The organism is Rothia dentocariosa ATCC 17931 (assembly GCF_000164695.2).
GTDB classification, from domain to species: Bacteria; Actinomycetota; Actinomycetes; order Actinomycetales; family Micrococcaceae; genus Rothia; species Rothia dentocariosa.
In genome coordinates, this window is sequence record NC_014643.1 from 633,958 (window position 1) to 749,300 (window position 115,343).

The 115,343-nt window shown below is 55.0% G+C and carries 103 protein-coding genes and 5 tRNA genes (1 of these 108 running past the window's edge); 30 read left to right on the forward strand and 78 right to left on the reverse strand.

The annotated features are described in order from the left end of the window. Positions 1-122: 122 nt before the first annotated feature. The 6 genes from ptsP to HMPREF0733_RS02785 form a co-directional block, all read right to left on the reverse strand. Positions 123-1,817, reverse strand: a complete 1,695-nt coding sequence (gene ptsP / locus HMPREF0733_RS02760; protein ID WP_004005598.1) for a phosphoenolpyruvate--protein phosphotransferase — start codon at positions 1,815-1,817, stop codon at positions 123-125. 41 nt (positions 1,818-1,858) lie between these two features. Then, on the reverse strand, positions 1,859-3,937 hold the full coding sequence (locus tag HMPREF0733_RS02765) for a PTS fructose transporter subunit IIABC (protein ID WP_013397860.1): 2,079 nt from the start codon (positions 3,935-3,937) through the stop codon (positions 1,859-1,861). Positions 3,938-4,079: 142 nt separating this feature from the next. Beyond that, the gene (locus HMPREF0733_RS02770) at positions 4,080-5,030 is read right to left on the reverse strand and encodes a 1-phosphofructokinase family hexose kinase (RefSeq protein ID WP_013397861.1); all 951 of its coding nucleotides are present in this window, start codon (positions 5,028-5,030) and stop codon (positions 4,080-4,082) included. Further along, complete coding sequence (locus tag HMPREF0733_RS02775; protein WP_013397862.1) at positions 5,027-5,818, reverse strand: DeoR/GlpR family DNA-binding transcription regulator; 792 nt, start codon at positions 5,816-5,818, stop codon at positions 5,027-5,029. Before HMPREF0733_RS02775 ends, HMPREF0733_RS02770 begins: the two co-directional genes overlap by 4 nt. 434 nt (positions 5,819-6,252) lie before the next feature. After that, positions 6,253-6,714, reverse strand: coding sequence for a VanZ family protein (locus HMPREF0733_RS02780; protein ID WP_244864803.1), 462 nt, complete (start codon positions 6,712-6,714; stop codon positions 6,253-6,255). Next, on the reverse strand, positions 6,704-8,065 hold the full coding sequence (locus HMPREF0733_RS02785; RefSeq protein WP_244864805.1) for a histidine phosphatase family protein: 1,362 nt from the start codon (positions 8,063-8,065) through the stop codon (positions 6,704-6,706). The genes HMPREF0733_RS02780 and HMPREF0733_RS02785 overlap by 11 nt, the downstream gene beginning before the upstream one ends. 67 nt (positions 8,066-8,132) lie before the next feature. Here HMPREF0733_RS02785 and HMPREF0733_RS02790 point away from each other — a divergent pair, with 67 nt between their 5' ends. After that, positions 8,133-9,179: an ABC transporter ATP-binding protein gene (locus tag HMPREF0733_RS02790; RefSeq protein WP_041321870.1), complete on the forward strand. Its 1,047-nt coding sequence runs from the start codon at positions 8,133-8,135 to the stop codon at positions 9,177-9,179. A 2-nt stretch (positions 9,180-9,181) separates the two neighbouring features. After that, positions 9,182-10,609, forward strand: coding sequence for an FtsX-like permease family protein (locus HMPREF0733_RS02795; RefSeq protein ID WP_013397868.1), 1,428 nt, complete (start codon positions 9,182-9,184; stop codon positions 10,607-10,609). A 111-nt stretch (positions 10,610-10,720) separates the two neighbouring features. Here the strand turns inward: HMPREF0733_RS02795 and HMPREF0733_RS02800 are convergent, their stop codons facing one another. Then, positions 10,721-11,140, reverse strand: a complete 420-nt coding sequence (locus HMPREF0733_RS02800; protein WP_013397869.1) for a type II toxin-antitoxin system VapC family toxin — start codon at positions 11,138-11,140, stop codon at positions 10,721-10,723. Between the two features lie 3 nt (positions 11,141-11,143). Continuing rightward, the gene (locus HMPREF0733_RS02805) at positions 11,144-11,449 is read right to left on the reverse strand and encodes a type II toxin-antitoxin system Phd/YefM family antitoxin (protein ID WP_013397870.1); all 306 of its coding nucleotides are present in this window, start codon (positions 11,447-11,449) and stop codon (positions 11,144-11,146) included. A gap of 167 nt (positions 11,450-11,616) precedes the next feature. On the opposite strand from HMPREF0733_RS02805, the gene HMPREF0733_RS02810 reads away from it, so the two are divergent. Next, complete coding sequence (locus HMPREF0733_RS02810) at positions 11,617-12,375, forward strand: HAD family hydrolase (protein WP_013397871.1); 759 nt, start codon at positions 11,617-11,619, stop codon at positions 12,373-12,375. Between the two features lies 1 nt (position 12,376). Further along, a complete protein-coding gene (locus HMPREF0733_RS02815; RefSeq protein ID WP_013397872.1) occupies positions 12,377-13,204 on the forward strand; it encodes a DUF1109 domain-containing protein in 828 nt (275 codons plus the stop codon). A gap of 411 nt (positions 13,205-13,615) precedes the next feature. On the opposite strand, the gene HMPREF0733_RS02820 is transcribed toward HMPREF0733_RS02815, so the two are convergent. From HMPREF0733_RS02820 to HMPREF0733_RS02925, 22 genes are all read right to left on the reverse strand, one after another. Then, complete coding sequence (locus HMPREF0733_RS02820; RefSeq protein WP_013397874.1) at positions 13,616-14,323, reverse strand: methionine ABC transporter permease; 708 nt, start codon at positions 14,321-14,323, stop codon at positions 13,616-13,618. Further along, the gene (locus HMPREF0733_RS02825) at positions 14,323-15,447 is read right to left on the reverse strand and encodes a methionine ABC transporter ATP-binding protein (RefSeq protein ID WP_013397875.1); all 1,125 of its coding nucleotides are present in this window, start codon (positions 15,445-15,447) and stop codon (positions 14,323-14,325) included. Before HMPREF0733_RS02825 ends, HMPREF0733_RS02820 begins: the two co-directional genes overlap by 1 nt. Positions 15,448-15,637: 190 nt before the next feature. Beyond that, on the reverse strand, positions 15,638-16,504 hold the full coding sequence (locus HMPREF0733_RS02830; protein WP_013397877.1) for a MetQ/NlpA family ABC transporter substrate-binding protein: 867 nt from the start codon (positions 16,502-16,504) through the stop codon (positions 15,638-15,640). Between the two features lie 248 nt (positions 16,505-16,752). Then, on the reverse strand, positions 16,753-20,082 hold the full coding sequence (locus tag HMPREF0733_RS02835) for an Eco57I restriction-modification methylase domain-containing protein (protein ID WP_013397878.1): 3,330 nt from the start codon (positions 20,080-20,082) through the stop codon (positions 16,753-16,755). A gap of 71 nt (positions 20,083-20,153) precedes the next feature. Beyond that, on the reverse strand, positions 20,154-20,963 hold the full coding sequence (locus tag HMPREF0733_RS10715) for a 4'-phosphopantetheinyl transferase family protein (RefSeq protein ID WP_147285888.1): 810 nt from the start codon (positions 20,961-20,963) through the stop codon (positions 20,154-20,156). Positions 20,964-21,008: 45 nt separating this feature from the next. Continuing rightward, a complete protein-coding gene (locus HMPREF0733_RS02845; RefSeq protein ID WP_013397880.1) occupies positions 21,009-21,818 on the reverse strand; it encodes an enoyl-CoA hydratase/isomerase family protein in 810 nt (269 codons plus the stop codon). After that, positions 21,811-22,260 carry a MaoC/PaaZ C-terminal domain-containing protein gene (locus HMPREF0733_RS02850; RefSeq protein WP_013397881.1) on the reverse strand — a complete coding sequence of 150 codons (450 nt, stop codon included), beginning with the start codon at positions 22,258-22,260 and terminating at the stop codon, positions 21,811-21,813. The genes HMPREF0733_RS02845 and HMPREF0733_RS02850 overlap by 8 nt, the downstream gene beginning before the upstream one ends. Then, complete coding sequence (locus HMPREF0733_RS02855; protein WP_013397882.1) at positions 22,257-22,910, reverse strand: biotin/lipoyl-containing protein; 654 nt, start codon at positions 22,908-22,910, stop codon at positions 22,257-22,259. The genes HMPREF0733_RS02850 and HMPREF0733_RS02855 overlap by 4 nt, the downstream gene beginning before the upstream one ends. Before the next feature lie 11 nt (positions 22,911-22,921). Then, the gene (locus tag HMPREF0733_RS02860; protein ID WP_013397883.1) at positions 22,922-24,001 is read right to left on the reverse strand and encodes an alpha-ketoacid dehydrogenase subunit beta; all 1,080 of its coding nucleotides are present in this window, start codon (positions 23,999-24,001) and stop codon (positions 22,922-22,924) included. Further along, complete coding sequence (locus HMPREF0733_RS02865) at positions 23,998-25,044, reverse strand: thiamine pyrophosphate-dependent enzyme (protein ID WP_013397884.1); 1,047 nt, start codon at positions 25,042-25,044, stop codon at positions 23,998-24,000. The genes HMPREF0733_RS02860 and HMPREF0733_RS02865 overlap by 4 nt, the downstream gene beginning before the upstream one ends. 126 nt (positions 25,045-25,170) lie before the next feature. Next, complete coding sequence (locus tag HMPREF0733_RS02870; RefSeq protein WP_013397885.1) at positions 25,171-26,124, reverse strand: 3-oxoacyl-ACP synthase III family protein; 954 nt, start codon at positions 26,122-26,124, stop codon at positions 25,171-25,173. Between the two features lie 18 nt (positions 26,125-26,142). Then, on the reverse strand, positions 26,143-27,324 hold the full coding sequence (locus HMPREF0733_RS02875; protein ID WP_013397886.1) for an AfsA-related hotdog domain-containing protein: 1,182 nt from the start codon (positions 27,322-27,324) through the stop codon (positions 26,143-26,145). Beyond that, positions 27,321-28,562: a beta-ketoacyl-[acyl-carrier-protein] synthase family protein gene (locus HMPREF0733_RS02880; protein WP_013397887.1), complete on the reverse strand. Its 1,242-nt coding sequence runs from the start codon at positions 28,560-28,562 to the stop codon at positions 27,321-27,323. Before HMPREF0733_RS02880 ends, HMPREF0733_RS02875 begins: the two co-directional genes overlap by 4 nt. Continuing rightward, positions 28,559-28,816: an acyl carrier protein gene (locus HMPREF0733_RS02885; RefSeq protein ID WP_004005620.1), complete on the reverse strand. Its 258-nt coding sequence runs from the start codon at positions 28,814-28,816 to the stop codon at positions 28,559-28,561. The genes HMPREF0733_RS02880 and HMPREF0733_RS02885 overlap by 4 nt, the downstream gene beginning before the upstream one ends. Positions 28,817-28,932: 116 nt before the next feature. Further along, entirely contained in the window at positions 28,933-29,697 is a 765-nt protein-coding gene (locus HMPREF0733_RS02890; RefSeq protein ID WP_013397888.1) for an SDR family oxidoreductase, read from the reverse strand. A gap of 124 nt (positions 29,698-29,821) precedes the next feature. Beyond that, a complete protein-coding gene (locus HMPREF0733_RS02895) occupies positions 29,822-30,322 on the reverse strand; it encodes an ester cyclase (protein WP_013397889.1) in 501 nt (166 codons plus the stop codon). 39 nt (positions 30,323-30,361) lie between these two features. Next, positions 30,362-31,015: an HAD family hydrolase gene (locus HMPREF0733_RS02900; protein WP_244864807.1), complete on the reverse strand. Its 654-nt coding sequence runs from the start codon at positions 31,013-31,015 to the stop codon at positions 30,362-30,364. A gap of 15 nt (positions 31,016-31,030) precedes the next feature. Then, the gene (locus HMPREF0733_RS02905; protein WP_013397891.1) at positions 31,031-32,005 is read right to left on the reverse strand and encodes an AfsA-related hotdog domain-containing protein; all 975 of its coding nucleotides are present in this window, start codon (positions 32,003-32,005) and stop codon (positions 31,031-31,033) included. Positions 32,006-32,546: 541 nt separating this feature from the next. Next, complete coding sequence (locus HMPREF0733_RS02910; RefSeq protein ID WP_013397892.1) at positions 32,547-33,962, reverse strand: MFS transporter; 1,416 nt, start codon at positions 33,960-33,962, stop codon at positions 32,547-32,549. A 1,158-nt stretch (positions 33,963-35,120) separates the two neighbouring features. Further along, on the reverse strand, positions 35,121-35,480 hold the full coding sequence (locus HMPREF0733_RS02915; RefSeq protein WP_013397894.1) for a nuclear transport factor 2 family protein: 360 nt from the start codon (positions 35,478-35,480) through the stop codon (positions 35,121-35,123). Between the two features lie 742 nt (positions 35,481-36,222). Continuing rightward, the gene (locus tag HMPREF0733_RS02920; RefSeq protein WP_013397895.1) at positions 36,223-36,690 is read right to left on the reverse strand and encodes a lysozyme; all 468 of its coding nucleotides are present in this window, start codon (positions 36,688-36,690) and stop codon (positions 36,223-36,225) included. A gap of 146 nt (positions 36,691-36,836) precedes the next feature. Continuing rightward, complete coding sequence (locus tag HMPREF0733_RS02925) at positions 36,837-38,633, reverse strand: long-chain-fatty-acid--CoA ligase (RefSeq protein ID WP_013397896.1); 1,797 nt, start codon at positions 38,631-38,633, stop codon at positions 36,837-36,839. 200 nt (positions 38,634-38,833) lie between these two features. Between HMPREF0733_RS02925 and HMPREF0733_RS02930 the strand changes: the two genes are divergently transcribed. The 4 genes from HMPREF0733_RS02930 (at position 38,834) to HMPREF0733_RS11575 (ending at position 41,535) form a co-directional block, all read left to right on the forward strand. Then, positions 38,834-39,373, forward strand: coding sequence for a hypothetical protein (locus HMPREF0733_RS02930; RefSeq protein ID WP_013397897.1), 540 nt, complete (start codon positions 38,834-38,836; stop codon positions 39,371-39,373). A gap of 91 nt (positions 39,374-39,464) precedes the next feature. Beyond that, entirely contained in the window at positions 39,465-39,617 is a 153-nt protein-coding gene (locus HMPREF0733_RS11225) for a hypothetical protein (protein ID WP_004005629.1), read from the forward strand. After that, a complete protein-coding gene (locus tag HMPREF0733_RS02935) occupies positions 39,614-40,288 on the forward strand; it encodes a sugar O-acetyltransferase (protein WP_013397898.1) in 675 nt (224 codons plus the stop codon). Before HMPREF0733_RS11225 ends, HMPREF0733_RS02935 begins: the two co-directional genes overlap by 4 nt. A gap of 107 nt (positions 40,289-40,395) precedes the next feature. Then, positions 40,396-41,535 (forward strand): YrzE family protein, encoded by a 1,140-nt coding sequence (locus HMPREF0733_RS11575; protein WP_244864809.1) that lies wholly within the window; start codon positions 40,396-40,398, stop codon positions 41,533-41,535. A gap of 224 nt (positions 41,536-41,759) precedes the next feature. Here the strand turns inward: HMPREF0733_RS11575 and HMPREF0733_RS02945 are convergent, their stop codons facing one another. The 6 genes from HMPREF0733_RS02945 to HMPREF0733_RS02970 form a co-directional block, all read right to left on the reverse strand. Then, positions 41,760-43,250, reverse strand: coding sequence for a dihydrolipoamide acetyltransferase family protein (locus HMPREF0733_RS02945; protein ID WP_013397900.1), 1,491 nt, complete (start codon positions 43,248-43,250; stop codon positions 41,760-41,762). A gap of 77 nt (positions 43,251-43,327) precedes the next feature. After that, entirely contained in the window at positions 43,328-44,323 is a 996-nt protein-coding gene (locus tag HMPREF0733_RS02950) for an alpha-ketoacid dehydrogenase subunit beta (RefSeq protein WP_013397901.1), read from the reverse strand. Positions 44,324-44,325: 2 nt separating this feature from the next. Then, on the reverse strand, positions 44,326-45,492 hold the full coding sequence (locus HMPREF0733_RS02955) for a thiamine pyrophosphate-dependent enzyme (RefSeq protein WP_013397902.1): 1,167 nt from the start codon (positions 45,490-45,492) through the stop codon (positions 44,326-44,328). 297 nt (positions 45,493-45,789) lie between these two features. Next, the gene (locus HMPREF0733_RS02960; protein WP_172461375.1) at positions 45,790-46,923 is read right to left on the reverse strand and encodes a histidinol-phosphate transaminase; all 1,134 of its coding nucleotides are present in this window, start codon (positions 46,921-46,923) and stop codon (positions 45,790-45,792) included. 86 nt (positions 46,924-47,009) lie between these two features. Next, complete coding sequence (locus HMPREF0733_RS02965) at positions 47,010-49,187, reverse strand: hypothetical protein (RefSeq protein ID WP_013397904.1); 2,178 nt, start codon at positions 49,185-49,187, stop codon at positions 47,010-47,012. A 27-nt stretch (positions 49,188-49,214) separates the two neighbouring features. Then, entirely contained in the window at positions 49,215-49,829 is a 615-nt protein-coding gene (locus HMPREF0733_RS02970) for a hypothetical protein (protein ID WP_013397905.1), read from the reverse strand. Between the two features lie 434 nt (positions 49,830-50,263). Here HMPREF0733_RS02970 and purB point away from each other — a divergent pair, with 434 nt between their 5' ends. Further along, positions 50,264-51,703, forward strand: coding sequence for an adenylosuccinate lyase (purB, locus tag HMPREF0733_RS02975; protein ID WP_004005639.1), 1,440 nt, complete (start codon positions 50,264-50,266; stop codon positions 51,701-51,703). Positions 51,704-51,980: 277 nt separating this feature from the next. Here purB and HMPREF0733_RS02980 read toward each other — a convergent pair whose 3' ends face one another. Both HMPREF0733_RS02980 and HMPREF0733_RS02985 read right to left on the reverse strand, forming a co-directional pair. After that, positions 51,981-53,723, reverse strand: a complete 1,743-nt coding sequence (locus HMPREF0733_RS02980; protein WP_013397907.1) for a DUF5635 domain-containing protein — start codon at positions 53,721-53,723, stop codon at positions 51,981-51,983. Between the two features lie 260 nt (positions 53,724-53,983). Next, positions 53,984-54,871 (reverse strand): hypothetical protein, encoded by an 888-nt coding sequence (locus HMPREF0733_RS02985; RefSeq protein ID WP_013397908.1) that lies wholly within the window; start codon positions 54,869-54,871, stop codon positions 53,984-53,986. A gap of 441 nt (positions 54,872-55,312) precedes the next feature. Here HMPREF0733_RS02985 and HMPREF0733_RS02990 point away from each other — a divergent pair, with 441 nt between their 5' ends. Both HMPREF0733_RS02990 and HMPREF0733_RS02995 read left to right on the forward strand, forming a co-directional pair. Then, on the forward strand, positions 55,313-56,383 hold the full coding sequence (locus HMPREF0733_RS02990) for an EamA family transporter (RefSeq protein ID WP_013397909.1): 1,071 nt from the start codon (positions 55,313-55,315) through the stop codon (positions 56,381-56,383). 110 nt (positions 56,384-56,493) lie between these two features. Further along, positions 56,494-57,531 (forward strand): EamA family transporter, encoded by a 1,038-nt coding sequence (locus HMPREF0733_RS02995; RefSeq protein ID WP_013397910.1) that lies wholly within the window; start codon positions 56,494-56,496, stop codon positions 57,529-57,531. A gap of 61 nt (positions 57,532-57,592) precedes the next feature. Here the strand turns inward: HMPREF0733_RS02995 and HMPREF0733_RS03000 are convergent, their stop codons facing one another. Then, positions 57,593-58,438 (reverse strand): spermidine synthase, encoded by an 846-nt coding sequence (locus tag HMPREF0733_RS03000; protein ID WP_013397911.1) that lies wholly within the window; start codon positions 58,436-58,438, stop codon positions 57,593-57,595. A gap of 9 nt (positions 58,439-58,447) precedes the next feature. Then, the gene (locus HMPREF0733_RS03005) at positions 58,448-59,269 is read right to left on the reverse strand and encodes a DsbA family protein (protein ID WP_013397912.1); all 822 of its coding nucleotides are present in this window, start codon (positions 59,267-59,269) and stop codon (positions 58,448-58,450) included. A 159-nt stretch (positions 59,270-59,428) separates the two neighbouring features. Between HMPREF0733_RS03005 and HMPREF0733_RS03010 the strand changes: the two genes are divergently transcribed. From HMPREF0733_RS03010 to HMPREF0733_RS03025, 4 genes are all read left to right on the forward strand, one after another. Then, a tRNA-Thr gene (locus HMPREF0733_RS03010) sits at positions 59,429-59,503 on the forward strand. Between the two features lie 311 nt (positions 59,504-59,814). Further along, on the forward strand, positions 59,815-60,411 hold the full coding sequence (locus HMPREF0733_RS03015; RefSeq protein ID WP_172461374.1) for a TetR/AcrR family transcriptional regulator: 597 nt from the start codon (positions 59,815-59,817) through the stop codon (positions 60,409-60,411). A gap of 82 nt (positions 60,412-60,493) precedes the next feature. After that, positions 60,494-61,018 (forward strand): DUF4865 family protein, encoded by a 525-nt coding sequence (locus HMPREF0733_RS03020; RefSeq protein WP_244864877.1) that lies wholly within the window; start codon positions 60,494-60,496, stop codon positions 61,016-61,018. 313 nt (positions 61,019-61,331) lie between these two features. Then, positions 61,332-61,526: a hypothetical protein gene (locus tag HMPREF0733_RS03025; protein WP_013397915.1), complete on the forward strand. Its 195-nt coding sequence runs from the start codon at positions 61,332-61,334 to the stop codon at positions 61,524-61,526. Between the two features lie 94 nt (positions 61,527-61,620). Here HMPREF0733_RS03025 and HMPREF0733_RS03030 read toward each other — a convergent pair whose 3' ends face one another. The 3 genes from HMPREF0733_RS03030 to HMPREF0733_RS03040 all read right to left on the reverse strand — a co-directional run bounded on the left by HMPREF0733_RS03030 (position 61,621) and on the right by HMPREF0733_RS03040 (position 64,458). Further along, positions 61,621-62,496 (reverse strand): HpcH/HpaI aldolase/citrate lyase family protein, encoded by an 876-nt coding sequence (locus HMPREF0733_RS03030; protein ID WP_004005648.1) that lies wholly within the window; start codon positions 62,494-62,496, stop codon positions 61,621-61,623. 268 nt (positions 62,497-62,764) lie between these two features. Next, positions 62,765-63,283 (reverse strand): hypothetical protein, encoded by a 519-nt coding sequence (locus tag HMPREF0733_RS03035; RefSeq protein WP_013397916.1) that lies wholly within the window; start codon positions 63,281-63,283, stop codon positions 62,765-62,767. A gap of 164 nt (positions 63,284-63,447) precedes the next feature. Then, positions 63,448-64,458 (reverse strand): NAD(P)H-quinone oxidoreductase, encoded by a 1,011-nt coding sequence (locus tag HMPREF0733_RS03040; protein ID WP_041321874.1) that lies wholly within the window; start codon positions 64,456-64,458, stop codon positions 63,448-63,450. A 149-nt stretch (positions 64,459-64,607) separates the two neighbouring features. On the opposite strand from HMPREF0733_RS03040, the gene HMPREF0733_RS03045 reads away from it, so the two are divergent. Beyond that, positions 64,608-64,695 (forward strand) — tRNA-Ser (locus HMPREF0733_RS03045). Positions 64,696-64,765: 70 nt separating this feature from the next. Here the strand turns inward: HMPREF0733_RS03045 and HMPREF0733_RS03050 are convergent. Both HMPREF0733_RS03050 and HMPREF0733_RS03055 read right to left on the reverse strand, forming a co-directional pair. Further along, the gene (locus HMPREF0733_RS03050) at positions 64,766-65,098 is read right to left on the reverse strand and encodes a DUF4190 domain-containing protein (RefSeq protein WP_013397918.1); all 333 of its coding nucleotides are present in this window, start codon (positions 65,096-65,098) and stop codon (positions 64,766-64,768) included. Positions 65,099-65,318: 220 nt separating this feature from the next. Beyond that, positions 65,319-65,888 (reverse strand): hypothetical protein, encoded by a 570-nt coding sequence (locus HMPREF0733_RS03055; protein ID WP_013397919.1) that lies wholly within the window; start codon positions 65,886-65,888, stop codon positions 65,319-65,321. Positions 65,889-66,116: 228 nt separating this feature from the next. Between HMPREF0733_RS03055 and HMPREF0733_RS03060 the strand changes: the two genes are divergently transcribed. Beyond that, positions 66,117-66,208 (forward strand) — tRNA-Ser (locus tag HMPREF0733_RS03060). A 192-nt stretch (positions 66,209-66,400) separates the two neighbouring features. On the opposite strand, the gene HMPREF0733_RS03065 is transcribed toward HMPREF0733_RS03060, so the two are convergent. The 9 genes from HMPREF0733_RS03065 to HMPREF0733_RS10725 all read right to left on the reverse strand — a co-directional run bounded on the left by HMPREF0733_RS03065 (position 66,401) and on the right by HMPREF0733_RS10725 (position 78,688). Further along, positions 66,401-66,922 carry a SixA phosphatase family protein gene (locus HMPREF0733_RS03065; RefSeq protein WP_004005656.1) on the reverse strand — a complete coding sequence of 174 codons (522 nt, stop codon included), beginning with the start codon at positions 66,920-66,922 and terminating at the stop codon, positions 66,401-66,403. Between the two features lie 123 nt (positions 66,923-67,045). After that, positions 67,046-67,813 carry a winged helix-turn-helix domain-containing protein gene (locus tag HMPREF0733_RS03070; RefSeq protein ID WP_004005657.1) on the reverse strand — a complete coding sequence of 256 codons (768 nt, stop codon included), beginning with the start codon at positions 67,811-67,813 and terminating at the stop codon, positions 67,046-67,048. A 542-nt stretch (positions 67,814-68,355) separates the two neighbouring features. Continuing rightward, entirely contained in the window at positions 68,356-68,994 is a 639-nt protein-coding gene (upp, locus tag HMPREF0733_RS03075) for a uracil phosphoribosyltransferase (protein ID WP_013397921.1), read from the reverse strand. 47 nt (positions 68,995-69,041) lie between these two features. Further along, positions 69,042-69,683: a hypothetical protein gene (locus tag HMPREF0733_RS03080; protein ID WP_013397922.1), complete on the reverse strand. Its 642-nt coding sequence runs from the start codon at positions 69,681-69,683 to the stop codon at positions 69,042-69,044. Positions 69,684-69,696: 13 nt separating this feature from the next. Further along, entirely contained in the window at positions 69,697-70,338 is a 642-nt protein-coding gene (locus HMPREF0733_RS03085; RefSeq protein ID WP_013397923.1) for a hypothetical protein, read from the reverse strand. After that, positions 70,335-71,390, reverse strand: coding sequence for an RHS repeat domain-containing protein (locus HMPREF0733_RS03090; RefSeq protein WP_041321586.1), 1,056 nt, complete (start codon positions 71,388-71,390; stop codon positions 70,335-70,337). The genes HMPREF0733_RS03085 and HMPREF0733_RS03090 overlap by 4 nt, the downstream gene beginning before the upstream one ends. Before the next feature lie 90 nt (positions 71,391-71,480). Next, positions 71,481-72,314 carry a hypothetical protein gene (locus HMPREF0733_RS03095; RefSeq protein ID WP_013397925.1) on the reverse strand — a complete coding sequence of 278 codons (834 nt, stop codon included), beginning with the start codon at positions 72,312-72,314 and terminating at the stop codon, positions 71,481-71,483. Continuing rightward, entirely contained in the window at positions 72,304-75,402 is a 3,099-nt protein-coding gene (locus HMPREF0733_RS10720; protein ID WP_169310256.1) for an RHS repeat-associated core domain-containing protein, read from the reverse strand. Before HMPREF0733_RS10720 ends, HMPREF0733_RS03095 begins: the two co-directional genes overlap by 11 nt. Further along, complete coding sequence (locus HMPREF0733_RS10725; protein WP_049775422.1) at positions 75,362-78,688, reverse strand: DUF6531 domain-containing protein; 3,327 nt, start codon at positions 78,686-78,688, stop codon at positions 75,362-75,364. The genes HMPREF0733_RS10720 and HMPREF0733_RS10725 overlap by 41 nt, the downstream gene beginning before the upstream one ends. A 385-nt stretch (positions 78,689-79,073) precedes the next feature. Here HMPREF0733_RS10725 and HMPREF0733_RS03105 point away from each other — a divergent pair, with 385 nt between their 5' ends. The 5 genes from HMPREF0733_RS03105 to HMPREF0733_RS11360 all read left to right on the forward strand — a co-directional run bounded on the left by HMPREF0733_RS03105 (position 79,074) and on the right by HMPREF0733_RS11360 (position 81,944). Further along, positions 79,074-79,490: a hypothetical protein gene (locus HMPREF0733_RS03105; RefSeq protein WP_013397929.1), complete on the forward strand. Its 417-nt coding sequence runs from the start codon at positions 79,074-79,076 to the stop codon at positions 79,488-79,490. 44 nt (positions 79,491-79,534) lie between these two features. Continuing rightward, a complete protein-coding gene (locus tag HMPREF0733_RS03110; protein WP_013397930.1) occupies positions 79,535-80,179 on the forward strand; it encodes a hypothetical protein in 645 nt (214 codons plus the stop codon). 115 nt (positions 80,180-80,294) lie between these two features. Then, positions 80,295-80,933: a hypothetical protein gene (locus tag HMPREF0733_RS03115; RefSeq protein WP_115333536.1), complete on the forward strand. Its 639-nt coding sequence runs from the start codon at positions 80,295-80,297 to the stop codon at positions 80,931-80,933. 65 nt (positions 80,934-80,998) lie between these two features. Beyond that, positions 80,999-81,139, forward strand: coding sequence for a peptide methionine sulfoxide reductase (locus HMPREF0733_RS11355; RefSeq protein ID WP_244864811.1), 141 nt, complete (start codon positions 80,999-81,001; stop codon positions 81,137-81,139). Next, on the forward strand, positions 81,129-81,944 hold the full coding sequence (locus tag HMPREF0733_RS11360; RefSeq protein ID WP_013397933.1) for a hypothetical protein: 816 nt from the start codon (positions 81,129-81,131) through the stop codon (positions 81,942-81,944). The genes HMPREF0733_RS11355 and HMPREF0733_RS11360 overlap by 11 nt, the downstream gene beginning before the upstream one ends. A gap of 83 nt (positions 81,945-82,027) precedes the next feature. Here the strand turns inward: HMPREF0733_RS11360 and HMPREF0733_RS03130 are convergent. From HMPREF0733_RS03130 to HMPREF0733_RS03155, 6 genes are all read right to left on the reverse strand, one after another. Beyond that, positions 82,028-82,114, reverse strand: a tRNA-Ser gene (locus tag HMPREF0733_RS03130). Between the two features lie 225 nt (positions 82,115-82,339). Beyond that, positions 82,340-82,990: a TetR/AcrR family transcriptional regulator gene (locus HMPREF0733_RS03135; RefSeq protein ID WP_004005669.1), complete on the reverse strand. Its 651-nt coding sequence runs from the start codon at positions 82,988-82,990 to the stop codon at positions 82,340-82,342. Positions 82,991-82,999: 9 nt separating this feature from the next. Further along, a complete protein-coding gene (locus HMPREF0733_RS03140) occupies positions 83,000-85,564 on the reverse strand; it encodes a YhgE/Pip domain-containing protein (RefSeq protein ID WP_013397934.1) in 2,565 nt (854 codons plus the stop codon). 2 nt (positions 85,565-85,566) lie between these two features. After that, entirely contained in the window at positions 85,567-86,490 is a 924-nt protein-coding gene (locus HMPREF0733_RS03145) for an ABC transporter ATP-binding protein (protein ID WP_013397935.1), read from the reverse strand. Positions 86,491-86,858: 368 nt separating this feature from the next. After that, positions 86,859-87,389, reverse strand: a complete 531-nt coding sequence (gene tadA / locus HMPREF0733_RS03150) for a tRNA adenosine(34) deaminase TadA (protein ID WP_013397936.1) — start codon at positions 87,387-87,389, stop codon at positions 86,859-86,861. A gap of 54 nt (positions 87,390-87,443) precedes the next feature. Next, entirely contained in the window at positions 87,444-89,576 is a 2,133-nt protein-coding gene (locus HMPREF0733_RS03155) for a RecQ family ATP-dependent DNA helicase (protein WP_013397937.1), read from the reverse strand. Positions 89,577-89,935: 359 nt separating this feature from the next. Here HMPREF0733_RS03155 and HMPREF0733_RS03160 point away from each other — a divergent pair, with 359 nt between their 5' ends. Further along, entirely contained in the window at positions 89,936-90,595 is a 660-nt protein-coding gene (locus HMPREF0733_RS03160; protein WP_013397938.1) for a DedA family protein, read from the forward strand. Positions 90,596-90,699: 104 nt separating this feature from the next. Here HMPREF0733_RS03160 and HMPREF0733_RS03165 read toward each other — a convergent pair whose 3' ends face one another. The 14 genes from HMPREF0733_RS03165 to HMPREF0733_RS03230 all read right to left on the reverse strand — a co-directional run bounded on the left by HMPREF0733_RS03165 (position 90,700) and on the right by HMPREF0733_RS03230 (position 104,180). After that, positions 90,700-91,407: a cation:proton antiporter family protein gene (locus HMPREF0733_RS03165; protein ID WP_013397939.1), complete on the reverse strand. Its 708-nt coding sequence runs from the start codon at positions 91,405-91,407 to the stop codon at positions 90,700-90,702. 172 nt (positions 91,408-91,579) lie between these two features. Beyond that, the gene (locus tag HMPREF0733_RS03170; RefSeq protein ID WP_041321589.1) at positions 91,580-92,347 is read right to left on the reverse strand and encodes a hypothetical protein; all 768 of its coding nucleotides are present in this window, start codon (positions 92,345-92,347) and stop codon (positions 91,580-91,582) included. A 160-nt stretch (positions 92,348-92,507) separates the two neighbouring features. Beyond that, the gene (locus tag HMPREF0733_RS03175) at positions 92,508-93,392 is read right to left on the reverse strand and encodes an ATP synthase subunit B family protein (RefSeq protein ID WP_244864812.1); all 885 of its coding nucleotides are present in this window, start codon (positions 93,390-93,392) and stop codon (positions 92,508-92,510) included. A gap of 306 nt (positions 93,393-93,698) precedes the next feature. Further along, a complete protein-coding gene (locus tag HMPREF0733_RS03180; protein ID WP_041321591.1) occupies positions 93,699-94,232 on the reverse strand; it encodes a hypothetical protein in 534 nt (177 codons plus the stop codon). Between the two features lie 345 nt (positions 94,233-94,577). Beyond that, positions 94,578-95,423 carry a hypothetical protein gene (locus tag HMPREF0733_RS03185; protein WP_041321593.1) on the reverse strand — a complete coding sequence of 282 codons (846 nt, stop codon included), beginning with the start codon at positions 95,421-95,423 and terminating at the stop codon, positions 94,578-94,580. Positions 95,424-95,517: 94 nt separating this feature from the next. Continuing rightward, positions 95,518-96,252, reverse strand: a complete 735-nt coding sequence (locus HMPREF0733_RS03190) for a hypothetical protein (protein WP_041321595.1) — start codon at positions 96,250-96,252, stop codon at positions 95,518-95,520. Positions 96,253-96,417: 165 nt separating this feature from the next. After that, positions 96,418-97,245, reverse strand: a complete 828-nt coding sequence (locus tag HMPREF0733_RS03195; protein ID WP_041321598.1) for a hypothetical protein — start codon at positions 97,243-97,245, stop codon at positions 96,418-96,420. A 237-nt stretch (positions 97,246-97,482) separates the two neighbouring features. Further along, entirely contained in the window at positions 97,483-98,094 is a 612-nt protein-coding gene (locus HMPREF0733_RS03200) for a hypothetical protein (RefSeq protein ID WP_004005686.1), read from the reverse strand. Positions 98,095-98,232: 138 nt separating this feature from the next. Next, positions 98,233-99,198: a hypothetical protein gene (locus HMPREF0733_RS03205; protein ID WP_041321599.1), complete on the reverse strand. Its 966-nt coding sequence runs from the start codon at positions 99,196-99,198 to the stop codon at positions 98,233-98,235. A 99-nt stretch (positions 99,199-99,297) separates the two neighbouring features. Continuing rightward, positions 99,298-100,044 (reverse strand): hypothetical protein, encoded by a 747-nt coding sequence (locus tag HMPREF0733_RS03210; RefSeq protein WP_041321601.1) that lies wholly within the window; start codon positions 100,042-100,044, stop codon positions 99,298-99,300. Between the two features lie 58 nt (positions 100,045-100,102). Continuing rightward, the gene (locus HMPREF0733_RS03215; RefSeq protein ID WP_041321602.1) at positions 100,103-101,053 is read right to left on the reverse strand and encodes a hypothetical protein; all 951 of its coding nucleotides are present in this window, start codon (positions 101,051-101,053) and stop codon (positions 100,103-100,105) included. 151 nt (positions 101,054-101,204) lie between these two features. Then, positions 101,205-101,783, reverse strand: coding sequence for a peptidase (locus HMPREF0733_RS03220; RefSeq protein WP_244864814.1), 579 nt, complete (start codon positions 101,781-101,783; stop codon positions 101,205-101,207). Between the two features lie 163 nt (positions 101,784-101,946). Continuing rightward, positions 101,947-102,453 carry an asparaginase domain-containing protein gene (locus tag HMPREF0733_RS03225; protein WP_013397951.1) on the reverse strand — a complete coding sequence of 169 codons (507 nt, stop codon included), beginning with the start codon at positions 102,451-102,453 and terminating at the stop codon, positions 101,947-101,949. Positions 102,454-102,698: 245 nt separating this feature from the next. Beyond that, positions 102,699-104,180, reverse strand: coding sequence for a sensor histidine kinase (locus HMPREF0733_RS03230; protein WP_244864816.1), 1,482 nt, complete (start codon positions 104,178-104,180; stop codon positions 102,699-102,701). A gap of 130 nt (positions 104,181-104,310) precedes the next feature. Between HMPREF0733_RS03230 and HMPREF0733_RS03235 the strand changes: the two genes are divergently transcribed. Beyond that, the gene (locus tag HMPREF0733_RS03235; protein WP_013397953.1) at positions 104,311-104,958 is read left to right on the forward strand and encodes a response regulator transcription factor; all 648 of its coding nucleotides are present in this window, start codon (positions 104,311-104,313) and stop codon (positions 104,956-104,958) included. 165 nt (positions 104,959-105,123) lie between these two features. Continuing rightward, the gene (locus HMPREF0733_RS03240) at positions 105,124-105,591 is read left to right on the forward strand and encodes a carboxymuconolactone decarboxylase family protein (protein WP_013397954.1); all 468 of its coding nucleotides are present in this window, start codon (positions 105,124-105,126) and stop codon (positions 105,589-105,591) included. Positions 105,592-105,918: 327 nt separating this feature from the next. Here the strand turns inward: HMPREF0733_RS03240 and HMPREF0733_RS03245 are convergent, their stop codons facing one another. The 4 genes from HMPREF0733_RS03245 to HMPREF0733_RS03260 all read right to left on the reverse strand — a co-directional run bounded on the left by HMPREF0733_RS03245 (position 105,919) and on the right by HMPREF0733_RS03260 (position 110,755). Beyond that, a complete protein-coding gene (locus HMPREF0733_RS03245; RefSeq protein WP_244864818.1) occupies positions 105,919-106,623 on the reverse strand; it encodes a hypothetical protein in 705 nt (234 codons plus the stop codon). Positions 106,624-107,037: 414 nt separating this feature from the next. Next, positions 107,038-108,093 carry a protein argonaute-2 gene (locus tag HMPREF0733_RS03250; RefSeq protein WP_244864820.1) on the reverse strand — a complete coding sequence of 352 codons (1,056 nt, stop codon included), beginning with the start codon at positions 108,091-108,093 and terminating at the stop codon, positions 107,038-107,040. Between the two features lie 678 nt (positions 108,094-108,771). Continuing rightward, positions 108,772-110,301: an AIPR family protein gene (locus HMPREF0733_RS03255; RefSeq protein ID WP_013397957.1), complete on the reverse strand. Its 1,530-nt coding sequence runs from the start codon at positions 110,299-110,301 to the stop codon at positions 108,772-108,774. A gap of 381 nt (positions 110,302-110,682) precedes the next feature. Beyond that, positions 110,683-110,755, reverse strand: a tRNA-Lys gene (locus HMPREF0733_RS03260). A gap of 133 nt (positions 110,756-110,888) precedes the next feature. On the opposite strand from HMPREF0733_RS03260, the gene HMPREF0733_RS03265 reads away from it, so the two are divergent. The 5 genes from HMPREF0733_RS03265 to HMPREF0733_RS03285 all read left to right on the forward strand — a co-directional run. After that, the gene (locus HMPREF0733_RS03265; protein ID WP_004005703.1) at positions 110,889-111,584 is read left to right on the forward strand and encodes a hypothetical protein; all 696 of its coding nucleotides are present in this window, start codon (positions 110,889-110,891) and stop codon (positions 111,582-111,584) included. Positions 111,585-111,917: 333 nt separating this feature from the next. After that, on the forward strand, positions 111,918-112,535 hold the full coding sequence (locus tag HMPREF0733_RS03270; RefSeq protein WP_004005702.1) for a DUF47 domain-containing protein: 618 nt from the start codon (positions 111,918-111,920) through the stop codon (positions 112,533-112,535). Continuing rightward, positions 112,535-113,536 carry an inorganic phosphate transporter gene (locus tag HMPREF0733_RS03275; protein WP_013397959.1) on the forward strand — a complete coding sequence of 334 codons (1,002 nt, stop codon included), beginning with the start codon at positions 112,535-112,537 and terminating at the stop codon, positions 113,534-113,536. The genes HMPREF0733_RS03270 and HMPREF0733_RS03275 overlap by 1 nt, the downstream gene beginning before the upstream one ends. A gap of 128 nt (positions 113,537-113,664) precedes the next feature. After that, on the forward strand, positions 113,665-114,633 hold the full coding sequence (locus HMPREF0733_RS03280; protein WP_244864823.1) for a glycosyltransferase family 2 protein: 969 nt from the start codon (positions 113,665-113,667) through the stop codon (positions 114,631-114,633). An 8-nt stretch (positions 114,634-114,641) separates the two neighbouring features. Next, a protein-coding gene (locus HMPREF0733_RS03285; protein ID WP_013397961.1) for a polysaccharide pyruvyl transferase family protein crosses the window boundary here: on the forward strand, positions 114,642-115,343 show its 5' end (the start). Its footprint extends 837 nt past the window's final position; 702 of the gene's 1,539 nt are visible here — the first part of the coding sequence; its start codon is at positions 114,642-114,644; its stop codon lies beyond the right edge, outside the window.

Genomic DNA, 115,343 nt, shown 5'->3' on the forward strand with positions numbered 1-115,343 from the left:
CCCTGTTTTCCTGCCTCAATTGTACAGTTTTACTCACCGTTTGGGGACCAATGCCTCACCCGATCTTGAAATAAACTTTCAACACCGAGTTAGCCTTTTCTCCACCGGGTTTGAGGCGTCTTCTAGAGGCCGAGCTCGTCCAGAATCGGCAGCTCAGCGCGGGCGGCAGCCTTCGCCTCGGCAGAGGAAATCTGCTCCAAAGCCTTGTTGGCGATATGGCGTGCCTGCTCCAGGGTCACCGACTTGAGCACCGCCGCAACCGCGGGGATAGCACCGGCGTTCATCGAGAGGGTATCAACCCCCAGGCCGACCAGCACCACGGCCAGCGCCGGATCGGCGGCGGCCTCACCGCAGACGCTCACATATTTCTTCTCGCCGGCGTTCACCGAAGCTCGCTTAGCGCCCTTGACGGTCAGCTTAATCATCTTCAGCACCGCAGGCTGCCACGGGTTGTTCAAGTGAGCCAGATCGCCCAGCAGGCGGTCTGCAGCCATCGTGTACTGGGTCAGGTCGTTGGTGCCGATCGACACAAAATCGACCTCACCCAAAATCGCTTCGGCGTTCACGGCTGCGGCGGGGGTTTCAACCATCACGCCGTGTACCGGCAGGCCGACCTCCTTGAGCATTTTCGCGAAATTGCGAGCCTCGGAGGTGGTCGAAATCATCGGTGCCATCACCCAAATATCGGCGTCGGAATCCTCGGACGCCTGCTTGATAGCCTCCAGCTGGCGGGTCAGCACGCCGGGTACGGTCCAGTCGGTGCGGAAACCGCGCACGCCCAGCGCCGGGTTTTCCTCGGGATTCACATTCAGGAAGGGCAGGGGCTTGTCGGCGCCCGCATCCAAGGTACGAACCACGATGTGCTTGCCGGGGAACGCGTCAAACACAGACTTGTACGTTGCCGCCTGGGCCTCAATAGACGGCTCGGCATCGTGCCCCAAGAAGCCAAATTCGGTGCGCAGCAGGCCCACGCCTTCAGCGTTCAGGCTGGCGGCCTTCTCAGCGGATTTGCCATCGCCCACGTTCGCGTAAAGTGGCACGCGGGTGCCGTCGGCGAGCACGCCTTTACCGTCGAAGTCGGCGATAGGTTTGCGGTTAGCGTATTTTTCGGCGGCTTCGCGGTCTTCATCGGTCGGCTCAGTATTGACGATACCCGCGTTCGAGTCCACATAGACCTCGGTGCCGTCAGGAATATCGGTAACGCCCTTCGCCGCCACAATAGCGGGAAGACCCAGGCCGCGCGCCAAAATCGCGGTATGCGCCTGCGGACCGCCGTCCGAAGTGATCAGGGCGATCACGTTCTTTGGGTCAAGGGTCGCGGTATCTGCGGGGGCAAGATCAACTGCGGCGAGCACGAAAGGCTCCTCCGCGAAGGGGATGCCCGGTGCCTGCTGACCGGTCAGTTCCGCCACAATACGGGCGCGCACATCGTGAATATCGGTGACGCGCTCAGCCATGTAACCGCCAAGGGCAGCCATCTGGTCGGCGAACGAGGTTGCTGCCTCCCAAATCGCGCGCTCAGGTGCCATCTGCTGAGTCTCAACCAGCTTTACGGCACTCTTAATCAGGGCGCGGTCGGTCGCCATCTGCGAGGTCGATTTGAGCACGGCCTTGCCGTCACGACCCGCATTTTCGGCGCGTGCGAGCAGGTCCTCTTTCACGCGAACCGACGCATCTTGAATACGTTGACCGGCCTCTTCGGGGCTTTCACCGTCTAGGCGTAGACCGGCTTTAGGCTCTTGAATAGGCTCGGGCATCTGTAGCACGGGACCAATAACGCGTCCGGCATAAACACCGACGCCTTTATATGTAGTCATGAAGTTATATCCTTCGTGTTGGGTTCTCTACAGTGTAACGCTTATGCGGCGGTCTTCGCTGGGGTCTCGGTCGCAGTCTGCCGCGACTTCGCACCCATCGACTTCAGCAGCACATAGATGATGGCGGATACGACGGTACCGGCGACAACGGCGAGCAGGAACATCGGAATATTGTTGCTCAAACCAATAATCCAGATACCGCCGTGCGGTGCCGGGGATGCCACATGCGCATTCATCGAAATAGCACCGGCAATCGCGCCGCCTACGATGGAGGACGGGATCACGCGCGCTGGGTCTGCCGAGGCGAACGGAATAGCGCCCTCAGAGATGAAGGATGCGCCCAGCAGCCACGCGGCCTTGCCGTTTTCACGCTCGGGCTCGGTGAAGAGCTTGGGGCGCAGGGTGGTGGCAAGCGCCATAGCCAGCGGCGGAACCATGCCGGAGATAATAACGGCTGCCATGATTTCCTTGTTCACATCGGCACCCGAGGAAAGCCCGGCGGTTGCGAACAGGTACGCCGCCTTGTTGATGGGACCACCCAGATCGGATGCCATCATGGCACCCAGAATCAGGCCGAGAACAAGAGCGGATGCGCCAGACATGGAGGTCAGCCAGTTCTGCAGGGATTCGAGAACCCACGCCAGCGGTGCACCCAACAGCAAGTACATGATGCCGCCCGCAACGAGTGAGGTAATGAGCGGGGTAATGACCACGGGCATCATCGAGCCAAGCCAGCGCGGCAGTTTGAGGGTGCCTAAACCGTAGGCAATCAGACCGGCGAGCAGACCGCCGACAATGCCGCCGAGGAAGCCAGCCTTCACGGCAACCGCGACGGAACCGGCAATAAAGCCGGGCGCAATACCGGGGCGCTGCGCCAACCCGTAGGCGATAAAGGCGGCGAGCGCGGGAACCATCAGGTCAAGACCGAACTTACCGATGGTCTGCAGAACCGCGCCCAGGTAGAGGGTCCAGTGGGTGTCTCCCAGATTGTAGATTGTGGCGTTGGCGAGGATTTTTTCGGTATCGACATCGCCCAGGTTCGGCATGGTGATTGCTTCGAGGATGAAGCCCAGAGCCACGATAATGCCACCGGCGGCGACGAACGGGATCATGTACGAAACACCGGTCATCACTGCCTTGTAGATGCGCGAGCCCCACGAACCTTCGGCAGCCGAAGAGGTGTCTTCCCCGCTGGATGCGGCGGCACTCACGCGCTTGCCGTTGGGGTTTTCCGCCTCTGCCAAGGCCTCCTCGATCATGGCCTGCGGTTCGTCGATGCCGCGCTTCACGGGGGATTCCACATAGGGCTTACCGGCGAAGCGGTTGCGGTCGCGCACGTTCACCGAGACCGCGAAGATAACGGCGTCGGCTTCATCAATATCGGCCTGGGTGAGGGTTTCGTTCCCCGAGGACCCCTGAGTCTCCACCTTGAAGTCGTAGCCGAGGTCTTCCGCCGCGTATTTGAGAGCATCCGCCGCCATATAGGTGTGCGCAATACCGGTGGGGCAGGCGGTGACCGCCACGATCTTCTTGGTAGCAGGTTTCTCAGATGCAGTAGCTTCTGCGGAGTCGGTCTGTGCCGTTGCGGCTTGAGCGGATGCGCCTGCGCCCGCCTCCTGCGCGTTCGATGCTGCCGAGTCGTTGGAGGCAGGAGCCTTCTTCGGGGCGCCGGTACCGAGCGCATCGTTCACAAGGTCTACGATTTCTTCGGGGGTTTGTGCCTCACGCAGGGATGCGGTGAAGCTCTTCTTCATGAGCGAACGTGCCAGCGTGGAGAGCAGTTTCAGGTGTTCCTGGTCGGCACCATCGGGGGCAGCGATGAAGAAGATCAGATCGGCAGGGCCGTCTTTCGCACCGAAGCTCACACCGGGCTTGGGTCGTGCCATCGCGAGGGTGGGTTCGGTAACCGCCGCGCTTCGGCAGTGCGGAATGGCGATACCGCCCGGGATGCCGGTGTCGGTCTTGGACTCGCGAGCTTCAGCAGCTGCGTACAGCTGATCGTAGTCGGTGGCACGTGAGGCATCGACGACGGCGTGCGCAAGCTTGCTGATGACGTCGAATTTAGTCTCTCCCAGATTCTGGTCTAGGAGCACCAGCTCTGGGGTAATGAGCTCAGACATAATACCCTCCTCGGGGCGTATGATGCGGTGCGCTATGATGCCTGTGTGGGGCGTTTTCAGTACGCACTCAAGTGTCCGTAAATATGTTTTGTTTTTAGCGTCTGACCAGGCTATATGCTATATGCCTGATATGGAATATAAGCTAACTGGAAAGCTGCCTTAGGGTTACTTTCTCGGGGGTTGTCATGGCCGCCGAAGGCATCTGTGTTCCGGGTAAGGACGCTGCCGCCGAGCCATGCGCAACCGCCTGCACGAGGCATTGCTGCGGCGACTCTCCCCGCTCATAAGCATAGAGAAAACCGGAGAGCGACGAATCCCCGGCGCCCACCGTGCTGCGCACCTTCACGGGTTCATGCTGTGCATGCCAGGCACCTTCGGCGGTCACGAGAACCGCGCCGGACCCGCCAAGGGTTGCCAGCACATAGGGAATGCCGTCATTCACCAAGGTTCGTGCGGTACGTGCGGTCAGCTCGGGGCTCGACTCCAGCTCTTCCCAATTCTCGGCGCCGGTCAGCTGTGCCAACTCCTCAGAATTCGGCTTAATCAATGTAGGCTTTATCTGCCCCGCAACGGTTGCGATCAGCGGTGCCTCAGAGGTATCGACGGCGATCTTGCCTTCATATCCGCTGGCGCGCAGCTTCGCACACAGCTCGGCGTAATACGTTGCCTCCAGTCCGCCAGGCAACGAACCGGCGAGTACCACCCAATCTGCGTTTTCTGATTGGGCGATCACGAGCGCATCCAGGGCATCGCGCAGCTTAGGAGTGAACTCGATGCCGGGGGCGTTAAGTTTAGTGGTCGTGCCGTCCGGATCAACCACGGTGATATTCGAGCGGATAGGCTCACCCGTGGGCAGATTCGCAAACTGCACGCCGCTCGCCGCAAGGGCGGTCAGCACGGGGTCGGTAGCCTCTCCCGGAACCACCGCAACAGTAGGCACCTGAGAAGTATGTAAGGCACGCGAAATATTGACCCCTTTACCGCCGGGGTCTTGAACCGCGCCTACCGCACGCTGAACGGCGCCATGCGCTAGAGGCGAGCCCAGTTCGATCGTGCGATCCAAACTAGGGTTAGCGGTGAGAGTCAGAATCATGCGATGAGCACCTCCACATGAGCGGCTTCAAGAGCCTGAGCAAGCGCACCATCGGGGGCGCGGTCGGTGATCATGGTATCGATATTCTCGAAGTCAGCAAAGCGCACAAGTGATTCCTGCCCAAACTTCGCAGAATCGCACAGAAGCACCACGCGCCGCGCCGACTTGCAGATCGCGGTCTTCACGATGGCCTCATTCATGCCGGGAGTGGAAACACCAAATTCGGCATCTATGCCGTTAGCACCAAGAAACGCAATATCGGGGCGTACCGTAGCGAAATATTCGGCGGCACGAGCACCAATCGCCGCCCAGGTCATCTTGCGCAGCTGACCGCCCACAAGTTCGAGGGTGACCCCCTCTGCCTCAGCAAGTTTGACCGCAATGTGCAGGGCATGGGTAATAATGATGCGGTCGCTGCCGGTCTTGAGGCTAAAGTTTTCTGACCCAATATAGTCCGCCAAAATCTCAATGGTCGAGCCGGCGTCAAGAACAATCGAACCCACATCAGAATCACGCAGATACTCATAAGCCTTCGCGGCGATGCGGCGCTTCTCGGGAGTATTCATGCCCTGACGTGAGGCAATAGAGGATTCCAGGGAGGTAGACTGCTCAACGGTAACGGCACCACCATGCACACGGCGCAGCTTACCCGCTTCTTCGAGGGCGGCAAGGTCTCGTCGCACAGTCTCCATGGTGACGTCATAGCGTCGAGCGAGATCAGCACCGTTAACGCGGCGTGCAGAAGATACCAGTTTCGCAATTTCGGCACGACGTTCTTCAGCAAACATATGCGCACATCACTTTCAAGGTATGGGTGTGGAGCGAACGAACCGTTCCACGCGAATTCTTAGGTCTGTATATCATGGCGGAACGGCGAATGCGTATCACCACTCAAGACAACAGTCTTGCCCTTGATTTTATGTGGGTTTATGTGGGTGCGTCAAGATAACCCACGGATAAATCATCGATTTTTTGTGAATTTACCCTCGAAACCACACTTAAGGTCAAATAATCCACAACAGACACACACTGTTCACCCCACAAAACATCTAAACCCACACCGGATGCGCGGATTCTGAAAGTTCGGGCGCGAGTGATTTTGATCTGCCTTTGAACCACAAAGGTTTTCTAGTGCGTGACGCGTTCAGGATGCGCCGGCTTACGCGAGCGCCTAGGGCTGTCGCCATTGCCAGAGCGAAGCGGAAGCATCCATATCCGTGAACTACCTCTTAACCCAGCGCATCAAGAAAGCACGTATACCCCAGGCGAAGAGGGAACCAACAAATGCACCCGTCCCGTTCATGAGCACGTCTATGGGGTCGCCGGTGCGTTCGAGCATCGCCGTTTGAATGAGTTCGATTCCGGCACTGACCGCTACCGCGCCCAGGGTAATTACCCCTACCCTGCGCCACGGGCGGGCACGGCAGAACAGCAACAGCATGAGCAAAAACCCGCCGGGGGCAAACATAATGACATTCGAGAGCTGTTCGATGCTCGCATAGGTGATAAACCCGGGAAGCCAACCCTGGGCGTGACCGGTATCGATAAGCGAGGCCAAGCGAGAACCGGCCTCGTTATCGTCCACATGCTGCGGGGCGAACACGATTGTGGCAACGGCGACGCAATACAGGGCAAAAAGCGCCCATCCGATTACCCGGAACACTCTGCCAGATCTACCAGACAAGACGGCCCCGTTCATCGAACACCGTGTTCTCATCAAAGGCGAAAAGCCCCTTAAGATCGACCTCTAGAGGCTCAGCGTTCGGCACAGTCTGCGTATGCTCGTACCCCTGCGCCGCCGAAATAGCGCGGCGAATCAGGCTCCCGTGGCTCACCGCGATGATGTGCTCCCCGGGATACTGGCGCACAATTTCACGCAGAACACGCACGGCACGCACATACACATCACGTTCGGTCTCTACCTGCGGATAGTAGCGGTCGGGGGCGCGGCGCTCGGGAACGGGAATATTCACGCCCTCGGCGGCGCCATAATTACGTTCCACCAAGTCAGGGTAGGTTTCACTGACCGGAAGCCCGAAATCCTCGCCCACCAGCTGCGCGGTTTCATAAGCCCGCGACAGTGGTGAAGAAATCACACGGTCATAGCTCAAACCCAGTCTGCGCAGTTTCGCCCCGGTTTCACGCGCCTGTGCGCGACCGGTATCGTTCAGCGGAATATCGCTGATACCCTGCATGAGCTGGTTCTTATTCCACTCGGTCTGTCCGTGGCGAATTAGCGTAAGCGAACCGCCCGCCAGGTTCTTAGGGAAAGGTTCGGCGTGCAGCTTAGGCTGGCGGCTGACCAGTACGTGGGCATCAATCGCATCGTCAAGATAATCGATAGGAAGCTCGGTGAGCGAAGCATTCGGAGGAATCGGGAACATGCCGTCAATCGTCTCGTAACCCTCATGTTCGCGGCCTTCCAGAAGCACGGTCATCGTCACCGCAATCAGCATGCCGTGGGTAGCCACCACAATGTTCTTACCCTCATGCTCGCGGCGCACCCGGTTCAGAGCGGTCAGGGCGCGGCTCACCAGGGCCTCGCGCTCCTCAACCCCGTATTTATGCCCATCCGTGCGGGATGCCGCCACCAGCTCAGGGGTTGCAGCCTCACCCTCCAAATCACCGAATGAGCGTTCTTCTAATCCCGCGTATGCGCCCAGATACGGCACCCCAAGCGCCCGGGCAACAATCTGACCGCTCTCCGCCGCACGCTCAAGCGGGGACGAAACCACACCGTCAATCTGCACGCCATGCTGAGCCATCTCACGCAGTTGCGGCACGGCACCCCGAATCTGTTCACGCCCCGTATCGTTCAACGGAATATCGGTTCTGCCCTGAAACCGATGATTAATATTCCAGTCGGTCTGCCCGTGCCGAAGCAGAAAAATCTTACCGGGCGTTTCAGCGTGTTCATGGTGGGTCTGTGCGTCAGTCATGGTCTTAAGTATGGCATCATCCTCACGATTTAGAGCCGTATCCCAGAACACGCCCCGCTCATCCTTAGGGATGAAAACCCGCGCAAAACCCGGCATTATCGCCGTATTTTTTCACTCCGTAGACGGATAAAAACGCCCCGTCTCCCTTGGAAAAATGGATGCTATGAATACTTCTTACACCTCATACGCACCCGTCATCTCGGTGCGCAACCTTACCAAATCCTACGGACAGCACACAGTACTGCGCGATATTTCGCTCGATATTTATCCCGGCGAATCCGTGGCCGTCATGGGACCCTCCGGTTCCGGAAAAACCACGCTTCTGCACGCGCTCTCCGGCATTATTCGCATTGACTCGGGCACCATTCAGGTGCTCGGCGGCGGACCCGAGATACCGGGCGGGCGCGTTGAACTCGGCGCCCTAAGCGAAAAACAGCGCACAAGCCTGCGCGCAAACTCCTTCGGATTCATCTTCCAGCAAGGGCTCCTCATACCCGAGCTCACCGCAGAAGAAAACGTCTCGCTCGCCGCCATGATCTCCGGGATGTCGCGCGAGCAGGCACGCGGCGCATCCGCAAACCTGCTCGCCCGGCTGGGGCTAGGCGACATGTGCGAGAAACGCATCGGCGAACTTTCCGGCGGGCAGGCACAGCGCGTGGCAATTGCGCGTTCACAGATTACCGGTGCACCGATTACCTTTGCGGATGAACCCACCGGCGCACTCGACAGCGTGACCGCCCAAGAGGTCATGGATCTTCTGCTCACACTCGTTCCGCAGCAGGGTAAAACCCTTGTGATCGTCACCCACGATCCGCAGGTTGCGGCGCAATGCTCCCGCACCATCCACCTGCACGACGGGCAGATTGTGCAGGATAACCGGCAGGACTCTGCCGCGCCCGGGCAGCAGGGCGGGGATTCGGCGCAGTACCGGGCGCCCGCGCCGCCGAGCCAGCCGGTACCGCCTCAGGATGCGGCACCCGCTCCTTCCGCACAACCGGGCGTCTTCCAGCCAGGGAACCCCGCGGTAAACCCTCCCCAAACATACAACCGGGTTTCCGTGCAAACCCAGCTGCCCGCGAACGTTCGCTACTCTCCCGCCCATACTCCGGGCACGGCGCACACCGCGGTCTCACGCAACCATGCACCAGCGCCATATAAACCCGCCCGGCGTCTTTTCTCGATGCGCGGCCTCCTGGGGAAAGGCGCCTAAGAATGCAGACCTTCAAACTTCTCGCGCGCCGCACCCTGCCCACCTCACAGGCGGTTCTTCCGGTGCTTGCGTTTGCCGCATCTGCGGCGCTCTTTCTGCTGATTGCCGGAGGTATTCACGCCTTCTACACCTGGCTGGGCGGGGATGCCAGCACGGCCACCTCGGTCGAGGCGGGATCCGGAACCAAAAACACGGCGCACACGATGCAGCCGCTATACCTGATGCTCGCCTGGATCAGCGGGTTCCTGCTGCTCACCCCGCTCTTCACGCTCGGCGCATCCGCGGCACGGCTTAGCGCACGCCGCCGCGACGACCGCCTGGCAACCCTGCGGCTGCTGGGCGCCTCCACCCGGCGACTTACCCTCTACACCATGCTCGATTCCGTGATCTACGCTGCGGTTGGGTTCGTGCTCGGGTTTATTGTGTACCTGATTCTGGTGCTGCCCTTCGGGATGCTGCGCTTCCAGAACATCCCGCTGGGTCCCGAAAATATGTTGCTGCCGTTGCCTATCGTGCTGGTCTGCGGGATTGTGTGCCTGATCATCGCCGCAACTAGTTCGCTCTTTGGGCTCTCTAAAGTGACCATCAGCCCACTGGGGGTACGCACCCGTTCGGACAAACCGTCCCTAGGTAAACGCGCCCTCATTCTGGGCTGTGCGCTTCTAGTGGTGGGTTTCGTCGGGGCGATTGCCTCCCACATTATGAATCTCGCCGCTGATTCGATGGGCTCGAACGGGTTCGTGCTGGTGCTAGTAACCACCATCATGTTTGGGCTGCCGATCCTGCTCACGATGCTCGCCGTAGACCTGATTGGCGGGTTCGTGGTGGGCCTGTACGCCCGCATTCGGGTTCGCACCGCCCGCACCCCCGCAACCTTGCTGGCATATCGCTCTATTATGGAATCGCCGCGCGCCGCCTGGCGGCAGGTCTCCGGGGTGGCCATGACCACGTTTATTGCCGCTTTCGTGGGACCGATTCTGGGCATGGTCAATTCCGCGCCGGGTGTGGAAGAAGGCTCGGCGGAGTCCTATCTTATTGGGGATATATTGCAGGGTCTAGTGCTGGTGCTGTTCCTCTCCTACCTGCTGGTAGCGCTTTCGGCGCTGCTGAACCAGTCCGCCGCTATCTATGAGCGCGGTTCATTGTATTCTTCTCTGCGGATGATGGGTACTGAAGCTACGGTTTTGAAGCGTTCGAGGCGCATCGTAGTGTTTGGCCCACTGCTGCTGGTGAGCTGTATGTCTGCGGTGGTGGCACTGCCGCTATTCGTGCTGCTGCTTGGTTCGGCGCTCACCGAGACGGGGCTGCTGTACACCGCGGCGCTGGTATTCGGTTCGATTGCGGTGGGGCTGGGATTGGTGTTTGCGGCGCTGGCGGCAACCGGGCCCGTCATGGAGCAGGTCAGCCGCAAACCGGTCTCGGCGGTGTAGGATTTTCTTTTCCCTTGTCCGCGAGCAGGCGGTTTTTGGTCCGAGCAGGTAGGAAAATCCTACCTTTTCGGCAAAATCCTACCTGCTCGCGGCATACACTAAGCGTTAAGACTAAAACTCGAACGGGTTGAGAATATCGAGGTCCATGCCCTGAAAATCTGCAACGTTACGAGTCACCAGCATCAGATGATGTTCTCGGGCGGTGGCGCCGATCAGCGCATCGTATTCTGATTTCTTATGCGGCACGTAGAGTTCAGCGCAGGTGAGAGCAACCTCTAAAGAAACCGGCAGAATGCGCCCCGCAAACTCCGGCGCAAACTCATGAGAAAACCATTGCTGCAGAACCTGAGCCTGAGCCGCATCTTTACGGGCATGCCGCAGAATTCCTGTGCGAATCTCCATCATGCTAATCACGCTGATATACACGTCGTTCACGTCTACGTGTTCCACCCAACGGCGCACCGAAGGATGAATTCTGCCCGAGTGGTATTTACGCAGTTCAGAGATCACGTTTGTATCGGCAAGGTACACGGATTAGTTCTCCTCGCTGCCGAAAAAGTCACCATCGCCAGCGAAGTCTACCTCACGGTGAGGATTTGGGATGCTCGGTTCGCGGTCAATATCAAAATCAATCTCGCCCGCCTCTGCCGACATGGTGGAAAGCGCATCCGCCAAGGAACGCCGAGGTTGCGGTTGGGCCAGTCGTTGATAGTCTTCAATACTCAAAATAACGTTGGTCGGTGTGCCGCGTTTGGTAATAAAGACGGGTTCTTCTGCGGCAAGGCGCAGGGCGGCGCTGGCATTCTGATTAAATTCGCGTGCTGATACTGTAGTCGTCATAGTTTTCTCTCCCCCAAAGTCCAATTGTAGTAATGTTACTATATTTCAGAATACCGCGAGCAGGTAGGATTTTGCCGAAAAGGTAGGATTTTCCTACCTGCTCGCACCAAAAACCACCTGCTCGCGGAATAGGAGTAATAGGAGGGCGGGTGTGAGAAGATGGAGACATGTTTGAACACACCGTGCCCGCATCCTGGTTCCCCCGCTGCGCAATCTTCGACTGCGACGGGGTTCTTCTCGATTCCGAGACCGCCTGGAACCGCGTGCAGCGCGAACTCTTCAACCGTTGGAATATCCCCTTCAGCGACGACCTCGAAGAGCAGTTAACCGGGCTTTCCGCGCATCAGGTTGCCGAAACGCTCGCGCATCTCTCATACACTGGCGACCCTAACAACACCCAGGAATACGCCCAGCATCAGCACAATACGCTCACTGAACTTGCACGCATCGAAGCAGATATTATCAACGCCGGTGTGGATCTCGTGCCCGGCGCCCAAGAATTCCTCAGCTACCTGGGCGAGCATATGCCCGTGGCCGTCGCGTCCAACTCCACGGCAGGCATTCTCGACATCAAAATGCACACCTACGGGTACGCCCCGCTCGTGCGCACCTGGGTCAGCTGCGACGACGTTCCCCACGGCAAACCCGCACCCGATATCTACCGGGAGGCGGCACGTCGCCTAGGGTTCGCCGGGCCGGATGCGCTCAGCATCGAAGACTCACCGGCGGGCGCGCAGGCGGCACGAGACGCCGGAACTAAGGTTCTTATTTATGCACCCCACGGTGACTTTGCGACTGCACCGCGCGGGTTTGGGCACTTCGACACGTTTACCGACCCGCAGCTTTGGCGTACGGCGCGCGACTGGGTGGCACGGCTGGAGGATTCGGCGGTGAAAGCATCCACAACCCTGATGGCGGAGAGCTAAAATGACACCTCAGAACCCGGGTAAAGATGCCCGCAACGAGCAGAATTTTGGCGACCAACCCGAGAAGAACTCAGAGCGAAACCAGACTGAACAGGCTCGCCCGAACCAGCATGAACAAAACCCGCGCGGGCATTATCAGAGCGGGCAGGGGCGCTACGGTTTGCGCTTTGAAAACATGAGCGCCGAAGAACTCGAATACTACCGCCCGTTCTGGGAAGAAAAACCCGACCCGGATGCGGTTCCTCCCGAACTCATCGACCACCTGAAGGTGCGGGCGCGCCGCCGCCTGGTGAACGCCCTCAGCCTGATTGCCGTGGCGGTCGGGGTAACCCTCACACTCTCGGGCATGCTCTCAAGCGCCCTGTACCTTTCACTCCCCGGGGCTCTAACCTTCGGGACAGGCATCTTCGGCTGGGTCGCGGTGCGCCGTCGCCTCTTCGCCTGGCTGCGCCTGCCCGGGGAGAGCGCGCTCAAACGCGGCGAACGAAGCCGCTGGTGGATACTGCCGCACGTGCTGGCGGCGGCGGGAACCGCATCTATTCTGGGGTGTTTCTCGGTGGTGCCGATTATTTACGCGCATGTGGACGATACGCTTAGGCGCAATCACATCGTCATGTGGGGCGAGATCGGCACGACCCTGCTGATTTTCGCGGCGCTCATCTACGGCATGATGGCGCTCGGTGAATACACGCAGCAGGACGACGACGAACGGGTGCTGCGCCCCACCGATTACGCCCAGCAGAAGGGCACATCCGGCGATGCACCGCAGATTCCGCGATACCGCCCGGGGATGCTCAACCCGCGCCATAAAGATGATTCCTCGTCATAGCGGATGCGGTTACGGATGTCTTGATGGGCACGGGCGGGTGGTTCCCCGCCTCAGCCGGTGAGTGATTGAATGCCCGCACCACCACCTCAACCGATGAGTGGTTGGGTGCCCGCATAACCACCATGCTCCAGCTCAAACATTGCGCGTTCGCTGGCGCTCACGACGCAAAACTCGCAACTCGCACGGAATGATGCGGGCTGCGCCAACAACATTCCACGGGTCGACAGTTCCCCGTTACCTCTGTGGCATGTTCGAGAAAAACCCACTCACCCGGCACACGCAAGAAACACAAAAAGGAACCAGGCTCGGGCTGCACTATACATTCACAAGCCCAAACATAACTCAAGGGGTTTCCCACGAAGAGCGATTGCTTCACGGGAAACCCCTTGAGTGTGCCTGATCCGGCGAATCCTAGCGGCGCAGAGCCTTCTTCGCCAGCATATTACCAATGAGCTGCACGAGCTGCACCAGCACAATAATGACCGCAACCACGGCCCAGGTGATCTGGTCCTGGAACCTCTGGTAACCGTCCACAATAGCGACCTTACCCAGGCCGCCGCCACCCACGTACCCGGCCATGGCCGACATATCGACCACGCCGATCACGATGAAGGTGTAGCCCAGGATTAGTGGTCCGAGCGATTCGGGGATCATCACGGTGAAGAGAATCCGCAGCTTGGAGGCACCCATCGCGCGGGCAGCCTCAATCACGCCCGGATCAATCGAGACCATGTTCTGCTCCACAATGCGCGCGATAGCGAAGGATGCGCCGAAGGTCATCGCGAAGATCGCCGCGTTTATGCCTAAACGGGTCTGTACTACCGCACTGGTGAGCGGGCCTAAAGCCGCGATCAGAATAATGAACGGGATAGGCCGCACGATATTCACCAGCACGTTCAGCACCGTGTAAGCAAACCGGTTCTGGAAGATATTTCCGGTGCGCGTGGTGTACAGCAAGGCGCCCATAATCAGACCGAGAAGACCGGCGATCACCATCGTGACAGAGACCATGTACAGGGTATCGAAGATGGCGGGAACCAGCTTATCGGGAATGAAGGTATCCCAATTCACCGACCGGGTTGATGCCGCTAACGGCAGAGTAGTCACAAGTGCAGACATTAGCGCACCTCCTGTACGCGGGTTACGGTCTTCAGCTCGGCAACCGCGGCATCAATACTCGTCACATCGCCAAGAAGTTCAAGGGTGAGGGTTCCGTAGGCTTTCCCCTGCAAGGTCTCAATGCCGCCGTGCACAATATTGAAGCGCACGTTCCGCGAGCCCAGGTACGCCAGGATTTTGCCGAGTTCCTGGTTGCCTTCCACGATCTCGACGTTCACCAGGTAGCCCTTGTGGTTCTTGCGCAGCGCGGCAGCCGCATCGCCGGTGGGGCTCTGCTTGACGGTGGTCGCCACGAATCGTTGCGCAACCTCGGTCTGCGGATTCGAGAAAACCTCGTAAACGCTTCCGGTTTCGACCACGCGGCCTTCTTCCATGACCGCCACACGATCGGCGATCGAGGAAACAACATCCATTTCGTGGGTAATCACGATAACCGTAATCCCAAGCTCACGATTGACCTCTTTGAGCAGCTCAAGTACCTCATGCGTGGTTTCCGGGTCAAGGGCGCTGGTTGCTTCATCCGCCAACAGCAGGGAGGGCTTCGTGGCAAGCGCACGGGCGATACCCACGCGCTGTTTCTGCCCGCCGGAAAGCTGGCTCGGGTAGTATTTCGCGCGGTCTGCCAAGCCCACGAATTCGAGCATCTCCTGCACGCGTTTGGTGCGTTCTCCTTTGCTCCATCCGGCAACCTTGAGCGGGAACTCCACGTTTTGGGCTACGGTGCGCGAGTTCATGAGGTTGAACTGCTGGAAGATCATGCCGATATTGGTACGGACTTTTTGCAGCTCAAGGTCACGTTTACCGGAAATCTCGAAGCCGTCTACGGTTAGGGTGCCGCTGGTGGTGCTCTCCAGCCCGTTGATCAGGCGCACCAGGGTGGATTTGCCTGCGCCCGAGTAGCCGATAATCGCGAAGATCTCGCCCTTCTTGACGGTGAGGGAAACGTTTTTGACGGCGGCAACTTCTTTTTTGCCCTTGCCGAAAATTTTGGAGACGTTATCGATCGTGACCATGGGCTCGGCGCCGGTGTCCGCTGCGCCGGGGCTGATGAGGGTGTTAGTGCCCTTCGGTGTGGTGGCGCCGGGCTCTGGGTTCTTCGCCCACGGGGCTGCCTGTTCGCTCACTGTACGCTCTCTTTGCTCTCGTGTGTTTTAGGGCTGGGGCAAAATACGCCGGATGCGCTCGTACTCGGCGGCGCGCATCCGCATGTATTCACCCCAGGGACGGCAAAGGCGGTAAGCCGGTTTTCGCCTAGTTTTTCAGGGAAATTCCGGGTTACCGCATTTACCGTGTGCACTCATGCACGTGTCTGTTTTACTTGCGAAGCGCCGATTCTTCTTTCTGCAGCGCCTGCTTCAGTTCGTCCTGGGAGAGGTTCACCTCAACCGCAGTGTTCTTGGAGTCTTCCTTCACGGCATCCTGCACAGGCTGGGTGTGGAAGATTTCAACGACCTTCTTGTAGGTTTCGTCGTCTACCTTATCCTTCTGCGCCACGAACAGGTTCACGTAGCGGCGGGCGTCGGGGTTGTTGGGGTCGTCCTGCGCGAGGGCGTCCGAGGGGTTCAGACCCGCATCCGCCAAGAAGGTGTTATTGATGACGGAGGCGTCCACGGAGTCCAGGGATACCACGGTCTGCGATGCGTCCACGGGGGTCACCTTGACCTTGGACTTCTCGGTGTCAATATCGTCGTGGGTGGGGCTGTGCACGTCAGACTTGAGGGTTACCAGGTTCTGGGCCTTCAGCAGCAGAATGGCGCGCGCCTCGTTCACGGGGTCGTTCGGGACGGCAATGGTACCGTCCTGGGGAATTTCGTCTACCTTCTTGTGCTTCTGTGAGAAGAGAGCCATGGGGTAAATATTGGTTGAACCGACGATCTGCAGATCTTTACCCGAGTTCACGTTGTAGCTCGCCAGGTATGCGATGTGCTGGAAGCGGTTCAGGTCGGTATCACCCGATTCCACGGAGGGGTTGGGCTGGTTGTAGTCGGTAAATTCCTGGTATTCGATGTCGATACCCTGCTTGGCGGCTTCTTCCTTGAGCACGTCGTTAGCTTTCTCGGTGCCGACCACGCCGATGGTGACCTTCTTGTTGTTACCGTTACCGTTGTTCGAGGAGGAACCGCAGGCGGCGAGGCTGAAGACGAGAGGTACAACTGCCAGTGCAGCAACAAATTTTTTCACGGCTATGAAACTTTCTGTTGTTTGGGTTTACGATGCGCCACCACGTGCACGATTTAACTCCTGTGCGGGTGGTTCCCGGGTTTCCGGGGGTGTTTACCCATTAGAGCATGCCCCCGGCTGTGGGTGGTAGTTATTTGGCCCCACTGTGACACACTCCGTCAAGCTCGTCATATTTCTTAACATTTTGGGTAATATTAGAGTTGCCACGTCTAATCCATGATGCTTATTTCGATTGCGGACGAATTAAGTTACGATAAATACATACGCATTACAAAGGTGTCTAGAATAGACTCATGCAACGAAATATCATCACCTTGACTTGCCAAGATATGAATTTCTTCAGATAACCTAGCCACTTGCTGGTGAATCTCGTTATTTGAATCATACTGAGGGACCATTATATTTTTTAGGACATCAACTCCTCGATTTAATCCCACTCCATATGTATCTATTAGAGTCCGCACACTTGGAGAATTCAAAACACCTGATAGATAGTATGCTTCTAGCATAGACTCGGTACTTACCATTAGAACCTTAGAGTCAATTACTACAGGTTTATCTTGACCACCAAATATTGATAAATCACTCATAGGCAAAGTGCTATAGGGGCCAATAGCAACAGCAGATGAGCTAGAAGCCTGTTCTTTCCAAACAACTTTATAATCTGAAAAAGTATACTTTCCTACATTGTCTAAACGGTACCAAGGATGAATCTTAGGATCATAGAACTTTCCATTTTGCTTTCGGCTTGCATTAAGCCCTTCCCGATAATATTCTAACCATTTATAGGTGAGAAAAGCAGTCTTAGCCATACCTACCTCATCCATCCCGTAAGGAGTTTCAGGAGTATGCGGGACTAACATAAATTCATTAGATACTACCTTCCAACGATGAATATTCCTCCCACCTAACATAGGATACACATAAGTATCCTCGATAATTCCAGGATGCTCACCACGATCTTTGATATCTTTGCGACGCTGCCTGGACATATCATTTACAACGCTGATTAAATTATCACCCAAAGGTTCTGGCCTTTTAAGAATATACACCCCCTTTGCACCAGCTGGTTCTATTCCTTTACGGCCACGATAATATGGCTTCTTACCATGCAATAATATATTGTCAACCATGTTAATCTTCTCGGCAGACAACGTCGCCCAAGAGGATTGAATATCCGATGAATCAATAGGCTTCACTGACTTTCGGGTTTTGTAAATCTTTCCTGAGACCTCATCCCAAGTGTCATGAGCGTCAAATATTTCCTTATTAGCTTTATAATTCCATTCATACCACATATTCATGGGATAAGTATTTTGGGTACCTTTTTCTAATAGTATACCTATTGTGCGAACCGTATGTTTGGGTTTAAAAATCTGCAAAGTATTATAGTCATCAACTAAACATACTTTAATCGGGATATCTTGATCATTACGTGTAATCCTAAACTTCCTAAAGCCATGCCCGCCTTTTGTAGATTTAACAAAGGTCCATGGCAACAAGAAATATAATTTACCACCAAAATTTAAATACTGATCCAGAGCAACATAAGTAACCGCCATTCCAAAATCATCGTGTGTAGTTTTTTTATCATATGCGTTTTTTTCAAAAATTCCATAACTTTTCCAAACCTCTAAAGTTCCGTGTCGATATGTCCTGCTCATTGACTTCCAAGATATCCAGGGCGGGTTACCAACAACGTAGTCAAATTTATTTTTAAGCAATACAGGAGCAAAACTATTCTTAAGAATCTTTCCCCAAAATGAATCTCGAGCGCTCCTATGGAGTAGCGTAAGATCTTCATACATTGTCTTCACAGCCTCTTTTTGGGTTTCAGTCAAATTAAATTTATCTAAAACCATAATAGAAAATATCGCATATCCTCGACTATTAGCTATAGACTCAGTAACCCCGTCCAAAAACTCACTAGCCTCACTGAATGTATCAAATTTCGGAATTTCAAAATCCCCTACAGAAGTGCTAGCAACAACCAACTCACTTTTCTGTTCGCTATATACAACAGGGGATAGAACGGAATCTGCTATATAAATTGGAATAGTAATATTCAAGTCTTTCGTCAATATTTCCTCATCAATAGAAGAAAAAAGCGTCAAAATATAGTTAGCTTTTGCAGATATCGCAGATATTGGGTTGAGGTCGAACCCTACTATATTATTAACTATATTTTTAATATCTTCTGTCCCAATATTATATTCCTTCTTCGAAACAACCCGTTTTAGTGCCTGAATAAGAAAAGCTCCTGACCCACAAGTTGGATCAATAAGCCTAGCTTCTATATCACCCGTATATCCCACACGATCGAGAGCATGTTCAACAATCCAATCCGGCGAGAAATACTCCCCAAGCAAGTGCCTCACTTTATCAGGTATTAGCGACATATATATTTCTTGTAGAATATCCTGAACCGTTTCTGGTTTTAACTTAAAGGTTGCCAAATCCAACTTATTTATATTCTCTTGAACATCATTAATTACATCTTGCATCATGATTTGATGTTCTTTACTAAAGTTATCCCCACCTATATATGTAAACCACTCATAATAATGAATTTCAAAAAAGTTATTTATTTTTTTAGAATTATAAGTTTCATTACCTTCAAATATTTCAATTATATCGCTCCATTTTAAATTAAATCCAATATCTATAGTTGGATCTGAAACTATTTTTATAAAACTATTGATAAGCAACTTAAGAACTAGATTAAAATAAGTTTGTGTCGAGAATAGAAATAATTTATAGTCTACAGTATTATCGATATTATATAACTCTCGAATTGCATCAGATGTGGCATTAAATTCCGTCTCCTGAGATACATCACCAAACATAACTCCGAAACTTCTATCCCACTCATTGAACAAAGTCATAATTCGAGTTGGAGATTTATCATAATTATATTTATTATAATTATCTAAAATTATACTATATATATTCTTTATAGCATTAGAAACATAAACTTTTTCTGGACCAAACAAGCTAACAAGGTTATTTTTGCTCATTTTTAATTTATTCATTGCGTTAAAAAGTGAGATTATTTCCTTTATACCTTCACGCAGATTATAAACTTTATGCACAAATTTATAGGGAAGCTTCCTAAGTGAACTTTGAGAAGATTCAAACCTTGTCCTAGTTAAATCAATGTCTTGCAAATCGCCTGATTTCATAAACCTAGAGATGATCCACTGTTTACCATCAAATCCAACTCCAAATGTATCAAGAATTGAATCATCTACATCGTTATTTTCTATAGAATTTATAATATACTGGTACAATCCACTATCATTAATTTTAGATTTTCGTCCATATAATGCTTCATTTATACCCGTATTTTTTGAGAAATAATTATATTTTTTATATTCGATAACAATATTTCCTACAGTTGCATCTGCCCTGCCTCCTTTTTTAAAATTATGCTCAGACAGAAATTTAACGTGAGGTGCATATATCTTACGTATTGGTTCGATTATGCTACTATATGTATGTATTTTTATATCATCTTCATTAGCAAAAGTTTGATTTTTAAATGAATCTAGAATACTGTCAATATTTATATCTTGCACGTAGCACTCCCCTAAAATCTTCCCTGCACAGCAATACTATTGTAACCTCAAATTTCAAAATAGAATAATCTTTATATTATTATGCTATCCGAACGTACGTTGTTAAGCGGCTGGTAAAACACGACGGCAGTCGCCACGAACCCGCCCTCGATAACCCAGCCGCCGGGCAGAACCGGAGCATCCGGCATAGTTAGGATGCGCGCCGTGAAGGTACCGCGCGCATCCTCTCCCCTACGCCCCGCCGCAGATTCGACGTCGCAGGCTACGGAAATATCGCTCACGTCAAAACCGCGAAAACCCAGGGGGTACCAGGTTTTGAGCGCCGCCTCTTTCGCAGAAAAAAGCACCTTCGAGTAGACCCCGAAGGCAAACCGCTTTTCTTCGTCGCGCACAATAAGCTCTTGCACGGCGGCAGAGAGCGGTACCGCGGGCTCAACATCAATCCCGATGCCCGCATAGCGGTGTGCCGAGGCGACCGCCGCCGCACGATACCCGGCGCAGTGGGTCATGCTCCCCACAACCCCGGCAGGCCAGGCGGGCGAACCATCGGCGCGCGGCACGAACACGGGCTCAGTCGGCGGTTCGGTGGGCTCGGGTTCCCGCAGGTACAGCCGTTTGAGCGCCAGTCGGGCGCAGGAGCGTGCCGTAGTCGCCTCGCGCACGCGCTTGGGGACGGCGCTGGCGAAATACTCCCGTTCAGCATCGCGAAGGTGCCCGAAATCGCCGGTGGTTTCTGCCACGTATATATCCGGCGGGAGCAGGCTTCGCATCAGCGATTCACCCGTGTTCTCGGCGGTGCTCATAAGATGCTCAAGCCCCCGCGAATTTTCGGTGCCGCCCGTGTTCTCGGAGCCCTTCATCTCGTCAAATGCTGCTTTCACGCGGTTCACCATACCATTACCGCCGCATCCGCTGAGGTATTGTGCCTAGTCAAAGGACGGAATTTCGCCCCGTTGCATAGCGTGCACTGCATTGCGGAAATCTTCGGTAAGCACACCGCGGGCGAAGAACTCGTGCTCGGCGTGCATATGTTCCTCAAGTTCCACAACATAGCGCGCGGCCAGCATAGACTTGGCGGCACGCACCGTATGAGAGGCCGAACCGGCAATCTGCTCCGCGAGCTGTTCGGCGCATGCATTCAGCTCACCCGGCTCTGACACCCGATGTACCAGCGAAAGCTCCTGCGCACGCGCGGCACGCAGAATCGGCTGAGTGTATAACAGCTCGGTGGCGGCGCTGAACCCGGCGTAGCGCGGTAAGAACCAGCTCATCCCGCCGTCCGTGGAGGCCCCAATCATACCGTAGGCAATATTGAGTTTGGTGCGCGGTTCGGCCACGCGCAGATCGCATGCGAGCGCTAAGGACATGCCCGCCCCCGCCGCCTGCCCGTTAATGGCGGCGATAAAGGGGATGGGCGCGGCAACGATCCCTAGAATAATGTCTTCGAGCAGGCGCGCGAGTTCGCGGCTGTACGCTAAGGATTCTTCTTTTTCGCGCGACATGCCTTCGGCGAAGTCGTCGTAGCTGCCGCCTAGGCTGAAGTCCTGCCCGGCTCCGGTGAGCACGGCAGCTTTGAGCGTGTCGTCCTCGTGCAGCCGGTTGAGCACCTCGCGCAGTTCGGTCGCCAGGTGGCGGCTGAGGGTGTTGCGGTTTTCGGGCTGATTCAGGGTCACATATGCGATGCTGCCGCGGCGTTCGAGGAGTACGGCGGGGTTATCTGCGGTGTTGTTAGTCATGAAGTACCATCCGAACTGTGGCTGTTGTGGCGGGTTTGCTCTGGCCTTTAACATGCACGGCAACACGAATTTCGGCGAGGGTGGCATCCCCAAAGTCTTCGGCGCTCACGATTGATGCGCTGCCGCATACCTGCGAGTCCACCGGCACGGCGCTGCGGAACCTGGCGGCACTCACCCCGGCGTTCACGAGCATAGAGGTGCCCTCTGCGGGGAGCAGCTGCCCGGCGAAGGTGATGGCGAGGCTCAGCAGATACGCTCCGTGCACGATGGTGCCGCCGAAGGGGGTGTGCGCCGCGCGGTACGGGTCTGTGTGAATCCACTGGGTGTCGCCGGTGAGCTCGCCGAAGCGGTTGATGTTTTGCTGGCTGATGCGCATCCAGGGGGTTTCACCCAGGGGTTCGCCGATGCGCGCGCTCAGGTCGGCGGTGCGTTCCGCGGTCATGATGCGCCTCCGGCGGCTTGATCGGCGGCAGTTTGTACGTCTTCGGGGGTGATAGCGCCGCCTGCGCCGGTTCCGGTGACAGTTTTCAGATCGACCCCGAGGGAGCGGGCGAGCCTGCGCACGGCGGGCGAAACTTTGGCACCCGAACGGGCCTTGCCGCCTTGAGTTTTGGCGGATTTTGGCGGCAGCGCGGTACCGGTGCCGCCTGGTTTGATGGGCATTTTGCCCCTGCCTACCAGGTGTTTGCTCTCTCCTGCGCCGGGTTTGGCGGGGAGCTTGTCGGCTGAATCCTTCGCGGGGGTTTCTGCACCAGCCGTGGGCGCCTGGGCCTGCGGGGTGGGGGTGCGCAGCTCGATGAGGGGCGCATCCACGTCGACAACCTGACCGACCGGTTCGAGCAGACGCACCACGGTGCCTGCGACCGGCGAGGGGATTTCGACCGTGGATTTAGCGGTTTCGACCACTACGAGCACCTGATCCAGTTCAACCTGCTGCCCTTCGCTGATGAGCCACTCGATAATCTCGCCCGAGCGAAGCCCCTCCCCCAAATCCGGCAGGTAAAAGGTGAAGGGATAGCCGGAAGCGTCGGAGCCCTCGGGCGGTAAGGGATCGGGGCTCGGGGCGGATGAAGCGTTCGGTGTATCAGTCATGCGTGTTTCTCCTAGTCATTCTCGGCGTAGAGGGTTGCGATAGCGCCCAGAATCTTCTCTTCATTCGGCAAATACAGGTGTTCCAGCCCGGGTGGCGGATAGGGCACGTCCAGACCGGTCACGCGCTCTACGGGGCGTTCTAAGTAGTCGAAACAGCGTGAGGTAATGCGCGCCACCACCTCGGCGCCGAATCCGCCGGTCTGCGGGGCCTCGTGTACCATGACGGCGCGGCCGGTGCGCATCACGCTTTCGCATACGGTGTGTTCGTCGAACGGGGTGAGGGTGCGCAGGTCGATCACCTCAACGCTGTACCCGTATTCGGCGGCGGTTTCGGCGGCGGCAAGCGCCATTGGTACCGTCGGCCCGTAGCTAATGAGGGTTACGTCCTCGCCGGGGCGGCAAATTCGTGCCTGCCCAATCGGCAGAGGATCCGCCGAGGTATCAAGGTCGCCCTCTTCCCAGTACAGACGCTTAGGTTCGTAGAAAATCACCGGGTCGTCGCTGCGAATCGCCTGGCGCAGCATATGGTAGGCATCCGAAGGGTTCGAGGGGGTGTACACGTGCAGCCCGGGGGTATGCGCAGCGTACCCCTCCGAACTGTCGCTGTGATGCTCCACGGCACCCACCCCGCCGCCGTAGGGCATGCGCACCACTACGGGCATGGAAAGGTCGCCGCGCGTGCGGTTGCGCATTTTCGCCAGGTTGCTCACCATCTGTTCAAAGGCGGGGTACCCGAAAGCGTCAAACTGCATCTCGATCACGGGGCGGAACCCGTACATCGCCATGCCGATCGCGGCCCCCATAATCCCTGCCTCAGAAATGGGGGTGTCGAAGCAGCGTTCCTCGCCAAACCGTTCGGTCAGCCCGTCGGTCACACGGAAAACACCGCCGAGGGTGCCTACGTCCACGCCGAACATCACCACGCGGTCGTTATGCTGCATTTCGTGGCCCAAGGCCAGGTTGAGGGCGCCTACCATTGAGGTTCGCTGCACCGCATCCGAGCGGGATTGGGTCGATTCCGGCGCCTGAGGTGCGGTGTCGGATGCGGTCTTCGCGCCGCGTACCTGAGTATCTGCTGCCTGCTGGCTCATGCGTTTTCTCCATTCTGCGCGGCGTGCTGTTGTGCGTACTCTTCGGCGACGGCGCTCAGGGTTGCCGGCGGGTTCGCATATACGTGGGCGAAAAGGTCCTGCGGGTCGGGCATCTGCAGCTGCATCATGCTGGTGCGGGCCTCGGAGGCGATCTTTTCTGCGGCTAAGATCGCGTTTTCGATATGGGTCTTCGCGTTCGGCAGGCGCTGGTACATCTGATGCTGAATGCGGGTGAGCGGGTCACGCCCGCGCCACTGCTCGACTTCTTCGCGGCTGCGGTACCGATCGGGGTTGTCGGAAGTCGTATGCGGCCCCATGCGGTAGGTCATCGCCTCAATCAGGGTGGGACCGCCACCGGCACGGGCACGCTCCACGGCTTCGTGCAGCCGGGGATACACCTGCTCAAAATCATTGCCGTCAACCCGGTATGCAGGCATGCCGTACCCTTCACCCTTCGCGGCGATACTTGCCGCGCGCATCTGCCGGGATACGGGGGTTGAGATGGCGTACCCGTTATTCTGCACGAGGAAGACCACAGGCGCCTCGAAGACAGCGGCGAGGTTAAGCGCCTCATGAAAGTCGCCTTCGCTTGTGGAACCGTCGCCGCACATCGCGAGGGCTACCGTGGAATCACCGGCGAATTTCGCCGCCATCGCCAGCCCGACCGCGTGGGCGGTGTGCGTGGCGAGCGGGGTTGCCTCCGGGGCGGTATGCGTTTTCGTGGGGGCATACCCGCAGTGTGAAGACCCGTGGAAGGGCGAGAGGACTTCGGCAAGGTCGATACCCCGGCTCATGACGGCGACCGAATCGCGGTAGGTGGGGAAAAGCCAGTCGGCAGGCTCTAAGGCGAGGGCGGCAGCAACCTGGCACGCCTCCTGCCCCAGGGATGAGGGGTACGCCCCCATATATCCCTGTTTGGCAAGGTTGCTTGCCTGCTGATTGAAGTGCCTGCCCGCGATCATGGCGGCGTGGGCGGTGATGAGCAGGTCATCGCTCACGCCGTTCTGCACCTGCTGCGGCGGGGATTGTAGTGTGTTGGGCATGTTAACGCCTATCTGTCGGTCCCCTCATAAAAGGCTCTTTTTATGAGGGGTGTGGGTGGCATAAAAGTGAAATACGGTGACGGATTCTAGCTGCGCGCAACCGGGATGCGCCCTGACCGCCAGCGCTTAGGCGGTGGTTTTGAACCCGATCACGCCCGCTCCCCAGGTGAATCCCGCCCCGAAGGCGGTCAGCGCCAGCAAGTCTCCCGGTTTCACGTGCCCCTCCTGCTGCCCGATGGCTAGAGTAATCGGGATGGAGGCGGCAGAGGTGTTCCCGTACCGGTCGATATATGAGAGCACTTTGGAAGAATCCCAGCGCAGCCGCCGCGCGACCGCCGCCATAATCCTGCCGTTGGCCTGGTGGCAGACCAGCTGGTCGATCCTCTCCGGGTCAATACCGCACGAGTCGAGTACGTAGGTGATTTCCTCGGACATCGCATCCACCGCCGCCATATAGACCTCGGCGCCGTCCATCACCACCTGCTGCGTGGAGTCAGAAATATACAGTGCCTGCGCCTGGCTGCCGTCGGACCCGAACGAACACATATAGGGGTATTCGTCCTCGCTCACCTCGGGGGCCGCCTGTACGATAGCGGCGCCGGCACCGTCGGCGAAGAGTACCGCCGTGCCCGCATCCTCGGGGTTGGTCAGGCGTGACATTGCATCGGCACCGATGACGAGCGCCCGGTCGATACTGCCCTGCTCGATTTTTGAGGCGGCGTAGTCGAGGGCGTACAGGAACCCAGAACATGCGGCGTTCAAATCGACCGCGCCCACCTGCGGGGCGCCTAAACCTGCGGCGACGACGGGCGCGAGCCCCGGCGAAACCTGGTCGGCGGTTGTGGTTGCGGCAAGCACAAAGTCGATTTCTTCGGCGCTTATACCGGCATCCGCAAGCGCCTTCTCGCTCGCTTCAAGCGCCAGCTCGGCGAGAGTCTGCTCCTGGCGCAGGTGGTGGCGCTGGCGCACTCCGGTGCGACTGGCAATCCATTCGTCGTCCACGCCGAGCGCGGCGAATTCGCTGTTTGGAATGGGGTCATTGGGCACGGCGGCGCCAACGCCCGAAATTGTCACACTCATGGTGCCTTTCTTGAATTTCTACATAAAGGTGAATCGGCTGCGTGCCTTAACGGCACCGCCCTGATTCACGGTTATCTCTATCTGATAGGTGTCGCGGTGTTTCTCGCACCGCAGCAGGTTGAGGGTTGGAATCTCGGTGAGTTCCACGAACTCGAAAAATTCGTGGGATTCTTCCGCCACGCGCAGGCCTGCGGGATCTGCCCCGGTACGATGCGCGAGCGCCGCCACCGCGAACTGCCGGGCTGCGCTTGCCATCATGAGCCCCGGATAGTGGTCCAGCGGGCGGTCGAAATGCCGTGGCGGGGCTGTGGGCACGATGCGGCATTGGGCTAGTACGGGGGCTCCCGGCGGGTTCTGAGGGGACCGTTCCGAGGTGCTCACCTGCGATTCTTCCGCCTGTTCCTGAGCGTTTTCGGTACCGTGGGTCGTATCGTCATGGTGCACGTCTCCGATCAAAACCTGGGATGCGTCGCTCACCCCGCACAGACTCGCGGGGGCAGCTTGCACGTGCCCGTACGGTGTTCCCCACACGCGCACGGCCTTCGGGGGTTCGGCGGATGCGCCTCCGGCGGAAGCCGCATCCTGGATTTCTGCGGTGTTCCCGAGTTCACCGCGCAGTTCCTCGAAGGTATCGGCGGTGAGGAAGAGCGCCGCGCCGTCGCTTTCGGCTAGGCAGGTATCGCCCGCCCAGAGGGTGATCGCCCCGCTGATCGCATAGCACGGCTGCCCGCGCCTGCGGCGGATGGTGCTCACGGGAACGTGCAGGCTCAGCTCGATCGGCTCGTTTGCGCCGGTTGTGTCGGAGCTGCGAACGTCGCCGCCCAGAACATGCGGGGTGAACCTCAGCCCTGCGCCGCGAAGCACGAAATGGTCGGCGGATTTCACGCCGAGCGCCTCGCGCCCGAGCGCCTCGATCCCCTGGCGGTGCAGGTCTTGCAGGTATTCCACATCGGTCACGCTCAGCGTGACCGGCCCGCTCACATCGGGGGCGATGCGCGTATCGTACCGCAGGAACACGCGGTATTCTCCGTCGTGCGCCGGGTCTTCGGCGGCGGGTTTTTCCGCTTGTGTGAGGTTCGCATCGGGTGCCGTGCCGGGGGCAGGGGGGTAGGCGCATCCGAGATACGCCGCGTATCGCGGGTCTGCGGATGCACGTCCCGCCGCCTGCGGCGCATCCTCGGGAGGCTGCCGGGTACTCATGCGCGTATCGCCAGGGTCACGTTGTGCCCGCCGAAGCCCAGGGAGTTTGAGAGCCCCAGCCTTTTAGGCGTGCCGTCCTCCGCGCTGACCGTGCCGGGTGCTAAATCCTGCGGTTCGCCGCTGATGCGCACCCGCCCCAGCCGCTTATCCAGGTTTTTCAGCCCCAGGGTGGGCGGTGCCTGCCCGTGCCGAAGCGCCTGAAGTGTTGCGATGGTCTCGACGGCGCCTGCAGCCCCGAAGAGGTGCCCAATCGCCGATTTCGTGGAGGAAACCGGGATGTTCTCAAGAGCATCCCCGAGCGCCTGCCGCAGCACGTTCACTTCGGTCGTATCGTTCAGCTCGGTTCCGGTGCCGTGGGCGTTCACGTACGATACCTGCTCGGGGGTTGCCCCCGCGGTTTCAAGCGCGCGGTTGAGGGCATAGGCCGCATACATGCCGTCCGGGTTCGGCGCCGTAATGTGGTGGGCGTCCGAAGAGAGCCCGTAGCCTGCAATTTCGCCCAGTATCTCGGCGCCCCGGGCGCGGGCGTTCTCGGCTGATTCGAGCACGAGAATACCGGCACCCTCCCCCAGGTTGAAGCCGTTGCGCTCCTCATCGAAGGGGGTCGAGTTCCCGTCGGGCGAGATCGCCCCGGCGGCGTTGAATATAGCGCGGGTGAACCGGGTGGTTCCCGCCTCTGCGCCGCCTACAACGGCTGCATCCGCCTCGCCCAGCAGAATACTGCGCACACCGGCGACAATCGCCTGCGCCCCCGAGGAGCACGCCGTGACGATTGCGGTTGTTTCGCCGTGCAGCCCGTGGCGCATCGAAATATGCGCGGGCGCGGCGTTCGCCATCATCATGGGCACGGTCAGCGGCGAGACTTCTTCGGCGCCCTCGGTGTGCATCACTAAATGCTGCGTTTCGAGGGTGTCCAGCCCGCCGATAGCGGTACCGATATAGCAGGTGATGCGCCGCGCATCGCACGGCAGCCCGCCGCCCCAGCCCGCCTGCGCGATAGCCTCATCGGCCGCCGCCACGGCAAGCTGGGTGTACCGGTCCATGCGGCGCATCTCGCGGCGACTGAGCGGGTTCTTCACGTCAAAGTCGAGGCATCGCCCAACTTTGCCGCCCAGCCCGTTCTCGTTTTCGTCGTTCAGCCCGCTCAGGCCCGCCACGGCACGCTCATGCAGCGTCTCGGCGCCAACACCCAGCGGGGTGACGGCACCGATTCCCGTGATGACTACTCTCGTACTCACTTCTCCTGTGCCTTTTCACGAATAATATCTACGGCATCTTGTAGGGTGGCGGCGTTTTCAAAATCCTTGGGCTTGACGGGAATCATCAGCTGCTTCTTGACCGCCTGGGTGAGCTCAACAACGTCTAGGGAGTCGAGCCCCATCGAATCGATTTTGGCATCGAGTTTAACGGTGCTGGCGGGCACGCCCATGTCGATCACCTGCTGGGTCACGAACTCTTCCAGGGATGCGGTGTTAACGGGGGTCTCAGTCATGGTTCTCTCCTGATCGGATTATCTGGTGTTTTTCTGTGGTTGGTTATCTTGTGTTCACGGCGGGTACCTGTGAACTTATCCGGCAAACGGCGGACTTGCTTGGGGCGAGCGCGAACCTAGTTCAGCGAAAACGCCTGAGCGCTCAGCCCGCCATCTACCGCAATGCTCTGCCCGGTAATGTAGTCGGCGCGGTCGCTGGCGAGGAACGCCACGCACTCGGCAATATCGCGTGCCTGCGCGGGGCGAGCCATCGGCACGGCGCGCTGCACCGACTGGGTGAAGGTTTCAACTTCTTCGGTCATTGAGGTTTCAACGAGCCCGGGGCATACCGCGTTCACGGTCACCCCGCGGCGCGCCACCTCGATAGCCATCGCGCGGGTTATTCCTAAAATTCCGCTTTTCGCGGCGGAATAGCTGCCGGTTCCGGCGATTGTCCTCCCGGCAAGAATCGAGGAAATATTGATGATTCGCCCAAAACGTGCGCGAATCATCGGCCCCAACGCCCGCCGAGAGGTACGAAAAACCGAGCTTAAGTTCGTCGAAATCGCCGCATCCCATTCGTCGTCGCTGAGCCCCGCAACCAGCCCGTCGGAACGAATTCCGGCGTTATTGACCAGCACGGTGACCTGCCCTAACGAGTCTTCGAGCGCATCAAAAGCGTCATCAACTGAGGTGGTGCTGGTGACGTCAATTTTGATGGGCATCGCTGACACACCGCATTCGCGGATGCACCCGGCAACCTCTTCGGCGCGCTCGATTCCGGTGGCGTAGCCGACGGCTATATTCCATCCGTCCTGCGCCAGTCTGAGCGCGATTTGTGCGCCAATATCTCCCGACGCTCCGGTGACGAGGGCGCATCCTGGGCGCTTCTGGTGTGTCATCTGACTCCTTAGGTTTGGTTCTTATGCTGCGGCGGGTTCACGGCGTATCGCGTGCCGTGGTAGTTCGCCGCGCGGTGCTCAATGGCGTTACGTGGGATGCGTGAATGCGTGTTTCGCCCGCGTTTTAGGCGAAGGCGGCCTGCCCGGCGTCTGCGGGGGTGGGATACTCGGAATTGAGAACACCGATCTGGCGCAGCAGGCCGAGCTCATCGCGCCCGCCCCAGTGCTCGATTGCCTTGCCGTCTTCAACACGGAAAAGGTGCAGGTGGTGAATCTCGAAGGGCTTGCCGGTGGCGGGAACGCCCATGAACTCGCCGGTGTGAACGCCGCTGAACTTGATCGCCATGGTGTAGTGCTTACCGTCCGCACTTGCCACAATCTTCTGGGGCTTCCACGAGGCATCGGAGAACGCCTGGTTCATGTATTTCGCGGTTGCCAGGTACCCTTCGGGGCCGCCGCCAACGCCTTCGCTCGCCTCATGATCAACGAAGTCGGGGTGAATGTATTTGCGGGCGGTTTCGATATCCATGTTCGTGAAAATCTCAGCCACGCCGAGGGCGACGGTGCGCAGGTCTTCGGGCATCTGCGCCATCATGTCTTCGATAATATTTCCCCACTTGCCCATGGGTTTTCCTTTCGTTGGGTGACCTTCCGGTCACGGGGTTTAAACTGTTTCCTCTGCCGGTGAGAGCAGGGGGTGCAGCTGTTTCACGCACTCTTCGGTTGTGGTGAATTCGATGGCATCCCACCCGGCTGCACGGGCGCCTTCGCAGTTACGCGCAAGGTCGTCAATGAGGATGCACTGCGCCGGGTTCACCCCGGCAAGTTCTGCGGCGTACTCGTAGATACCGCGCTGCGGTTTGCGGTATCCGACCTCGAAGGAGAGCACAATATCGTCGAAAAGATCGGGTTCGTTGAGCATGGCGCGCCAGTGGTTATCCCAGGTGGGCACCATATTTGAGATCAGTCCTACCTTCACGCCGTGCGCTTTGATCTCGTGCAGGTACGCTACCCAGGATGCGTTGGGCTCGCGGTCGCGGAACCAGTCGTCGGCGAGGGTGTCGAGCTGGAACGCCCCGCCGACTTGCTCGGAAATTTCGCTCAGCCACTCTTTTTCGCTCATCAGGGGCGTATCGACGAGTTCCAGCGGGTCGGTGAGGTTGTGGTTGCGGGCGACCGCCTCAAATCCCGCGCGCAGCTGGGACTCGGTGAGCCCGTATTTCTGGCAGAAGACGCGCATCGTATGGCTGACCGGCGGGGTGAGTACTCCGCCGAAGTCCGTCCACACATATTTCGCGGTGTTGTAGTTGGGCGACATAAAGATCCTTGTCATCTAGCTTTTGAGCGCGAAATCCGCGATCTGCCGGTTATCTTGTTCAACCACGAATTCCCCGGGTGCCGTTGCACGGATCTGCACGGGTGAATCGAGTTCCGCGAACGCCAGGAAGTTCCCGCGTATTGAGGAAATTTCGGGGGCGCGCTCGCTATCCGAGCGGGTTGCCAGGTAGAGCTGCCGTGCCGCCTCGGTCAAAATTTGCATGGTGATGTGGTCGTAGGCGTGGTCGAAAAGTGCCTTATTCGCCACGTTCGGGGTCACCTGCGCACTCGGGGTTTCGGTGGTGTTCAGCTGCGAGATCACCACGTTGAGGGGGTTGCGCCTGCCCACACGCTCGGGGGCGATGGGATCCTGCACGTCTGTGAAGGTTAGCTCGTGCAGGTTCGCGGTCGTGGGCGGCGGGGTGCCGCGGTATTCGCTGCGCAGCGCCTGCAATTGGTTTTTGGTGAGGATGCGCCCGCCGCTGAAGTGCTCGGCGATCACCCGGTTGCCCATAATGAGCTGCTGGTAGCACCGACCGGAGCGCGGGGCGCCACGCCGAATGGAGGTCCAGTCGAAGTAGTTGCGAATCAGCAGGTTGGTATCTTCGGGGTTTAGCGCGGCGATTTCGTGCGGATAAATCGTGAGCCCAAACTCGTTGGAGATCAGGGTGTTTCCGGCGTCTACACCGACTTCGTGGGCGCTGGCGATTGTCGCCTGCCGCGCAATTTCGAGCAGCAGGAGCGCATCGGGGGTTCCTTCGGCATCGTTGTAGATGCTGTCGTGAAAGAAGCTGTGCGATGAGGGCAGCTGCGCCGCCACGAGCACATGCTGCGCGCTCTGCTGGCGAATATCTGTGAGGAAAACTTCGGAAACCGCTGCACGGTGTACCTTATGGCGATCGACGGTACGGTCATAGTGCAGATTTTCTATATCCGGGTCTATCGTGATAGTTTCGTCGAGCTCTGGTGCCGACTCGTATATGAGGGTCATATGCCCTCCTCCTTTGGCTGTGGTTGGTGTATGTTGCACGTGGTTACGGGGTCCCGTGGGGCTTACCGCGTGCGGGTGAGTAAGCTCCTTGGGTGTGCGTTATCGGTGTTGTTATGCCCTGCCGCTGGATACGGGTAATATGGTGAAGATTCTCAATATCAAAAAGATATAAGTACGGTCACTGTGGTGCGAAGGTGTGATGATCCCTTGATATTCCTGCGGATTCACGATGGATGCGGGCTGCGAAAGACCGAAAGCGCAGCGCTTGTCTATCCCGGCATATACCTGGGGGTGCACCGCTGCCCGTGAGGTTGGGTCAGCGAGGATCTGAGTGTCGGAAGGCTTCGAGTGCTCAGGCAGCGCACCGCATCGTGCGTTATCTGGCGTCTGTTATGAATTCTGCTGATTTCGTCGGTGTTCATAGCGTTCATTCCTTTTTCATCCCTACCGTGTGGGTAGGAGATACCATCGGAACGTTTCGGAAGTTTGAGTTAGGTTCTGATGGTTGTCTGTGGTTGGTTGAAAAATATGTGCAGCTGGCCTAAGGCAGCTTAGCTGCGGGTTCTGGTTCTGGCGCGACCGCTCGTTCGACGGCGGGTTCGCCAGTTTTGGGAAGCACGGTGAAGACGGCAACAGCACCCAAAAGACCTACTGCCGCGCCTACCCAGCACGCAGCGGCTACGCCTCGGGGCGATTGTGCCGTTGCGGTGGCGATTCCTATACTTCCCATCAGCGCGATACCCAGGGCGCCGCCGAGCTGCATAGCAACATCGGCAACCGCCGAGCCCGCGCCGGTTTGTTTCTTGGGGGTCGATTCAATGATCGAGTTCACGGAGGCCGGGGCGCCAAAACCCACACCCAGCCCGAACGTGAAGAGCGCTACCATAACCTGCCCGCTCTTGGGCGAGGGACTGATAGCCAGAAGCACCATGCCGAGGGCGACCATGAGAGGGCCGGTGGCTGAGACGGGACCCAGCCCGAACTTTTCGACGAGTTTGGGCGAGATCGGTGCCACGAGAACCGCCGAACACATGGCGAGCATATGCAGACCGGAAATAAAAGGGTCAAGCCCTAGGACGAACTGCAAATGCTGAGTCATGATGAACAGCCCGCCGAAGACCCCGAAAAATACCGAAGAGATCGTCAGCAGCGGTCCGCCGAACCGGCGGTTACGGAAGACCTCATGGCTGAGCATGGGCGATGCGCTGCGGTGCTCCCACACGATGAAGATCAGGCTCAGCACCACACCCGCAATCAGCAGGGTCAGCGTCAAGCTTGAGGTCCAGCCTGCTTCCGGGGCGGCGATAATGCCGTACACCAGCAGGGCAGGCCCGAAGATCGAGAGGATCAGCCCGAAGAAGTCCAGGCGGGAAGAGTGCTTTTTTGAGGATTCCGGGGCGAGCATCAGGCATGCCAGAAATGCCACGGCAATAATAGGCACGTTGACCAGGAAAATTGATCCCCACGAAAAACTTTTGAGCAGCAGTCCGCCCACAATAGGACCGAGCGGAATACCCAGCGAGGACATTCCTACCCAAATTCCGAGAGCTTTAGCACGTTCATGGTCTGGAAAAATATCACGAATAAGTGCTAGGGTCGAAGGCATAATAAATGCTGATCCGAGACCCATAATTACTCGTGAAAAAATAAGTACTTCTGCATTAATAGAGAAAGCCGCCAGTATTGAACCAAGCAGCAAAATAAACATACCGGCTAGAAAACTTAGTTTATGTCCGATTCTGTCGGCAAGACCGCCAAAGAAAAGCAGCGGTGCGGCAAATGCAAGTGAATAGGCTGCAACAACCCATTGCAATTGTTCGCCCGTTGCCTGTAGTCCAGTCTCCATAGACGGTATAGCGACCGCAACAATGAGCGAATCCAGCCCGGTCACAACCAGCGCTAGGCACATAAACCCGAGGATTGCCCAGCGCTTGGGGTGGGGTGTAGTCACGCTCATTTTTGGTCCTTGAAGTGGTTGGAAGACATAGCTATATGTAACAGTGATGTCTCAAGTATACAGTTCAAATTTGGTCTGTCAATCGTTTATTTTCACTATTTACACGTCAATTATTTATATATATTTATTGCCGCCCAAGAAACAAAATTAGTGTCGCTGTAAATTATTAAAAGAATTGAGAGAGTGAAGATTTAATTTTTATATTTTCCTTGTAAATACTTTCATCAAATTTCCCCGGTAATTATCGCATAAACCTACCGCGTTGTGTTGAGCGCATAGCATAATCCCGTCCCGTTCACCACGGTCCGTTCGCTGTCTGCAGCGAAGGCGAGCACACGACGAGAACCCCTTGTGTGGGATGCGTTACGCCCCAAAATTTTCGGTGCCAACATGCGAACGGGTCGGTTTCACCAAAAATTATGGGAAAACCGACCCGCCCGCGTGTCGTATCGAATTCTGAGGAAGATCAGGTCGCAAAGCCGAGCTGATATACAGCAAAGACGTAGCCCTTAGTTACAGCCTAGTAACTCAGTCCTCCGGGAACCTCGTAGTCTTGTAGAGCGTATCTGTCAGACCAGATCCCGCATGATCCGATCGTCCCGCTGCCGCCCTCAATGACCACCGGGCGATGGTTGGTGTATAGCGGTTCAGGTGCTTGTCGGTCTTGGTGAGCCCCCCCCCGAAGTCTTCAGCTCAAACTTCTTCGGTGTGGCTTTACCTCAGATACAGCAGGGTGACTTTAAAGCCTTGGTGAGGGTGAGCTTATAGGTTTAGTTCTCAGCCAATCCAACCCTATGCTCGTCAGGGAGGCTAAGAGGGTAACCAATTGTAGGCGGTTACTCCGGTGGTACGGTAAGGAGGCAACGGTTTCTCCTAGGGCATGTTGATGGGTTAGTTGGTTTTATAGGATCCATCATACGTCGGCTAATGAGGAGCCGTTTGTTTTTCATGTGTGGTTAGAGGTGCTGACTAGCCTTATAAATAACGCTCTTTGAACAGTGGAGAACAGTGCATGTCGGAGTATGTATAATCAACATTATAAATATTAAAATACAAAAGTAGGCTACTCCTACCTAAAAGACTTAGGTGGAGATAACCTACTTTTCAAAAATATTTAATTTATATTAATACTATATGAAGCACCTGAATATAAATTAATTATTCATCCTTCATGAAGGCCATAAATGCAGGACCATCAAAGAAAATGGTCGACGCTACAATTTTACCATCTTTTACGGTAAAAAATTCAGGAACCTCAAAAATTCGCGTGGCACCGGCAGGAGATTGCGCGGTGTAACATGCTATGACGGCTGCTTTGTCTCCTTCGGTAATAATCTGAGAAAGCTCAACTTTTGTGGTAGCATCATAGAAACTTCCCGCACTTTGAAAGTATTCGTCTTTATTGAGTTTTTGCTCTGTAGTGTTAAAGCCGTAGGCCATAGTATCACTAATGTAATCCTGCCAGTTTCCGGCATGGATAGATGCAAAATAATCCAAAATGGTCTGCTTGGTAGTCATTCGTTTAGTCTCCTCACTAAAATGTAACCGAAAAGATGTGGTGTGGGCAACCCACCCACTTAACCATAACAGATATATTCCCGTTATTAGGGTAATAACTACATATATAATTCGCCTAAACCTTTATGCACCTAAATCCGGTGCACTTTGCGGCGATCGACCGTACGGTCATAGGCAAGATCCTCTGCAGCATAATCGATAGATAAAGCTGTCGGCTATAAGTGCTTGATCCAGGACTTCTGCGGTGGGGTGAGAGAGCCACGAACGCTGTCGGCTAATCCGCCGAAGAAAAGCAGCGGTGCCGCGAAGGCGAGCGAATACGCCGCCACAAATCATTGCAGCTGCTCACCGGTGGTCTGCACCCCTACCTCCCCATCGAGGGGATGGTGACCGCGACAATCAGGGAATCTAGGCCCGTCACCACGAGCGCAAGGCACATAAATCCAAGGATTGCCCAGCGTTTGGGATGCATTACGCCCCAAAATTTTCGGTGTGCCCGCCTGCTATGCACCACAAAACGGGGGAGAAACAGACCGAAGTCTGTTCCTCCCCCGCTAGAATCTATGGGCTCATAGTGAGTGTTTCTGGAACCTCGTAGTCTTGTAGAGCGTATCTGTCAGACCAGATCACGCACTACCTATTCTGAGTAGCCAGTCAGGGTCTCCACCGATTCGGAAGCTTTAGAGCTTTTCCCCAAGAACCCGTCATGATAACCGACCCCGACATCGTACCGCACTGAATCTTATGCTTGGGGAAGCGAAGAAAGATACATAGCCCTTTCCTCCTCCCTGCGCTTGTACAGCCCCGGGATGAATTCTCCGCCAGCGTGCGAGTATTGCAGCATAGCATCCCCGGCGGCCTGATAATTTCCCTTGTTCGTGAGTTCGAGAACATCACTCGACTTAAAGGTACCCGCGCCCAGGTTGAAGGTGAATGACACGAGCGCATCGTATTGCTTCTGAGTAATTTCACGAGTAACAGCAGAATTCACAGCAGCTTCGGTAGGCTTCAAATCTGCGCGAAGGATCTCCTCCCCTTCCTCTTCGGTGATATGCTGCCCCTCATAAACGGGGTATTGCTCAATACTGGGCGCACGGGTCGAATGCCCGTAACCAATCGTGAGAACGCCCGCCACGTCGTAGTAGGCGTCACTCCTGAACCCTTCTTTCTCTTCCAAGAAGGCAATTCCGTCAGGTGATATCTGATGCATTGGTATCAACTCCTCTGAAGAATAATTACGATTTCATTAAGAGGTTCCGGTCCCCACCGTAACTAAGGATTCAGAGTCATACAAGAGGTATAACAGACAGTCTTCTGCCTTGACGCTCGAACTCGCAGTTGTGCCAGAGTGTGTTTTTAATCAAACTCCCCGCTGGCGATTAACTGTTCACGTACCTTGCGGCGCAGAATCTTGCCGAGCATCGACCGGGGCAGATCGTCCACCGCCACAATCTTGCGCGGCACCTTATAGCGGGTCACGCGCGCATAGCAGTGCTCGCGCAGCGCATGTTCATCAACCGCGTGTCCTTCGGCAGGAATCACGGCGGCGACCACCATCTCTCCCCCGCTGGCCTGCGGGATGCCCACGACCGCCGCATCCGCCACGGAATCGTGCTGTTTCAGGGCGGTTTCCACTTCGGTGGGTGAAACGTTGAACCCGCCGGTAATGATGACTTCCTTAATACGATCCACGATCTGAATGAAGTAGTCTTCGTCCAGGCGCACAATATCGCCGGTGCGAAGCCAGCCGTCAGCCGTAATGGTTTTCTGCGTGTCTTCTTCGCGTTTCCAGTACCCGGCGAAACATTGCGGGCCGTGAACCCACAGCTCACCCTCTTCGCCGAGCGGCACATCCTGAAGAGTTTCGGGGTCTACCACGCGAATATCGGTCGAGGGGAAGGGAATGCCGATTGACCCGGCGCGGCGCGTATCGTTGAGCGGATTGCATGAGACGAGCGGCGCGCACTCGGTCAGCCCGTACCCCTCAACCATGTACCCGCCGGATGCATCCTCCCACTCTGCCACCAGCTCGGGCGGCAGGTTCATGGCGCCCGAAACCGCATAGCGAACTCCCTGCAGCGAGATGCCCTGCTCTTTGGCGACGTCCATCAGGCGGCGGTAGACCGGCGGTACTGCGGGCAGAATCGTGGGGCGGGTCTTCTTCATCGCCTTAGTAATCAGACCCATATCGACGGTTGGGAAGAGCACCAGCCGGGCGCGGCACAGCGCCGCAATCGTTACGCCCAAGGTCATGCCATAGGCGTGGAAGAGCGGCAGCACCGAGTAAATACTTTCGTCGTTGCCGGGCTGAATCCAGGCTTCACCCATGCGCCCGTTCGATTCGAGGTTGCGGTGAGTGAGCATCACGCCCTTGGGCAGTCCGGTGGTGCCGGAGGTGTACTGCAAGAGCGCTACGTCGTGAGCGGTGGGCCGTTTAAAGTCGGGGTCGATCGGTGGACTCTTGAGCAGATGCGCCCAGCTTGTGGTTCCGGGGGCGGCTCCTTCAAGTTTTTCTCGTGAACTGCGTGCCTTTTTGACCGGCAGTTTGAGTGCCGCGCGGGTGAGGGCGGGCATCGCTTTGATAAGGTTCACGGCGTAAATATGCGCCGGTCTGATGTCTGCGGGCAGGCCCGTAATATGCCCGGAAATTTTATCCCACACGATGGCGGCCTTCGCGCCGTGGTCCTCGAACATGTGCCGCAACTCGGCGCCGGTGTAGAGGGGGTTGTGTTCCACGACGATCGCGCCCAGGCGCAGAATCGCGTAGAAGGCAATAATATGCTGCGGGCAGTTGGGCAGAATCAGGGCGACCCGATCCCCCGCCTGCACCCCGGCCAGGCGCAGCCCTTCGGCGGCGCGGTCGATCTGACTGCCAAGTTCGGCGTAGGTGGTGGTTGCCCCAAAGAATTCGAGGGCAATCTTGTGGGGAACGTCGCGGACAGCATCGTCAATCAGGTGGCTTAGCGAGGTTTCGGGCAGGTGAACGTCTACGGCGACGCCGGGTGAATAATTTTTGAGCCAGGGGCGATGCGCCAGCGGGTTCTGCCCGGAGGCGGTATCAGGTGTAGTTTGAGCGGGTGCGGGTCTTTGAGACTCTTGCGCGGAGGCTTGGGCATCATGCGGATGCGAGTCGTGATATTGCGGGTCAGTCATGCTTCGATTGTGCCTGCTGAGACCTGTTTTGCTCAACCCGCGACGCGCTGTGTGCTCCCATTCGGCGAGCATTCCGCCCCATTCCGCGAGCAGTATTCGAGGTTTCTTCGACTATACACTCGCTCCCACTTGCGACGTCTCTATATACAACGACGTACACCCCGTGCATCAGCACGCATCGCAATGTTACGGTGGAAAATATGAGTGAGAAGTCTTTCGGCAATAATCCCACACAGCAGAATTCGAGCTCGCAGATCTTGGCAGCGGGCACCGCACGCCCGGCTCTTCCTCTCCGGAAACTCTACGGTATGCGTTTGGGATTAGCAGGTATAACGCTTGCGCTCATGGCTCAGACTTTTCTTGCCATCTTTTATCCGAGTTCTCTCAATTATTTCCCGGTATATACATCCTCACCTATCCTCGTTACTGTGCTTTACTGGGCTCTGCAGATCACCGCGACAGTATTTTATCTGCGGTCACGGTATTTAGGGTTTATCCTCGGAGCCAATATCGTGGGTGCGCTGCATCATGGGCTTGACCTCTTCATGCTTATCTTCCTGGGGCTTCTGTATCATCCGGACGGTATCGGTCATTATCTCGAAGGGGCAAACGCTGTATATATAATTGCTTACTGGCTCGGACAGGCTGTTACCCTCATCGACTTTACGCTCTGCATTGTCTTTATCATCGTGCTCATGCGTGTGTTTTCTCGCCGCCGCCAGAGCAAAGTTCAGCCCTAGCGCCTAGCCCAGTTCCCTGTGTTCAAGCCCTAGTTGAGGGCGCTATACAGTAAGCCTGCATCCGGTGGGGCCTTTCTGAGATACTAGGTGTATGAGCAACAGGCATGACATTACCGATGAGCAGTTTAAAAAGCTGCTCCGAGAAATCTCGAAACGCTTCGCCATTCTGGGCGGCATCGTGATTCTCATCGGCTTAGCAATTATCCTCATCATGTACTTCTGGATGGGAGGGACTCACTCATGAGCAAGCCCAACCGCCAGAACCTCAGCGAGGCTTTTGAACGTATGACGGCGGGCAAAGCCTACCGCTCTACCGAAGAGAATAAGCAAGTCGGCGATTCTATCTACCAAGCGGTCAAGTTTTTCGAGCAGTACTATGCGCGCGGCGAGCACGCCCACGGCATGCATGTGCTCCGCGACTACTTGGGCAGCCTGGGCGAGCATACCCAGATGCGCCCGCCGGTTGCCTTCGATTTTGGGGTCAATACCCATATTGGCAAGTATTGTTTCTTCAATTTCAACACCACGTTCCTAGACGTAGCCCCCATTACCATCGGCGACTACGTGTTCGTCGGCCCCGGCTGCCAGTTCCTCACCCCCACCCACCCGATTAATGTTCAGGATCGCATCAATTTTTGGGAGGGCGCCCTGCCGATCACGGTAGGCAATAACGTGTGGATAGGCGGCGGAGCCATTATTCTTGGAGGCGTCACGATCGGCGAAAACGCGGTGATCGGGGCGGGGTCTGTGGTCACGAAAGACGTTCCCGAGAACACGATCGTCGCCGGTAATCCGGCGCGCGTTATCCGCACAATTGACCCGCAGCAGCGACCGGCGCATCCGCACCAATACAGTGAACAGGAAATGATGCAAGCGCAGGAATTTTATGCGCGCCTTGAAGCTGATAACTTTTAATATCGCTCAACTTCCGACCCTTAAACTGAGCGCCACAAGCGCCACAGTTTTTATGAGCATATATAGATAAAAATTCTCAGATGCCAACCACCGATATGGAGGAGACCATGACATCTACCCCAAAGAATACCTCAGGTCCCCATCACAATACCCCTGCTGAAGAAAATACCGTTCACGCGAAGAATAAAACGAACCAGAGTGAGCTTCGGGAGAACTCTCATGACGCCTGGGACGCCGCTTTTGAAAGCGACGACCCGACCGTCGTGCTCTCCCCCAAGGATGTACCGGTCGATGATATATCCGAAGAGAAAACCCGCCCTCTCTCTGCCGCCGACCAGCGGAAATATCTTGAGGAAAGCTCTTCATCCGCCAATGCACAGATGAAGACCGATGCGGGTACCGCCAAGGATCGTTCACACGATGGCGATTCTTCCTTCGGCTGGTTAGAAGATTCCGACGAGTCTGCTGGCAGCGACTCCGTGGATCAGTTACGCCCCGCCGTGCCCAGCAGCATGGTTACCTACAGTACGGAGGCGCTTCCCCCGCTCCCCGAGCATCCCACAACGCCCAGGGAAGACGGCGACAGCGATGCCATTGTGGCCGTGTCTGCTCCTTCCCCCGCGCAAAATTACCTTATAGAAGACGGTGAAGATACCGACGAGCACGCCCCCATTCTCACGGCGGCAACTGCGTTCGAGCTTCAGAAAGCACGCTACGGGCGACTTCAGGTTATTCCCGGGCTGATGGGCTGGTTCGCCGCAATGGGCGTTTTGCAGTTTTTGCTCTGGGTTACGGCAACCGTGGTCGAGGCTAATCACGGAGCCCCCTACGATTCCATGGCTCCTATTGTGCGCGGGTTATTCTCGGGGAACGATGCACTCGCCCTCTGGCAGGGTATCGGAACCGGTGCCGCGTACCTGGTGGCATACTGCATCGGCGGGTATGTGGCTGGTCGCATGGCGCGGTTCTCCAGCGCAAAGCAGGGCATTTCGGTGTGGCTGTGGCAGGTCATGATCATGTTTGCAGCAAGCCTGCTCACCTATTTCACGCCCCAGGTTTTCCAGGGAAGCTCCGCAAACCTTTCCGTGCAGTGGTATACGCAGCACGGTACGGCAAGCGCTATTCTTTCGGTTGCGTTGGTTCTCTGCATCACCTTCATCGCCGCAGTTCTGGGCGGTTTGATGGGCGGCATCTATCACCGTCGTGTGGAACGCTACGCACAAAACTATGTGGACCAGGAGTTATAACGTTTCAGGCATATAACCCATAGGGAATATAGCGATTGGGGTAGGGTTTCGTGACGACTTGAGAACCCTGCCCCCATTTTTGTGTGCACGATATGGCTATATGCCAACTCGGGAATATTCCAGAAACAGAATATGCGTGGTTTCAAGACCCAAAAAAATACACCAGGGCGCCGAAGGATTCGTGTCTCCTTCGGCGCCCTTGAGCGTTACTGTACTTATAAGCGCTACATATCCAGAAGCATGGCGGGTTCTTCGAGAATCGCGGCAACATCCGCCATGAAACGCGCCGAGAGGTCGCCGTCTACCACGCGATGATCGAAAGAACCGCCCAGCGTGGTTACCCAGCGCGGAATAACCTCACCATCAACCACCCAGGGCTTCTGCTTAATCGTGCCGAAGGCAACGATTGCCACCTCGCCGGGGTTGATAATCGGGGTCCCTGTATCGATACCAAGCGAACCGATATTCGTAATCGTCAGGGTTCCATTCGCCATCTCGGCGGGCTGGGTCTTCCCCTCACGGGCGCGAGTCGTCAGGTTATTCAAGGCGATCGCCAGCTCACGCAGAGAGAGCTCCTGCGCGTCCTTGATATTCGGCACCATCAGCCCGCGCGGGGTCGCCGCCGCAATGCCCAAGTTCATAAAGCGCTTGATCTGAATCTCGCTGTCCGTCCACGTAGCGTTCACTTGGGGGTTCCGTTCGGCCGCCCAAATCACGGCGGCGGCAAGCACCAGCAGCGGAGTTACCTTCACACCCTCGAAGTGGCGCGACTTCTTCAAACGCTTGATAAATTCCATGGTGCGCGAGGCATCGACATCTACGAAGATCGACATGTGCGGGGCGCTAAACGCCGAAGAAACCATAGCCTTCGCGGTTGCCTTGCGCACCCCGCGCACCGGAATATGCTGCATACGGTCGCCCGGTGCGGACGGGGACTGCCAGAAACGCTGGCTCGTGGACTCCTGCACATCGTTAAGATGCGCCACATAGTTCAACAAGTCTTGTTTCGTCACCTGCCCGCGCGAGCCGGTCGCGGTCACATTCGCCAGATCGACGCCCAGCTCTTTTGCCGCCAAGCGTACAGGTGGCGCCGCCAGCGACGGACGATGCGGCACCGGCTCCTGCGTCGGCTGTGCGGTTACGACGGGTACCTCAGCCCCGCCCTGGAAACGCTGCACAACCGTATTGAACGGGCTGTTTTCTACGAATTTGGAGGCACGCTCGGCAAGCTCGCTGAAAAGCCCCTGATTGCGCGGCTCGGGTGACGAGGGGGTATGCGCCACCGGCATCTCCTGAGCGGGCGAAACCTGGACCTGTGGCGCGGCGTTCTGAGCCCTTGCGGATGCGGGGCGCTTGCGGGCGCGGCGCTTCACCGAATCGGCCTTGGGGCCCGAACCCACGAGTGCCTGGTTACCGCTCTCGCCCTCATCAGCGGATGCGGCGGGCGCATCCTGCGGTTCGTCTGCGGTGGATGCGGCACTGCCGGAGATCGCGATAATAGGCGTCCCAACTTCGATCGTCTCGCCCTCGCTCACCAGAATCTTATCCACGGTACCGGTGTAGGGCGAAGGCAGTTCCACAACGGATTTGGCGGTCTCGATTTCAACGAGAACATCGTTAATGCTGACCTCGCTGCCAACGCTGACTTTCCAGGTGAGGATCTCAGCCTCGGTAAGACCCTCGCCCACGTCTGGGAGATTAAAAATCTGGGACATTTTATACCTTTCGCTAGGGAATATAGCCTGTCGGGAATATTCTTCGCGGGTTATATAAGGAATATGGAATATACGGTTTAGTATTCAAATGAGCGATCGACGGCTTCAAGAATACGGTCAATATCGGGCACGTATTCGTCCTCCGTGCGCGGTACCGGGTACGGCATATAGTAGCCGCCCACGCGCAGCACCGGGGCCTGCAGGCTGTAGAAGCAGCGCTCGGTGATCGCGGCGGCGAGTTCACCACCCACGCCCCCGAAGGTCGGCGCTTCGTGGGCAACGATCAGGCGCCCGGTCTTCACCACGGATGCGGCGACGGTGGGTACATCCATCGGAGAGATCGACCGCAGGTCAATGACTTCGATCGAGCGCCCATCTTCGACGGCAGCCTCTGCGGCGGCAAGCGCTACCGGCACCAGCGGACCGTATGCCACGATGGTCGCGTCTGTGCCTTCGCGCACCACCTGCGCCTGGAACGGGTCAAAATCGGTGTCCGCAAAATTCACCTCGCCCTTGAGCCAGTAGCGGCGTTTGGGTTCGAAAATAATCACCGGGTCGTCACATTCAATAGATTTGCGAGTCATCCAGTAGGCGTCATGCGGTGAGGACGGCGTTACGATGCGCAGCCCGGCGGTGTGCGCGAATAGGGCCTCGGGCGATTCCGAGTGATGCTCGACCGCCCCGATTACACCGCCGTAGGGAATACGGATCGTAACCGGAACGACATATTTTTTGTCGCTGCGGTTGTGGATTTTGGCGAGCTGGGTGGTGATCTGGTTGTAGGCAGGGAAAACGAACCCGTCGAACTGAATCTCGGCTACGGGCCGATAGCCGCGCATCGCCATGCCGATAGAGGTGCCCACAATACCGGCTTCTCCGAGGGGAGAATCCATCACGCGCTTCTGCCCGTGCTTCGCCAGAAGCCCTTCGGTTACGCGGTATACGCCGCCGAGTTTGCCGATATCTTCGCCGATCAGCACGACTTTGCGGTTATCTGCCATTGCGTCGTCGAGGCCGCGAGTGATCGCTTTCGCCAGGGTTAGGCGCTCGACCTGTGCATTCTGCTCGCTCATTCTTAGTCCTCCTCGAAACCTGCGACGTAGTTGCGGTAGAACTCGCGTTCTTCTTCTACCTGAAGGTGTTCTTCGGCGTAGGCGCGGTCGAAGAATCGGTCGAATTCATAGGGTTCGGAGGCAATCGCCGCCTCGCGTACCCCGTTAGCAAGTTCTTGTGCTTCTTCGGCGAGTTTTTCGAAGAAGGCATCATCTGCGTGCCCGTTCTCGCGCAGATATTTTTCCAGGCGAATCAGCGGGTCTGCGTTCAGACGTTGCTGGAGTTCTTCATCGTCACGGTATTTGGTGGGGTCGTCGGCGGTGGTATGCGGGCCCAGGCGGTATGTTTCCGCCTCGATCAGTACGGGTCCTTCGCCGCGGCGGATTTTATCGAGCGCATAGCGGGTGACGGCGAGGGTTCCGAGCACATCGTTGCCGTCAACGCGCAGCCCTTCAAAGCCGTAGCCTTGGGCACGGGTTGAGATGGGCACGCGCGACTGCACGTCGAAGGGTACCGAAATAGCCCAGCGGTTGTTTTGTACGAAGAAGAGTACGGGGGCATCGTAGGATGCAGCAAAGGCCATGGCCTCGTGGGCTTCGCCTTCGGTGGAGGAACCGTCGCCGAAGTAGACGCCAACGGCGGGTTTCACGGTGTCGGTATCGGGGTTGGTGGCCTGCCCTTGGCCTGTCTGCAGCTGCCCGGTTTCCGCCGCAATATCGGCATCAAAGTTCAGTCCCATAGCGTAGCCGACCGCGTGCGGAATCTGTGCGGCAAGCACTTTGGTGTAGACGTGGAAGTTATGTTTTTTAGGGTCCCACCCGTGGGTGTGTGAGCCGCGGAAAACCGTGATGAGTTCGCGGAAATCTACGCCGCGGGCAAAGGCGACCGCGTGTTCGCGGTAGGAGGGGAAAATATAGTCGTTGGGGGCGAATGCCAGTGCGGAGCCGACCTGCGCCGCTTCTTGTCCGCGGCTGGGCACCCACAGAGCCATTTGCCCTTGCCTCTGAAGTGCCGTTCCTTCGTCGTCAATGCGGCGGGTGATGTACATCAGGCGGTAGGCTTCGCGAAGCTGTTCTGCGTCTACGTCCTGCACATAAGAGCTGAAGGTGGGGTTCTCGTGTACCTTGCCGTTCTCATCCATCAGCTGGATGCGTTCAGGTACTCCCGGATATTTTTCGTTCTCGTGCATCAATCCTCCACGCAGATACGAGCTGTCCTTCACGCCGGGCGTGCGCAGAGAGTTTCGGCACGCGGGGCGGAAGGCTTGGGCATATTTCCTCTTATTTTACTCGCTTAAGAACGAAGTGAAGGTTTATTGTGCGGTTTTCTATGCTTTCCTTCTGGCGTAATGCACCGTTTCTGTGTGCATGTTGGTTCGCGGAATACTTACGTGGGCGGGGAGCATTCTAAGTGTTGTCGCTGAGAGCCCACACGGTCTCTTCCCGAGCCCTCGGCGACATAGCTCAACCCCGCGAGTTGAGGGATTTTAGACTCTGTGCGGGAACTGCTCACAGATGCTGATGAAGCGGTCATTTGCCTCATCTTCGCCGATGCTCACCCGCACACCCTCGGAGTCGAAAGCACGCACCGCCAGGGCGTTAGCGCGCGCCAGTTCAGTAAATTCCGCAGTGTGTTCTCCCAGGGGGAGCCACACGAAGTTGGCGTAGGTTTGCGGTATGTTGTACCCTAGCTCGTGCAGCCGGGCAACCACGCGCTCACGCTCGGACACCAGGTGTTGTACACGTTCCATCACCTGATCTTCATGTTCTATGGAGGCGACAGCGGCGGCCTCTGCCACGGCGGTAACGGCAAAGGTTGTGGCGCTCACCCGCAAATACTGGGTCAGCTGCGGATGCGATACCGAGTACCCCACGCGAAGCCCCGCAAGTCCCTGTGCTTTCGAGAAGGTTCTGAGCACGATCACGTTCGGGTATTCACGGTACAGGCGCAAACCGTCCAGCGGCGCATCTTCCCCGTCGGGCACGGGTGATACCGTGCAGAACTCGAAATATGCTTCGTCGAGCACCACCACAATATGAGGGGGCACCTGCGCCAGGAACTCGCGGATTTGTTTTTCGGTGACGGCGGGCCCGGTGGGGTTGTTAGGGGTGCACACCAGGATCACACGGGTGCGGTCGGTGATCGCATCGAGCATTCCCTGCAGGTCGTGGGCACCGTTGGGCAGGTTCGGAATCTGCACGCTTTTTGCGCCCAGCAGCCCCACCAAAATGGGGTATGCCTCAAAGGAACGCCAAGCGTATATGACTTCGTCCTGCACACCGTCGGCATCGACTCCGGCAAACGCTTTGAGAATCTGGTTGAGTGCACCCAGGCTTCCGGCGCCGGTCACGATATTCTCGGCATCTAGGTTGAACCGCTTGGCGAGCGCTTCACGCAGCTTGGTTGAGAGCGGGTCTGGGTAGCGGTGTACCGCATCGAAGGTGCTAAGAATTTCGGCGACCTTGGGTACGGGTCCGAGAGGGTTCTCGTTGGAAGATAGTTTGTACTGGGTTAGCCCGGCAACCTGCGGCGCGGGTTTTCCTGCCACATAGGCCGGAAGGTTCGCAAAAATATGGCGCGGGGGAATCGGTGATGTCTGCGGTTGGTGTGATTCACTCATATCCACAGTATAGTGCTCGCCAACCTCCCCGCCCCGGATTTTTGCGCTAGGTCACGCGGGTTTCTGCCGATCGGGCGCGGTTGCGTTTACGCTGGTGCACCTAGGAGCCTGGGGTCGTGTGAGGTACGTATCTCGGGGTTTGGGGTGTTGGTGGGCATGCGGCTACCGGTATCGGCGGGGGTTACGGTCTCACCATCGGGCTGCAGCTGATTCTGTGGTATGTGCAGGTGCGGTGTCTCGGCGGGGTTGTTCATCAGGTGTTCCCCCAGCGGCGGCAGGTATCCTTCCTGTGTTTTCAGGTCAAGGTTCGGCAGCAGGTTTTCACCTCCGCCCGTGCTGTGGGGTATGTCAAGCTTGGGCAGGTGCAGGTCATCCAGCAGGCGCGGCGCATAATACGGTTCGGCGTGGGAACCTGCCCCGGAGGGTATGATCCCCTCCCCATGATGGCTGTACGGCATGGGTTTTGGCCCCGATATGTTCTCCAGCGACTCGGGCGCATGCCATGCTGCGGGTGAGTGTTGGGTATCTGTGGTGCCGGGGTTCTGCACTGGTGCGGGTAGTCCCGAAATCTTCGGGTCCGTGTAATCGACAGGCTTTCGTGGATCAAGCGCATCCATACTGGGTTTCAAAAAATCGGGTGTCCATGACCGTGCCTTATCTTGGGCCAAGTCAACCCCTATATTTCCAAGTACTTGAGGGTTTACACCACGCTCATTTGATAATGTTGCGGCTCCGCTCTCCCATAACGAAGGCCCTCCCTCAGAGGTAGCGTTATAGACATTTCCGCCTTCGTAGGTGTAGTTACCTTGAGGGACAGCCACCATAGGTTTCTGCGCGTTAGCATCCCGTTCTAATGATTCACGATAAAACCTCATATCGTGAGTCATTTCATGTGGTTTAGGATCGCCGCCCTGGCGAAAACTTCTACGGTCAGTAATCACGGTCGAGTCACCTGGGCGTTCCCGCCACGTCTGGCCGCTAATGATTGCGGGAATAGGATCGCCCTTATCTTTGGTTTGATGCACGCGGAAGGTCTTATTTCCTCGGTCTGGTAAAGCTTGTACGGGGCCGCCAAAAGTGTACACATCGCTCACGTGGTAGCGTGAGGCAAATTCGTTGTTATTGGCGGCGTTATAGGCGATAGCTGCGCCTTGGGAATGTCCCACGAGAATCACATCATCGGCTGAGGTTACGCCTTGGTCTCTTAGCGCACGGTCTAGGGCACGCATCATGATATGGCTGTCTTGTATAGAAGCGTTCGGTGTATCGGCGCCTATCTGCAGGGTACCTTGGATACCGTCGGGTTCGCCAGGTTTATTGGAAAAGTCCGTCCCTGGAATATAGGCGTATACGATTTTGCGGCCGGTTTGGGGGTCTCGATATACCTGTACCTCAATCCCCGAGTAACCCTTCCCGTCTTTATCTTCGCCTTCGTATTTTTTCGAGAGGTCTCCCTTGCTTACACGCTCCATATTCTGGGCGATCTCGGCGCGGGTGCGAGGCATTTTATCCGTCGGTTCTGCCTTATCACGATGCCAGTTCTTGAGTTCACCGCGGTTCTTGTTGTCCTGTTCTTTCTTCCCGAGCCACGGCATTTTCCCGTTCACAATTCGTTCGGCTATCTCACGGGGAATACCCATTTTTTCGAGTTTTCGAGCTATACGTCTGCGCGCCATCTCTGGGTTGGCGCGCATATCCTGGTAGGCGATCGCCCCGAAGAGGGTAATCGCCGTCAGTGCGGAAAAGCTCATAATATAGGGGTTGCCGCTGCGCATACCCCACCCGAAAATGCTCTCTGCGGCACTATATCCAAGCTCGTACTTTTCCCAGGACCACATGTCGTTGAAGGCGCCTTGCGGATGCATGAGCGCGTTGCGTATCCACTCTTCCTGCGACATGCCGTTAGGCATCTTCCCGTCCTGAGTGAGCCCGATACGGTTGAACAGTCCCTTCGCGGCTTCTTCTGCCTGATGGTAGCCCTTCGAGCAGGCGTCTATTGCGCTGGCGGTTGCCTCCAGCTTAACGGCCCGCTCCCCCAACGTCGCCGCGGCAGAGGTGGTCATGACCGAGGCTTGCCGCCCATGCTCGTTGGTGCCGAGAAAAAGCATGAGCTGCGCCGCGATACCGCCCATCGGCAGGGGTAATGACCCGCAATCGCCGCCTAGCTGGTGTACATTCTGTGCGAGCTGCGGCAGCTCTTCCAGCAGAACGCTAATGGTTTTATCGTCCCCACCGGCTGCTATCTGTTGTCCCGGAGTGTTCATCGTGAGTCCTTCCCTATTGTCTAGCGATTAGTGAATGCCCGAGCTCTGCAAGAGCCCGGTGGGAACCTGCGAATAATTGAGTAACTGATCTAAGGCATGCTGGGCATTCAGCGCGCCGGAGGATTTGATGATGTCTGCGGGGTTCAGGTTTTCGAGGGTATCGGCGGTGGTGTTCAGCAGGCCTTTGAGCATTCCGTCTAATCCGGCGGCGGCACCCAAAATAGTGTTTGCTTGGGATTCCAAGGCTGCGGCAACTTCTTCGCCAGCGCGGTGCGCATCCTCGGCTGCGTGCTGTACCTGCTGGTGAGTTTCGGTCAGGCTTTTTTCGTGCTGGTCTAATGCGTTTCGATAGGCTCTCCCGGCCGAAGATTTCCAGTGTTCGGCACGCATACCGTGGGCTTTGTGAAGCATCGTCTGAATGCTCGCAGCATGCTGTTCTAAGTTGGCGGCGAGTTCCTGGCCCTTACTGCGTGCCTGCCCCGCTAATCCTTGCAAAGATGCCGCAAAACTGGTTGCAGCGCTGGTACCGATCCCCATGTCACCGGCGGCACGCAGAATATCTGCGGACGTGGGCGGATGCGCGCCCGGGGGAACATCACCGGTATGCGGCTGGGGCGTTGGTGCGGGTGCGATGGCTGTCATGTCTTCCTCGTTAGCTCTTTGTGTACGGCGGGCGGCTCCCGGTGTGCGGCCGCACGGGTACGCCTGAGTACCCGTGCGCGTGACCGATGCTGTGGCTGCTGTACCTGTTTACCTTCACCCTAGAAGGCTCGGCACAGGTTAATACCCGCTCTCTCGTTGCCCTGTGGATAACCTGCCGTAGTGGGACACTTTCGCTGATTATCCACAGGTTATTTCTCCCGATTTCGTTGGATGCGCGCACTCGCATGACCGAATATGACATGGGCCCGCACAAGCGTGGCAGAGCGCGCATCCCATAAATAACGCCTTAGCGGAACAAAGAAAATAACATCCAGAATCCGCAATACGCCGCACTCAAGACAGACACGGCACTTCATCCACCACAGAAGACGCCCAATCTGACCTTTTACGCCAAAACGTGCGAAGATAGAGGTATGTCTCACCCTGAAAACACGCTCCTGCCCTCGGGAAGAATCGACCTGGGCACCAGTAATCTCGCGCTCGGTCCTCTCGATGGGCGTTACGCCCCTGTGACCGCGCCGTTAACGAACTATCTCTCCGAAGCCGCACTGAACCGCGACCGCATCCACGTGGAAGTCGAATGGTTCATATACCTGTGCGAGCATGCCGTTCTTCCCGGACTCACGCCGCTCACCGATGAGCAGAAGTCCGGTTTGCGTGCTATCGTGACCGAGTTCAACGCCGATTCCGTCACCGAACTCGCCGAGATTGAGGCGGTCACTGTTCACGATGTGAAGGCCGTCGAGTACTATATCGGTCGCCGCCTTGAAGCGCTGGGGCTAGGGCATTTGGTGCCGCTCGTGCATTTTGGGTGCACCTCCGAAGACATTAATAACCTCTCCTATGCCCTGGGTATTAAGGACGCGGTCGAGAACGTATGGCTTCCCGCTGCCCGCGATCTGGTGCAGGTTTTGCTCGATCTCGCCGAGACCGGCAGAGATGTTCCGATGCTCTCTCGCACGCACGGCCAACCCGCAACCCCCACCACGCTGGGCAAGGAAATGGCTGTGCTGGCGTACCGTTTGAAGCGCCAGATTTCCCATGTTGCCGCCACCGAGTTCCTAGGCAAGATTAACGGCGCGACGGGCACCTATGCGGCGCATTACGCCTCGGTTCCGGGGGCTGACTGGCAGGCTATTTCGCGGGGTTTCGTGGAGCATCTGGGGCTTAGCTGGAACCCGCTGACCACGCAGATCGAATCGCATGACTGGCAGGCGGAGCTGTACTCTGATGTGGCGCATTTCAACCGTGTGCTGCATAACCTGTGCACCGATGTGTGGAGCTATATTTCGATTGGTTTCTTCCGCCAGATTCCGGTGGCTGGTGCAACGGGTTCTTCGACGATGCCGCATAAGGTGAACCCGATCCGCTTTGAGAATGCGGAAGCTAATCTTGAACTCTCCAATGCGATCTTCGATTCGCTGGCATCCACGCTGGTGACTTCGCGTTGGCAGCGTGATTTGACCGATTCTTCGGCGCAGCGCAATATTGGCGTGGCATTTGGGCATTCGGTGCTGGCGATTTCCAATGTGATTAAGGGTCTGCAGCGTCTCGATATTGCCGCCGACGTTATTGCCGCCGACCTGGAGTCCAATTGGGAGGTTCTGGCGGAGGCCATTCAGATGGTTATGCGCGCGGAGGCAATCGCGGGCACCCCCGGCATGGAGAACCCCTATGAGCGCCTGAAGGAGCTTACGCGCGGTCATCGGGTGGATGCGGTTCGCCTCAAAGAATTTGTGGGCACCCTGGGCCTGTCTGCCGAGGCGCAGGAGCGGCTGTCGAACTTGACCCCGCATACGTACAACGGCATCGCCGCGCAGCTGGTGGATCACGCGAAGGATGCGCAAGGCTAAACTCCTTCGGCTCCTTTCTCCCGCCCCCTACGTTCTAAAAAGGCTCTTTATTCACATAAAGCGGTTTTTCCAATGCTTTATGTGAATAAAGAGCCTTTTTATGGTTCTGACAGGGGCTATAGAACACCCATTATTCGCCAGTTTTCCACCTCAACACAAAAAGTTGTTAGATTAAGGAGGCTCTAATCTAACAACTTTTCGCACTTTGACGGAAAACTGTTAGATTAGCACCCCGCTAATCTAACATCAACTACTCCACCTACAGAAATTCAGCAGATTACCGCCCCTGATGAACCATAACGTACCTTGTGGAACGACCCTGTCCTTCCTGCCTTAGAGTACCTTCATCGACTAGAGCGTCTAAAGCCCTTTTGGCGGTACCGCGGGCTATATGCGTCAGCTCCATCAAATCTCCCGTTGTGATTGCACCGGTGAGGTCGCACCAGGTCCGAATCACATCGTGCATAGCCTGCGAGGATCGTGACAGATAGGGCAGCACATAGTGGTCGTTCTCGCCCCGAGCATTCTGAGCAAGGTTAAGCGCACCTTCGCCCAGAACCCACACCTGTTGCTCTTTAAGACGGGTTACCAGCGGAACACCCTCAATAACGGTCTGTTCGGCAGCCCGCAGCGTGAGCGCCGCTGATTCTTCAGAAGATTGCAGACGTTCGGCCAAAGTTTTCAATGTGATAAAAGGGTGCTGCATCAAATAGCTGAGAATAATAGCGATTCCCACGTCTTTCTGACGTGCGGTGGGAACAATCGCAGAGGCGACTTCCAGTACAGGCAGTACTGGTGTTCCTCCCACGAGCGTGCATTCAATATGCGGACCCGCCACTTCCGCGAAGATAGGGGGCAGATGCCCAAGAACCATCATGGACTGGTACATCCGATCAACCCCCACTCCCTGTTTCTCCACAAGGGTCAGGGCACGGAACAAATCGGCGAGCGCGGGGTATCGTGCAGAACGATTGCTGAGCACATTATCCGCAGTAACTCCACCGTAAAATCCGCCTGGGCTTCGCACCACGAGGGTATTATCGAGTGTAATCCAGCGGATATCTGTAGGTTCAGAGCTGTTCCAGTCGCGGTGAATAATGCCGTTGAGAATAGCCTCGCGCACAGCGTTTTCGGGAACCTGCCGGACTGTGCGGTGCGCAAACCCGGTGGGAAGCGTAATTTGTGTATTCACGTTTTGCAGAGCCTGCTCGATCTGCCGTATTTGTTCCAGCAGCGGCAGGTCAGCGTCGGGTCGCACAGTATTGAGGATTGACCCGGCGGGAACGTCGAAGATAGTGAGTTCAAGCAGGGTTCGGGATGCGGGGCACAGGGTGAGCGCGGCGGCTTGCGAGAGCTTTCCATCGGAACGCAGTGCGCCCAAACGCTGCAAGACCTCACGGTCCGTGAGGGCTGTATCGGCTCCGAGCAGGGCGCGCACATAGTTCATGGTGGAGCGTGGAATATCTTCAGGCGTGTAGCGGGTGCTTTGAGCCATTTCGTCGTATTCCCGCATATTTTCACGGTGTTCCCACCAAAGGGAACGGTCAATAGGCTTGCAGTGATCCCCAACGCGCCACCGCAGCTTATTGCCGGTATCATACACAGGCTCTTTGGCCTGGGGTACGTAGAGAACCAGCACGCGCAGACCCTGGGCTCCGCCAAGGTGGTGTTCCACAATATCGGGGGCGACCTGTACCGCCTCATCAATACGCTGGCGCAACCATTCAGTATCAAGCTCGGTTCCCAGTACCGTTCCATGGCTGTCTTCAACACCTAGGATCAGAGCGCCTCCGCCGGGTGTATTGGCAAAGCAGGCGACTTCATCTGCAAGTTTTGATGCTGCTTCAGCGTTGCGTGTTTCGCCGGGCAGAAGAATACCGCCAGCGCCTCGGCGTCCTGCTTCCTCTTTGAAATCTATGGATGCGCTCTCCCGGTTTGCGTGAAGCTGCCCGTCTCGATACGAAGCAAGGATTTCGGCGACCTGTTTTTCAAGGTCTCGCCTGCGTTCCGAAAGTATCATGCCGTCTCCACAACAGTAGGTTTCAGGGTGGTTGGAGTGTTCTTCTTGACCAACGTCACCACCAAGTCTACCTAAAAACACAAAAAGTTGTTAGATTAAGGAGGCTCTAATCTAACAACTTTTCGCACTTTGACGGAAAAGTGTTAGATTAGCAGGCTGCTAATCTAACAATCTCCCGTGTATGTCTCGTGAAAACCGCGGCAAAACGGGCACTCTTACCCGCGAAATACCGGCGGGCAGGGGCAAGGGGCTAGTTTCTTCTAGTTCCCCATCGTCTTGCGATGCTGCGCGCCAGGATTTTGCAGCCCGTGAGCGTGCGCATCGTGGTTCTTCGTATCGGCCTTGGTGCGCTTGAACTTGCCGGTCAGTGCTCGCGTCACCTTGGGTCCGTGAGAGTTTTTCTGCTCATCAGACGTGAACTTGGGGGCGCGCGGAGTAAGCATCAGCTCAGCTGGGAAAAACGCGGGAGCATCACCAAACGCATTACGGGCGCTCTTCACCACGTCACGCCCCAGCGCTAAGTTTGCGCCACCGCCGACCACCGCACCCACGCCAAACGGCAGGGCACGCCCCAGCAGGGCTCCGCTCTGGCGGGTCAAGAAACGCTTGATAAACATATTGCGAATCGTGCGTTCCACACTAAAAGTCTTGCCCGCCGACTTACCGCCCAGCAGCATGCCCCACCGGTTGGAAACGCCGCTCGCCTTCCCGGTCTGCAGCAGCACGGTATTCATCAGCTGCGAGCCTTCTTCGCCGAGCATAATCGCCATCACCATCGAACGTGCAACCTCGGGGTTCTCCACGTGCACGCCGTGCAGCTCAGCCACCGCTTGGGCGAACAGCGCGGTCCTTTCCAGGTACCCGCCGACCGCGAGCGCCGAAAGGCTCATCGAGGTCACGGTTCCGATTCCGGGCACGAAGGCGGATGCGCCCGTCACCCCGCCGATCGCGGTCACGTCACGCAGATAGTTGCGTTCAAGGCGCCGCAGAATCTTTTCGGGGGTTTCATCCGGATGCGCCGCCCGCAAACTTTTCACCATCGACAGCGCCAGGGGGCGCTGAACGCGCAGAACGGTATCAAGCGTTTTGGTGAGTGCCGGGCGGGGATTGCCGTTATCGTCAAAAAGTGACTTTTTCGGGTCTAGCATAATGTCAGTAAAGCACGTTTTGACTCAAAGTAGGTACCGCATCCTGCAGAAACGGTGCTTATTCCGCCTAGCGAGTATTCCGTCGCGTTCATGACACGCCCCTGGCCTGGAATTTTAGTGCGTCAAGAACTACTTTCCCCGGCTCTACCTGTGCACACTACATATGACATAAATCTTGCCCGCTAACCCATCGGTACGGTATCTACGCCCAAGCCCAGACCTGGTATCTCAAAGCGGCATAGCTCTTTCCGCCGTTTATCTTCGGCAGGTTTCATAATGGAGTAAATTTCACGGTATGACGTTTTAGTTCGGCTTTTCGCCCCGAGGGCTTAGAATTGAGCTAGGTTACACAACACACTCGTTCACTCAGGCGCTCTGACGCGTCTTCTGTGGTGTTCAGCAATGGCACTAACACCGGCCTTCACACAGTAAGGAACCTATATGTCTGCTCCTGCTTCGGCGCGCTCGCCACTGGCGACTCAGGGCCTCGGTATGGCGTATGCTATCGGCGCCATCATTTCGGCACAGTTCGGTTCTGCGCTCGCTAAGACGATGATGGGCGATCTGGGCGCGTGGGGTGTGGTGGCTCTGCGCATGATCACCTCGTCGCTTCTGCTGTATCTCTTTTTCCGCCCACAAGTTCGTCAATGGACGCGCCCGCAGTGGCTTGCTGTGATCGTCTTGGGGGTTGCCCTTTTCGGTGCAAACGCCTTCTTCTATGTGGCAATTCAGCAGGTTCCGCTGGCGATCGCGGTGGCTATCGAGTTTATGGGTCCGCTCGTGTTGGCAACGGTTCTTTCGCGAAGAAAACTCGACCTGATCTGGATTCTTCTTTCCTTTACCGGTATGGCTATTTTGACGGCAGAGTCGCAGTCAAAGCCCGAAGATTTTGCACTGATAGGTATATTTTTCGCTATTCTCACCGCCGTTTCTCGTGCCGCCTATATTCTGGCAACAGAGCGTGTGGGCGCCACAATTCCGGGGATGGGCGGTATGGTGATGGGCAATCTTGTCTCCACACTCTTAGTTATCCCGTTCCCCTTCTTCATCACGGGCAATCATTTAGGGAAAGTTATCACCGACCCCGCCTTACTGGCGCTTGGTTTTGCGATGGGACTTCTGGCATCCGCGCTTCCCGCACTGGGCGAGATTTCGGCGCTTCGCATGCTCCCCTCGAATGTATACAGCGTGGTGCTTTCGCTGGAACCTGCCGCGGCGGCGCTGGTGGGCGTTATTATTCTGCAAGAACCCACCGATGCGGTGCGTTGGATTGCAATTGCGCTGCTGATTACGGCAAGTATCGGGATTACGATATCGCACGCTCGGGTGGAACGCCGGGCCCTTGAGGAAGGTACAGCGGAGACAATTACGCATTTCCTGCCTGGCGCGGTTGACAGCATCGGTGCCGACCTTGTGCAGAAGACTGGGGTGATTACCCTTCCCACCACCGAGCAGATCAGGCTCGACCGGCAAGCTAAGGAAACCCGGTCAGAAGGCTCCTCCCCAACGTAGAATATACTTCGCATTTAGGGTATGCCCTAGGTTACAACAATATGCAGGTAGCGGTACCATTATTCTCACGTGGTACCGCCGCCTGTTGTCGTTGTGATCTAGGAGGTTTCTTGACCAGCCTCACCCCTCATAGTCGCCGCAAGCGCCCCAGCGTCGGCATCATCTTTGTGATCATCTCGTGCCTTTCTCTGCAATTCGGCGCGGCTTTCGCGGTGCACCTTTTTCCGCTTTTTGGTCCGTGGCTCGTCACAGTTCTGCGCCTGCTTCTCGCCGCGATCACGGTAGGAGCGGCGGTCTGGATTGCCGGGCGCTGGCGGGCGCATCGGGCAGGTGCACAAACCGCATATATGGCAGTACCCGCGACAACATCCGACGGGTTCTTAGGCTGGTCTTCCCGCCAGTGGCGTGCCATGCTCATTTTTGGTGTCACGCTCGGGCTCATGAACGGCTTCTTCTACAATGCGCTGGCTCGCATCCCGCTCGGGCTGGCGGTGGCGGTCGAGTTTACCGGTCCGCTCGTACTGGCCTCTATCCTCACACGGCGTAAACGCGACCTAGTGTGGGTATTCTGCGCGGCGGCAGGCATGGCGGTACTCGGCTTTGAGGCAGTACACGGGCAGGAAACAGACCTGCTGGGCGTACTATACGCCCTGATCGCGGGCGCATTCTGGGCACTCTACATTCGCTCAAGCGCCTCAGTCGGCGAGCTCGTGCCCGGTGCAAGCGGACTCGCCGTAGCAATGGTCGTGGGCGCCATCTGCGTGGCCCCCGGAACCCTGCTTTTCCCCGGCCCCGTAGCACTCTGGAGCGTTACGCACGACACCCAACTGGTGCTCTTCATCATCGGAACCTCCCTGCTGGCATCGGTCGTACCGTACAGCAGCGAGTTGGCAGCCCTGCGGCACCTTCCCGAACAGGTCTTCAGTGTGCTCCTCAGCCTGGAACCGGCGATTGCGGCGCTCGCGGGATGGGCGCTGTTGGGCCAGGAAACCGGTCTGATGCGCTGGGTTGCGATTATCCTGCTGATCACAGCAAGTATCGGAATTACCCAAACGACTGGGGGTTCGGCGAGTACGGACGAGGTCTCGGGTTCTTACCGGAGGAACGAGCCTCCCGAGCACACCTCTCCCCTACCGCTGCCGGAGTAGACTGCGGGATACTACGCTGCGTGCCGGATCGGTTCTGCAGCAAACGGCGTTTCTCGGGCGGCTATTGCCCGGCCAGGTACCCCAGAAAATCCCGCAGTTCTTCGGTACCCAGCACCTCCGCCGGATGCGGTCCCCGCGCGAACAGCGCATCGGCGGTGTCTTCGTCGAGTTCGCGTGCGGTTGCGATCAGCACCAGGTTCCCCTCGTGTTCACCGCTCAGCATGGAAGAATCGCACAGGCACCACACATGCTCGAACGTGTCCAATAGGGCGCGTGCCTGCTGTTGGAAGAAGGGCAGCCCGGCATCATCGCCCACGTTCACGGCGAGTACCCCGCGAGCGCTCAGGAGCTCACGCAGCTCGGCGTAGTAGCCGGCGTTGGCAAGGTGTTCGGGCGCATCCATGCCCGTAAAAATATCAAGAATAATGGCGTCGATCCCGCGAAAAATGCCGTCGTCGGATGCGGCGTGAGCGCAGAAAAGCGTGGGAATTTCGGGGAGTACGGCGCGCGCATCCGCAACCACGAACTCGCACCGGGTACCTGCGGGCAACGGCAGCACCTCGGTCACAAACCCCATCAGCTGCGGCTCATAATCGACAGCCACTTGCGAAGACCCCGGGCGCGTGGCCTGCACATAGCGGGCAAGCGTGAGCGCCCCGGCCCCCAGATGAAGAGCCGTCACGGGTTCGCGCGGCGGTTCGAGTACATCCAGCACATTGGCAATGCGCCGCAAATACTCGTAAAACACGACGGTCGCATCAGCAGCATCAACATGGGATTGTTCGGCACCGCCGATCTCAAGCACATAGCCGTGCTCGCTGAATCCGTCCTCAAGAATGCGACCGCGCTGGCCGCTCACACTCAGATGAACGCCCAGCGCGGCACGCTCTCGCTGTCTTTCATCCATCACGAAAGACTAGCTCAGCCCGGCTGCTTTCTTGAATTCTTTGACCATATCCTCAGCGGAGGTCGAAGAATCCACATTCTCAAGAGGCTTGTCGTTCACCGCAAATTGGGGGGTGCCCTTCACGCCGATCTTTCGGCCGTACTCAAAATCGCTCTTGATCAAGTCGATGGTTTTTGGATCAGTCATGTCGGTCTTGAATTTCTCCTCCTCCAGCCCAAGTTCCTGAGCATAGCTGAGGAGAACTCCCGCAAACTCGGTCTGCTCGGTAATATTCTTCCAGCTGTCCTGAGTTTCAAAAAGCTTATTCGCCATCTCCAGGTGCTTATCCTGAAGTTCTGCCGCCTGCACGGCCTGCGCGGCGGCAATAGCATTCTTGTGAATTTGGGACAGCGGCATATTGCGCACGGTCACATTCATGGTGCCCTCAAGATCCTTGGCGACCTTCTCATAGGTGGGTTCGGCCTTGGCGCAGTAAGGGCACTGATAGTCGGTGTACAGGGTCACGGTGGGCGCACCCTGCTTGGGGGTGTTGAGGTGGTATCCAACCTCGTCACGCTCGCCAACTTTGGTAGCGGTCATTTTGGCGGAGTCACCCGAGGCTGAAGCCGAACCGGATGCGCTTGCCTCTCCCCCGGCGCTAGCGCTGCCGGAAGCATCGCCCGAGGGAGCGCTGCTTGCTGAGCCGCTTGAGCTGGCGTTAGAGCTTGAACTACCGCTTGCGGATGCACTCGACCCGGAATTTGAGGTCGCGTTACCGCATGCGGAGAATACGACTGCGAGAGCGGGTACCCCGAGCGAAAGCGCGGTACGGCGATTGAGCATAGATGTCATGAGGGTTCCTTTACCGTAAAGATAATAGACTTACTTTTCATCCTCCCATATATTGCGGGGGAACGCACCCCTTTCGAGTTATGGGTCATATTCGCCCTACCCTGTAATCTCTGCTAATATTGGCGATGGTATAAGCGCCATATAGGTCGTATATCGTGTGCCTCCTTAGCTCAGGGGTAGAGCATTTCCCTCGTAAAGAAAAGGTCGTGGGTTCGAATCCCACAGGGGGCTCCATTCGCACGTCACTCTGGTACAAGAAATCCCGGTCCAGCCGGGAGGTGTCCAGGGTGGCGTTTTTGCTGTTCTGGCGCGGTTTTTGCGAGGCTCGGATACTCGGTCGGCAGCGGTCCGACCTACGAGCATCCCTGAGACCCAGAGAGCTACGGCAATCGGGTCAGGGGAGGCTTCGTCGCCGGTTGCCACCAAATAGGACACCCCATATCAAAAGGTTTACGGTGTTTGGCTGAGACCTATGTGTGAGCTGGAATCCAATGTGAAGGCGCTAAGCTTGCAAATTGTAACTACTAGTATGTACAGTTATGGTTATGGACAGCAGGACTCGACTTGTGGAGGCAACCCAGGATCTCCTATGGGAACAGGGGTATTCGGCAACCAGCCCGAAAGATATTATGCGCCGATCAGGTGCTGGTCAGGGCAGTATGTACCACCACTTCACTAATAAGCAGGAACTGGCCGTGGTAGCTCTAGAATGCAGCGCCCATTCCATGCGTCACGACACAGAAAAGCTGCTTGCGACAGATGGTAGTGCTTATGAAATAGCAACAGCTTATCTGCGTCGACAGCGCGATGTTCTAAAGGGGTGCCGCATGGGAAGAATGACATTCGATGCCGATGTCTTGAACACCCCGGAACTCATCGAGCCTGTCAAACGCACGTTTGTGTGGCTGCTCGAAGCTCTCACAGTACTCTTTGAGCGAGGCAGAGACCAAGGCGAGTTTGCAGCAGACATTGATGCCCGCAATCTGGCTTCACTGGTGGTAGCAACAGTACAAGGAGGCTATGTGCTAGCACGTGCCACACGAGATACGGATGCCTTTGATGCGGCGGTTGAAGGGGCTGCTGCGCTCCTACGCAAGGCCACAGTACCTCTGACTACCGAGGCGTCGGATCATTCTGAGTGAGTAACCACATGAGCTAAGAAGAAATGGGGAAAGACGTATGTATTCAATGCAGTACCGTGTCCAGCTTCCAACGAACTACGATATGGAGATCATCAGGGACCGCGTCCGTCGCACTGGGCACTTGATGGATGGATATCCGGGACTGGAATTCAAAGCTTACCTTATCCAGGAGAAAGCCAAAGGAGCCATGGAAAACTGCTACGCACCATTTTACGTCTGGAACGATACAGAGGGAATGCGATCTTTCTGCTGGGGAGAGCCTGGGTACTCATCAATTGTGCGCGATTTCGGCCGTCACCCCATCCAAGATTGGACAGTCCACAAACTCCTCAAAGGAAATACACCTCTCACCCAAGCACGCAGCCTCAATATCCAAACTGTCACCCTGCCCGAGTTTACCGCACCGTCTGAAATCATAGAGCCCCTGACTGCGGACTTCCTTAACGGACAGAACGCTAACACGCTCTGCCGCCTGGCCGCAGTCGACATCACAACTTGGAAACTCATCCAGGTTGAACTCAGCAGTGCCAACCCCGACCACGCACAACCGAAAACCACCTCCTATGAGGTCCTCCACGTCTCGACCGCCGATATTGACTCCCGCTGATCAGGAAACCACTCAGCACGAACCCCAACTTTGCTGGGAGGTGTTCGGGCGGCGTTTTACCTGTTCTGGGACGGTTTTGCAGGGGCGGAGTGGTTTGACGCCAGACGGTCTGAGAGTTAATGGTTATCATCGGTTTCTGATTCCTAAACTTTCTTGCTAGAGCACCTCAGCTGGCCCACCTATCAAATAGCCACCTGCTCTTGGTAAGGCGAAAATATCCAGGATAGACACACAATAAACCCGATTACCCTTGAAAACCCGTACAATAAGGAAAAGAGTTTTACCGTTTTGTTTGCACTTCGAGAGGGGCATCATGCGTCATAAAAAACAGACCCAGCGTTTTGGGTTGGTATTCGTGCTTCTGCTGATACCGTGTTGTGCGCTGTGGTTCTTTTATCGATGGATTTTCGGTGAAGACACCATTATTGCCGTTCCCATCGTGCTGGGGGTTGTGACCTCCTATATTTGCGCCTATGCCTTTACCGGCGGCAGGACTCCGTACAACTAGCCGCCCGCAGCGAAGCTGTACCGCACAGAGAACACGTGAGCCGCGCATCCTAACCTGAGGCAGGATGCGCGGCTCACGTTTATATGCCAAGACTTTAGACGTTGGCGCGCTGGGCGTCGCTTTCGGTCTTTCCCCACAGCCCGTAGACTTTGGCGAGTTCTTTAACCTTCTTGGCGCGCAGGTAACGCGGCAGATATGAACCGTCGTGCGGCCCGTCAATGGGAACATCAAGCATTTTGTGCGCCTCGGCGATTTCGTGGTCACTCGGCGAGAATGCCTGGTTGATGGTGTCTGCCTGATCGGAGTCAAGAGTGAGTTTTCCGGTCATGCCGTGGGCCGTGGCGTAGGTGCAGGCCTCGGTGAGCGCCGCCTTGTACTTACCCACGGATGGTCCGTCAATAGGGCCAGGAATACCGCCCAGAGTTGAAGCAATCACGAGCTGCGAGCGCACATAGGCGAGCGCCATGGGGGTGTCGCTGGAACCGGTATCGCGGCGGTAATCGCCTGCTCCGAAGGCGATGCGGAAGGTTCCGATAGCGCTGGCGATTTCGACGGCGTTGTGCACCCCGAGAGCCGATTCAATAAGCGCGATGATGGGCGTTCCGGCGGGCAGTTCGGAGGCGGTGCGGTCAATATCGGTCGCGTGTTCTGCGGTGGCGAGCATAACGCCGCGCAGACCTTTGGTGTTTTTGAGGGCTTTGACGTCTTTCCACCAGTGCTCGGTGGTGATAGCGTTGATGCGCACCCATGCGACCACGCCGGAGTTAAGCATTTTGACGACTCGACTGCGGGCTTCGTCTTTTTCGTCTTCGGGGCAGCCGTCTTCGAGGTCTAGAATAATGGAGTCTGCTTCACTAGCGAACGCTTCTTCAAAGTCTTTTTCGGCTGAATTAGGGCGCACAAGAAGCCAGGAGCGAGAGAGACTGGGGCGTAGCTGGCGCGCACGTTCATTGCGATGGAATTCGAGCATTGGTTGGTCTTTTCCCTGATGTGCTGGTGTCCGAGCTTTTAGTGTAGGTGTCTGGTCCATGATGGTTATACTAAGCTCAACCTTAGTTAAGGTTCTAGTTACCTCATGTCATGTGGGGTTTTACGCGGATTTATATGGTTTTATGTTGGATAGTTCGCGACGTGAATCCCTCAAAAGACACTAAACCCCCGAAATTATCGAGGAAATTATACGGAGCCCGCGACTACACAACTATTCGCACATCGCCGTTAGTTTCACGTTTATGACGTTAAACCGAGGTTGTCTGCAGAGCCGGGTTTTCGTTACGCGCCTGCGCAGCTTTTTCATCACGCGCGCGGGCGATCAGGCGTTCCGCATTCTCGACATGCTCAACCACACTCTGCACGCGGCGCTCCACCGTAATCTTGCGGTGGCACTGCACACTACACTCGCCAAAGCACCGCGCCATCGCCAGCGCCTCAGCGCAGAGGGCTACCGCATTACCAGCTTTCGAGAGCGCCCGATGCAGATCCGAGAACGTGCCCTCAGGGGAGGCAGGAATATCCATGCCGTCACTGGGGGCAATACGCTGCGCCTCCATCGCGACGGCACGAACCCGCGGAATAAGATCGGCAAGAGTATTCGCATCCGGCACGATAAGTTCAATCATCTCGGTATCGGCAAGGCGTTCAAGAACCTGGTGGAAACGATCAATACCGCGAATAAACCGGTCGTGCGCACGACGCCAGAGACCACGCCCAAGTTCCGCGTCATCACGCCGTGATTGCAGGAAATCTTTGAGTCCCATAGCCCCTCCTCATGCTCAGCCGGTCGTGCGTCTAGAAAGCTCTATATACTTAGGGTACCCTAAATCTCGTTTTGGTGACAGGATGTCGTACAAAAAATGTTGATGTGGGATTAAGCTCTCGAAAAATTCACGCATTTAGTCCGGCCAAACCGGCACAACACGACTTACATCACACGCAAAACAACCTTGCCGCGATGCTGACCAGCATCAAAATACTCATGGGCCTGCGCCGCCTGCCACCACGGAAATTCACGATCAAAATTCGCCGAAAGAACGCCGCGCTCAAGCAACGGTAACACGTTCTCATGCACCCCTGCCATAATTTTTGCCTTCTCATCTGCAGACCGTGACCGCAAAGACGTACCGTGCACCGATAAGCGCTTCGTCAGCATAAGACCCAGGTCAAGTTCCGCGCGGCGGCCGCCCTGCACAGCAATCGTCGCCAGATGCCCGCCATCGGCTAAAGACCGCAGATTATCTTCCAGGTATTTCGCGCCCATCACATCAAGAATATAATTCACGCCGTGACCGGCACTCTCACGCTGAATAACCTGACGAAAAGACTCCGTGCGGTAATTAATCGGATGCGCCCCCAACGCCCGCACCACCTGAGCCTTCTCGTCATCACCGACCGTCGCAAAAACCCGCACACCGGCGGCGCGCGCCAGCTGAATAGCGTGCATACCCACGCCCCCGGCACCGCCATGCACCAGGAGCGAAGTCTGCTCATCTTCCGCCGGGTTATTCTGCGCAGGATCAAGGCTCATTCCGCACAGAAGCACCAGATTCGAGTACACCGTCGCGGCGACCTCCGGTATGCACGCCGCCTCAACCATGCTCATACCATTGGGAATGGGCAGGGTATGGCGCACATCTACCGCCGCATACTCGGCGTAACCACCGCCAGCAAGAAGCGCCATAACGCGCTCGCCCACCAGGGCGGGATCAACGCCCTCGCCCACAGCCTCTACCACGCCCGCAATCTCAAGACCGTATACGGAGCTTGCCCCCGCAGGAGGCGGATAATGCCCGCGCCGCTGCAGGGAATCCGCCCGGTTCAGCCCGGCGGCATGCACCCGCACCAAGACCTGCCCGGGTGCAGGGGCGGGAATCGGAACCTCAGAGAGCGTTAGAACCTCTGGATCTCCATGTTCTTTCTCGACAATGGCGCGCATAGTAGCCTCAACAACCTTCTTATCTGTATCTTCCTGCACCGAGAGTAGCATGTGTTCTCGGGGCATACCGCAATGTTCAGATTTACAGAAAAGCATAGAACATGAGATAATCGGCGGGTACCTTTTCCGCTCAAGGGCGGAAAATACCGGGATGGTTGTCCGAGCGGCCGAAGGAGCTGGTCTTGAAAACCAGTAGGCGGTAACCCCGTCTCAAGGGTTCAAATCCCTTACCATCCGCACACTAAAACCCCGCGATGCGCCTGAATTTTCAGGTGTATCGCGGGGTTTTCTGCGTAGAATCTGCAGGTTACGAGACCAACCTTGAGAGGAACCACAGCACAATATCAAAGACACCGAGGATACCCCCGATAAGCGCCATAGCGGTATAGCCAGCATTCTTTCCCTTATTAGCAATAAGACCCCTAATACAGGAAACTACGGCAACAATCCCAAAACCGATGGCAAAAATCCCAATACCGACAGCACCTAGAACAAGGGAAGTAATGGAATAGATTTTTGCGTTTTTCTCTGCCTTGATTGCTTCAGGATCAATTGTCGGCGGGTACGGCTGCTGGTAACCCTGCTGGGGGTATCCGTCTTGCGGGTTCTGCTGAGGCTGGAAGTTATAGTTTTCGGACATTACTATCCTTCTTGGGGTAGACGATCCTATCGTCGGACATAAGATCAGTTTTATTATCGGCTTTATTTACTGTACAGGGTTAAAGATAAGTACACACTTTCCAACATGCCGTGTTAACAAATCCGTACCAACACGGCATACGCGTTAAAGCGCCCAGATCATGCACAATAAAGTCCCGCTGTCCTCCCTGTACCAGGATTCTGCGGGGCTTCCACGGCTGCTACCGAGTGCTGGCTATAGCGGCTATCACAAACGCCACCATCGGAATAAAGAAGAACAGAGTCTCAATCGCCCCCAGCGACAGGGCAATCCAGCTGGTGGCAAGACCGCCTCCGGCGGGAACTCCGACACGTGAAGCCTGAGCACCTTTAACCGCACCCCAGATCCCCAAACCCAGTGGAATCACACTCGTGACCCAGAAGAGGGCGAGCACCAAACCAACAATGCCCAGCGCTAAAGAGGTTTGTGCCGCCTGCTCACCGGCAATCTGCTGCGGGGTTTTGGGGACAACCGTCATCATGGGCACGGGCTGCACATATACCGGCTGCTGATAGTAGTGTTGAGGAGCAGGCTGTTGGTAATACTGTTGAGGGGCGGACTGGTGATAGTACTGCTGAGGAACAGTTTGTTGATAGTCTTGCTGTCTAGGAGCGGGCTGCTGTTGGTTCTGATAAAGCTTAGTGTATTCGGGCAGAGAGTCAGAGAGAGGGCGAGTTTTCTCGTAGGCGTCCTCACCCTGATGGGGGTTTTGCGACTGAGACGGTTGCTCTCCCGCGTGATGCTCAGACATAGCTATTCCTTTCGGTGACAAGAAGCGACAACTAGACCTGCCCACTGTCTACCTGCTGTAAGGAAATATCTGGGGAACCGTTTTCAGCCTGCGTGAATGGGCGTGGCAATAACTCTAACTATAGCGCGTTGTTTTTCGCTCATGGGGGAAGTTTGGTCGGCAATTCCGAATTGACCAGCCTGCTTACTCCCGATATTCTTATAGGGATGCACTCGTTTTGTGCACCGTGGAGACGTGCCAGAGCGGCCGAATGGACTTCACTGCTAATGAAGGGTCGGGGTTGAACTCGACCGGGGGTTCAAATCCCCCCGTCTCCGCCATAGAACGAACCCCCACACCGTAAAAGGTGCGGGGGTTCGCTGCGTCCTAGGTGCGTAGGGCATCAGATTTTTGCAGTCTGTACTTATTATGCAGTGGTTTCCGCCTGGCTAACCTTGCCCTCCTCCCGGTCGAAAAGCTGCGGTTCAGCAGAAGAGAAGGCGCGGGCGCAGTGTGCCGACTGCGGATAGGATTTAGAAGCTCATAAAGTCGATGAGGCGCGCATCCGCACCATCAAGAAGCGCCCACTCCCCCGGCACCTCAAAGACCGCTACGGACGAAGGCGAAAAGCCATAGGAAGCGTCCATCAGAGAATTGTAGTCAGAGTCGGGGCTCGCAAGCTGTAAGGTCACATCTTGTACCGCAGGCAGATGCGACACCACCATAAGCGTGCGTACGCTCTCAGAAACCCCGTTAATGCGCGCCAGTACCCGGGATGCAGGAACCTCATACAGACCCTCGTCCAGGTGCGGAGTAGGTGCCTGCTCGCCGAGCGCATCTGAAATCCAGGTGGTGGTCTGCCGGGTGCGCAGCGCCGCCGAAGACATCAGCTGCTCGGGAATATAGCCCTTCTGCTTGAGCCAGGAGCCCGCATCCGCAGCCTGACGATGCCCGCGCTTAGTCAGTGGGCGATCGAAATCATCCATACCCCAGTCGGCTTCAGCATGACGCATGATAATCAGGCGCTTAACGTCTCGGAGTGAGTTCTCAACCATACCTTCATAGTACAACGTAGGCACCCCGATACGCCGGGTTGCCGCGTGATAACGCGCCACAAAAACGGCATGTGAAAACCCCGCGCTCTTAAGAAAGAACGCGGGGTTTCGAGCGTAAAAAGTCTAGATAGAGTATTCGGGGGCGGCCCACACCACAACTTCGGGATGCTCAAAGAACCGGTACCCCTGACCGCGCACGGTACGCACGGTTCCCGAAAGACGCCCCAACTTCGAACGCAGACGCCGAATATGCACGTCAATGGTGCGTTCGTGGGGATGCTCGTCCCCGGCACTCCAGAGCGACTCCAAAAGCTCATCGCGCCCCACGGTGCGGGTGGAGTTCTCAACCAGATGCGCCAGAAGCTCAAACTCTTTGAAGGTGAGCATCAGCTGTTCCCCATCAAGGAACACCTCACGACGTGCCAAATCGATCAGAACGCCATTGGAACTGGGAGTTGCGGGCTGTTCGGCTTCACGCGCCTGCTTGTGCAGCTCAGCCTGGTAGAACACGGCAGTCGGATCGCCAAGCGCATTGCGCACAACCTCAAGATCGCTGCCCTCCGCATGAACGGGAGCCAAAGCAACAGCGGCATAGGATTCGGCCTCAGGTGCCAGATGGTGTGCATAGGTTCGCAAATCCTGCACAATACGCACCAGCGATGTGCCGTTGGCTGCGGCAAGTTCTTCATTGAGCCCCACATACAGCACAAACCCGCGCGCCTCGTTCTCCTGAGCTCCTGCCTTCTGGGTGCCCTGCTGATCCCCGGAGGAGAAGGTCATCGGGCGCAAAGTAGCTGCGGACCCTTGTGTGCGGTTCTGCTGCGGCACTTGACGCTTTGCAGCACGACCACGCTGGGAGATGTGGACGTATCCAGGTACTGCACCTGACATTGTTCAACCTTCTCTCAAGATTTGTTGCGTACGGGTCCCTTGATTCTGCATAATGCGGAATGCTCAAACGCCGCGCGGTAAAGGCGGCGTTTCCTTTGCTATCAATATTTCTATTATTTGACTCATAAATCAAGCAACTTGGGGTATCTGCGACGTTCTGCTCGCAGCTTCACACCCTCGTGAACTTTGATTCAGTGCCGGGAAACGACGCTGACAAGCACCGTTTCTCCCTCATATTATACATGGAGATTCGGAACCGATACCCCAAAAAGCCGCGCGCTCAGAGCCCCTGACCGCATACGAACCGGGCGCAATTTCCACGTTCTGGAGCGGAGGCTCCCAAGGGTACCGGCGACTCGTACACTACTAGTGTTTTTCGCCGCACTCGCAGATGCATGTGGAGAAAGGGGCACACCGCAGTATGAAGGTGACAAGGAACCGACGCCCCGCGTGCAATCTCAGAATCAAGTCCCAAAGCACATGTTTGCGGCACCCGACGTCTAAGACCGCCCACGCGCAATCGTCAGACCCTTAAGGATGCGCTACTGCGCCAGCCCATAGAGACGGTCGCCTGCATCGCCCAAACCGGGCACAATATACGCCCTTTCGTTCAGACGCTCATCTTTAGCGGCAAGGAACAGGTCAATATTCCGCAGACCCTCAACGCCCTTTTCGAGAGCCGCAATACCTTCGGGGGCAGCAATCAGGCAGACGCAGGTGATGGATTCGGCGCCACGTTCGCGCAGGAATTTAATAGCCTCAATCAAGGTGCCGCCGGTGGCAAGCATAGGATCGAGCAGGTACACCTGACGACCGGTCAAATCTTCGGGCAGACGTTCGGCGTACGTGACAATATCGAGGGTCTCTTCGTTACGGGCCATACCCAAAAACCCGACTTCGGCGGTAGGTACCAGGCGAGTCATGCCTTCAAGCATGCCTAACCCGGCGCGCAGAATCGGCACAACCAGGGGCTTCGGATTAGCGATAACGGTTCCCATCGTGCGCGCCACCGGGGTTTCGATAGGGCGTTGCTCAACCCGAATCTCACGGGTGGCCTCATAGGCGAGCAGGGTAACGAGTTCATCGACGAGCTGGCGGAACGTGGGTGAGGGAGTGTTTTTATCGCGGAGCACACTAATCTTGTGCGCCACCAGCGGGTGATCAAGAATCTTAATACGCATACTCTCAGTTTACTCTGCCTGCTAGTGCGGGTGCTGTTTGCCGGTTACTACAGTTTGCCGTGCGAGTGATCCAAAAGGTACTGTACCCCACTATTGGTTTCGATGGATTCCTCAAGTTTTCGCCGGTCATCAGTGCTATGCGGTTGAGCCCAGCGCCCTTCAGTTATGCGAAAAGCCAAGTGGAAAAGGGATAACTGCGAAGAGGTTTTTAAGGGGCGGATAAGAGTTTTTCTGCCCCGAAAGTCTTTAATGATGAGCTTATCGCTGTGTGGTTTAAAGATGTACTCAGAAATATCTGTATAGGGTATATTCTTCCTACGCCCATAAAATTTTCTCACGGTAATGCCTTGGGAGTCTATGCGCACATACACATCACTGAAAGATTTGTGAATATATAAGAACAGAATAGAGAAAATAGCTATAATTACCCAAAACATGGGAGCAACAAGCACCCTAGGACCTGACATTATCGATCCCCATATCAAGAATATAGCAACCAATAAACAGATAATATCAATGACCAATACAGAAATTTTGTATATCCAATGGAGCCGAAATATCACCTCTTTCTTTAGCTCAAAAACAGGAGGTTTTGTGCTAATAAAACGAGGTATTACTGAAGCTGCCAATGATATAATGACAACAGGAAGAACCGGTATAAGGGCTCGTATTAAATCTGTCAATTCCATAGCTATACCTATATCACCGTTCTATAACACAAGGGGACCAACTCATAAGAATTTCACGAGCCTTCTCAGGCTTATCAATAAAGTTCTGAAGCAGTTGTTGGTCTTCTGGATCTGCACTTTTTGCCCAATAACCATTCTCAACCCGAAATGCCAGTTGTGGAATCAACGAACCAGAACCTGTTAGTAAAGGGTCAAAACGCAAGGTTTTTCCATGATTAGTTTTCACTACAAGCCACGTAAGACCGTAGATTCCCCGTGTCTCGTATGAAAACTTTGTAATGTCTTCGTATGATGCATCATAAGAAATTGACAATAAATTACCCCAAGATATACCTTCGGTTGTTGTCTGTAAGTAGAAGTTCTTGCGATCCAAATATAGCGCCAAACTAATATACCAACCACCGCTTACCAAAAGTAAAAACCAAACTGGAGCATTTTTAAAATTCGGATCATATTTAACGAGCAAGATACTTATCAAAGTCATTATACCACACAACACTAAAACTACCTTTGATATAAAACCGAAAAAACCGTCTTTAGTTCCACGGTATGGAAATTTATAGCATAAGTAATTCCAATTTCTATGCCCCTTAATAATTAATACACAAGATAGCATTTGAGTAACAGCAAGGACTAAAGCTATATTTAATATCATTTCTTTAGACCCTTCAATAAATAACCTGCGGTATCTTTTGCTACACTTTTAGTTTCGGCTGACGTGCTACTGCGACCTGATGCTTTCAACATATCTTCACCAGATTTACGAGCTTCCTTGGGCTTCAGAGCCTCACTTAACCCAAGATTCGCATTAGCGGTACCATAAGCACCAGCAGCATTAATAGTCCCTTTAACTAATGCTTGCGAACCCCTACCCATATTCGGAGCAACGCCAGTAATACCACGATTCAAGCCGCCAGTAAATGTTGACACCATAAAACCAGTCCCAGCGCCCGCAGAACCAGCACCAAGATATGCAACGGGATCAAAGTTTCCACTTGCCATTGAGTTATAACGGTAAGTTTCGGCAGTACTTACCCCGTTAGACACAGTGCCCTTAGCAACATCTTGTGAATACTGACTTGAAAGTGCTTTCCTCATAGGACTTAACTTTTGTGCCTTTTGCTCAGCAATTACCCCCTTACTCGCAGCTTCTGCTGCTTTTTTACCTTTACTTGCTACGTTGGCAGCTTTAACGCCTCGTTCCACCTTACCAATAGCTTTCATACCGGTCGCTGCGATACCACCAGCAAGACCTGAAACGCCACCTATTAAGGCTTCACGCCCAATCGCAGACCAATCCAGGTTTTCCCTTCCTTCAAGCTTCTGCATGAACATCTCAGACCCTGCCCCTAAAAGAGCACCGCCCAAACCACCAGCTAAAATACCTATTGGACCAGCAAACGAAGCCACAGACAGCAACGCACCAGCAACTATCATGGTACCGGCTAATACCCATTCTCCGACGTTGCGAACACCTTTCCAGAACTTATCGTATTGTTCTTGCGAGTATTTCTGGAACTCATCCGGCGACATCGGCTTCAGACCCCACGGATCCATCAGCCCTACCGGGTTGTTCCCACAGAACGCATATACATCCGCGAAGAAACCAGTACCCGGCACCTGGGCCAGCGGATCCGTCGAGAGGAAACGCTTCGAGGCACCATCAAAGACGCGGGCACCCATCACATCCAAACCGGCAACACGCACAGACCCGGCACCGGTAAACGAGAACCCGTGAGCTGACCGGCAGCATCATAGGTATACACCACCAGTCCGTCGGCAGATGCGCCCTGCCTGTTAAGTGAGGACGAAGTTTTTAGCCCACGTGAAATCTCCCGATACGCTCTGCCTGATACGAAACTCAGGCCCGAAATCAGGACCACCAACAGGCCTGTACTCTTGTCCCACCCCGTCGTGGGCTAACCCCGAAACAGTGGGCACCTCCAACAGGCGCTGCACCCACAATTTTTCCCGAATATACTGCACAAGTATTTCAGCATCCTGAGTATTGTTCGGATCAGCCCAATACCCATAATCCAACCGAAACGCCACCTGAGAACCCAGATACCGGCACGGTTCTATATGCGGTTTAAACCGATACACCACCCCTGCGGTATCGGTGAGCTCAAAGAGCCCGTTCTCATCCCCTAATAGGGTGAAATAACTAGAGTCAATCTGCCAGTAGTGCAGCACCTGCTTACGTCCCCGGTTATTGACCCTCATGAGTTTCTCGGGCAGGATTTCCCGGTACGAGACCCTGCACACCCACAAACCCCACACCACAGAAGGAAAACCCACAATAATAAGTCCTAATTCAACCCATTCACTTGTGGTATATCCAGGCTTATAATCCTGTGAAACAAGAGTCGCGATAGTCATAAGGCCCAAAAGAGAAGCCAAAAAGAGTAACAGCAAAAGCGTTACCCATAAGAGCATTTTGATAAACCACGAGGCTTGTAACCGCACCGACGCCAACACCCGCACCACAGCCCGAGGATCAGAAGTTTCTTCTACCACCTGCTGGGTTTTCTGCTCACGCTCACGCCGGCGCCCTTCAAATACTGCTGAGAGCCAAAACGTCCCCACCACAAAGACTAGGCAGAAGAGACCAAAGATAAGTTCACTGCTCATCAGCAGCTACCGTCCCTGATGTGCCGGTCTGAAGAGTAGCCCCGGGAGCTTCGGATTCCCCACGAGCATTTTTAATGGTGCCGCCATAGGTTTTCGCCCCAGCAGTGAACCCAGATTTGATGCTATTCACCCCAACCTTATGAATCATCTTCTGAGCCTTCTCCTCCGGACTCATCTTTTGGTCTAAACCGATAGATATGGCATCAGCACCATTACTAGTAATCCAGTCATTAGCGTAATTACGAGTCCAGGGGTTATTTAATTTGCTGGCTGTTTTTCCTGTTTCTTTTGCTAAATCTGATGAAGCAGTCATCCCTTGGTTCGCACCACCACCAACTGCACCAAATACAAAACCACCAGTAAACCCCATGCCAAAAGCCGATAGTTGGTCTGTACCATTCCAATTATCAGTTGTTGCGGCATATTTCACCGAAGAAGATGTACCATCTTTTACGCCTTCTTGGAGCCCGCTGCCTATTACCTTAGCACCAAGTTCATCAACGCCGCCTTCGAAGGTTTTACCGTAGAGTTTGTTACCAACCCAATTACTCGCCCCATTAATAAACTTACTATTCCTGAACGCAGAGACAAGCTTGGTGTTTCCTATACGGGCAATACCAGCGTTGATTTTATCCGATGCTTTCACACCCATTTGTACAACACGAGAGATTTTACCCGCTTTCTCTGCCGTTGCTAGGCCCTTTGCCACAGTAGCGCCCTTCGCAAAAATACCGCCGACTACACCACCGGCACCACCGGCAAGACCGCCAATCAGAGCATCTCGACCAACAGCGCCCCAATCAACATTCTTACCTTCCATCTTCTGGGTAATCACCGACATACCGCCACTCATCAAGGCGCCCGAGGCAGCACCCAGCAGCACCATACCCAACGGTCCCGTCGCCACGGCAGCAACCGTCAGCGCAAGACCTGCTGCTACCATAATCGCACCAGCGGCCCATTCGCCAACATTGCGTACACCTTGCCAGAACTTATCGTATTGTTCCTGGGAGTACTTCTGGAACTCATCCGGCGACATCGGTTTCAGACCCCACGGGTCCATTAGCCCTACCGGGTTGTTCCCGCAGAACGCATATACATCCGCGAAGAAACCAGTACCCGGCACCTGAGCCAACGGGTCCGTCGAGAGGAAACGCTTCGAGACGCCATCAAAGACGCGGGCACCCATCACATCCAAACCGGCAACACGCACAGACCCGGCACCGGTAAACGAGAACCCGGCAGGAAGTATAGATTCCCACACACCGCTATCATCCGCACTCGAGGTACGGGGAAGACCGGGAATATTCATCCCTTGAGCATCCGGTGCAGAACCCAGCATGGGCGGCACAGCCCACGGGTCAAAACCACCCGCAATACCAACCTGGGAGAAACCGCCGTCAGACCCGGGAGCAGGCATGCCGCCAGCACCTAAGATCTGTGGCATAGCAGCATCCGGATCCCACAACAATGGCACCGAAACACCATTAACCCCGGCTACCTGGGCAAGTTCACCAGTCACATCAGTCACCATACGAACCCGTAATGCAGCTTCACCGCCGTGAGCAGTCACATACGTATCCGTTACCGAGGCCAACCCGGAGTACGCACCCCAAGCGTACTCACGAACCTGCTGTACGCCCCTGTCATCGGTAATAATCTCACGAGTACGTTCACCAGCGGCATTGTACTCATACGTGGTCACTGTCGTGAACGTATGCTCCGCTGTATGGTCGGCTGCAATAATTTCGGTGAGTTGGTTCAAACGGTTATACGCAAACGAACGTTCACCCGACAGCACCCGCGAAGGCTCCTCAGATTCGCCCGTGCCACCAGAATGACGCCAAGTGCGCTCAGAAACCATGAGCCCAGCCTCAAACACCCATTCAAACTCCAGATCACCAGAACGAGAACCCGTCAACTGGCCGGCAGCATCATAGGTATACACCACCAGCCCATCGGCAGAATCCAAGCCCACAATACGACCCTGCTCATCACGAATAACCTCGGTACGCTCAACCGAATCCGCCTTCGCTGTGTTCTCGCGCGAGTACGAGCACACCAGACCGGACTCACTATCAAACTCCCAGCGCGAGAGAATGTCGCCTAACTGGGCACGGATCAGCCTGCCCATCGCATCGTAGGAATACTGCGCCGCCGGGCTCTCACGGTGAGCATCTTGATCAGCGCGTGACATACTCACCACGCGACCAGCACCATCGTGGGCAATCGCAGTCTCACCGTACGGGGTCACCATGCGCGTACGGTAACCGTCGGCATCGTACCCCAACGTGAGTGTGTACGCGCCCGTGTTCGTGAAAGTATTCAACACCTGAACCTGCGCATCTACATCCGCCGTGCCAGAGCACGGACCCGCAGTATCGGTTATCACGCCCGAACGTGAACGCTCCATCAGCAAACCGCGTGCATCATACACAAACCGATGCTGTACAAACGCATCCTCAGACGCGCCAGCTTCAAGGGCCTGAGCACTAGCGTAATCGCGCACCCACACGGTACGACCCTGATCCTCGACCCCAAACTCGGCAGCCTTCACACCATCAACACACGTATGCGCCAGGCGGCCACCAGCAGCGTAATCATAAGTATGCGTATACTCGCGTACACCATCATGAGCACGAATCAGACGACCGGCAGCATCATAGGCGTACTCCTGCACCGACTCATCATCCGTGCCCGCAGCCTTGATAACACGCACCAGACGATCTAGCGCATCGTACTCATAGTCGGTCACCTGGCCGGCAGCATCGACAACGCGGCAAACCTGCCCGGTTGCGGTATACGAGAAATGCGTACGGAACCCCAAACCATCCGTTGCCCGGATAATCTGACCGGCAGCATCGTACTTAAACCTTCGCTGCCCAAAAGAACTATCGCGCACACCAATTAAGCGACCGCACAAATCGTACTCGTACGATGCCACACGCGCACCGGCTTCCACACCGGTCACTCGACCACACACGTCATACGTGATCTTCTCAACCGTACCGTCAGGGTTAATACGCTTAATAATCTGCGAAGCGGCATCATACTCCAGGCGAGTTATCGCCCAAGCAAGAAGGCTCAACAACCCGCGAAACCCCCTCTTCATCGGTGTAACGCTCAGGAGCATCCAGCCCAACGGCATGAGAGATCACCCGCCCGGCCCCATCATAGTCGTAGGTCTCGATACGGCCTTCAGCAGAAATTACCCGCAGCACACGCCCGGCACCATCACGTTCACAACGGGTCAGACCACCGGCGGCGTCAAGAATCTCAACCGGGCGACCCGCAACATCATAAGTGATGAACTCGCTTTCGACATCGGCCTTCTTCGCAGAAGACCCACCCCGGGCACGTTTCTGCTCAGACGTAACCCGACCGAAAATATCCGTGTGAATGAACGAGGACGAGAACGCATCCGCGATCTCCTCAATACCGCGCTGACGATCTACCCTGCGTTTAATTTCAACGCCGGTCGCATCCGTCACCGACGACAACTCGCCGTTCAAATCATAGGAATACCGGGTGGCAGCACCGCTCGGGTCAGTAGCCTCAACCAACTGAGACAAACCATCATAAACGTAATTCCATACGGCACCGCTGGCGGTAGTGAGGCCAACAAGGTTACCCCATGTGTCAAAAGTTCCTTCGGTCGTATGACCTAGCGGGTTGGTGACACTAGCGATTTCTCCGCCTGCATTGTAGGTAAACCGGATGGTAGCACCGTAGGGATCCGTTACCGAAGTAGGAAGATTTCCACAACCCCCAGACGTATTGGTGCTGTTACGTACCAGCGAGGGAAGGGATTCTACGGCAAACTCGGGGTACGCAAAAGTCCAGCGGGCACCATCTGCGTTTTCGATACTTGCAAGCGCACCTGAAGAATTGTACGTCGCCGTACCGCGACGACCAAGCGGATCTATAACCCCAATAACACGTCCGTGGTCATCACGTATCAAGGTTGTAGTATTACCCGCACCGTTTGTCACGAGGACGAGATCACCGTAAGCATCGTACTCGAAGGTTGTGGATACACCCGTTGGCTCAGTGACTCGGGTAAGAAGACCCCTATCGTCCCAGTCATAAAGCGTCTGAGCACCGTCTGCGTCAATCACAGCGCTTGGGTTTGGGTTCACCGAATCCGCATATTCATAGCTCACGGTCATTGGCGTACCCAGATTGCGGGGATCACGTGCATCCCGCACAGATACGCCGGTTATGCGATCGTGTTCATCCCACCCGTAGGTGTAGTCGGTACCCTCGGGAGTACGTTCACGCTTCAGCCTGCCTCGGTTATCGAATACGCGCGCAGTCCTAGAACCATCGCGCTCAGTAATACCCACACGGTTTCCGAAAGAATCGTACCGCATGGTCTGTCGGCTGCCGTCGGTGGCGGTGATTCCGATCAAGCGTCCCTTAGAATCGCTTGTCCAGAGGTTAGAGTTATCCCCTGTTTCAGCATCCGCCACAATAGTAACCAAGCTCGGGGTATAGGTGTACGAAACTTCGCGCCCATACTCGGTGAGCTGGTGAACTACCCGGCCCAGCTCATCGTAGGTGTTGGTAACCTCTACAATCCCATTGGCGTTGATAACCTCACGGATAAGTCCAGCATCCGTGTGAGTATACGAACGGACACCCGCATTTGTTGCCACACTCGTCAGATACTCACCCTCATACGAATATTCGGCAGCCATTAGCGGCGTATCAGCTTCGGCGCCAGTCGTGTTGTAAGTATAAGCACTAATCGGGCGATGCTCGGGAGCCTCAGTGCTTTGACCTAGCTCTTCGTAGTCCACACGAATCCCGCGCTGGGATCCTGGATGCACCAGATCTGTCACCCGCCCCTGCGCGTCGCGGAATGCGACCACAGTATTTGATGGGTGCCCATCAGTAGCACTCACCCAATCCCCAGAAGCGCTGAACCCAAAGGATTCGTGAGCATTATTCATCACGATCCAATAGAAGGGTTCCTGCATGAAAGCTTGAACTGCGGATTCATCTAAGCCACGAGAATTCTTGAGCTGTCGCTGTGTTTCACGCTGCAAGGCTTCGATACGCGCATACGCATCAGAGCCCAGTTCTGCCTTTGTCAGCCACCATGCTTCCCCAGAGGCACGCGCGAATCCTTCACCTTCACGCGCGAACGTGAGGATGCGCCCATCGGCGGTAAACCATGATGCTTTGTCAGCATCAAACTCAAGACGCTGATCCAGAGTAGAGGACCATCCGATGCCAAAAACACCCGAAGGAATATCTTGCGAGTTAGTCACAGCCAAGCTGTTATACATACGTTTCAGGTTCAGATTACGCGCAAAAGTTCCCGGGAAAGAAAGGTCGGTTTCAGGCTCAATGAAGTTACCCGTTGCCACGTTTACCGGATCATTTGCGAAGCCGGAAGTAGGGATTTCGCCCGTGACCTGAGCGGGATGAACCTCGATTTTCTGAACCTGAGGAGCACCAGTTCCACGCTCCTGCATACGCTGATCCAGATACGCATTCGAGACGGTTTTGATGTTACCGGTGCCAGACCCAGCATCCCTAAAATCCTGGGCAACTCCAGAAACCCAGGTATTGACCTGGTTGCTCTGTTGAAGCCACCCCGCCATGCTGTTGATTGTTTCGCTGATATCGAGCGACCCGTGATGGCACGAACTTGTGTAGGTGTTTAGCGCATTCGTAATGTCGGTATGCTTGAGCCCTGCTTCGTTGTCGTAGGATACACAGGCAGTATTGTAGCCGTCGAGGTTCTCTGGAATAGCAGAGGAAGTGCCGCCGGATGCATCAGGGGCGCCAGCATTGACATCGCGCTGCGGGGCAGAGCCGGGCTCAGCAGGTTTCGACGGGTTGGGAGCATAATCGGGACGGTGTTTGTTGAGAACAACACCATCCCAAGTTTGCTGCAAACCGTTGCGGTTCTCCCACTCCCGGGCTTTCTTACGGTTTTCGTTTTCAACATGAGCGCACTCTTTGATGTAATCTACCAGCTTCGCGCCATAACGGAGCATCGTCACAACGTTGGCGGAGTTATTGGCAAGTTGTACGTGGCACATATGAAAGTCGTGGGCGTATTTGCCCTCAAATTTATCTCGTGCAGTATCAAAAAGACCGTCTCGCCCGCCCTGCTGGGTTTCGATAGTGTCTGCGGCAGAATTCAGCGCATTTCTGAGGTTATCGGATGCCCCATCATCAAACTGAACGTCAGGCATAGCGCGCGGCTTATCAGCCGTGCCGATACTCATATTGTCGTCAACAGAGCTTTGCGGAGGATCAACATGCTTGAGCTCAGGCATAGGCGCCGGCTTACCGCCCAAAGAACTTGGTGAACCGCTGTTTTCAGGGGCGATAGGTTCAGGGCGGACGTGCGGCATAGCTGCTCCTTGTGTGGTTGTAGTTATATCAACGTAGATATAGTTAATGTTTGTGAGTGTCACAGAACACTGTATAGGATATATTTACCCTAACCTTCACATAAGGGTTAGTCAAGGATATTCGTCATGAACAGTACATTTAGGCGCGGCATGTCGGGCTGCTTCGTGTGTGAGGCGGTTGCCGAATCATGCATATACGGGAACGGACATGCACCGGTCGAGTACAACCAACCTGACCTTTAAGGGGTGATGTTTAGATTTCTACCTCCGGCTGTGTAGGCGCTGTACTCACTCACGGGAAGTCCTGGCTTAAGGGTCGAAATCATAAGTTATTGGTAGGAATAATAGGGATAAAGAGTATAAGGGGCCTTGGAGAGTAACAGCAATGGGAAACTATATTTATTATTCCCTCATCTTTAGTGGCATCGTTATCTGTAGTTACCTCTCGTATCGAAGCGAGAAAAAACAAAAGAACTACTATCAGAAAATAACCTCAGCGTATGCCATGGGCTGGGGTGCCACACCGTCCTCGCATCGTGTGCCAACATCCGAGAAGGCAGGAGAAGACCCTCTACCTAAGGGAGGTGCTGCGCATGAGAATGAGCGCTCTGATGCTTTGGGAGAAACTCCTGAATCTGTTCCTGCTAGGGATGTCGAGGAGTTTGTGGAGAGTTTTACGAATATTGTTCAGAGGCGGCCTTTGTTATTCCCTATTGCAGGATGGGCCATGATGATAACAATCATATTTTTTGTAGGCTATATTATTCTAGCTTTTATTGCGAGAAGGCCTTCGGAAGAATAAAAACACGACTCTACGATAGGTATTTGAGAAACTTAAGGAAAGAAATGATTCAGGTTCTTGGGGTAGGAAGCCTCGCTCTTTTCGGCATATCGTGTATATTTCTACTATATGCTCAGCGGAACTGGAATTATCGGAATTTGAAATACCCGTACCGGGGCACAAAAGATAAGTTCCAAGGAATTCTTGCTAATATTATACTTTTGCTATCGTCTATCCCTGTTATCATTCTTTCACTCATAGGAATTTATATCCCAGAATACCCTGGGACAGTTATATTTTTACCAGCGATGAATGTAGGGTGGTACTCTGGTGTTTATTATTACCTGAGTCGAAAGAATTTCTACCTGTGGACCACCCCGGAAGGGTTTTCATGGTCGAACACATGGGGTAAAAAATATCAAGCAACCTACCGAAACATTCATAAATATCGGTATTACGCCCGTGAGGGAGATCTGACCTGGATGGTACTCAAAACACAGCACGGTACATTACGCTTCGATCCCAAACTCACTAATGCCGGTCTTTTGATACCTCAGCTTGCCTTCCGTCTCACAACAGGGTATTGGGCTCAGCATGATCACTCAGACGATCAAGACAAAATCCAATGTTTTTATGACGATCTAGAGGAAACACAGGACCTTGTAATGTCTTACTCTGGTCTTACCTTCAAGAGTGAGGAAAGAATATAGCAGAAGGTGCATTCTCAGGGGATGCTCTCATCTCTATAAAATTCTTTTTAGATAAACAGGATGACCCTCATAATAATAAGATTAATAAAAACATTCTGGTAAGGAGGCGATAATAGTGACAGATATTATCAGGCTTATGATACCTCTTGTTGCTGCAGTACTACCTTCGCTGGGGGTATTGATAGCTTCTAAATTTGTTACTACTAAAATAAACTATTATAAGCTTGAAGATGTGGTGACATATCGCCTTAAAATAGTGCATAAAATTGCTGCTGTTATATCATATATATTTTTTGTCTTTATAGTATATATCTATATAACTCTTTATTTGTATGCTGGACTGGAATTTGTGACCGTATGGCCGATATGGACCCCTTTGGTAATATATATCATGATTATTATACATATTTTTCGTAATTATAGATATTCATATATCACTATTGATGATGAAGGTATTACATATAAGGTTTTTATGGGCAGAAAGAAATATATTCCTTATATGAATATTGCAGAGTACAATCTTAAGCCTTACCAGGATCGTTTTATTTTACGTAGCAGTACAGGCCAAAAAGTCGTGGTACGTCCTGTTGGAATGTCTTTGCAACAGCTCCTGTTCTATGTTTCTTTCCGTGTCACTGAGGGTCGTTGGCCTCGTCTGGATTCAAGTATTGATCGCAAAGCTCTAGAAGACTCGCTTGGTTCTAATTCTGGTGTTCTATACCTGCTGGAATATCCGTGCGAGAAGATAGAGTAGTACATGCACCCGCTAGTCCACTAGTCCTTAAGGAGAAGGGTCAGAAGTTGATTCATAAGGTTGGGGTGAATAGCATCAAATCTGGGTTCACTGCTGGGGCGAAAACCTATGGCGGCACCATTAAAAATGCTCGTGGGGAATCCGAAGCTCCCGGGGCTACTCTTCAGACCGGCACATCAGGGACGGTAGCTGCTGATGAGCAGTGAACTTATCTTTGGTCTCTTCTGCCTAGTCTTTGTGGTGGGGACGTTTTGGCTCTCAGCAGTATTTGAAGGGCGCCGGCGTGAGCGTGAGCAGAAAACCCAGCAGGTGGTAGAAGAAACTTCTGATCCTCGGGCTGTGGTGCGGGTGTTGGCGTCGGTGCGGTTACAAGCCTCGTGGTTTATCAAAATGCTCTTATGGGCACTGCTTATTTTGATTCTTTTGATGCAAGTATCCTTCTTTGACCGTGTCCTCTCTGGTGGATCACCTGAGATACCGGTCATTTGGATCAATTTCACGTTTTTGGTTCTGGGGCTTCCTGGTGCTGTGTGGGGTTTGTGGGTGTGCAGGGTCTCGTACCGGGAAATCCTGCCCGAGAAACTCATGAGGGTCAATAACCGGGGACGTAAGCAGGTGCTGCACTACTGGCAGATTGACTCTAGTTATTTCACCCTATTAGGGGATGAGAACGGGCTCTTTGAGCTGACCGATACCGCAGGGGTGGTGTATCGGTTTAAACCGCATATAGAACCGTGCCGGTATCTGGGTTCTCAGGTGGCGTTTCGGTTGGATTATGGGTATTGGGCTGATCCGAACAATACTCAGGATGCTGAAATACTTGTGCAGTATATTCGGGAAAAATTGTGGGTGCAGCGCCTGTTGGAGGTGCCCACTGTTTCGGGGTTAGCCCACGACGGGGTGGGACAAGAGTACAGGCCTGTTGGTGGTCCTGATTTCGGGCCTGAGTTTCGTATCAGGCAGAGCGTATCGGGAGATTTCACGTGGGCTAAAAACTTCGTCCTCACCTAAGCCTATAGCTTTCTATACACAAGGTGCACAGCAGAAAACCCGTCGGGTCTTAAGAATTTTAAGACCCGACGGGTTTAGCTATGCGGTGGTGGAGGGATTTGAACCCTCGTTGGCTGTTACACCAAACATCATTTCGAGTGATGCACCTTCGGCCGCTCGGACACACCACCAATAGGATATGATTCTACCGCATCCGCCCCAAGGGGGCAAAAACTCCACCCCCTCGCTCGGTTCCATCCAAGGTGTTGGGGACGCCCCTCAAATCCTTAGCGACAAGCGCGTTATACCGCTTATTCTGCCTGAGGATCTTAGTTCCTCACCCAGGGGGTTAGCCTTCAGTCAAGAGCGAACCCATAGCGGCTGTGCACCCCAATATCGCCTGAAAGCCGCATCCGTCAGTGCCGAATATAGCCGTCAAATACCAGCATGACCGCACGGGTGGAGTCCTCGATGCTACGCTGCACCCCGTGTATCTCCCGGTCCATCGCCAGCATAAAAGTAGCACCAAAAATAGAAAGCGCCAACGCACGTGTATCCTGGGCGGTATCGATCGTGTAGCGGCTGCGCAGGGCGCGTACCTGCGACTCTATGAAATCCAGGATTTCTTGGCGGTTGTCCACCATTGAGTCGGTCCAGGCGTCCAGCCCCTTCCACACTTCGCTCACCCAGAGCCTGGTGAACCCTCGGTGTTCGTGCAGATAGGTGAGCGCCGTGGAGATGCTTTTGCGCAGCCCTTCGCGCGGGTCGCTCTGAGCGACGGAAGCTTCGCTCATGCTCTCCACGAGCAGGTGCGTGCCGTATTGCAGAAGCCGGTCAATCATGGTTTTCTTCGACCCGAAGTTGTAGTACACGGTGCCTTTGGAGACCCCGGCGCGTTGGGCGACCTCTTCAATGCTCACGTGGGCGCTTCCCCGATGCTCCATGATCTCCATCGTGGCGGTGAAGAGTTTGCGTTGGGTTTTGCCGGTGCGGCCCGGTCGGCGTGCGGGGTTCGGCGTATCGGGCATGGGGATGGTTCCCTTCGTGGCGGTTGCTGTTCTCTCCATACTAAGGCCCTACACCGTGATTTCGGGGATTAGTTTTTTCAGGGACCAGATGCGGTCACGGCGGGTTCCCAGGTACCCCAGCACCAGACCGACGGCACCCCACAGCAGCAGGTACATCATGATCGGCATCAGGCTGGATTCGTTGATGCCGTAGCTGAGCCTGCGCATACCGGTGACGGCGTAGCCCATGGGGAAGAAGTCGTGCATCCACCTCATGGCGTGCGGCAGGGTTTCGTAGGGCATGGTGCCGCCCGCCGTGATGAGCTGCAGGATCATAATAATCAGGGCTATGAGCTTGCCGGGCGAGCCGAAGAACACCACCACGCCGTGAATGAACAGAGTGAAGATCGTTGCAACGAAGCAGAGGAAGAGGAAGGCAAGCCACGGATGCGCCATCTGGAATCCGAGCCCGAATTTCACTGCCGCGAACATGAGTACTGCCTGGGCGATACCGATCAGTCCGAACGGCAGCCAGCTTCCTAGGATGATGCGCGCCGTCGGTGCCTTTGAGGCCAGTGCACGGTTGTTGAGCGGGCGCAGGGTTTGCACGAGCATCAGGCCGCCGATCCACAGGGCTAGGCACATGAAGAACGGTCCCATACCTTCGCCGTAATTACGTCCGTTGGCTAGGGAACTGTGTTCGAGGTCCACGGGTGAGGACATGACGGAGGCTACGTCTTTTTGCTGTTCTTCGTTCAGGTTGGGGATTTGGCGGGTGCCGTTTTGCAGTCCGGTGGAGAGCTGCCCGGTTCCGTCTTTGAGCTGTCCCGTGCCGTCGGCGATTTGGCCGGTGCTGCTGTTGAGTTTTCCGGTGCCGTCAGCCAGCTGAGATGATCCGTCCTGCAGCGTGGTTGCGCCCTCGTGCAGTTTGTTTTGGCCGTCTAAGGCTTCTTTTTCGCCATCGGCAAGCTGCTGTGCGCCGTTGTGCAGGTTTCCGGTACCGTTTTTGAGTTCGCCGGTGCCGTCGGCCAGTTGGGCTGCTCCGTTATTGAGGGTGGAGGCACCATCGGCAACTTTCCCGGTGCCGTCAGCGAGTTTAGCTGAACCGTCCGCTAGGGTGGTTGCCCCGGAATCGAGTTTGGTGATGCCGTCGCGCAGTGTTCCGGCACCCTGCGCTACCGCCGTGGCGCCGGAATCGAGCTTATCCACCCCGTCAATCAGGGTACTGAGTTTTTGCGCTGCAGCGGATTCCCCGGTGGCCACGCAGTTGTCGTTTTTGAGGGTTTGCAGCTTCGCCAACACATCTGAACCGGCTTGTCCGTGCTGCGCCAGATGGTTTTTGAGTACCTGATCGTTCGCTGATGCTACAGCCGATTTCGTCTGTTCGGAGTTGATGTTGGCGACGATCGCGTCGGCGGTTTCCTGGCTGATGGAGCCGGATTCGACGAGAGGCGCTAGTTTCTGCCGGGTATCTTCGGCAACCTTAGACACCACCGTATTTGACAGATCTGTGCCAAAATCCCCGCTTGGGGCGGAGGTGTCGATCGAGTTCAGGTTTTGGCACATGGCGGTGAGCGTTCCGGGAAGTTGACGCACCCCGTCCTGATCCAGTGCATTCTTGAGCGAATGCGTTCCGTCGGCGACCTGCTGGGCACCTTGGGCGAGGTCGTTCGCGCCTTTCTTAAGGCTGCCGGTGCCGTTTGCGAGGGCTGCGGAGCCATCCGCCAGCTGGGAAGCGCCGTTATGCGCGTCAGAGGCACCGTTGGCCAGGGTTGATGATCCGTCCGCGAGCTTGATGGCACCGTCATTGACTTTTCCGGCACCCTGGTTGAGGGTGCCTGCGCCGTCAGCCAACTGGGACGAACCGTCGGCGAGCTTATTTTGCCCTTCGATGAGCCTGCTGGAACCATCCACCAGCTGCTCAGACCCGTCCGCGAGCTTGACGGCACCATCGTTGAGGGTTCCGGTTCCGTCAGCGAGTTGGGTCATCGCATCGGAAAGTTTGACGGTGTTCGCGTTGATTTTGTCGGCGCCGTCGGCTGCCTCATTCATTTTGCCGTGAATGGTCGTGAAGCTTGCCAGCAGAGTGTTCGCCGTCTTATCCCCCACCTTGGAGGCCACGGAATCCCGCACGGCTGTTCCCGCCTTCGTCACGATGTTGGTGAGCACATAGTTATTGGCGTCGTTCGTGATGATTTCCAGCCCGGCGGCCTGCGGGTTAATGGGACCGGTGTTGCCTTTCTCATCAGGTTTGAACGAGCCGGTACTCACGAGCCTGGCCGAGAAGTCTTTCGGAATCACGAGCGCAAAATCATAGGTCCCGTCGCTCACGCCTTGGACGGCCTTATCACGGGTCTCAACGCTCTTCCAGTCGAAGGTTCCCGCATCCAGCAGGCTCTTTTTGACATCCGCACCGGTGTTTAGATCGTTGCCGGAGGCATCTTTCGCACCCTCGTCTTCCACCACGAGTGCGCCCACAATACCGTTCACATTCCCGTAAGCATCCCAGTTGCCGTACAGGTACAGTGAACCGTACAGTAGCGGAATACACGACATAGCAAGAAGCACCAGTACCGGAAGCACCCCGGAGGTTAGACGCTTAAGTTCGACGAGCGCAACACGAAATACACTCACAATTACTGTTCCTTCTCTGCTGGGTTCTTCGGGTTTGATAATTCTTCGAGCTGTTCTTCGTGGTCTTCGAGGAGAGGCTCGGATACTTCGGATGCGTTCGCCGCCGAGTCTTCCTGCGGTGACCGAACGGTCTGTACCTTCTCGTCCGGATCTTCGCCCTCTAGCGTCTCGCGGTCGTTCGGGTCACCGTGATCGTCGTTGTAGTCGCCGCCGAGCAGGTCATCCAGGGACGATTCGGTTTCCTCCCGCGCGACGGTAAGGCGGATACTCTCGCGCGCATCCTGCGGGGTTTCTTCAAGGTCTTCGTGGGCGTCACCAACCACGGCAGTTTTGCCGTCCCAGCTTTCGGAAATATGCGGAACTACGGCGATCACGGCACGCGGATCGTCTTCGTTTTCGGCGAGTTCCTGCAGATACGGCAGCCACATGCGGGTGTGGTCCAGATGCCGTGAGGGAGTATCAAATACCAGAAGATCGGAGCGGGTATGCGCCGCTAACGCGCTCATCAGACGGATGTTCTGCTCACCTGTAAGCTGTTCGGTCCAGAGCCTGTCGAGCTCGCCTAAATCATTCTGCTCCAGCCAGTGACTCGCCCGGGGCCGACCAAAGAATGGCAGAGAGTACGAGAGCATTTCGGAGACGTAATCATGCACGCGCATATGCACTTCGGGGGCGGTAACTTCTGGGGAATCAATAATGTCAGAGATACTGCGCAGGTGGTGCAAACTGACGGGACTTCGGTGATCCCAGCTGAGGGTTCCGCCGCTGAGCTTCAGCCGCCCGGTAAGGGCTAAGCTCAGGGAAGTGCGTTCAATCTGGCTGTCGGCCTGTATCAGGATGACTTCGCCGCGTTCCACCGTGAAGCTGGTACGGCCGAAGAGTGCCTTATGGCGGCCCCGAGCCCAAATATCGTCTGCGGTTAACATGTGTGCTGAACCTTTAAATGAATACGTGTCAGGATTCTTGGCGCGTCTCCACGTTATGTGGCACGCAGGACCCTGAATTACCTCATCTATCGTAGATCCGCAGAAACAGTGCACATGACCATTTTTTGACGATTTCCGATATTATTTTTGAAATTTATGGATTATTTTTCAAAGAAAAAGCGATTTTCGTTCAAATAAGGGGGGGGGAGGAAGTCGTACCGGTCCCTTTCGCTTCCCCCCCTATCGTCCTCCTTAGTCTTCTCCGACCAAAAGGCTCGTGATGTGAATAAAACGTTGGAAACCGCTTGATTACATCGCGAGACTTTTATGAGGGCAGACAAGGAATTTAGGCAAAAATACCCAGCAGCTTAGGCCCCTTGCTGTGGGCGGCGGACTTCAAAAAATGTGCGCATCAGCTCGGCACATTCCTCACGCAGCACCCCGGCGTAAACCTGCACATCAAGCCCTAAACGACGGTCACGGAGCACATCATATTGACTCCCTACCGCACCCGTTTTTTCTTCCCAAGCACCCATCACCACCGTGGGTATGCGCGCCATCAGAATCGCCCCGGCGCACATGAGGCATGGTTCAACGGTCACCACGAGCGTGCACTCTTCCAAACGCCAGGTCTTAAGATGCTGTGCCGCCTGGCGAATCGCGTGGATCTCAGCGTGCCCGGTGGGGTCATGATCGTGTTCACGGCTATTGTGCCCCGAGCCAATAATTTCGCCTTCGGCATTTACCACCACTGCGCCGATAGGTATCTCACCGGCGCATGCTGCGCGCTTGCCTTCGTCGAGAGCCAGGCGCATCCAGCGTTCATGCTCAGCCAATGTCGCAATGGTACTGAGGGCTTCGCCGTCACCAGCATGAACACCACTATTGTTATATTCCATATCGCCTATATGTCCTTGTCAAAAGCTATATATTCCTCATGAGAAATACAATTCTCAGTGTGTCACACCCAATGCGAAGGGGTATACGGCGGATGCTCCGCTCACCCGCAGCCGCTGCGCCAACACGGTGATGCTCCAGCGCGAATCCACAATATCGCTCACTAAAAGCACAGGTCCCGGATGCTCACGCAGCCTCTCAATTACCTCAGGCGGAATCTGGTAGGAACGCATGACATCGGCGCATCGGAAAACACTGTTACCGCCGAAGAAACGCGGTTCGGCGGCCAGCTCAGCCTCGCCCAAATACACGAGTTTACCGACATGGGCCAGCCCCTCCCCCAACGAGCGCGCTAACGTGGGACGCACCGGAGACGGTACCGTAAGTACGGTTTCGGGACGGCCGGTTTCGCCCCAGTCCCATGCCGCAAGAACCCGCACGCAGGCCTGCCCGAGGGCTTGGGGAACGGGCGTATCGAGAGGTTCTCCGGATTCGTCGGTCGCCAAAAGTTCACGCACACGGCTGCCCCACCCCACATCGCTGAGGCGTGCCAGCGCGTAACCCGGTTCGGCGCGCTCCGACAACGGAATCTTACCCTTCGGCGCGTTCTCTCCCGCGAGCTCCTGTAGCCCGGTAGGCCACATGCCGCGCGGGGCTATTTCTACGCCAACCGCGTTGAGGGTTCCTTGAGCCTGCTGCACGGCGCGCTCAGAGACCTGTTCGGGATACCAGGGGCCCGCGCACCTATCGCATTTTCCGCACGGAGCCGCCGTGGTATCGTCCAGCTCGCGTGCCAGAAAGACCATGCGGCACCCTTCGGTACTTTCGTAGGCGAGCATGGCCTCTTGCTCTCGAACGCGCGCCTGCGCCACGGCACGGTATCGCGGCGCATCGTAGCTCCAGGGAGTACCGGTGGAGTACCAGCGTGAGCCGATCTTGCGCACCGCATCCTCAACATCGAGTACTTTGAGCAGAAGCTCTAAGGTGCTTCGGCGTAACTGTACACGTGCCTCCAGCGCGGGTATAGAAAGCCCATCGGGCTCATCCGCCAGCGCCTCACACACGGCGTAGGCGTTCTGTTCGTTGGGCATGGATGCGGTCGCAAAGTACTCCCAGATCGCGCGGTCTTCGCGCCCCGGCAGCAGAAGTACATCCGCATGGTCGGTGCCGCGACCGGCACGGCCTACCTGCTGGTAGTAGCTCACCGCCGAAGAAGGTGCCCCAAGATGCACCACAAACCCCAGATCCGGTTTGTCGAATCCCATACCGAGGGCACTCGTGGCAACAAGCGCCTTAACCCGGTTGGTTTTGAGGGCTTCTTCGGCTTCGCGGCGTTCATCGGGATCGGTTTTTCCGGTGTACGCAAGAACCTTGTGCCCGGCGGTTTGCAGCAGCCGGGAGGTGTCTTCGGCGGCGGATACTGTCAGGGTATAGATAATTCCTGAGCCCGGCAGCGTATCAAGGTGTTCAACCAGCCAGCCTAGACGCTGCGCTTCGTCGGGCAGCTGCAGCACGCCCAGCCTTAGCGAATCGCGGGTGAGCGAACCGCGTAGCACCACAACATCCTCGGGGTTGGCGCCTGCGGCAAGCTGTTCGGCAATATCGCGGCTTACACGTTCGTTCGCGGTTGCGGTCGTCGCGAGTACGGGAACGTTCGTATCGAGCTCACGAATAAGTGCCCCGATGCGCCGGTAATCGGGGCGAAAGTCGTGCCCCCAATCGGAGATACAGTGCGCTTCATCAACCACCAGAAGACCGAGCCGCGGTTGAAGATAAGGCATCCACTCTTCACGAAATGCGGGGTTATTGAGTCGTTCGGGTCCAATGAGGAGAACGTCCAGATCGTTTGCATCAAGGCGGGCGCGTATTGCCTCCCATTCGGTCACGTTAGCGGAGTTCACCGTAGCGGCACGAACCCCGGCGCGTTCGGCTGCCTGCACCTGGTCGCGCATGAGCGAAAGCAGCGGGGAGATAATAAGGGCAACCCCGGAACCTTGGGCACGCATCAGAAGCGCCGAAATAAAATACACGGCAGATTTTCCCCAGCCTGTACGCTGTACCACGAGGGTGCGGCGGCGGTCGGTGACAAGCGCCTCGATAGCCTCGAACTGCCCGGGGTGAAAGCTCGCATTCGGGCTTGCGGTGAGCTTTCTGAGCAGGGCTTGGGCGTTTTCATGGAGTGTTGGCATGGGGTTCCTTTGTGAGGGGTTTCTCCCATCATGGCAGATTTCAAGGCTCCGCACATGCTGTACGGTTACCTCGTGCATGCAGGTTTGGGAATACTATAACGGTCACGGAATATATGGGTACTGACTTCACTATCCTTTATATTCTTCATCGGGCATAGACGCCATGATTCTATCAGTTAGCCAAGCTCATGAGGCAGGTTCACACTCTTAATCGTTTCTCACAAAGAATCCCGGTAGAATATTGCGAGACACTTCATAGCTTCCACATATTTTTGCCTTAGTGGTCTCTCAGGCAGACCGCATAGGATTGTGTGCAAGCACCGCGCGTGCCTTGTGTTCGACTATTTCAGGATTTTTCTATGGTTTTTTTTATCCCCGTACTTCTTGCCCATCTGCCGCTGGGGCTCCTCGGTTTCAAGCTTGAAGATGTGCTGATCAGCACCGGTCCGTGGGTTCTGGTGGTTTCGGCCATCATCGTTTTTATCGAATCGGGCGTGCTGTTTCCGGTGCTTCCGGGCGACTCTTTGATCTTCGCTCTGGGTATGCTCCACGACCGCATGGGGCTGTCGCTCTGGTTGGCCTTCCCGGTTCTCATTATCGCAGCGGTAGTTGGCGGTGAGGTCGGGTATCAGCTGGGTGCCCGCTATGGCCGTAATCTTTTCAAAGACGATGCAAAAATCCTGAGCACCAAGAACCTGCACGCTGCGGAAGAATTTTTTGCTAAACGAGGCGGTTTCGCGCTTGTTGTAGGTCGCTTCGTACCGATCGTTCGTACCTTTGTTTCGTTGGCAGCGGGTATTTCTTCGTATCCACGCCGTAGGTTCAACCTCTGGAACATCCTGGGTGCCGTCCTGTGGATTGGTTCTATTGGCATGGCAGGCGTGCTGTTGGGTGGTGTCGAGTTCATCCACAACAATATTGAGATGCTTGCGGTCATTATTGTACTGGTTTCGGTTCTGCCCGTGACCTTTGAATACCTGCGCGGCCGTTCCAAAGGCAAGAGCGAGGCAGCCGAGTAGAGCATCGAAATCTCAAAGCTCTGCGTATGCATAAGGGGGCGGCGAATACAGACTGTATTCGCCGCCCCCTTGTATATGCTTATATTCTTATCAAAGCATATACCCTAATAGTTATAGGGTTGGTTCCCCTGCTGCTGGTAGGGATTTACACCGCTCTGATTCTGCTGGTACATACGCCAGATGCGGCTCTGAGCGGTATACTGCGTAGCATCACGCAGCACCATGAACACGATAATGGCGCCCTGCAAAACCGTGGAGAAGATTGTCATACCAATTGACACAGGGTCGTTCATCGTAGAATACGGGGAATAACTTACCGACCCTGTGCCAGCACCCGTGAGGATCATGATCAGGGCAATCACACCGAATGCAGTACCAATACTACTTAAGACCAAAGCTGTAATACGCGCCCAAGTGTGCCCTTTGGCGTAAAAATAACCGATAACGACCGTAAGAGCGACTATGATGACGGCTATCAGAATGCCAACAACAATACTCGTTGTTATCACCGAGTCTGAAAGATGGACGCTACTGTAGTTCCCATACGGAGAGTACTGGTTCTTCTGCTGTTCGAGCAGGGCATTCATCCTGTCTCGAAGGGTTACCGAGTTGTAAATACTTGATACCAGGGTATAAAGCGCATACCCAAAGATCAGATAAATACCTGTTTTTACCACCGTGCTGGGTTCGGGCTTTTTCTCTGGAACAGGCATATAAGCCCCTGGCTGGTACGGCTGGCCATAAGGTCCTTGAGGCTGTTGGGCGTATGAGGGCTGATACTGCGGATCTTGATAATAGGGATTTTGGCTCATGGTGTGTCCTGGTGACTCTTATCGTGTGTACCGGTGTTATGTCTGCGGCAGTCGTATGCATGCCAGCAACACTTCATATATGGTGCAAAAACGCAAAACGCTCGCCGTACTTCAATGGTAGTGTACGGCGAACGTTTTCGCGCTGTTGAGGGCGCATCCGGGTGTCTGTAGGTTAGTTCAGGCGGTATCCATCACTACCACCGTCGTACCGGTCATTAGGATTCTGCGGTGCGGGGTTTGACCATGATTGCGGGTTCTGTGCCTGCGGGTTTTGTACAGCCTGACCGAATCCTTGTTGAGGCTGGGAATCTGTGGGCTGTTGAACGGGCTGCGGACCCTGATCCTGCCGGTAGCTGCGCCAGAGGCGGCTATCGCTCGTGTACCGGGCGGCATCACCACGAAGCATGAAAACCACTACCGCAATCTGCAAAATAATGCCCAATATAAGAACTATGTATACAGCAGGGCTTATAGATACCTGCTGCGCACCATCCATCTGAGATGTAACGGACTGTACCAGCGACTGGGCGAGAAGGGTGAGCAAGAAGTAGAGCAGATCGCGAATGGTACCGATAATCCCCAGAACAAGGGCGGTAATGCGTGCCCATCCGTGGCCCTTAGAGTAGAAGAATCCGAGGAGAATGGTAAACGCAGCAAAAATTGCACTGATGACATAGCCGAGTCCCGTCGAAGAGTTTACTTCGGTCGTCTTGCCGTTCTCCGTGTGGTATGTCTGGAACCCGAAATCGTCTAAGCCAACGATGGCTCGCATGATCATGTACAGCGCCACGGCGTAAATCAGGTAGGTGCCGATCTTGACGACGGTAGTGGGCTCGGGTTTCTGCGTTGGCACGGGTGCGTATTGAATCGCTGGGTGCATGGGCGCGTTAGGATGCGGCGGCTGGTATGGGGGTTGTTGACCATAAGGATCTTGACTCATGGTTCCTCCTCAACAATGTTTTCTGTGGTTGGGCTGCGGAATTCTCACTTCGATCGTTGAGAGTTCCTTAAAAGAATGTTCGTCGTGCCCCCGCCTGAGGTGCATGACGAACATTGTTAGGCATGCACGAAGTGCATCAAACCTATGAAATTTTCAATCTCTAATTCAGATTGTACCCGCTATTACCCTGATGGTCTTGGGGATTTTGCGGGTTTTGCGGCACATTATTCTGCTGAGCCTGCGGATTCTGAGGAGCTTGCGGGTCATATCCATACCCCTGCTGCCCATTCTGAACATGCTGGGCGTTATGCTGTGCAGCGGGTGCCTGTCCCTCGGATACGGGCACGGCGAGAGCGCTGGCATCGACGGGCTGGTTCTTTCCGTGAAGCGCGTCGTAGTAGGCCTTAGCCTTCTCCATGTACTTTGTTGTCGGCGGTATCCAGGTAAGAATAATCAAGAGTGCAAAAACAGCAACAGACGCTATGCCCAGGTAGACCACGTACACGTAGGAGTTGAGGAACCCAACAAACCTCTCCGGAATGAGGTCCGTCTGCAAAAGATCCTGTACACCCCGCGCGTCATCTAACCTTGGCAAAAAGATGAAAAGGTTAAAAGCAGAAGCACCGATTGCAACCACAGTCAGGGTGGCGGAATTCGACCTATCGCCGTATTTAACCTTGTAAGAAAGGTAGATGAAAGCAACGATAGAGATAACGGCACCAATATAAGCCCTCACGCCAAAGTCGAAGGGATTATCTTTTTTAGGATCCAAATCGGTTGCTCGTGCGAATTCTGCGAATTTCGAGGTCACGGTGAGCTCAAGAATTAAGCACGCAAGACTTACAAGAGCCGCAATAATACCCACGATGAGAACGGCGACAACGGTTCCTCGGTACGCGGGCTTCTCAGGAAGTTCAGCGGCGGGAGCGGGGGCGTTCCCATACATGGGCTGACCGGCGGGTGCGGGTTGTTGGGGGTAGCCTTGGCCTCCGGAAGGCTGGGGATTTTGAGGTAAAGCCGGGTCAGGTCTATGCTGCTCGCTCATCGGTGGTACTCCTTTGTTCTCGGTTACCGTGTTAAACGGCTGTATTATGAGCATAGCGGAGCCTTAGTTTCAGGTCATACATTATTGACCGATGTCGTGAAATATTTTTTAATCACGCCGAGCTCAATATGATATTTCGTCATATACAACGAATTTTTGGACACGCCCGATCTCGAATTTTATTCGGGAAAAACCCTTCAGCGACCGCAAACCATCGCTCCCGGATTCAGAAATGCTGGCCACGCTGCCGTTAGCTCAGGAGCATAGCCCGGATATGTCTTGTACATAGGCTCCCAGAACCTACGGCTAACAGTGCGCGCATGCCTGACGGTAGGCGTTGCTCTCACGCATATACAGGGTAACGCTGGCGGGGAACATCAAAAATCCTAACAGCACCAGGTGCGTCAGTGCCGCCATGCTCAGCACCACAACCGACAAATATGACCCCGGAATATCGGGAACGGCGGGGCGCAGCCAGCTCAGAGTCAGCAGAGAGGTTCCCAAGGTCAGCAGCGCGAGTGAAACCAGCAGAGCACGCGCCAGCGCATACCCCCGAAGAATAAAAATTCCTAGAATAATGTGCAAGAAAACGTTAGCAATAGTCAGAGCGTTACCCAGAGCAAAATTTTCAAAATTCCATGATGCCGTCAAATATATGGTGCGGAGAATAGCAATCATCATGCTGGCGCATGCGGCTATCTTCACCGCACGCGGTAAATAAGGCCGCTCTAAAGAGGCTCTCGGTACGGGCGAATAATTCACCATATTCTCTTCGCCCATATACCCAGAGGTCAGTGTTGTTGTGGAGTATTCAGAGCGTACAGCACTGTCATAGCTCATTGGCGGTATTCCTCCTAGAGGGCTGCGGCATTGTACGAAAGTATCTAAGGTCTTAGCTGAGTGTTACGAAGAACCTCCACAACCCTTAAACCACACGTTACAGGTTCATCAAGCAATATGACAATATCTCTAGGTTTTTGCACTATGTTTTAATATTGAAAAGCGTAGGTTTAAGGCGCTTATAGTTTCATTATTTATCGGTCAGATGCCCAGAAATAAAGGCTTTATGGGCATACAAGAAATTATTTACGCGCAACGAGATCAGTTATAAAAAGGGTGCTGCGACATATATGAAATATATGTCGCAGCACCCTCACGAGGTAAAACTCTTATATCCTCAGGGAGCTAAAGCTGCTGCCCTCCAGAAGGAGGCTGATTCCCCGGTGCCTGCCCCGGATGCGGCGCGGGTGCCGGATATGCATAGGGCTGCGGCATTCCGTAGGGGCTATTGGCCTGGTTTCGCGCCCGCCGCACCGAAGTACGCTGGCGAACATACCTATTCGCGGGCGGCAGCCACATCAGAATCAGGGGCAGAAGACCCACCACCAAAATGGAGATATAGATGATGACAAGTCCGAAAGCTTGACTCCGAAGATCCACTAGATCCGTAAAATTGGCAAACTCGTTGTAGCCTACGATCGAGTCCATCAGGAAAAGCATGACTAAGAGCGTATTCAACACTGTAAAAACCGTCAGAACAATACGCGCCCAGTTGTATCCCAGGAAAATAAAAATTCCGAAAAAAATGTAGATGATGCTGAAGAAAATACCAAAAACAAAACGGCCTACTAGACCGACCTGCATATCTCGAAGTTCATAAAATTCCGGTTTAGCAATAAACTGTTGATAAGCGCTCTCCCCCAACGATTGACGGAGCGCTTCCATCAGGCTACTCACCATAGAGGCCATAACGCCGTATTCGATGACGCGTAAGATGGGCATCAAGATCGCCAAGATGAGGACAGACAGCAGCAGAATCGACATTTTCGGTTTAGCGGCTGATTCCGGCGGCGTGGATGGTGACGGTGCCACCTGATGTGCCGGATTCTGCATATACGGCTGCGAGATCTGCGGGTTTACAGGGTGGTTCTGTCCATACTGATTCTGCGGCTGGTTTGAGTATGCACCTGATGTCTGCGGACCTTGCGGTGGCCGGGGGTCTGGACTGGCGGGCTTGGGGTATTCATTCATCGACAATAGTCCTTACGGTTATAACGGGGTGAAGCACCGCTTTGGGCTTCTTTTCGAGAATAGCGGAAAGCGCTCACACTGCCTAGTATCTGGGCTATGAGTTTGTACCTTTAGTCTGCTCTTCCGAGGCTAATTCCGTCTGAGCCGCAAACCGGTCGGCGTAGCTCTTACTACCCGCCTCAAGCGCTTCTTTAGCTTTCCAGTAGGCTTTAGTATTCCGCATATACACGTTCACAGGCGGCATCCACACGAGAACAACCAGGCATATATTCGCCAAGAAAAGTAACATATATACGGTCACCAGAGCCCCTAAATACCCCTGCGCATTCGCAAAAGCCGGCGCCTCTGGGTCGGACATCGTATAAGCCTGCCCCAAAGCGCTCATACCACTCATCAGCACGCCCAAGGAGGCAAGAATAGTCAGCAGAATGCGACCCCAGTTTTTTCCACTATTCACGACGAGCCCAAAAAGAATATAAAGCAGAGCAGATGTCAGTACGGAAAGAAAATGGAATGTGAGCGTTGAGTTTAGCTGCGCCTGTGCAAACATTCCAGATTTCATCTGCTCAAGAGACATATCACCATACGCAGGTACGTATGTGCGCGATTGATGCCATTTAAAAGCCTCACTCAAATATGAAGACGTTAGGACATACTCCACAAAACGCAGGATTGGGCACACGGTAGCGGTAAAAATTGCGAAGACAAAAACAAAAGTAGGTCTTTTAGGCTCCTTAAAGGCGGCAGCGAGACCTCCCGGATTCGATGCTGCCATATGAGGCTGATACGAGGGCGTGCCTTCCGGCATAGGCGCGGCAGAATATGTCATGGTGCAGTCCTTACACGGGTTTTATGAAATTTATAGTGTTACGTGAATACTCTTTTGAGCATACTAAAAAGTTCTTTGAACACCAGCATTGTGGTTCTCTTATGAACTGAACCTTGGCGGCTTAGATTCTGCCGCCGCCCTAGCTGCCGATCACAATCTGTTCGTCTACGACCGCTGCCCGGGATACTGCTGCCCGGTATTGGGGTTGTAACCTCCTGGCTGCTGACCCGCATAGTAACCTGGCTGAACAACGTGATATGCATATACCTGCTGATATTGAGTCTGTTCCATTAAACGCGCCAGCCGATATGCCTTGAGTTTGCGTACATAACGATTAGCCGGGCGAAGCCACATCACAATTATCGTAAGCAGGTTAACCGCGCAGAGGGCAGCGTATAGAATCACGAGCACCCTCATATACCCCTGTACCTGTGGATTTTGTGAGATCCCTTCAATACCTGTCTGTGCGGTATTAAAAGCCCAGCATTTGAAGGCGCTCATAATAATCCCGATAACGGCAATAATTGTCAGCATAATACGCGCCCAATTCCGCCCCACATATGCGAAACAGCCGAAGAGCAGATAAAGACACGAAGACACGAAAACAGATACCAGCAGAAAGGCTGCCTGGGCGCCCGAGAGTAAAAATGCGGGAACCGCAATGGCCTCGCGATCAATATTCTCTGCATACTGTTGGGAGCTTACCCAGCGTGCCGCCTCGTTCATTAACGATGCACTGACCAGATACTCTATGATCCGTAACGCGATGCATGCCAAAGCACCCACAAGAACCAGCGTCAGTACGAATGTTCGTACAGGTTTTTCAATCTTAACCGCGTTATTGTCATATGTGCCCTGAGGGGCAGCCTGAAGGGGAACTGTAGGATTCTGCCCCTGCCCCACCGCCATATGCTGCTGCAAATGCTGCACATAAGGGTTTGAAGGTTGCTGGGGTGAGGGGTCTCCTGAAGTAGGGTTTGGGTGGTTGGTCATCGGCGATTCTCCTTGAGGTTTTAGCTCAATAGAACTGTGAACTTATTTCTGAGAGTAGCCGACCTCAAGGGCGGTTTGCAGTATTTACACCCGTATTCCATATGTGGAATATTTCTCAGCAGGTTTTCTGCGATATACAAAAGGTACCGCACCAGATCGGAAAACATCTAGCACATCACCCTCAAAATACTCTCTCACCTGCATATATTCCAAATAGAGAATATATTGTGGGGTGGTTTAGAACATCAGGGAGTCCTCACGCTGCTCGGCACGCCATAGGCTTCGCGCATGCATATATTCGCGGGCGGCACGGCTCCAGATCAGTCCAAGAGCAATAACGCTCATCACAAGATACGGCATACCCACATAAAGAGGCACATAAAGCGGCGACGAGTTGGAATCTAAGAGGAACTCTACTTCCTCCATAGGAGCCCCATTAAGACCGGCCATGATAACGCCCACCAGCAAGAGCACAATAAAGGTGCAGAGCATTCCCAACAGCAAGGAGGCAGTCAGCACATACGCAGCCCACCTATGCCCGCGTAAATACGCAAATAACACCACCACATGAAGCGCCATCAGCACGAAGGTTGCCATCATGAAAAATACGAGGGGAAGCTGGTCTTTGAGCGTCAGAAAAGTTTCTGATTCCCAGAGCGATACGCCCTGCAGCGGCACCGTAACAACCCAGACGATATACGAGATCAGAATGTACGCCCACATCCCTATAAATATCGTCATGATGAGGGCTGCCAGAGACACTTGAAGGGGCCTTATAGGCTTGCCCGATATTTTCGACACTAATACCGTGGCCCGATCGTCATGCGGATGCTCTGGCTGGTTTTCCACCCGGGTTTTCCCCTCTCGTACTGGTTTCTAGTGTTAGATTAGCAAGGTTTGCCAGCAAGAGACAGATACAACACCGCCGCGCATGTCATATCATGTCGCGCAACCATACGGTGCGTCCCGTACAGATGTTTACGAAGACTAGCGAATACTCAATGTTGGGCGAGCAAGTATCGCACGCAGAGTATTGAACTTATACAGGGTTACACTCAGCAATGCGATTTCAAGAAGCCATAAAGCACCCAGCGCGCAGAGTACAATCATGGGGTCAAGACCCAGTGAAATACCATCCCAGTTCAAGACGAGAAGTAGGAATGTGATGGGTGAAAGTACCAGTCCAACACCGATAAAGCAGATCAGCGAAAATATTCCCCACACGGAATATACGGATGCGTCCGAAGCGTCTTTGGGCGGACGCGCTAACGGCCATACCTGAACAACGGCGTAGATTGTGATAATCAGCCAGAATCCCCACCCCATATTGGTGGTGTAGCGTGCAATAATAGCGCCTTCAAAAATCCCCAAGAGAGCGAGCACTGCTAACCGGACACCAATGGTGATGTTCAGAGAACGTCGTCGTGCATTTATTGTTTCAAGGCCTGCCTGCATTTGAGAGAATGCGCGATCCGGGTTCTTCGGCGTATATGCCTGATGTGGAATACTATTCCGTCGCGGCGATACATCCTGCTCAACCTCTTGCGAGGTTTGTGATGGGGCAGGTTTTGATGCAGCGGATACTTCCGAAGAACTAGGCGCTGGCGGCGTCGGCGTGGGAGCGGGAATAAAACGTGGGGCAGGCGCATCCTGAGGTGCCTGAGGCTCGGCAGTTTTCGGTTTCGTAGCTGCCCGAAGCGCCTGACGAACCGCGCCCTGTTTCTTGGGCTGCGGTGGCTGTGGGGCTGGTTCCGGCTCCCCCGAATTCTGTCGTGCATGCTCAAGGGCGTATGCGGGCGGCGCTGCCGGAACCGCGTGGCGAATCGGTGCCGTGTAGCGGGTGGGCACCGCATCCTGACCAGCCGGCGGGGCTTCGTCCCGAGGGGAGTCTTCGGCGTTCATGCGGGCAGAAGGAAACGCATCGGCATCATGCGCACGAGATTCGTGATCCACAGCAGTTTCCTCCTCCCCATATATCTCAAAGATACATACGGCTTTTTTCGGAAGATAAATTCCCGAAGCCGAGTGAGTTTTTTATCTACGCATACCCTATCACGGTTGATAGGGGTTCTTCGGGGAATATATGCCTCGTTTCATGCGCGATGCATACACTACAAATATAATCGAGAAAACTAAATCAACCGCAGGTGCAACCGTCGCCACTAGGGAGACTAGCGCCCCTTTATCCACGGTATGTCCCCAGGTCACCACGTTTTCTACTGTCGGGAGTAAAACTAGGGCTCCTCCTATAGCTCCCAAGGCTGAAAGCACAATCCCAATAATGTTGATAACGCGCACCCGCAGATAGTGGCGGTTATTTTTAACGGCTAACCAGCCAAAAATATTGCAGATTGGAAAGGCCGCGATAAGCGTTACTAAAATATACCCGGGCACAATGACTATACGTTCACGTGAAAGGCATTTATCCTGATCCAATGCCTCTTTGCACAAATCAAACGTGTCATTAATACCTGAAATAATACCCATCGCATACAGGGCAAGAAGCGCACCTACAATACCTAGACGCACCAGATATATTGATGCATATTTTCTGATCTCGGAATTATCAGGACCCGTCGATAATGCACCAGAGTACCCGTAGGTACCCGGCACACCGTACGCTGCAGACCCGACAGTATAGGGGTTCTGGGGTGCTGCATAAGCGAGCACACCAGGCTGACCCTGCATTGGATAACCCGCCGACAAGGCTGGATGCGCCACGTGGTGTTCCGCACCCCGCCCCGTCGGCTGTACATCAGAATTATTGCCAGATACGTTTTCTACCGGCTCGTGAGCCACATTTTACCTTTCACACCAAGACAACTCGAATGAGGCACGGTGGGGCACCCCGCAGTGGTTATACACCGGGTTTCGTGAAGTAGTCCTTATGGTTCATCCACGAGGCATGCCGGACGAAAATAATCGAGAAAATAAGCTCTGCCACGGGTACTGCCCCAGCCACGAGGAATATGATAAAAATGGCGAGTAATCCCGAGGATCCAAACGCCGTTATCATGGCTATACCGCCCAAGAGCATTAAACCAGCAAGCACAATCCCCAAAGACGAAAGCACAATGCCAATAATGTTAATGACAAGCACCCTCACGTGGTGCTGATTTTTCCTAACGGCAAGCAGCCCAAAAATATGACATATCGGGTACGCGATTAAAATGACAAGGAAAATCGACGCCCCCGTGATTGCTGAGGTGTTATCCTCACGGCATACTCGCTGCGAGTATTCACTCCATGAGTAGCTGCCGGTTCCGCAGTCGCTAAGTTCGATGATCGCACCGATAAGGTTGAAAGTCGTCGCAACAATACCGATCGCAATAAGAGCACCCACAATACACAGGCGCAGCAGGTACATCAGCGAACGTTTGCGGACAATCTCATCGTGCGGGTTTGCAGGATATGCAGTGTACGGGTATGCGGTTGGGCTCGGCACTGCATATCCCGAATATCCGGGTACGACATGCGGATTCGCATAGGGATTTGGAGGCGTCGATGGACTCGGCGCAGGATAGCCCGGTTGCAACCCGACATACCCTGGTGCTGACGGAGGAGTCTGCTGGTTCTGGGTGTTGCCGGAGTTGTTGGGATTTTGTTTATCCTCGGATAAAGGAGCCGACTTTGCGGCGTGACCGCTATGTTCGTGCTGCGATGCGCCGCCGGTTCCATCGGTTTTATGTGCGGTGCTGTCCCCCGAATGCTCATCTACAGGCGACGTCGCCGAAGATTCCTGCGGCGCAGTTCTAGGTTCCTCAGACTGACGGGAAGAATTATCGTTTTTCATGGGGTCTGTGCTCATATATACATCCTCATTACCGGTAATTTCTGTGTAGCCCGGCGCGCGGGTGCCTCGCTACACCAACGTTGGGTTATGTCATACACTACCACGCTTGCAAGGAGTAACGGCTGCAATCATGGCACGTTGGGGAGCGGATAAGCTCAGGAACTCATTATGGTATATCCGAGTCTGTGCGGTGGGTGCTCTGTGCTTCGGCCTTAGTCAGCGTATGGTCGTTGACTGCCTGGTCTTCAGGCGGGGAAGATTCTTGTGACAGATCGCGAGTCTCTTGGGCTTCACGTTCGGCACGGGAGGGGAACCTGCGGAAGATCAGGAAGACGAATATGAGGGAGCATAAAATCTCGATCACGAAGGACGCCATAATCCAAATGGTCAGAATGGGGTACGAGCCTCCCAGGAGTTTCCACAGGGTTCTTGGCCCGTGAATAAACACCAAAATATAGGCGAAAAATCCGGTTATAACGGATGCCGCCAAGGCGCTGAGCAGGTTTCCCACCATGACGAGACCCATAGATTTATTGCGCGCATACGCGACCGCAAACCAGCCGTGCAAAGACAGGTACATGAGGGGAACCGCGCCGATGGGGTCAAGCCCGATAGCCTCGAAAAAATACACCAGCGTCAGTGCAGGCACCACGAGGAAAAGCATGCGGACAAGATACAGGCGCCGCACGGGTGGCGGCGTGGAACAAGCCTGATCCCAAAAACCCGGGTTATATTGTTCGCTCATAGGTACCCTGTCTGCCGCTGGCATTGTGAAGCACTGCCGGAGGCGCCATCGAGAAAGCACTCAATACTACGGTACGAGATGAAACTGAGATAACGCTGAAATTTACGCCCTATTTACTGAAGCGTCACCAAGAGCTTGCAGAACGCAGCAAAAATTTCAGAGTTTATCCCTCGAAAATCCCGCGGGTACGATCCTTACGCACGGTGTGCGCCGGGAAAATTCGGCCGCTCATGCTGATGTAAACGCCCGGTTCCAGCAGGTTAAGCGCGGAAATCGCAGCCCCCAGGTTGAACCCCGCATCCGAATGCGCCATGACCGCTGGCTGCATGGCACCGGTCAGCACCACAACCTTTGACCCCAGCTCGGCGTGCTCGGCGATGTATCGGGCGGATTCGCTCATCGTGTCGGTCCCGTGGGTGATGAGAACCTGGTCGTGTTCAATCGCGTTGAGGGCGGCAACGAGTTCGGCACGGTCTTCGTCGGTCATATCCAGGCTGTCTTTGCCGATGAGCGCACGAATATCAAAACGAATATCGGTGAGCACTCTCGACAGCACATCGTGCGCGGCAGGCTTGCCAATATCGAGGGTGCCCGCCACCGAGTAGAACTTATCGATAGTTCCGCCGGTTGCCAGGATAGTGATAACGTCCGGGTTTTTGATGGTGCTCATGGGCGCGGGCTCCTTAGGGGCTGAAACATCGCCGGGGTGTATCTTTGCCCCGGTACCGCATATATTCTAGGGCATTGACGGGTATTTCTTCATGCCTTATGGGGCACGAAAATGTGGTGTTGGGCCGCGTGTCATTGGCGGGCGTAAAATACCCACCCGGGCGTGGAGGAGGAGTCCGCCCGGGTGGGTAAGCCTTATAGCATGCGCTTATCGCGGTGGTTAGCGGTTGTGCCTGAAGACAGCACTCACGAATTTTGCTCCGCCGTAGGTGCGGCATACGGCACGATCGTTCGCACCGACGTTGGTCCTTCCGCGGGGCTGCTGACGAACATTTCCCCATCGAAGGTGGCGAGCCTGCGGCGAACGCCTTCCAAGCCGCCGGATGCTTTGCTGCCCAGCGCATCCTGTGGGATACCACCGGTGCCGTCATCTTGCACTTCCAACATAATGAGCGATTTACCCTGCGTGATACTCACGGTAATATTTTGGGCGTTCGCGTGTTTGACGGCGTTCGTCACCAACTCCGCCGCCGCGAAGTACAGCGCGGTCTCCAGCGGTTCGGGCAGGCGCCCGGTCAGCGTGCTCGTAAATGTAGTCGGTACCGAGGTGCTGGCGCACAGCGAGCGCACTGCCTCATTCAGCCCGCGGTCCGCCAGCAGCGGCGGGCGAATACCCCGCACCAGGCCGCGCAGCTCCTGCAGGGCCGTCACCGAGCTGTTCTGCGCTTGGGAAAGCATCTGCTGGGCGCGTTCGGGGTCTTCTTTCATGAGTGCGGCAACCTCGTTGAGTGTCATGCCCATAGAGACCAGGTGCGCCTGAACCCCGTCGTGAAGGTCACGTTCGATGCGTGAGATTTCGTCCTGCTGAAAATCCAGGGCATCGTTGCGGGTGTCGGTCAGGTGGCTGATACGCTCACGCAGCACCAGTTCGGAGGGGCGCCCCAGCACAGGCTGAACCCAGTAGCCGTAGGCCTTCAGCAGAGGTCGGGCGATGATGAACGCCAACGGGATCTGGATAATACCCATGATTCCGGCATACCAGTACGCATTGGGGGTGGTCATATCAAGGAACATGTAGTGTGGTCCGCCGGGATCAACGTCAAACAAAGGGGCGAAATAATGCTGCCCCATCATGAGCGCAACACCCCACACACCGCTGAGGAATAGCAAGATTGGTAAAATCCCAAGGAATGTACCCACAAAGACATTTACAAAGTGCCAGAGAATATCGCGCAGCACCAGACTATCGCCCAGCCGGGCGAGGCTTTTGCGGGGGTTGATCGAGTATTTACCGCCTTCTACGGGTTTGTACCCGCCGATCACCTCGACTCCGGCACGGTGGCGTGCGGTATTGCGCTCTGCCTCTGCATTGAATTTCATCCAGTTCAGCATGAACGGCAGGATCAGGAAGCCAATCCCCACCAGGCACAGGCTGATGACGACGCAGAAAAGAGCAAAAACATAGACCTCATAGATGGCACGAATGAAAATACCCGCCATGAGAAGAATAGTTTGCCCGCGCCCGGGCGGATTGTAGTCCCGCCCAGATGTCTGGGTGCTCAGCGGTTTGAGATAGGAAGGTCGTGAGCTGATTGAATCCGGGTTGACTGACTCCGGGCGTGCGGGCGCGGAACCGGGCTGAGGTTTGGAGCTGGGTTGGGGCGCGGAACTCGACTGCGGGTCTGTGTACATCCGCAGGATCGGTTCGGCAACGTTTTCGGTGGGCATCGTGCCGCCTCCTGTCGGTAATCCGTGGTGGTGTGGTTGCGTTTCCATATAATTAATAGTGTCACCGAAGAGCTGGCTCCGTCATGGGTGCTGGCACCACCTTTTTCCGCAATGTTGTATCGGAGGGCGGATGCGCATCGTCATAGCCGAAGACCAGTTTTTGCTCCGGCAGGGGCTTGAGAACCTGTTTACCCGCCACGGTTTTGAGGTTGTTGCCGCCGTGGATGATGGGCCGTCGCTCACGGATGCGGTGCTCACCCACCGCCCGGATGTTGCGCTGATCGACATTCGCATGCCGCCGACCTTCACGGATGAGGGTTTGCGCGCGGCGGTTCAGATTCGCAAGCAGATTCCGGGGCAGCCGGTGCTGATTCTTTCGCAGTATGTAGAGCGCCTGTATGTGGATGAGCTGCATATGGACGGCGGTTTGGGCACCGGCTACCTGCTGAAAGATAGGGTGTTTGACGATGCCGGGTTTGTGCGCTCGGTCAAGGCGGTTGCCGCAGGTGGCGTGGTGGTAGACCCGGAGACCCTCAAGGAGCTAATGGAGCATCGGGCGGTGCAGCAGCGCTTGGAGAGGCTGACTTCCCGCGAGCTTGAGGTGCTGACCCTCATGGCGGAGGGTCTGTCAAACAGCGATATTGCTGAGAAGCTGTTCGTGGCGGAAAAGACCGTGGCGAAGCACATTAACACCCTTTTCGCGAAGCTCGACCTACCCGATACGAACAGCAACGCCCGCCGCGTGCAGGCCGTACTGCATCTGCTGCGGAATGGGTGATACTTTCGGTTTAGCCTAGTTTTCTATTCGGTGAGTTATCGTGCAATGGGCGGTTATTTAAGCCGCCCGATAGACTTCACGATTGTAATTACACAAACGCTTGAACCGGTCTTATGCCCCGCGTATAGTCGCCTACTACGGAACTAAACCTGATGGAAGGAGTACATGATGCGCGCGAACTACCCCGAACTCGTCCCCGAGTCCTACAAGGCAATGATGGCGTTAGAAGGTACTCTCACCCTGGAAACCGCCCTCAAAGAGCTCGTCAAATTGCGCGTCTCACAGATTAACGGATGTGCTTTCTGCACCGATATGCACGCCAAGGAGGCCAAACTCAACGGTGAGCGGGAGCTGCGGCTGTACCATGTGCCGGTTTGGCGGGAGTCCAATCTCTTTAATGAGAAGGAACGTGCAGCCTTGGAGTGGGCCGAAAAACTAACTCGCCTGGATGGCGGACATGTGACCGATGCAGATTATCAGGAGGTTCGCCAATACTTTGATGACAAAGAGCTGGCAGAGCTCACCTTCGTGATCACCGCTATTAATGCTTGGAATCGTCTGGGCGTGGCATACGCCGCCGTTCCCGGAAGTGTTGACAAAATGATGGGTCTGGATAAAGCAGGACTGGAATAAAGGCTCTGTTACTCGACCCGATCGGGTCTATCTGCAACAGATTTAACCTCGTGAGCGGTTGTGAAATACCCGATGGGTTTCGAGCTCTACCGGTTATGAGACTGATACATGACTTACATAGTTAGGTTTATTTCTAGCGTTTTTTACATTATTTCTTGATATTTATTTTTATGGCAGGTATACCAACATGACTCAAGGGTCTTCGACAGCATGCCTATTGCTAAAACATGCCCCCGAAGACCCTTGAGCCGAAAATATATTTTATTTTCAGAAATCTAATGCATTAAATAAAATGCAAAAGGTAATACCATGCTAAAGGTACACTAGTTACCGTGCTGCTAACAGAGGAAAAACCGGGATATGGGTATGGTTCCAGACCACGACGGGATAGGAATCCTCACTCGTCGTCATGTCGCCCTGATCGTATGCAGTAAGGTGAACCTGGTACTTGTGGCTCGGGTTAATCTTAGTGCCATCAACGTTCACATGCAGGTCAAAGTGTCCATCACTACTAATGCTAGACCCGCCTACAGTGGTGCTAACGTCATCATCAACGACGTTCCCGAACTCATCAAGCTCCTGAACAGTCAGAGAGTAATTAAAACTGGGGTTATTATCGTACCAGACACCTCGAACATTCAGAGCATTGTCAGTTTTCTGCGGGTCAATGAATCCGTCAACAGAGTCGATCACAACAAAGATGCTCTCTACAGGAGCACTAGGCTGGCTTACCTGCCTCTGACCATTTTGCGATGCAGAATTCGAGTCGTTCTGAGAAGCGTTAGCGCCTTGCTGCTGGCTCTGAGATGAGCCGTCAGATGCAACCTGCGTAGCACCACCCTGAGCCTGCTGACCTTGACCATTAGTACTCTGCTGTTGCCCCTGTGCATTCTGGGATGCAGAGCTTGCGCCTTCACTCTGAGGGCTTGCAGGCGCTGCGTTTGCCTGCGCAAGCGGAAGAACCGTCACACCCGCAAGGGTGAAAATAGCAGCTCCGGTCATAGCCGAACGAGAATAGCGAAAAGCCATCATAAACTCCATTCATCGGTGACATGAACAATTCAACCCTAAACATAATTGAGGACCGAGACACAAGAGATATCGAGGAATCATCACAATAATTATTCTGAGAACGAACTTTTTTACACCGATATAGGCTATAGCGGGTTAATAGCTCTGAAAAGTTCAATGTATTTCATTCATCAGTGAATGGAATACTGATAAATGTAATATATTACTAGATTTAAGTATAGAATTTTTAACATTAGTTCTTGATATTTATTTATGGCAAATATGCCCGCTAATGTGCCAGCGCAACTCAAAGGGTCTTCAACAGCATGCATATCACTAAAACATGCCCCCGAAGACCCTTGAGCCGAAAATATATTTTATTTTTCAGAAATCTAATACACTAAACAAAATGCAAAAGATAATACGGTGTATTAACTACTGTGCTGCCGACAGAGGAACAACCGGAATGTAGCTACGGTTCCAGACCACGACGGGGTAGTACGCGTAACTCCTCGTTAAGGTATCCTGATCAAACACGTCCAGGTAAAGCCGGTACTGGTGGTTCGGGTTAATCTTAGTACCATCAACAACCACGGATATCCCGAGGTTCCCCTCCGAATCATTGCTAGACGCGCCGCCGACGGTGTTAACGTCATCATTAACGATGTTCCCGAACTCGTCGAGCTCCTGAACACGCAGGTCGGATATTATACGGTGGGTATTATCGACCCCGGTAATCCCTACAGACAGAGAGTTATTAGTCTTCTGCGGGTCAATGAATCCATCGACAGAGGTGATTGTAGCATAGCCGGAGCTCTGCTTCGCGGGTGCGGAGGGCTGGCTATGACGGCTCTGATTATTCTGTGACGCAGAATTCGAGTTTGAGCTGCTCTGGGAAGCGGATGCACCCTGAGCCTGCTGACCCTGACCGCCGGCATTAGCACCCTGCTGATCCTGAGATGCACTAGGCTGGCCCTGCTGCTGTCCTTGACCACTCTGGGATGCGGAGCTTGCACCCCGACTCTGAGGAGCCTGCTGACCCTGACCGCTGGCATTAGTACCCTGCTTATCCTGAGATGCACTAGGCTGGCCCTGCTGCTGTTCACCGCCGGATGCAGCCTGCGAAGGATCCTGTGTCGCACCGCCCTGGGTCTGCTGCTGACCCTGACCGCCGGCATTAGCGCTCTGCTGTTGATCTTGGGTTGCACCATCCTGCTTCTGGCCACTGGCGTTAGCACCCTGCTGACCCTGAGCATCAGCATTGGCACCCTGCTGGCCCTGACCGTTAGCATTGGCGCCCTGCTGCTGACCCTGATCCTGACCGTTCTGTGCTGCAGAATTTGGCTGGCCCTGAGTGGACCCAGAACGAGCCTCATCCTGAGGACTTGCAGGCGCTGCATTTGCCTGCGCAAGCGGAAGAACCGTCACACCCGCAAGGGTGAAAATAGCAGCTCCGGTCATAGCCGAACGAGAATAGCGAAAAGCCATCATAAACTCCATTCATCGGTGACATGAACAATTCAACCCTAAACATAATTCAGGACCGAGATACAAGAGATATCGAGGAATCATCACAATAATTATTCTGAGAACGAATTTTTTACGTTGATATAGAAATATTCGAAGTTATTTAGCCAAGATTTTATAAAAAATTTCTCCATTAAGTTTTTACAGAAAAATATAGCTCTGCTTCTCACAAGCAGATTTGAGTTAAATTCAGGATGGCAAAGATATTTTCAGTTTCAATAACTGGTAAAGATAAACATCTAAAAATTATTGAAAAAATATTAACTACCCCGTTTTTCGCGGTTGTTACCTAAGCACGCCAGTTCCATACGCTGAACTGAAGCACATCGTCCAAGAAATTAAGTATGCACAGGCATCGCTCTGATCTGTCTGGCTATACCGTCGAAAGCCGCGCTTCTACCGTCACCACATGGTGTCAATGGATAAGGAATCTCTATGCCTAGACCGGGTGCTGCACTCCCCGACATAAAAATGAATCAAACAGTGAAAAGTGCGTTTTAATCACATAAACGCTTCTTTTACACGAGAGGGGTGGGAGGGCAGAGAAAAAGCCCGCCGCATCCGACAGCTATACCGGATGCGACGGGCTTTGCTATGTGCGCCCTGTGGCAAAGGTTCTTCCAAGATCCCTCAGTTAACTAATTATGAAAGATCCACATCTACACCACTCTCCTCAAGTAACTTCTTAAGCCTAGCAATTTTTTCCTCAGCTTCACGACCACTTTGTTTCTGCTCGCGTTCTAGTCGCATTGTTTTAACTGTATTCGCAATTTGAATATAAGGACTATCTCCCTTACCGATACGTTGTGGGTCGAATCCTACATCACGCATATTGCTCATAATACTTCCAATAATTTTGGCTAGATTAGACGGTTCCCCATAGAACTCCATGGGATCAAAAGCCCATTCCAATGTTCCTTGTTCTTCGTTCACTTTTACTAAGTTACGAAGACCGTAAATAACAGGCATCATGTAACCTGCTGGCGGAACCATTTTTTCAGGACCTTCGATATCCTTACGACCGAAAGGTGTTTTGAAGTTTCGCCGTTGTTTTGATTCGTTCTTTACAACTTCAATACGACCAAATTTTCCATCATTCATGTTGTATGAATCCTGAAAATTTTCGTAAACGTAATCATACACTTCAAGAACCTTAGGCACCATTTTCAATGCTGATTTAACCTGAGGATTATCTACTACCCAAGTGTTAGTATCTCCTCCAGTCTCCTTATGAGATATTCCATTAGAAGATATTAAATCTTTATAACGCCTGACTGCCTCGCTCTTAGAACTATAAGCAGTCGTTCCTGGAAGTGGTTTAATATTCTTTATCACATCACTCTTATTAAGCTCTTCGAGGGCCACGCCCAGAGTAATCCACACTAAAGAAATGAGGAAACGCAGGTCAATATCTCCTGGCTGGTTGGTTTTCCAAGAAATATTTTTATATACATCTGGAACCTGTTGTTCAAGAGTATTTTTTAGATCATCAAAAATTCCATCCTGATTAGCTAATGTTTCAGCTTTCAACTGAACGTTATTATTCCGAGCTGCACAGATAAGTAGAATACTTGAAAGGAAATCATGGATACTTTCTTCTGTTTTCGCCCCTGGTACCAAAATTTCAACAGGAACTAAAGCATCATGGGATTCTGATTCACTATTTTTAAGAAGATTTATAGAGCGTTCCATTTTCTTCCAGAACTTCTTCATTTGGTCCCATGTCTTTACTTTCCTAAGCTCCTTCTGATTCTTCTCGATTTTTTCAGGATTACTACTGAGTAAAATTGCTTCTTCAAGCAAGTAAAGAGCAATGGCTAATGTATTATGCCCTCCATCAAGAATTCCCTCAAGCTTAAGATTATGGAACAAAAGATGGAACCGATTACGATTAAAATCATCGTACTCAGAAGCGCCAATAAGAATACCTTTTGACTTGAATGGGTATAGCTCTGGTGTTTCCCGGATGGTCTCAATAATCTCGGTAGTAACCTGAGATTTTTTTGCACTTCGTGGATTAGCATCAAGATTCAACACTGTGATCAAATCAATCAACCCACGAACTTTTACAAATCCCGTAATCCTCCGAATATTATTGAAAACACGAGTTTCAGGACTCTCAACCTTGAGAATGACCGAGAGGTCTTCTGAACTATGAACCGTATTAGACATGATTATTGCCTTCTCTTTTTATACTTTCCCTTATCTCAGGTTCTATCCAGAACCTCCAGGGAGGAGAGTCGGCTTGACTCCTCCACACATAAGCTTAACAGGACACCTTCGTCAATACAACTTCTAATCTTCTCTCTAAAAGTAATATATAACACTTTTTAGAAGGTTTTCAAGTAGAGAAGCAGCTGCCAGGAAAGGTATTGATTTTTCTAATGACGCTTGTCGCGGTGGATAATAGGTGATCTTCTTGGAGACAACATTGTCTCTGCACAGGTTCCTGAGCCTTCATATATTGAGGGACAGGGGAGGATTAAACGAAAAATCGCCCCGATCGGCTTTGTACCGAACGGAGCGACGTACCAGATTATTTCTGGTGAAGAGTGCGCCCTGTGGGGCTCGAACCCACGACCTGCGGATTAAAAGTCCGTAGCTCTACCAACTGAGCTAAAGGCGCGCCGTCCCGCGTGAACGCGAAGACATCATCTACTATACACTACAAATCCGTCACGAGTCGCCTTCGCAGATATGATTTTCGTCCGGCTGAATCCTTCGAAAAACTCGTGCCCTGCCCGTTACACTAAACACCTATGGCTCATCGTGCACATCATCGCCCAGTATCTCAGCCCAGCGAAAAGTTTGAGCGTCGCGTTGGCGGTGAAGATCCCGCCGCCCGTGATGAGGCGGCGCATACGTCTGCTCGTATTCTGCTGGAGCGCGGACGCCAAAATTCTGACCCGGAGGTTGCCGCCCGACTCATAGACTTCACTGACGAATACGGTATTGAGGCGCTTGCGCAGCTCTGGTCTCATTCACCCGCGCGTTCCCTCCCCGGGGCGCTATGGCGCATGTATTCCCTGCGCGACATGGTACGACGCTACCCAAAGGCCACCGCACAAGCGTTCTCTACCGGTATGGGTGCCGATTACCGTTCGCATCTGCTGGCGGGGGTGCCAGACCCACCGGGCGCCTCCGAGGTCGTCAAAACGGCGGACAAAATTCTGGCCGGGCTCTACAGCGGCGATATTGATATAGCTCTCGAACGTTTTGCGGCGTTCGCGCGTGTGGTGGCACTGGGGCTGCGTCTCAACTATGAGCGTGCAGATATTAGCCGACTGTCCGGTAACCCGCAGGGAGTGCATCCGCCCAGTCATGAGGTTCGCCGCGAAGGCATTGAACGCATGTTCCGCGTGCCCGAACAATACCGAAAGCTCGTGAAAATCGCCGAGGATTTGGAGGCGACCGCCGCGCACTGGCGGGCAAGCGGCGGACTCGAAGCATTGTAGCCCCGCACGGTACTCGCGCGCTATCAAATCCCGGGAAAATACAGGATTCGGAACTGATGCCGGGTGTTCTGCTTAGAGCTCATGTACCTTGACGGAGGCTCGGCGCGGGCGGATAATTTAAGACAAGATGTCGGGTTGCTAATAGGTAGCCCCGGGCTCCAAATCATTTGCCGCTTCGAGCGGCCTTCCGCCGAGAGGCGCTCCCAGCCCGACATCGCTAACGTTCACAGCGGGAAGGTTATCATGTAGCCTTCCCGCTGTTGTATTCTCAAGCCGCCGCGCGGGAAGCATCAGACCCGCGCGCCCTAAGCACACCCGCGTTAGACTGTAACTATGTTGCACCGCATCTTTCCACAAGCCAACAGCTCACTCACCTCGCTTGCACAAATCTCGGTGCAGGTGGCGGAGGCAGCGGCGCTCCTCTCCGAAATGGTTGGCTCATCTACCTCCGAATACCCCGAGCTCTTCGACCGCATGCTGGTGCACGAAGCGAACTCAACCGACCTGTTCTTCATGACCCTCACCACCGTGCGAAGCTCATTTGCCACCCCGGTACCCCGCGAAGACCTCTACACGCTGGCCCGCAAACTCACGAACGCGGTCGAAAAGCTCACAAGTGCCGCGCACATCCTTTATCTGCACAAAATTGACGGTTTTGCCCCGCATATCACCGCGATACTCGACATTATTCAGCGGCAGGCGGTGCTGACCGAGGCGGTAATTCCCAAGCTCGCCGATATTAAGGGCCTGGATAACTACTGGATGGATATGCTGCGTATCTCGCGCCAGGCCGTTCGCACCGCCGAAGAATACGATGCAGAACTCGCCGAACGCTTCCCGATGGAACGCTACCGCCGGTACACCAAGTTCATTGCCCAACTGGTTGAGGCGGCGAATGCGATGCGCGGCGTGTCCTCTGAGATCGGGCGTATTATCGTGCAGGAGTCCTAGTGGTTCTGCTCAGTATTCTGTGTGTGGGCGCGTTTCTTTCCGCGATTTTTGTGACCGGCATGCACGATGCCTCCAACGCGATCGCGGTGCCGGTACGCACCCGCACGATGGGCGATACCGCGGCCCTGATTACCGCCGCGCTATTCAACGGAATCGGGGTGTTTGCGGCGTATCTGCTGATTACCGATATGAGTGTGCCCTGGATTGCCGTTCCCAGCGGGCATTTGGGCCTTCCGGGGCTGACCGCCGCGCTTATTACCGCCGCCTTATGGGGTGTGGCAACGTGGGCCTTACGCATGCCAGCCTCCTCAACGCATGCCCTCATCGGCGCCCTGGCCGGGGTGGCGTGGTATGCCCGGGTCGATGGCGAAGGTTCACGGTTTATCCCCGCGATTTTCGATGCCACTCTGCTGCCGCTCCTCTACCTGCCGCCCCTGATTTTTCTTCTTTCTTGGCTTTTGGTGATCCCGTTTTATCGCTTAGCGATCCGCTCTTCGCCCAGCAGTGTGAACCGGCACTCGCGTGAGGTGTTGGCGGTGTCGGCATCCGCAATTTCGCTTCTGCACGGTATGCAGACCGGGTACCTGTACCTGTTGGTGCTGCACGTGCTGGGTGCGGTTTTTCCGCTTCCCACGCGGGACCTCCTCCCCTGGCATGTGCTCACTATTGCGCTGGCTCTGGCGGCGGGCACGCTCACGGGTGGGCGGCGCATCGGCTACACCTTCGCCTACCGTATGGTGCGCTTAGATCCAATGCGCGGCGCGGTAGCTCAGGGCACCACGGCTCTTATGCAGGCGCTCGGGTACTTCCTGCTGCAGCTGCCGTTCTCGTCTTCGCACCTAGCGACCGCATCCGCACTGGGGGCTGGGGTGAATCAGCGGTTCAACTCGGTGAAGCCGAAGATCGTTGCGAACATTATGCTGACCTGGTTTGTCACGCTTCCGGCATGTTTTTTGTGTGCGATCGCCCTCATGATGGCTCTTGATGGCATATTTGGGTAGAATTTTTCCCCCTAATGTGGGCTGGAATGCTCGCTTATTCCCGCGCAACTCCGTAGAATTCTAGACAACCCTATATATTTCCGCCCTACGTGCCTTATGCGCAGGCCTTATATATTCCTTGGAGAGCTTTGTTTTCCTCTGTCGCCGTCATTGTACGCACGAAAGATCGCCCGGTCTTTCTCGCACGTGCCCTGCAGAACATCGCCGAGCAACGGTATACGCAATACACCGTATACGTGGTCGATGACGGCGGAAATCAGGAAGAATCGCAGCAGATTATTGACCGCAGCCCGGTTGCGGCGCAGACCGTTCTTCTTCATGCTGCGGGCGGCAATATGGAAGCGGCCTCTAACCTGGGCGTGCGCTCCAGTGAGTCTACCTATATCGCCATTCACGACGATGATGACCTGTGGGATCCCCAATTCCTGGAACGTACCGTCGCAACCCTTGATGAGACCGGTGCCGATATGTGCGTGGTACGGATTATTGAGCGTTTTGAGCGGCAAACCGAGGACGGTTTTATTGTTCTGAACGAATGCACCTTTCACGAGGATCTGCCCGCCATGGGGCTGCAGTTCCTATTCCGCACCAACCGCGCGGTTCCTATCGGCGTGCTGTATCGCCGCACCCTGCACGAGAAGGTGGGGTATTTTGATGAGGAACTTCCCGTGGTGGGCGACTGGGAATTCAATATGCGCGCCGCCATGGCCGGTGAAGTCCAGCTCCTGGACGACCCGCTGGCGTACTGGTGTAAACGCCCCGATGCGACGGGTTCTGCCGCCAACAGCGTAAGTCACGAGCAGCAGCATCGTATTTTTGATGCGCAGGTGCGCGCTAACGCGATCCGTGAAGACCTTGCCGCCGGGGCGCATATTGGGCCCTACCTCTACCAGGCACACCTGACGAACGAACTTGACGGCCGTTTATTGGAAACCCTGGAGGCGCTTCAAGACGTTCAGGAGCGTTTGGAACGTCTCGAAAATATGCAGCAGGAACAGTGCGAGCGGCTGCACCGCATGGAGCGGGCAATGTCGTGGAGTGGCAAACTTTCGCGTTTGCGTGCCATTTTTTCGCCTAAAGATTCATCAAGCAAATAGGTACGCATATGACTCGTGTTCTTGTTGTCGGCGATATTGGTCAGCCCGTCTACCATGTGGGGGACGAGGCCATGACGATCAGCACCGCCGAATACCTGGCGGATGCAGGAATGCAGGTTATCTTAGCAACCCGCGACGCCGATCAGAGCAGGCGTTATCTGGGGGCTCGGGGTTCGTCTGCATACGAATATATGCCGTTTTTACTGTTCCCGTGGGCGCCTGCCGAGCGCGAGATCACGTTGGAACGCCTCGAAGAGTTTCTGGTGAGCGGCGTTATGCCGGATCTGCCCGACTTTTGCCCGTCGGCGCAGCATATCCGCGATTTTGTAGAGGGTATTCAATCGGTGGATGCGGTTGTCATCTCCGGCGGCGGCAACCTGAATTCGCGCTACGGCTGGCTGCTGTATGAGCGCGCCGCTATCGCATTGGTGGCGCAGTATGCGAAGATTCCGGTCTTTGTTTCCGGGCAGTCGATTGGTCCCGTGCTGTCCCCGCGCGATGAAGAAGTTCTGCTGCGTATGCTGCGTTCGGCAGCCTTGGTGGCGGTGCGCGAGCGCAGCTCCTACGAGTGGTGCCGCGAGCACGATCTTAAGGCACTTGCGGGTGTGGATGATGCCAGCGACTACCGGGCGCATACCCCGGAGATGACGCTCGACTATGCGGATGCGCGGGTTGAGGTTCCTGAGCTTCCCGAGCACTATGTGTGCGTG

What these genes read in the sequence shown, in the direction of transcription:
- ptsP (WP_004005598.1), bottom strand. Translation starts at nt 1,817, where the DNA reads ATGACTACATATAAAGGCGTCGGTGTTTATGCCGGACGCGTTATTGGT.
- HMPREF0733_RS02765 (WP_013397860.1), bottom strand. Translation starts at nt 3,937, where the DNA reads ATGTCTGAGCTCATTACCCCAGAGCTGGTGCTCCTAGACCAGAATCTG.
- HMPREF0733_RS02770 (WP_013397861.1), bottom strand. Translation starts at nt 5,030, where the DNA reads ATGATTCTGACTCTCACCGCTAACCCTAGTTTGGATCGCACGATCGAA.
- HMPREF0733_RS02775 (WP_013397862.1), bottom strand. Translation starts at nt 5,818, where the DNA reads ATGTTTGCTGAAGAACGTCGTGCCGAAATTGCGAAACTGGTATCTTCT.
- HMPREF0733_RS02785 (WP_244864805.1), bottom strand. Translation starts at nt 8,065, where the DNA reads ATGCCGGGTTTTGCGCGGGTTTTCATCCCTAAGGATGAGCGGGGCGTG.
- HMPREF0733_RS02790 (WP_041321870.1), top strand. Translation starts at nt 8,133, where the DNA reads ATGAATACTTCTTACACCTCATACGCACCCGTCATCTCGGTGCGCAAC.
- HMPREF0733_RS02795 (WP_013397868.1), top strand. Translation starts at nt 9,182, where the DNA reads ATGCAGACCTTCAAACTTCTCGCGCGCCGCACCCTGCCCACCTCACAG.
- HMPREF0733_RS02805 (WP_013397870.1), bottom strand. Translation starts at nt 11,449, where the DNA reads ATGACGACTACAGTATCAGCACGCGAATTTAATCAGAATGCCAGCGCC.
- HMPREF0733_RS02810 (WP_013397871.1), top strand. Translation starts at nt 11,617, where the DNA reads ATGTTTGAACACACCGTGCCCGCATCCTGGTTCCCCCGCTGCGCAATC.
- HMPREF0733_RS02815 (WP_013397872.1), top strand. Translation starts at nt 12,377, where the DNA reads ATGACACCTCAGAACCCGGGTAAAGATGCCCGCAACGAGCAGAATTTT.
- HMPREF0733_RS02820 (WP_013397874.1), bottom strand. Translation starts at nt 14,323, where the DNA reads ATGTCTGCACTTGTGACTACTCTGCCGTTAGCGGCATCAACCCGGTCG.
- HMPREF0733_RS02845 (WP_013397880.1), bottom strand. Translation starts at nt 21,818, where the DNA reads ATGACTAACAACACCGCAGATAACCCCGCCGTACTCCTCGAACGCCGC.
- HMPREF0733_RS02850 (WP_013397881.1), bottom strand. Translation starts at nt 22,260, where the DNA reads ATGACCGCGGAACGCACCGCCGACCTGAGCGCGCGCATCGGCGAACCC.
- HMPREF0733_RS02855 (WP_013397882.1), bottom strand. Translation starts at nt 22,910, where the DNA reads ATGACTGATACACCGAACGCTTCATCCGCCCCGAGCCCCGATCCCTTA.
- HMPREF0733_RS02860 (WP_013397883.1), bottom strand. Translation starts at nt 24,001, where the DNA reads ATGAGCCAGCAGGCAGCAGATACTCAGGTACGCGGCGCGAAGACCGCA.
- HMPREF0733_RS02865 (WP_013397884.1), bottom strand. Translation starts at nt 25,044, where the DNA reads ATGCCCAACACACTACAATCCCCGCCGCAGCAGGTGCAGAACGGCGTG.
- HMPREF0733_RS02870 (WP_013397885.1), bottom strand. Translation starts at nt 26,124, where the DNA reads ATGAGTGTGACAATTTCGGGCGTTGGCGCCGCCGTGCCCAATGACCCC.
- HMPREF0733_RS02875 (WP_013397886.1), bottom strand. Translation starts at nt 27,324, where the DNA reads ATGAGTACCCGGCAGCCTCCCGAGGATGCGCCGCAGGCGGCGGGACGT.
- HMPREF0733_RS02885 (WP_004005620.1), bottom strand. Translation starts at nt 28,816, where the DNA reads ATGACTGAGACCCCCGTTAACACCGCATCCCTGGAAGAGTTCGTGACC.
- HMPREF0733_RS02890 (WP_013397888.1), bottom strand. Translation starts at nt 29,697, where the DNA reads ATGACACACCAGAAGCGCCCAGGATGCGCCCTCGTCACCGGAGCGTCG.
- HMPREF0733_RS02895 (WP_013397889.1), bottom strand. Translation starts at nt 30,322, where the DNA reads ATGGGCAAGTGGGGAAATATTATCGAAGACATGATGGCGCAGATGCCC.
- HMPREF0733_RS02900 (WP_244864807.1), bottom strand. Translation starts at nt 31,015, where the DNA reads ATGTCGCCCAACTACAACACCGCGAAATATGTGTGGACGGACTTCGGC.
- HMPREF0733_RS02905 (WP_013397891.1), bottom strand. Translation starts at nt 32,005, where the DNA reads ATGACCCTCATATACGAGTCGGCACCAGAGCTCGACGAAACTATCACG.
- HMPREF0733_RS02910 (WP_013397892.1), bottom strand. Translation starts at nt 33,962, where the DNA reads ATGAGCGTGACTACACCCCACCCCAAGCGCTGGGCAATCCTCGGGTTT.
- HMPREF0733_RS02915 (WP_013397894.1), bottom strand. Translation starts at nt 35,480, where the DNA reads ATGACTACCAAGCAGACCATTTTGGATTATTTTGCATCTATCCATGCC.
- HMPREF0733_RS02920 (WP_013397895.1), bottom strand. Translation starts at nt 36,690, where the DNA reads ATGCATCAGATATCACCTGACGGAATTGCCTTCTTGGAAGAGAAAGAA.
- HMPREF0733_RS02925 (WP_013397896.1), bottom strand. Translation starts at nt 38,633, where the DNA reads ATGACTGACCCGCAATATCACGACTCGCATCCGCATGATGCCCAAGCC.
- HMPREF0733_RS02930 (WP_013397897.1), top strand. Translation starts at nt 38,834, where the DNA reads ATGAGTGAGAAGTCTTTCGGCAATAATCCCACACAGCAGAATTCGAGC.
- HMPREF0733_RS11225 (WP_004005629.1), top strand. Translation starts at nt 39,465, where the DNA reads ATGAGCAACAGGCATGACATTACCGATGAGCAGTTTAAAAAGCTGCTC.
- HMPREF0733_RS02935 (WP_013397898.1), top strand. Translation starts at nt 39,614, where the DNA reads ATGAGCAAGCCCAACCGCCAGAACCTCAGCGAGGCTTTTGAACGTATG.
- HMPREF0733_RS11575 (WP_244864809.1), top strand. Translation starts at nt 40,396, where the DNA reads ATGACATCTACCCCAAAGAATACCTCAGGTCCCCATCACAATACCCCT.
- HMPREF0733_RS02945 (WP_013397900.1), bottom strand. Translation starts at nt 43,250, where the DNA reads ATGTCCCAGATTTTTAATCTCCCAGACGTGGGCGAGGGTCTTACCGAG.
- HMPREF0733_RS02950 (WP_013397901.1), bottom strand. Translation starts at nt 44,323, where the DNA reads ATGAGCGAGCAGAATGCACAGGTCGAGCGCCTAACCCTGGCGAAAGCG.
- HMPREF0733_RS02955 (WP_013397902.1), bottom strand. Translation starts at nt 45,492, where the DNA reads ATGCACGAGAACGAAAAATATCCGGGAGTACCTGAACGCATCCAGCTG.
- HMPREF0733_RS02960 (WP_172461375.1), bottom strand. Translation starts at nt 46,923, where the DNA reads ATGAGTGAATCACACCAACCGCAGACATCACCGATTCCCCCGCGCCAT.
- HMPREF0733_RS02965 (WP_013397904.1), bottom strand. Translation starts at nt 49,187, where the DNA reads ATGAACACTCCGGGACAACAGATAGCAGCCGGTGGGGACGATAAAACC.
- HMPREF0733_RS02970 (WP_013397905.1), bottom strand. Translation starts at nt 49,829, where the DNA reads ATGACAGCCATCGCACCCGCACCAACGCCCCAGCCGCATACCGGTGAT.
- purB (WP_004005639.1), top strand. Translation starts at nt 50,264, where the DNA reads ATGTCTCACCCTGAAAACACGCTCCTGCCCTCGGGAAGAATCGACCTG.
- HMPREF0733_RS02980 (WP_013397907.1), bottom strand. Translation starts at nt 53,723, where the DNA reads ATGATACTTTCGGAACGCAGGCGAGACCTTGAAAAACAGGTCGCCGAA.
- HMPREF0733_RS02985 (WP_013397908.1), bottom strand. Translation starts at nt 54,871, where the DNA reads ATGCTAGACCCGAAAAAGTCACTTTTTGACGATAACGGCAATCCCCGC.
- HMPREF0733_RS02990 (WP_013397909.1), top strand. Translation starts at nt 55,313, where the DNA reads ATGTCTGCTCCTGCTTCGGCGCGCTCGCCACTGGCGACTCAGGGCCTC.
- HMPREF0733_RS03000 (WP_013397911.1), bottom strand. Translation starts at nt 58,438, where the DNA reads ATGGATGAAAGACAGCGAGAGCGTGCCGCGCTGGGCGTTCATCTGAGT.
- HMPREF0733_RS03005 (WP_013397912.1), bottom strand. Translation starts at nt 59,269, where the DNA reads ATGACATCTATGCTCAATCGCCGTACCGCGCTTTCGCTCGGGGTACCC.
- HMPREF0733_RS03015 (WP_172461374.1), top strand. Translation starts at nt 59,815, where the DNA reads ATGGACAGCAGGACTCGACTTGTGGAGGCAACCCAGGATCTCCTATGG.
- HMPREF0733_RS03020 (WP_244864877.1), top strand. Translation starts at nt 60,494, where the DNA reads ATGGAGATCATCAGGGACCGCGTCCGTCGCACTGGGCACTTGATGGAT.
- HMPREF0733_RS03025 (WP_013397915.1), top strand. Translation starts at nt 61,332, where the DNA reads ATGCGTCATAAAAAACAGACCCAGCGTTTTGGGTTGGTATTCGTGCTT.
- HMPREF0733_RS03030 (WP_004005648.1), bottom strand. Translation starts at nt 62,496, where the DNA reads ATGCTCGAATTCCATCGCAATGAACGTGCGCGCCAGCTACGCCCCAGT.
- HMPREF0733_RS03035 (WP_013397916.1), bottom strand. Translation starts at nt 63,283, where the DNA reads ATGGGACTCAAAGATTTCCTGCAATCACGGCGTGATGACGCGGAACTT.
- HMPREF0733_RS03040 (WP_041321874.1), bottom strand. Translation starts at nt 64,458, where the DNA reads ATGCGCGCCATTGTCGAGAAAGAACATGGAGATCCAGAGGTTCTAACG.
- HMPREF0733_RS03050 (WP_013397918.1), bottom strand. Translation starts at nt 65,098, where the DNA reads ATGTCCGAAAACTATAACTTCCAGCCTCAGCAGAACCCGCAAGACGGA.
- HMPREF0733_RS03055 (WP_013397919.1), bottom strand. Translation starts at nt 65,888, where the DNA reads ATGTCTGAGCATCACGCGGGAGAGCAACCGTCTCAGTCGCAAAACCCC.
- HMPREF0733_RS03065 (WP_004005656.1), bottom strand. Translation starts at nt 66,922, where the DNA reads ATGGTTGAGAACTCACTCCGAGACGTTAAGCGCCTGATTATCATGCGT.
- HMPREF0733_RS03070 (WP_004005657.1), bottom strand. Translation starts at nt 67,813, where the DNA reads ATGTCAGGTGCAGTACCTGGATACGTCCACATCTCCCAGCGTGGTCGT.
- upp (WP_013397921.1), bottom strand. Translation starts at nt 68,994, where the DNA reads ATGCGTATTAAGATTCTTGATCACCCGCTGGTGGCGCACAAGATTAGT.
- HMPREF0733_RS03080 (WP_013397922.1), bottom strand. Translation starts at nt 69,683, where the DNA reads ATGGAATTGACAGATTTAATACGAGCCCTTATACCGGTTCTTCCTGTT.
- HMPREF0733_RS03085 (WP_013397923.1), bottom strand. Translation starts at nt 70,338, where the DNA reads ATGATATTAAATATAGCTTTAGTCCTTGCTGTTACTCAAATGCTATCT.
- HMPREF0733_RS03095 (WP_013397925.1), bottom strand. Translation starts at nt 72,314, where the DNA reads ATGAGCAGTGAACTTATCTTTGGTCTCTTCTGCCTAGTCTTTGTGGTG.
- HMPREF0733_RS10725 (WP_049775422.1), bottom strand. Translation starts at nt 78,688, where the DNA reads ATGCCGCACGTCCGCCCTGAACCTATCGCCCCTGAAAACAGCGGTTCA.
- HMPREF0733_RS03105 (WP_013397929.1), top strand. Translation starts at nt 79,074, where the DNA reads ATGGGAAACTATATTTATTATTCCCTCATCTTTAGTGGCATCGTTATC.
- HMPREF0733_RS03110 (WP_013397930.1), top strand. Translation starts at nt 79,535, where the DNA reads ATGATTCAGGTTCTTGGGGTAGGAAGCCTCGCTCTTTTCGGCATATCG.
- HMPREF0733_RS11360 (WP_013397933.1), top strand. Translation starts at nt 81,129, where the DNA reads ATGAGCAGTGAACTTATCTTTGGTCTCTTCTGCCTAGTCTTTGTGGTG.
- HMPREF0733_RS03135 (WP_004005669.1), bottom strand. Translation starts at nt 82,990, where the DNA reads ATGGAGAGAACAGCAACCGCCACGAAGGGAACCATCCCCATGCCCGAT.
- HMPREF0733_RS03145 (WP_013397935.1), bottom strand. Translation starts at nt 86,490, where the DNA reads ATGTTAACCGCAGACGATATTTGGGCTCGGGGCCGCCATAAGGCACTC.
- tadA (WP_013397936.1), bottom strand. Translation starts at nt 87,389, where the DNA reads ATGGAATATAACAATAGTGGTGTTCATGCTGGTGACGGCGAAGCCCTC.
- HMPREF0733_RS03155 (WP_013397937.1), bottom strand. Translation starts at nt 89,576, where the DNA reads ATGCCAACACTCCATGAAAACGCCCAAGCCCTGCTCAGAAAGCTCACC.
- HMPREF0733_RS03160 (WP_013397938.1), top strand. Translation starts at nt 89,936, where the DNA reads ATGGTTTTTTTTATCCCCGTACTTCTTGCCCATCTGCCGCTGGGGCTC.
- HMPREF0733_RS03165 (WP_013397939.1), bottom strand. Translation starts at nt 91,407, where the DNA reads ATGAGCCAAAATCCCTATTATCAAGATCCGCAGTATCAGCCCTCATAC.
- HMPREF0733_RS03170 (WP_041321589.1), bottom strand. Translation starts at nt 92,347, where the DNA reads ATGAGTCAAGATCCTTATGGTCAACAACCCCCATACCAGCCGCCGCAT.
- HMPREF0733_RS03175 (WP_244864812.1), bottom strand. Translation starts at nt 93,392, where the DNA reads ATGAGCGAGCAGCATAGACCTGACCCGGCTTTACCTCAAAATCCCCAG.
- HMPREF0733_RS03180 (WP_041321591.1), bottom strand. Translation starts at nt 94,232, where the DNA reads ATGAGCTATGACAGTGCTGTACGCTCTGAATACTCCACAACAACACTG.
- HMPREF0733_RS03185 (WP_041321593.1), bottom strand. Translation starts at nt 95,423, where the DNA reads ATGAATGAATACCCCAAGCCCGCCAGTCCAGACCCCCGGCCACCGCAA.
- HMPREF0733_RS03190 (WP_041321595.1), bottom strand. Translation starts at nt 96,252, where the DNA reads ATGACATATTCTGCCGCGCCTATGCCGGAAGGCACGCCCTCGTATCAG.
- HMPREF0733_RS03195 (WP_041321598.1), bottom strand. Translation starts at nt 97,245, where the DNA reads ATGACCAACCACCCAAACCCTACTTCAGGAGACCCCTCACCCCAGCAA.
- HMPREF0733_RS03215 (WP_041321602.1), bottom strand. Translation starts at nt 101,053, where the DNA reads ATGAGCACAGACCCCATGAAAAACGATAATTCTTCCCGTCAGTCTGAG.
- HMPREF0733_RS03220 (WP_244864814.1), bottom strand. Translation starts at nt 101,783, where the DNA reads ATGAGCGAACAATATAACCCGGGTTTTTGGGATCAGGCTTGTTCCACG.
- HMPREF0733_RS03225 (WP_013397951.1), bottom strand. Translation starts at nt 102,453, where the DNA reads ATGAGCACCATCAAAAACCCGGACGTTATCACTATCCTGGCAACCGGC.
- HMPREF0733_RS03230 (WP_244864816.1), bottom strand. Translation starts at nt 104,180, where the DNA reads ATGCCCACCGAAAACGTTGCCGAACCGATCCTGCGGATGTACACAGAC.
- HMPREF0733_RS03235 (WP_013397953.1), top strand. Translation starts at nt 104,311, where the DNA reads ATGCGCATCGTCATAGCCGAAGACCAGTTTTTGCTCCGGCAGGGGCTT.
- HMPREF0733_RS03240 (WP_013397954.1), top strand. Translation starts at nt 105,124, where the DNA reads ATGATGCGCGCGAACTACCCCGAACTCGTCCCCGAGTCCTACAAGGCA.
- HMPREF0733_RS03245 (WP_244864818.1), bottom strand. Translation starts at nt 106,623, where the DNA reads ATGATGGCTTTTCGCTATTCTCGTTCGGCTATGACCGGAGCTGCTATT.
- HMPREF0733_RS03250 (WP_244864820.1), bottom strand. Translation starts at nt 108,093, where the DNA reads ATGATGGCTTTTCGCTATTCTCGTTCGGCTATGACCGGAGCTGCTATT.
- HMPREF0733_RS03255 (WP_013397957.1), bottom strand. Translation starts at nt 110,301, where the DNA reads ATGTCTAATACGGTTCATAGTTCAGAAGACCTCTCGGTCATTCTCAAG.
- HMPREF0733_RS03265 (WP_004005703.1), top strand. Translation starts at nt 110,889, where the DNA reads ATGGCTCATCGTGCACATCATCGCCCAGTATCTCAGCCCAGCGAAAAG.
- HMPREF0733_RS03270 (WP_004005702.1), top strand. Translation starts at nt 111,918, where the DNA reads ATGTTGCACCGCATCTTTCCACAAGCCAACAGCTCACTCACCTCGCTT.